The sequence below is a fragment of the Sphingopyxis sp. LC81 genome, from assembly GCF_000756375.1.
Classification (GTDB): domain Bacteria; phylum Pseudomonadota; class Alphaproteobacteria; order Sphingomonadales; family Sphingomonadaceae; genus Sphingopyxis.
The window spans coordinates 285,627-398,219 of the sequence record NZ_JNFD01000021.1 but is presented as its reverse complement, the minus strand read 5'-3'; the positions used below and the strand labels follow the sequence as shown (position 1 = coordinate 398,219).

Annotated in this window: 111 protein-coding genes and 2 tRNA genes (2 of these 113 running past the window's edge); 57 read left to right on the top strand and 56 right to left on the bottom strand. The window is 64.7% G+C overall.

What is annotated here, in order from left to right; translation table 11 throughout:
- Positions 1-690, top strand: the 3' portion of a protein-coding gene (locus FG91_RS12310; RefSeq protein WP_037515265.1) for an ABC transporter ATP-binding protein. It extends 441 nt beyond the left edge of the window; only the last 690 of its 1,131 coding nucleotides appear in the window; the start codon falls outside the window, past its left edge; the stop codon is at positions 688-690.
- Positions 691-785: 95 nt separating this feature from the next.
- Here FG91_RS12310 and FG91_RS12305 read toward each other — a convergent pair whose 3' ends face one another.
- The 4 genes from FG91_RS12305 to FG91_RS12290 all read right to left on the bottom strand — a co-directional run bounded on the left by FG91_RS12305 (position 786) and on the right by FG91_RS12290 (position 5,097).
- On the bottom strand, positions 786-1,733 hold the full coding sequence (locus FG91_RS12305) for a DUF808 domain-containing protein (RefSeq protein ID WP_037515263.1): 948 nt from the start codon (positions 1,731-1,733) through the stop codon (positions 786-788).
- A gap of 20 nt (positions 1,734-1,753) precedes the next feature.
- Positions 1,754-3,127, bottom strand: coding sequence for an aspartate aminotransferase family protein (locus FG91_RS12300; protein WP_037515262.1), 1,374 nt, complete (start codon positions 3,125-3,127; stop codon positions 1,754-1,756).
- 183 nt (positions 3,128-3,310) lie between these two features.
- Positions 3,311-4,051: a gamma-glutamyl-gamma-aminobutyrate hydrolase family protein gene (locus tag FG91_RS12295; protein ID WP_037515260.1), complete on the bottom strand. Its 741-nt coding sequence runs from the start codon at positions 4,049-4,051 to the stop codon at positions 3,311-3,313.
- Between the two features lie 74 nt (positions 4,052-4,125).
- Complete coding sequence (locus tag FG91_RS12290; protein WP_037515257.1) at positions 4,126-5,097, bottom strand: glucokinase; 972 nt, start codon at positions 5,095-5,097, stop codon at positions 4,126-4,128.
- Positions 5,098-5,249: 152 nt separating this feature from the next.
- On the opposite strand from FG91_RS12290, the gene FG91_RS12285 reads away from it, so the two are divergent.
- From FG91_RS12285 to FG91_RS12265, 5 genes are all read left to right on the top strand, one after another.
- Positions 5,250-6,101, top strand: a complete 852-nt coding sequence (locus tag FG91_RS12285; protein WP_037515255.1) for a class I SAM-dependent methyltransferase — start codon at positions 5,250-5,252, stop codon at positions 6,099-6,101.
- A 116-nt stretch (positions 6,102-6,217) separates the two neighbouring features.
- Complete coding sequence (locus tag FG91_RS12280) at positions 6,218-9,433, top strand: autotransporter domain-containing protein (protein WP_037515252.1); 3,216 nt, start codon at positions 6,218-6,220, stop codon at positions 9,431-9,433.
- Between the two features lie 234 nt (positions 9,434-9,667).
- A complete protein-coding gene (locus tag FG91_RS12275) occupies positions 9,668-10,189 on the top strand; it encodes a sigma-70 family RNA polymerase sigma factor (protein WP_037515251.1) in 522 nt (173 codons plus the stop codon).
- The gene (locus FG91_RS12270; protein WP_037515249.1) at positions 10,179-11,111 is read left to right on the top strand and encodes a FecR family protein; all 933 of its coding nucleotides are present in this window, start codon (positions 10,179-10,181) and stop codon (positions 11,109-11,111) included. The genes FG91_RS12275 and FG91_RS12270 overlap by 11 nt, the downstream gene beginning before the upstream one ends.
- Positions 11,112-11,113: 2 nt before the next feature.
- Positions 11,114-13,621 (top strand): TonB-dependent receptor domain-containing protein, encoded by a 2,508-nt coding sequence (locus FG91_RS12265; protein ID WP_037515247.1) that lies wholly within the window; start codon positions 11,114-11,116, stop codon positions 13,619-13,621.
- A gap of 50 nt (positions 13,622-13,671) precedes the next feature.
- Here the strand turns inward: FG91_RS12265 and FG91_RS12260 are convergent, their stop codons facing one another.
- The 7 genes from FG91_RS12260 to FG91_RS12230 form a co-directional block, all read right to left on the bottom strand.
- Positions 13,672-14,811 (bottom strand): acyl-CoA dehydrogenase family protein, encoded by a 1,140-nt coding sequence (locus FG91_RS12260; protein WP_037515246.1) that lies wholly within the window; start codon positions 14,809-14,811, stop codon positions 13,672-13,674.
- A 108-nt stretch (positions 14,812-14,919) separates the two neighbouring features.
- A complete protein-coding gene (locus tag FG91_RS12255) occupies positions 14,920-16,113 on the bottom strand; it encodes an acyl-CoA dehydrogenase family protein (protein WP_037515245.1) in 1,194 nt (397 codons plus the stop codon).
- Between the two features lie 181 nt (positions 16,114-16,294).
- Positions 16,295-17,209 carry a PAS domain-containing protein gene (locus FG91_RS12250; protein ID WP_235212023.1) on the bottom strand — a complete coding sequence of 305 codons (915 nt, stop codon included), beginning with the start codon at positions 17,207-17,209 and terminating at the stop codon, positions 16,295-16,297.
- 97 nt (positions 17,210-17,306) lie between these two features.
- Positions 17,307-18,935, bottom strand: a complete 1,629-nt coding sequence (locus tag FG91_RS12245; RefSeq protein ID WP_037515243.1) for a TadG family pilus assembly protein — start codon at positions 18,933-18,935, stop codon at positions 17,307-17,309.
- Between the two features lie 2 nt (positions 18,936-18,937).
- Positions 18,938-19,381 carry a TadE/TadG family type IV pilus assembly protein gene (locus tag FG91_RS12240; protein WP_037515241.1) on the bottom strand — a complete coding sequence of 148 codons (444 nt, stop codon included), beginning with the start codon at positions 19,379-19,381 and terminating at the stop codon, positions 18,938-18,940.
- A gap of 169 nt (positions 19,382-19,550) precedes the next feature.
- Positions 19,551-20,426, bottom strand: coding sequence for a glutathione-dependent disulfide-bond oxidoreductase (yghU, locus tag FG91_RS12235; RefSeq protein ID WP_037515240.1), 876 nt, complete (start codon positions 20,424-20,426; stop codon positions 19,551-19,553).
- 74 nt (positions 20,427-20,500) lie between these two features.
- Positions 20,501-21,679 carry a CaiB/BaiF CoA transferase family protein gene (locus FG91_RS12230; protein WP_037515238.1) on the bottom strand — a complete coding sequence of 393 codons (1,179 nt, stop codon included), beginning with the start codon at positions 21,677-21,679 and terminating at the stop codon, positions 20,501-20,503.
- A gap of 140 nt (positions 21,680-21,819) precedes the next feature.
- On the opposite strand from FG91_RS12230, the gene FG91_RS12225 reads away from it, so the two are divergent.
- On the top strand, positions 21,820-25,062 hold the full coding sequence (locus FG91_RS12225; protein ID WP_037515237.1) for an amidohydrolase family protein: 3,243 nt from the start codon (positions 21,820-21,822) through the stop codon (positions 25,060-25,062).
- A 92-nt stretch (positions 25,063-25,154) separates the two neighbouring features.
- Positions 25,155-25,244 (top strand) — tRNA-Ser (locus FG91_RS12220).
- A 64-nt stretch (positions 25,245-25,308) separates the two neighbouring features.
- Here FG91_RS12220 and FG91_RS12215 read toward each other — a convergent pair.
- Entirely contained in the window at positions 25,309-25,932 is a 624-nt protein-coding gene (locus FG91_RS12215) for a Yip1 family protein (protein ID WP_037515236.1), read from the bottom strand.
- Positions 25,933-26,112: 180 nt separating this feature from the next.
- On the opposite strand from FG91_RS12215, the gene hspQ reads away from it, so the two are divergent.
- The gene (gene hspQ, locus FG91_RS12210; RefSeq protein WP_037515235.1) at positions 26,113-26,487 is read left to right on the top strand and encodes a heat shock protein HspQ; all 375 of its coding nucleotides are present in this window, start codon (positions 26,113-26,115) and stop codon (positions 26,485-26,487) included.
- Here the strand turns inward: hspQ and FG91_RS12205 are convergent, their stop codons facing one another.
- The gene (locus FG91_RS12205; RefSeq protein WP_037515233.1) at positions 26,488-27,360 is read right to left on the bottom strand and encodes an ABC transporter permease; all 873 of its coding nucleotides are present in this window, start codon (positions 27,358-27,360) and stop codon (positions 26,488-26,490) included.
- Between the two features lie 124 nt (positions 27,361-27,484).
- Between FG91_RS12205 and FG91_RS12200 the strand changes: the two genes are divergently transcribed.
- Entirely contained in the window at positions 27,485-28,180 is a 696-nt protein-coding gene (locus tag FG91_RS12200) for a GcrA family cell cycle regulator (protein WP_037515232.1), read from the top strand.
- Positions 28,181-28,190: 10 nt separating this feature from the next.
- Positions 28,191-28,589: a PaaI family thioesterase gene (locus FG91_RS12195; protein WP_037515231.1), complete on the top strand. Its 399-nt coding sequence runs from the start codon at positions 28,191-28,193 to the stop codon at positions 28,587-28,589.
- Between the two features lie 54 nt (positions 28,590-28,643).
- Here the strand turns inward: FG91_RS12195 and FG91_RS12190 are convergent, their stop codons facing one another.
- Positions 28,644-29,477, bottom strand: a complete 834-nt coding sequence (locus FG91_RS12190; protein WP_037515229.1) for an outer membrane protein — start codon at positions 29,475-29,477, stop codon at positions 28,644-28,646.
- A gap of 158 nt (positions 29,478-29,635) precedes the next feature.
- Here FG91_RS12190 and parE point away from each other — a divergent pair, with 158 nt between their 5' ends.
- The 3 genes from parE to FG91_RS12175 all read left to right on the top strand — a co-directional run bounded on the left by parE (position 29,636) and on the right by FG91_RS12175 (position 33,444).
- Complete coding sequence (parE, locus tag FG91_RS12185) at positions 29,636-31,615, top strand: DNA topoisomerase IV subunit B (protein ID WP_037515227.1); 1,980 nt, start codon at positions 29,636-29,638, stop codon at positions 31,613-31,615.
- A 79-nt stretch (positions 31,616-31,694) separates the two neighbouring features.
- Positions 31,695-32,117, top strand: a complete 423-nt coding sequence (locus FG91_RS12180) for a GFA family protein (RefSeq protein ID WP_037515226.1) — start codon at positions 31,695-31,697, stop codon at positions 32,115-32,117.
- A gap of 43 nt (positions 32,118-32,160) precedes the next feature.
- Positions 32,161-33,444 (top strand): serine hydrolase, encoded by a 1,284-nt coding sequence (locus tag FG91_RS12175; RefSeq protein ID WP_037515224.1) that lies wholly within the window; start codon positions 32,161-32,163, stop codon positions 33,442-33,444.
- Positions 33,445-33,448: 4 nt separating this feature from the next.
- On the opposite strand, the gene FG91_RS12170 is transcribed toward FG91_RS12175, so the two are convergent.
- From FG91_RS12170 to uvrC, 8 genes are read right to left on the bottom strand one after another with little or no spacing between them, the layout of a single operon-like run.
- The gene (locus FG91_RS12170; protein WP_037515222.1) at positions 33,449-34,240 is read right to left on the bottom strand and encodes a LysR family transcriptional regulator; all 792 of its coding nucleotides are present in this window, start codon (positions 34,238-34,240) and stop codon (positions 33,449-33,451) included.
- The gene (gene apaG, locus FG91_RS12165; RefSeq protein ID WP_081940577.1) at positions 34,237-34,638 is read right to left on the bottom strand and encodes a Co2+/Mg2+ efflux protein ApaG; all 402 of its coding nucleotides are present in this window, start codon (positions 34,636-34,638) and stop codon (positions 34,237-34,239) included. The genes FG91_RS12170 and apaG overlap by 4 nt, the downstream gene beginning before the upstream one ends.
- Positions 34,639-34,661: 23 nt before the next feature.
- The gene (locus FG91_RS12160) at positions 34,662-35,870 is read right to left on the bottom strand and encodes a trans-sulfuration enzyme family protein (protein WP_037515220.1); all 1,209 of its coding nucleotides are present in this window, start codon (positions 35,868-35,870) and stop codon (positions 34,662-34,664) included.
- Complete coding sequence (locus tag FG91_RS12155; RefSeq protein WP_037515217.1) at positions 35,867-36,436, bottom strand: GNAT family N-acetyltransferase; 570 nt, start codon at positions 36,434-36,436, stop codon at positions 35,867-35,869. The genes FG91_RS12160 and FG91_RS12155 overlap by 4 nt, the downstream gene beginning before the upstream one ends.
- Positions 36,433-37,479: a 3-isopropylmalate dehydrogenase gene (gene leuB / locus FG91_RS12150; protein WP_037515215.1), complete on the bottom strand. Its 1,047-nt coding sequence runs from the start codon at positions 37,477-37,479 to the stop codon at positions 36,433-36,435. The genes FG91_RS12155 and leuB overlap by 4 nt, the downstream gene beginning before the upstream one ends.
- A 48-nt stretch (positions 37,480-37,527) precedes the next feature.
- On the bottom strand, positions 37,528-38,265 hold the full coding sequence (recO, locus tag FG91_RS12145) for a DNA repair protein RecO (RefSeq protein ID WP_037515214.1): 738 nt from the start codon (positions 38,263-38,265) through the stop codon (positions 37,528-37,530).
- Positions 38,253-38,645, bottom strand: a complete 393-nt coding sequence (locus FG91_RS12140; RefSeq protein ID WP_037515213.1) for a PaaI family thioesterase — start codon at positions 38,643-38,645, stop codon at positions 38,253-38,255. Before FG91_RS12140 ends, recO begins: the two co-directional genes overlap by 13 nt.
- 10 nt (positions 38,646-38,655) lie before the next feature.
- The gene (uvrC, locus tag FG91_RS12135) at positions 38,656-40,590 is read right to left on the bottom strand and encodes an excinuclease ABC subunit UvrC (protein ID WP_037515211.1); all 1,935 of its coding nucleotides are present in this window, start codon (positions 40,588-40,590) and stop codon (positions 38,656-38,658) included.
- Between the two features lie 68 nt (positions 40,591-40,658).
- Between uvrC and FG91_RS12130 the strand changes: the two genes are divergently transcribed.
- Together FG91_RS12130 and FG91_RS12125 are read left to right on the top strand one after the other, a co-directional pair.
- Positions 40,659-41,378: an SDR family oxidoreductase gene (locus tag FG91_RS12130; protein ID WP_037515210.1), complete on the top strand. Its 720-nt coding sequence runs from the start codon at positions 40,659-40,661 to the stop codon at positions 41,376-41,378.
- A gap of 11 nt (positions 41,379-41,389) precedes the next feature.
- Positions 41,390-42,037 carry a glutathione S-transferase family protein gene (locus tag FG91_RS12125; RefSeq protein ID WP_037515208.1) on the top strand — a complete coding sequence of 216 codons (648 nt, stop codon included), beginning with the start codon at positions 41,390-41,392 and terminating at the stop codon, positions 42,035-42,037.
- 63 nt (positions 42,038-42,100) lie between these two features.
- Here the strand turns inward: FG91_RS12125 and FG91_RS12120 are convergent, their stop codons facing one another.
- From FG91_RS12120 to FG91_RS12085, 8 genes are all read right to left on the bottom strand, one after another.
- Positions 42,101-42,646 (bottom strand): F0F1 ATP synthase subunit B family protein, encoded by a 546-nt coding sequence (locus tag FG91_RS12120; protein ID WP_037515207.1) that lies wholly within the window; start codon positions 42,644-42,646, stop codon positions 42,101-42,103.
- A complete protein-coding gene (locus tag FG91_RS12115; protein ID WP_037515206.1) occupies positions 42,639-43,136 on the bottom strand; it encodes a F0F1 ATP synthase subunit B family protein in 498 nt (165 codons plus the stop codon). The genes FG91_RS12120 and FG91_RS12115 overlap by 8 nt, the downstream gene beginning before the upstream one ends.
- A gap of 71 nt (positions 43,137-43,207) precedes the next feature.
- Positions 43,208-43,438, bottom strand: coding sequence for a F0F1 ATP synthase subunit C (locus FG91_RS12110; protein WP_037515205.1), 231 nt, complete (start codon positions 43,436-43,438; stop codon positions 43,208-43,210).
- A 42-nt stretch (positions 43,439-43,480) separates the two neighbouring features.
- Positions 43,481-44,233 carry a F0F1 ATP synthase subunit A gene (locus FG91_RS12105; RefSeq protein ID WP_052187538.1) on the bottom strand — a complete coding sequence of 251 codons (753 nt, stop codon included), beginning with the start codon at positions 44,231-44,233 and terminating at the stop codon, positions 43,481-43,483.
- 60 nt (positions 44,234-44,293) lie between these two features.
- A complete protein-coding gene (locus tag FG91_RS12100; protein WP_037515490.1) occupies positions 44,294-44,623 on the bottom strand; it encodes an AtpZ/AtpI family protein in 330 nt (109 codons plus the stop codon).
- A gap of 231 nt (positions 44,624-44,854) precedes the next feature.
- Positions 44,855-45,256, bottom strand: a complete 402-nt coding sequence (locus tag FG91_RS12095) for a YdbL family protein (protein WP_052187556.1) — start codon at positions 45,254-45,256, stop codon at positions 44,855-44,857.
- 14 nt (positions 45,257-45,270) lie between these two features.
- Entirely contained in the window at positions 45,271-45,486 is a 216-nt protein-coding gene (locus FG91_RS12090) for a YnbE family lipoprotein (RefSeq protein WP_052187537.1), read from the bottom strand.
- Positions 45,483-48,641, bottom strand: a complete 3,159-nt coding sequence (locus FG91_RS12085) for a YdbH domain-containing protein (RefSeq protein WP_037515202.1) — start codon at positions 48,639-48,641, stop codon at positions 45,483-45,485. The genes FG91_RS12090 and FG91_RS12085 overlap by 4 nt, the downstream gene beginning before the upstream one ends.
- 169 nt (positions 48,642-48,810) lie before the next feature.
- Between FG91_RS12085 and radC the strand changes: the two genes are divergently transcribed.
- On the top strand, positions 48,811-49,488 hold the full coding sequence (radC, locus tag FG91_RS12080; RefSeq protein WP_037515201.1) for a RadC family protein: 678 nt from the start codon (positions 48,811-48,813) through the stop codon (positions 49,486-49,488).
- 208 nt (positions 49,489-49,696) lie between these two features.
- Positions 49,697-50,104, top strand: a complete 408-nt coding sequence (gene rnk, locus FG91_RS12075) for a nucleoside diphosphate kinase regulator (RefSeq protein WP_037515199.1) — start codon at positions 49,697-49,699, stop codon at positions 50,102-50,104.
- A gap of 66 nt (positions 50,105-50,170) precedes the next feature.
- Here the strand turns inward: rnk and FG91_RS12070 are convergent, their stop codons facing one another.
- Together FG91_RS12070 and FG91_RS22260 are read right to left on the bottom strand one after the other, a co-directional pair.
- Positions 50,171-50,638, bottom strand: coding sequence for a calcium-binding protein (locus FG91_RS12070; RefSeq protein WP_037515198.1), 468 nt, complete (start codon positions 50,636-50,638; stop codon positions 50,171-50,173).
- 23 nt (positions 50,639-50,661) lie between these two features.
- Positions 50,662-50,955 carry a hypothetical protein gene (locus FG91_RS22260; protein ID WP_200878440.1) on the bottom strand — a complete coding sequence of 98 codons (294 nt, stop codon included), beginning with the start codon at positions 50,953-50,955 and terminating at the stop codon, positions 50,662-50,664.
- Positions 50,956-51,154: 199 nt separating this feature from the next.
- Here FG91_RS22260 and purB point away from each other — a divergent pair, with 199 nt between their 5' ends.
- From purB to FG91_RS12020, 9 genes are all read left to right on the top strand, one after another.
- The gene (gene purB / locus FG91_RS12060) at positions 51,155-52,471 is read left to right on the top strand and encodes an adenylosuccinate lyase (RefSeq protein ID WP_037515196.1); all 1,317 of its coding nucleotides are present in this window, start codon (positions 51,155-51,157) and stop codon (positions 52,469-52,471) included.
- A gap of 68 nt (positions 52,472-52,539) precedes the next feature.
- Positions 52,540-52,881: a lipopolysaccharide assembly protein LapA domain-containing protein gene (locus tag FG91_RS12055; protein WP_037515195.1), complete on the top strand. Its 342-nt coding sequence runs from the start codon at positions 52,540-52,542 to the stop codon at positions 52,879-52,881.
- A complete protein-coding gene (pyrF, locus tag FG91_RS12050; RefSeq protein ID WP_037515194.1) occupies positions 52,878-53,552 on the top strand; it encodes an orotidine-5'-phosphate decarboxylase in 675 nt (224 codons plus the stop codon). The genes FG91_RS12055 and pyrF overlap by 4 nt, the downstream gene beginning before the upstream one ends.
- A 115-nt stretch (positions 53,553-53,667) precedes the next feature.
- Entirely contained in the window at positions 53,668-54,300 is a 633-nt protein-coding gene (locus tag FG91_RS12045) for a phosphoribosylanthranilate isomerase (RefSeq protein WP_037515193.1), read from the top strand.
- The gene (trpB, locus tag FG91_RS12040; RefSeq protein WP_037515191.1) at positions 54,297-55,508 is read left to right on the top strand and encodes a tryptophan synthase subunit beta; all 1,212 of its coding nucleotides are present in this window, start codon (positions 54,297-54,299) and stop codon (positions 55,506-55,508) included. The genes FG91_RS12045 and trpB overlap by 4 nt, the downstream gene beginning before the upstream one ends.
- Positions 55,505-55,684 carry a hypothetical protein gene (locus tag FG91_RS12035; protein ID WP_037515190.1) on the top strand — a complete coding sequence of 60 codons (180 nt, stop codon included), beginning with the start codon at positions 55,505-55,507 and terminating at the stop codon, positions 55,682-55,684. Before trpB ends, FG91_RS12035 begins: the two co-directional genes overlap by 4 nt.
- Positions 55,677-56,471 carry a tryptophan synthase subunit alpha gene (trpA, locus tag FG91_RS12030; protein WP_037515188.1) on the top strand — a complete coding sequence of 265 codons (795 nt, stop codon included), beginning with the start codon at positions 55,677-55,679 and terminating at the stop codon, positions 56,469-56,471. Before FG91_RS12035 ends, trpA begins: the two co-directional genes overlap by 8 nt.
- Positions 56,468-57,319, top strand: coding sequence for an acetyl-CoA carboxylase, carboxyltransferase subunit beta (gene accD / locus FG91_RS12025; RefSeq protein ID WP_037515187.1), 852 nt, complete (start codon positions 56,468-56,470; stop codon positions 57,317-57,319). Before trpA ends, accD begins: the two co-directional genes overlap by 4 nt.
- Positions 57,320-57,462: 143 nt before the next feature.
- On the top strand, positions 57,463-58,779 hold the full coding sequence (locus FG91_RS12020) for a bifunctional folylpolyglutamate synthase/dihydrofolate synthase (RefSeq protein WP_037515486.1): 1,317 nt from the start codon (positions 57,463-57,465) through the stop codon (positions 58,777-58,779).
- On the opposite strand, the gene FG91_RS12015 is transcribed toward FG91_RS12020, so the two are convergent.
- Together FG91_RS12015 and FG91_RS12010 are read right to left on the bottom strand one after the other, a co-directional pair.
- Positions 58,751-60,463: an AmpG family muropeptide MFS transporter gene (locus tag FG91_RS12015; RefSeq protein ID WP_235212021.1), complete on the bottom strand. Its 1,713-nt coding sequence runs from the start codon at positions 60,461-60,463 to the stop codon at positions 58,751-58,753. The genes FG91_RS12020 and FG91_RS12015 overlap by 29 nt on opposite strands.
- 121 nt (positions 60,464-60,584) lie before the next feature.
- Positions 60,585-61,022 carry a response regulator transcription factor gene (locus FG91_RS12010; RefSeq protein WP_037515482.1) on the bottom strand — a complete coding sequence of 146 codons (438 nt, stop codon included), beginning with the start codon at positions 61,020-61,022 and terminating at the stop codon, positions 60,585-60,587.
- A 155-nt stretch (positions 61,023-61,177) separates the two neighbouring features.
- Between FG91_RS12010 and FG91_RS12005 the strand changes: the two genes are divergently transcribed.
- Positions 61,178-62,038 carry a pseudouridine synthase gene (locus tag FG91_RS12005; protein WP_052187534.1) on the top strand — a complete coding sequence of 287 codons (861 nt, stop codon included), beginning with the start codon at positions 61,178-61,180 and terminating at the stop codon, positions 62,036-62,038.
- Positions 62,038-62,580 carry a 16S rRNA (guanine(966)-N(2))-methyltransferase RsmD gene (gene rsmD, locus FG91_RS12000; RefSeq protein WP_037515186.1) on the top strand — a complete coding sequence of 181 codons (543 nt, stop codon included), beginning with the start codon at positions 62,038-62,040 and terminating at the stop codon, positions 62,578-62,580. The genes FG91_RS12005 and rsmD overlap by 1 nt, the downstream gene beginning before the upstream one ends.
- Here rsmD and FG91_RS11995 read toward each other — a convergent pair.
- The 4 genes from FG91_RS11995 to FG91_RS11980 all read right to left on the bottom strand — a co-directional run bounded on the left by FG91_RS11995 (position 62,567) and on the right by FG91_RS11980 (position 65,540).
- Positions 62,567-63,835: an MFS transporter gene (locus tag FG91_RS11995; RefSeq protein ID WP_037515478.1), complete on the bottom strand. Its 1,269-nt coding sequence runs from the start codon at positions 63,833-63,835 to the stop codon at positions 62,567-62,569. The genes rsmD and FG91_RS11995 overlap by 14 nt on opposite strands.
- A gap of 79 nt (positions 63,836-63,914) precedes the next feature.
- The gene (locus FG91_RS11990; RefSeq protein WP_037515184.1) at positions 63,915-64,481 is read right to left on the bottom strand and encodes a septal ring lytic transglycosylase RlpA family protein; all 567 of its coding nucleotides are present in this window, start codon (positions 64,479-64,481) and stop codon (positions 63,915-63,917) included.
- A 71-nt stretch (positions 64,482-64,552) separates the two neighbouring features.
- Positions 64,553-65,332, bottom strand: a complete 780-nt coding sequence (gene map / locus FG91_RS11985) for a type I methionyl aminopeptidase (RefSeq protein WP_037515182.1) — start codon at positions 65,330-65,332, stop codon at positions 64,553-64,555.
- A gap of 1 nt (position 65,333) precedes the next feature.
- Entirely contained in the window at positions 65,334-65,540 is a 207-nt protein-coding gene (locus FG91_RS11980) for a ParD-like family protein (RefSeq protein ID WP_037515180.1), read from the bottom strand.
- A gap of 132 nt (positions 65,541-65,672) precedes the next feature.
- Here FG91_RS11980 and FG91_RS11975 point away from each other — a divergent pair, with 132 nt between their 5' ends.
- The 5 genes from FG91_RS11975 to FG91_RS11955 all read left to right on the top strand — a co-directional run bounded on the left by FG91_RS11975 (position 65,673) and on the right by FG91_RS11955 (position 72,180).
- The gene (locus FG91_RS11975; protein WP_037515179.1) at positions 65,673-66,557 is read left to right on the top strand and encodes a Rossmann-like and DUF2520 domain-containing protein; all 885 of its coding nucleotides are present in this window, start codon (positions 65,673-65,675) and stop codon (positions 66,555-66,557) included.
- Between the two features lie 10 nt (positions 66,558-66,567).
- Entirely contained in the window at positions 66,568-68,880 is a 2,313-nt protein-coding gene (locus tag FG91_RS11970; RefSeq protein WP_235212020.1) for an ATP-dependent helicase, read from the top strand.
- 73 nt (positions 68,881-68,953) lie between these two features.
- Positions 68,954-69,895 carry a DUF4349 domain-containing protein gene (locus FG91_RS11965; protein WP_081940562.1) on the top strand — a complete coding sequence of 314 codons (942 nt, stop codon included), beginning with the start codon at positions 68,954-68,956 and terminating at the stop codon, positions 69,893-69,895.
- Positions 69,896-69,947: 52 nt separating this feature from the next.
- A complete protein-coding gene (locus FG91_RS11960; RefSeq protein ID WP_235212019.1) occupies positions 69,948-70,997 on the top strand; it encodes an aspartyl/asparaginyl beta-hydroxylase domain-containing protein in 1,050 nt (349 codons plus the stop codon).
- A gap of 19 nt (positions 70,998-71,016) precedes the next feature.
- A complete protein-coding gene (locus FG91_RS11955; RefSeq protein ID WP_037515175.1) occupies positions 71,017-72,180 on the top strand; it encodes an acyl-CoA dehydrogenase family protein in 1,164 nt (387 codons plus the stop codon).
- Positions 72,181-72,188: 8 nt separating this feature from the next.
- Here FG91_RS11955 and FG91_RS11950 read toward each other — a convergent pair.
- Positions 72,189-72,264, bottom strand: a tRNA-Ala gene (locus FG91_RS11950).
- 97 nt (positions 72,265-72,361) lie between these two features.
- On the opposite strand from FG91_RS11950, the gene FG91_RS11945 reads away from it, so the two are divergent.
- Positions 72,362-73,378, top strand: a complete 1,017-nt coding sequence (locus FG91_RS11945) for an NADP-dependent oxidoreductase (RefSeq protein WP_081940560.1) — start codon at positions 72,362-72,364, stop codon at positions 73,376-73,378.
- 48 nt (positions 73,379-73,426) lie between these two features.
- Here FG91_RS11945 and FG91_RS11940 read toward each other — a convergent pair whose 3' ends face one another.
- Positions 73,427-74,821: a DEAD/DEAH box helicase gene (locus FG91_RS11940; protein WP_037515173.1), complete on the bottom strand. Its 1,395-nt coding sequence runs from the start codon at positions 74,819-74,821 to the stop codon at positions 73,427-73,429.
- A gap of 127 nt (positions 74,822-74,948) precedes the next feature.
- Positions 74,949-75,473: a hypothetical protein gene (locus FG91_RS11935; protein ID WP_052187533.1), complete on the bottom strand. Its 525-nt coding sequence runs from the start codon at positions 75,471-75,473 to the stop codon at positions 74,949-74,951.
- Positions 75,474-75,662: 189 nt separating this feature from the next.
- On the opposite strand from FG91_RS11935, the gene FG91_RS11930 reads away from it, so the two are divergent.
- Together FG91_RS11930 and FG91_RS11925 are read left to right on the top strand one after the other, a co-directional pair.
- The gene (locus tag FG91_RS11930) at positions 75,663-77,087 is read left to right on the top strand and encodes an FAD-binding oxidoreductase (RefSeq protein ID WP_037515170.1); all 1,425 of its coding nucleotides are present in this window, start codon (positions 75,663-75,665) and stop codon (positions 77,085-77,087) included.
- A 131-nt stretch (positions 77,088-77,218) separates the two neighbouring features.
- Positions 77,219-77,998 carry a SapC family protein gene (locus FG91_RS11925; RefSeq protein ID WP_037515169.1) on the top strand — a complete coding sequence of 260 codons (780 nt, stop codon included), beginning with the start codon at positions 77,219-77,221 and terminating at the stop codon, positions 77,996-77,998.
- A 97-nt stretch (positions 77,999-78,095) separates the two neighbouring features.
- Here the strand turns inward: FG91_RS11925 and FG91_RS11920 are convergent, their stop codons facing one another.
- Entirely contained in the window at positions 78,096-78,305 is a 210-nt protein-coding gene (locus FG91_RS11920; RefSeq protein WP_052187555.1) for a DUF1674 domain-containing protein, read from the bottom strand.
- A gap of 55 nt (positions 78,306-78,360) precedes the next feature.
- On the opposite strand from FG91_RS11920, the gene FG91_RS11915 reads away from it, so the two are divergent.
- The gene (locus FG91_RS11915) at positions 78,361-79,662 is read left to right on the top strand and encodes an RsmB/NOP family class I SAM-dependent RNA methyltransferase (protein WP_037515167.1); all 1,302 of its coding nucleotides are present in this window, start codon (positions 78,361-78,363) and stop codon (positions 79,660-79,662) included.
- A 59-nt stretch (positions 79,663-79,721) separates the two neighbouring features.
- Here the strand turns inward: FG91_RS11915 and FG91_RS11910 are convergent, their stop codons facing one another.
- The gene (locus FG91_RS11910) at positions 79,722-81,443 is read right to left on the bottom strand and encodes a DUF885 domain-containing protein (protein WP_037515166.1); all 1,722 of its coding nucleotides are present in this window, start codon (positions 81,441-81,443) and stop codon (positions 79,722-79,724) included.
- Between the two features lie 127 nt (positions 81,444-81,570).
- Between FG91_RS11910 and FG91_RS11905 the strand changes: the two genes are divergently transcribed.
- From FG91_RS11905 to FG91_RS11890, 4 genes are all read left to right on the top strand, one after another.
- On the top strand, positions 81,571-82,884 hold the full coding sequence (locus tag FG91_RS11905) for an MFS transporter (RefSeq protein WP_081940559.1): 1,314 nt from the start codon (positions 81,571-81,573) through the stop codon (positions 82,882-82,884).
- A gap of 126 nt (positions 82,885-83,010) precedes the next feature.
- Complete coding sequence (locus FG91_RS11900) at positions 83,011-83,679, top strand: RBBP9/YdeN family alpha/beta hydrolase (RefSeq protein WP_052187532.1); 669 nt, start codon at positions 83,011-83,013, stop codon at positions 83,677-83,679.
- Positions 83,676-84,596, top strand: coding sequence for a cysteine synthase A (cysK, locus tag FG91_RS11895; protein WP_037515164.1), 921 nt, complete (start codon positions 83,676-83,678; stop codon positions 84,594-84,596). Before FG91_RS11900 ends, cysK begins: the two co-directional genes overlap by 4 nt.
- A gap of 9 nt (positions 84,597-84,605) precedes the next feature.
- Positions 84,606-85,757 (top strand): cell wall hydrolase, encoded by a 1,152-nt coding sequence (locus FG91_RS11890; protein ID WP_052187531.1) that lies wholly within the window; start codon positions 84,606-84,608, stop codon positions 85,755-85,757.
- 241 nt (positions 85,758-85,998) lie between these two features.
- Here the strand turns inward: FG91_RS11890 and FG91_RS11885 are convergent, their stop codons facing one another.
- From FG91_RS11885 to FG91_RS11865, 5 genes are all read right to left on the bottom strand, one after another.
- Complete coding sequence (locus FG91_RS11885; RefSeq protein WP_037515163.1) at positions 85,999-87,138, bottom strand: zinc-binding dehydrogenase; 1,140 nt, start codon at positions 87,136-87,138, stop codon at positions 85,999-86,001.
- Between the two features lie 253 nt (positions 87,139-87,391).
- Complete coding sequence (locus FG91_RS11880) at positions 87,392-88,141, bottom strand: 3'(2'),5'-bisphosphate nucleotidase CysQ (protein WP_443027742.1); 750 nt, start codon at positions 88,139-88,141, stop codon at positions 87,392-87,394.
- Positions 88,142-88,146: 5 nt separating this feature from the next.
- A complete protein-coding gene (gene cysN / locus FG91_RS11875) occupies positions 88,147-90,048 on the bottom strand; it encodes a sulfate adenylyltransferase subunit CysN (protein WP_037515158.1) in 1,902 nt (633 codons plus the stop codon).
- Positions 90,048-90,974: a sulfate adenylyltransferase subunit CysD gene (gene cysD, locus FG91_RS11870; RefSeq protein ID WP_037515156.1), complete on the bottom strand. Its 927-nt coding sequence runs from the start codon at positions 90,972-90,974 to the stop codon at positions 90,048-90,050. Before cysD ends, cysN begins: the two co-directional genes overlap by 1 nt.
- Positions 90,975-91,140: 166 nt before the next feature.
- Positions 91,141-92,043 carry a LysR family transcriptional regulator gene (locus tag FG91_RS11865; RefSeq protein WP_037515155.1) on the bottom strand — a complete coding sequence of 301 codons (903 nt, stop codon included), beginning with the start codon at positions 92,041-92,043 and terminating at the stop codon, positions 91,141-91,143.
- Between the two features lie 102 nt (positions 92,044-92,145).
- Between FG91_RS11865 and FG91_RS11860 the strand changes: the two genes are divergently transcribed.
- From FG91_RS11860 to FG91_RS11840, 5 genes are read left to right on the top strand one after another with little or no spacing between them, the layout of a single operon-like run.
- A complete protein-coding gene (locus FG91_RS11860; protein WP_037515154.1) occupies positions 92,146-93,315 on the top strand; it encodes an isovaleryl-CoA dehydrogenase in 1,170 nt (389 codons plus the stop codon).
- Positions 93,312-93,659: a hypothetical protein gene (locus FG91_RS11855; protein WP_037515153.1), complete on the top strand. Its 348-nt coding sequence runs from the start codon at positions 93,312-93,314 to the stop codon at positions 93,657-93,659. Before FG91_RS11860 ends, FG91_RS11855 begins: the two co-directional genes overlap by 4 nt.
- Positions 93,656-94,081, top strand: a complete 426-nt coding sequence (locus FG91_RS11850; protein WP_037515152.1) for a VOC family protein — start codon at positions 93,656-93,658, stop codon at positions 94,079-94,081. Before FG91_RS11855 ends, FG91_RS11850 begins: the two co-directional genes overlap by 4 nt.
- Positions 94,078-94,470, top strand: a complete 393-nt coding sequence (locus FG91_RS11845) for a VOC family protein (protein ID WP_037515151.1) — start codon at positions 94,078-94,080, stop codon at positions 94,468-94,470. The genes FG91_RS11850 and FG91_RS11845 overlap by 4 nt, the downstream gene beginning before the upstream one ends.
- On the top strand, positions 94,467-94,754 hold the full coding sequence (locus tag FG91_RS11840; protein WP_037515148.1) for a hypothetical protein: 288 nt from the start codon (positions 94,467-94,469) through the stop codon (positions 94,752-94,754). The genes FG91_RS11845 and FG91_RS11840 overlap by 4 nt, the downstream gene beginning before the upstream one ends.
- Positions 94,755-94,774: 20 nt before the next feature.
- On the opposite strand, the gene FG91_RS11835 is transcribed toward FG91_RS11840, so the two are convergent.
- The gene (locus FG91_RS11835; protein WP_037515147.1) at positions 94,775-96,856 is read right to left on the bottom strand and encodes a M13 family metallopeptidase; all 2,082 of its coding nucleotides are present in this window, start codon (positions 96,854-96,856) and stop codon (positions 94,775-94,777) included.
- Between the two features lie 146 nt (positions 96,857-97,002).
- Between FG91_RS11835 and FG91_RS11830 the strand changes: the two genes are divergently transcribed.
- From FG91_RS11830 to FG91_RS11800, 7 genes are read left to right on the top strand one after another with little or no spacing between them, the layout of a single operon-like run.
- Positions 97,003-98,601 carry a carboxyl transferase domain-containing protein gene (locus tag FG91_RS11830; protein WP_037515146.1) on the top strand — a complete coding sequence of 533 codons (1,599 nt, stop codon included), beginning with the start codon at positions 97,003-97,005 and terminating at the stop codon, positions 98,599-98,601.
- A gap of 2 nt (positions 98,602-98,603) precedes the next feature.
- Positions 98,604-99,326, top strand: a complete 723-nt coding sequence (locus FG91_RS11825; RefSeq protein WP_037515145.1) for a CPBP family intramembrane glutamic endopeptidase, BDIM_20840 family — start codon at positions 98,604-98,606, stop codon at positions 99,324-99,326.
- Positions 99,327-99,328: 2 nt separating this feature from the next.
- A complete protein-coding gene (locus FG91_RS11820; RefSeq protein ID WP_037515143.1) occupies positions 99,329-99,673 on the top strand; it encodes a DUF3088 domain-containing protein in 345 nt (114 codons plus the stop codon).
- Positions 99,670-99,975, top strand: coding sequence for a hypothetical protein (locus FG91_RS11815; protein WP_037515142.1), 306 nt, complete (start codon positions 99,670-99,672; stop codon positions 99,973-99,975). The genes FG91_RS11820 and FG91_RS11815 overlap by 4 nt, the downstream gene beginning before the upstream one ends.
- The gene (locus FG91_RS11810) at positions 99,972-101,813 is read left to right on the top strand and encodes an acetyl/propionyl/methylcrotonyl-CoA carboxylase subunit alpha (protein WP_037515141.1); all 1,842 of its coding nucleotides are present in this window, start codon (positions 99,972-99,974) and stop codon (positions 101,811-101,813) included. Before FG91_RS11815 ends, FG91_RS11810 begins: the two co-directional genes overlap by 4 nt.
- Complete coding sequence (locus tag FG91_RS11805) at positions 101,813-102,265, top strand: MaoC family dehydratase (protein WP_037515140.1); 453 nt, start codon at positions 101,813-101,815, stop codon at positions 102,263-102,265. Before FG91_RS11810 ends, FG91_RS11805 begins: the two co-directional genes overlap by 1 nt.
- The gene (locus tag FG91_RS11800; protein ID WP_037515139.1) at positions 102,265-103,116 is read left to right on the top strand and encodes an HpcH/HpaI aldolase/citrate lyase family protein; all 852 of its coding nucleotides are present in this window, start codon (positions 102,265-102,267) and stop codon (positions 103,114-103,116) included. The genes FG91_RS11805 and FG91_RS11800 overlap by 1 nt, the downstream gene beginning before the upstream one ends.
- Before the next feature lie 178 nt (positions 103,117-103,294).
- Here the strand turns inward: FG91_RS11800 and FG91_RS11795 are convergent, their stop codons facing one another.
- The 5 genes from FG91_RS11795 to hisI all read right to left on the bottom strand — a co-directional run bounded on the left by FG91_RS11795 (position 103,295) and on the right by hisI (position 108,355).
- Complete coding sequence (locus FG91_RS11795) at positions 103,295-104,788, bottom strand: phospholipase D-like domain-containing protein (protein WP_037515138.1); 1,494 nt, start codon at positions 104,786-104,788, stop codon at positions 103,295-103,297.
- A gap of 311 nt (positions 104,789-105,099) precedes the next feature.
- Positions 105,100-106,902, bottom strand: a complete 1,803-nt coding sequence (locus FG91_RS11790) for an acyl-CoA dehydrogenase C-terminal domain-containing protein (protein ID WP_037515137.1) — start codon at positions 106,900-106,902, stop codon at positions 105,100-105,102.
- 51 nt (positions 106,903-106,953) lie between these two features.
- Positions 106,954-107,385 (bottom strand): MerR family transcriptional regulator, encoded by a 432-nt coding sequence (locus tag FG91_RS11785; protein WP_037515136.1) that lies wholly within the window; start codon positions 107,383-107,385, stop codon positions 106,954-106,956.
- Positions 107,386-107,451: 66 nt separating this feature from the next.
- Positions 107,452-107,988, bottom strand: coding sequence for a hypothetical protein (locus tag FG91_RS11780; RefSeq protein WP_037515135.1), 537 nt, complete (start codon positions 107,986-107,988; stop codon positions 107,452-107,454).
- On the bottom strand, positions 107,975-108,355 hold the full coding sequence (gene hisI / locus FG91_RS11775; protein WP_037515134.1) for a phosphoribosyl-AMP cyclohydrolase: 381 nt from the start codon (positions 108,353-108,355) through the stop codon (positions 107,975-107,977). The genes FG91_RS11780 and hisI overlap by 14 nt, the downstream gene beginning before the upstream one ends.
- A gap of 143 nt (positions 108,356-108,498) precedes the next feature.
- On the opposite strand from hisI, the gene purF reads away from it, so the two are divergent.
- From purF to FG91_RS11760, 3 genes are read left to right on the top strand one after another with little or no spacing between them, the layout of a single operon-like run.
- Entirely contained in the window at positions 108,499-109,956 is a 1,458-nt protein-coding gene (purF, locus tag FG91_RS11770; protein ID WP_037515132.1) for an amidophosphoribosyltransferase, read from the top strand.
- A 4-nt stretch (positions 109,957-109,960) separates the two neighbouring features.
- A complete protein-coding gene (locus FG91_RS11765; protein ID WP_037515130.1) occupies positions 109,961-110,695 on the top strand; it encodes an SDR family NAD(P)-dependent oxidoreductase in 735 nt (244 codons plus the stop codon).
- A 60-nt stretch (positions 110,696-110,755) separates the two neighbouring features.
- Positions 110,756-111,142: a hypothetical protein gene (locus FG91_RS11760; RefSeq protein ID WP_037515127.1), complete on the top strand. Its 387-nt coding sequence runs from the start codon at positions 110,756-110,758 to the stop codon at positions 111,140-111,142.
- A 57-nt stretch (positions 111,143-111,199) separates the two neighbouring features.
- Here FG91_RS11760 and FG91_RS11755 read toward each other — a convergent pair whose 3' ends face one another.
- Together FG91_RS11755 and FG91_RS11750 are read right to left on the bottom strand one after the other, a co-directional pair.
- On the bottom strand, positions 111,200-111,952 hold the full coding sequence (locus FG91_RS11755; RefSeq protein ID WP_037515125.1) for a ZIP family metal transporter: 753 nt from the start codon (positions 111,950-111,952) through the stop codon (positions 111,200-111,202).
- A gap of 70 nt (positions 111,953-112,022) precedes the next feature.
- Positions 112,023-112,593, bottom strand: the end of a protein-coding gene (locus FG91_RS11750) for a serine hydrolase domain-containing protein (RefSeq protein WP_037515124.1). Its footprint extends 614 nt past the window's final position; only the last 571 of its 1,185 coding nucleotides appear in the window; the start codon falls outside the window, past its right edge; the stop codon is at positions 112,023-112,025.

The following is a 112,593-nucleotide window of genomic DNA, read 5'->3' as shown; positions in this document are numbered from 1 at the left end:
GCGCTCGCGCGCAGCCTCGTGATGCGCCCCAAGGTGCTGCTGCTCGACGAACCGCTCTCGGCGCTCGATGCGAAGCTGCGCGCGCAGATGCAGTTCGAGCTGTCGGACCTGCAGAAAAAGGTCGGCATCACCTTCGTCACCGTCACCCATGATCAGGACGAGGCGTTGTCGATGGCCTGCAGGATCGGTGTCATTAACAAGGGCGAGGTAGCGCAGCTCGCGACGCCGTCCGACCTCTACGAATATCCCGCCAACCGCTTCGTCGCCGATTTCGTCGGATCGGTGAACATCTTCGAGGGCAAGCTGACGCTCGACGACCCCGACAAGGCCGCGGTCGATTGCCCCGGGCTCGGCAAAGTCTATCTGAACCACGGCGTCACCGGACCGCACGGCGCCGATGTGGGGATCGCGCTGCGTCCCGAGAAAATCTATCTCCACGTTCCCGGCGAAGGGAAAGCCGTCAAAGCGGCTGCGCAAGATGCGCCCGACGGCTACAATTTCGCGCGCGGCAAGATCAAAGGGATGAGCTATCTCGGCGATATCACCCTGTTCGAGATCGAGCTGGAATCGGGCGCGTGCCTCCGCGTATCGCGCCCGAACCTGTCGCGCCACGACCAGGACGATTTTACCTGGGGCGACAAGGTCAGCATGCACTGGCGGGCGGACAGCCCGGTGGTCTTGCTGGGGTAACTGACTGGTTTCCTCTATTCGTCACCCCGGACTTGATCCGGGATCCACCGCAGCTTCGAAGTCATGGACCCCGGATCAAGTCCGGGCTGACGAATTTAGTGGGCGCCCGCTTCCTTTGTCTTCCCCGGCAGCAGATGCAGCACGCCAACGATCACGCCGCCAAGCAGCAGCCCGAATACGCCCGCGCCACCTGCATTGATAAGCCATTCCCAAACGCCGGCACCCGGCAGGTTGCCGGCAACTGCATGCGCGAAATCGTGGAGGCCATGGCCGATATTGCCGATATGATATTCGTCGAGGCCATGAATGAAAATCTGCCCGCCAACCCACAGCATCGCCGCGGTGCCTATCAGCGCGAGTGCCGAGAGCAGCTTCGGCATAAAAGCAACCAGCCCGCGCCCGACCGCGCGGCGCGCACTGTTGCCTTCCTTCGCCATATGCAGGCCTATATCGTCCATCTTCACGATCAGCCCGACAACGCCATAGACGGCGACCGTGATCGCGATCGCGACCACCGCGAGCGTCGCGGCGCGCATCGCGAAATGCTCGTCCAGCACCTCGTTCAATGCGATCACCATGATCTCGGCCGACAGGATGAAGTCGGTGCGCACCGCGCCCTTCACCATCGCCTCTTCATGGTCTTGATCGGCAACGATCTCGGCGTCCTCAGCAAGGCTCGTCTTATCCTTCTGCAGCGAGTGCAGCACCTTTTCGGCGCCTTCGAAGCAGAGATAGGCGCCGCCGATCATCAGCAGCGGGGTGATCGCCCACGGGACGAAGGTCGACAACAGGAGCAGCGCCGGCAGGATCAGCACCAGCTTGTTGAAAATCGATCCCTTGGTGATCCGCCAGATTATCGGCAGCTCGCGGTCGGGGGTGAAGCCGGTGACATAACGCGGGGTCACCGCGGTATCGTCGACCACCACCCCCGCCGCTTTGACCCCGGCCTTCGACGCCGCGGCGCCGATATCGTCGATGCTCGCCGCGGCGACCTTGGCGATCGTCGCAATATCGTCGAGCAGGGCAAAAAGGCCGGAGGGCATAAGGTCTTGGTCTTTCCTGTTTAGAGCGCGCGGAGTTTCGGCAGCACCTCATCGAGAGATTTGCGGATGATGGCAACCATCTCATCGATCTGCTCGGTGGTGATGATCAGCGGCGGGCACATGACCAGACTGTCGCGGATGCCGCGGACCATCAGACCGTTCGCGATGCACGCGTCGCGCGCCCTCGGCCCCGCCGTGCCCTCAGCCCCGCCAAAGCGCGCGCGCGTTTCCTTGTCGGCAACGATCTCGACCGCGCCGAGCAGGCCGACCGAACGCGCTTCGCCAACCAACGGATGATCGTTCAATGTCGCAAGTGCTTTCGCAAGATGCGGGCCGGTAACGCTGCCGGTGCGCTCGACCAGGCCCTCGCGTTCGATGATCTCGATATTCTTGAGCGCGACCGCCGCCGCGACCGGGTGCCCCGAATAGGTGAAGCCATGGACGAAATCGCCGCCGGTCTTGAGCACCTCGACGACATGCGCCGCGACCGCCGTGGCCGAGATCGGCAGATAGCCCGACGACAGCCCCTTCGCCATCGGCATCAGGTCGGGGGTGAAGCCCATCGTCTCATGCCCCCACATCTTCCCCGTACGCCCGAACCCGCAGATCACCTCGTCGGCGACGACCAGCAGGCCATATTTGCGCGCCACGGCCTCGACCTTGGGCCAATAGCCCTTCGGCGGGATGATCACGCCGCCCGCGCCCTGCACGGGTTCGCCAATGAAGGCAGCGCAATTTTCGGGGCCGACCTCGATGATCTTGTCCTCGATCGCCTTTACGCACGCATCGCAGAACTCCTCCTCGGTCATCCCCTGCCCTTCGCCATAGGCATAGGGCTGGCGGACATGCTCGACGCCGGGGATCGGCAGGTCGCCCTGCGCGTGCATCGCCTTCATGCCCCCGAGCGAGACGCCCGCGACGGTCGAGCCATGATAGGCGTTCCAGCGGCTGATAAAGACCGTGCGATTAGGCTCGCCCTTCAGCTTCCAATAGTGCCGGACCATGCGGAATACCGTGTCGTTCGCTTCGCTGCCCGAGGCGTTGAAAAACACGTGCGGCAGGCGGCTGCCGGTCAGGCTCGCAATCTTGGCCGCGAGTGTCACCGTCGGCGGCGTCGCGGTCTTGAAGAAGGTATTGTAGAAGGGGAGCTCGCGCATCTGCGCTGCCGCCGCCTCGACCAGCTCCTCGCGGCCGTAACCGACGTTGACGCACCACAGGCCCGCCATCCCGTCGAGGATGCGGTGGCCGTCACCGTCGTGGATATAGCAGCCCTCGGCGTGGGTGATGATGCGGCTGCCGCCGAGCTTTTCGATTTCGGCCCAGTCGGCCTGGGCGGGAAGGTGGTGTGCGACGTCGAGGCGGCGCAGTTCGGCGATGTCGTGATTGCGGGGCATGGAAAAACTCCTGAATTCATAAAAACCGTTCGCATCGAGCGAAGTCGAGATGTTCCTCGATCTTGCGCTGCGACGATGTGTGTCTCGACTTCGCTCGACACGAGCGGAACGAGAGCTCCGGTCTGGATCAGGGCGAGAAGCAGAGCCGCGCGAGATAGCGATCGTAGCGGGTGACGCGCCGGTTCACAGCACGCCCCGCAGCGCCTGTCCGAGCAGGCGGAAATAGGTCTGGCTTTCTTCGTTGCCGTCGACCGCCCATTCGGGGTGCCACTGTACGGCGAGGAGCGGCGCACCGTTCGGGCGGGCGCTGAAAGCCTCGACCAGCCCGTCAGGGGCGCGCGCTTCGACCGACAATCCGTCGGCGAGTCGTCCTATACCCTGATAATGCACCGAATTCACGTCGAGCGCCGATGCCCCATAGGCCGACGCCAGCATACCGCCCTCGATCAGGTCGACATGGTGTCGATGATCGAACATCGCGTCGAAAAGCGTCCCGTCGGGCGTGTGGTGGCGCAGCAGTTCGCCGTTGGTGGCGGTATCGCGGCGCAGCGTCCCGCCGAGCGCGACATTGATATCCTGGAACCCGCGGCAGATGCCGAACAACGGCCTCTGCGCCGCAATCACCGCCTCAACCAGATCGCGCATCATGCGGTCGCGATCGGGATCGAACGGCCCCTCCCCCGCATCCTCCTCGCCATAACGTGCCGGCTCGACGTTCGACGGCGAGCCGGTGAGCAAAACGCCGTCGAGCCGCCCGACGATCTCGTCGGCACGCATATAATCGGGGAGCGACGGAATGAGCAGCGCGGCACAATCGGCGTACCGCATCGCCGCTTTCGCATACCGGTTCATCACCGCCTGCGCATATTCGGAGCCGACCTGCCGGTTGCAGGCGATGATGCCGAGGACGGGGCGGGCGGACACGGGCGGCGGAATCCTTCAAGCAGCGAGGATTCCTTGCTGCCGATTTTCTCCACGCGATGCCAGCGGAAATTGCGTCAGCCGTGTTGGCGCGCGAAAGCCGCCGCCGCGCCGAACAGGCCGGGCTGCGGATGGGTGATCAGCTTGACCGGCAGCGCCGACATGAACCCCTCGAAACGCCCCTTCTCGATGAAACGTTCAGGGAAGCCCGAGCGGACAAGGCTGTCGCGGATCCGCAGCCCGAGGCCGCCCGCGATCACGACGCCATTCGCCCCCTGTGCCAGTGCAAGGTCGCCCGACACGCTGCCGAGCGACAGACAGAACCGATCGACCGCCGCGGCCGCAAGGCTGTCCTCGCCGCTCAGCGCATTGGTCCAGATCGCCTTGTCGTCGAGCGGTGTCACCGCACGTCCCTCGAGCGCGGCGAGCGTTTCATAGATATCAACGATTCCGGGCCCCGACACGATGCGCTCGATCGACACCCGGCGGTGGCGCTTGCGCAGCCGCGCGAGGATCGCATCCTCGATGCTGTCGAGCGGCGCGAAGTCGATATGCCCGCCCTCGGTCGCCTGGACGCGATAGTCGGTGCCGTCGCGCCAGATATGTGCAACGCCGAGACCCGTGCCGGGGCCAATGACGCTGATCGTTCCCATCGCGGGCAACGGCTCGTCGGGGCCGGTCAACCGCTCGAAATAGCTCGTATCAGCCTGCGCCACGGCGTGTCCCACCGCCTCGAAATCATTGACCAGCACATAGCGGTCGACGTTCAGCTTCTCGTTGATCAACGCCGGACGAATGATCCACGGGTTGTTGGTAAAGCGGATGATGTCGCCGCGCGTCGGCCCCGCGATGGCGATCGCAACCGCACGCGGCAAAGCGCTGCCTTGCTGGCGTTCGAAATCCTGCCACGCCGTCTGGAAGCTCGCATGATCCTTGGTGTGGAGCGTCGTCGCTTCGCCCAGCGACAGGACGCGGCCGCCTTCGATCTCGGCAATCGCAAAGCGCGCATGCGTGCCGCCGATGTCCACCGTGACGATCTGTTCGCTCATGACTCTCCCTTGCCGGTCCCACTTGGCCGGTACGGTTCGTGGAATGTCGCATGGCCGGGGGCGATGCAACAGGGCATAGCTATTCGCTGGAGCCTTGCGCTCGGTCGGAGACCGGCGTAGTTGCGAATAATTCGCAACAAAGGAGCAAGTGCATGTCCGATGTCGAGACCACCCCCACGCATGACTGGAACGGCGACAGCGGAACGCGCTGGGCGGCCAATCTGGCGCGGCTGGATGTGATGCTCGAGGATTTCGGCAATGCTGCTATCGCGGCGGCCGATGCGCGGCCCGGCGAATGGATTCTCGATATCGGCTGCGGATCGGGCACCTCGACCTTTCCGCTTGCCGAGCGGGTCGGAGCCGGCGGCCACGTCCTCGGCGTCGACATATCGGAGCAGCTCGTCGAGATCGCCCGCGGCGCCGCGCCCGCCGGCGCGCCCTTAGAGTTCCGGTGCGCCGATGCCGCGACGGCACCGCTGCCCGCAGGAAAATTCGACCTTCTCTTCTCGCGCTTTGGCGTGATGTTCTTCGACGATCCCGTCGCGGCCTTTGTGCATATGCGTGAGGCGCTGAAACCAAGCGGACGACTGGCCTTCGTGTGCTGGCGCGGGGCACAGGAGAATGACTGGGTGCGGCTGCCGATGGCGGCGATCCGCGACATCGTGCAGCCGGCGCCTGCCGATCCCAATGCCCCCGGACCCTTCGCCTTTGGCGATCGGCAAAAGGTCGCGGATATCCTTTCGGCAGCGGGCTTTACCGCGATCGACATCGCGCCCTTCGACACGAGCATTTCCTATGGCCGCGGCGCAACGCGCGAAGATGCGATCGACGATGCACTCGACATGGCGTTCCAGGTCGGTCCGCTGTCGCGCGCGCTTGCCGATCAATCCGACGATATTCGCGCGAAATCGGCGGCGGCTGTTCGCGCCGCATTCGCGAAACGCCCTGGAGAAACGTCGGTGCAGATCGACGGCACCGCGTGGATTGTGACCGCACGGAATTAGCGGCGCTCGGACCGCGCGCGATTAGTATGATTTTTTTTCCAAGGCTGCGCCGACACCGCTCCGTCTTGTGATTGTCGCCGGGAAGACATCCCGGCCCCGATCTCAAGAGGAACCCGATGCGCAAAACCTTGCTGGCCTCCACCTGCCTGGCCACCCTCCTTTCGACCGCCGCCTATGCCGAAACGACGATCAGCACCGCCACCACGGCGCCGGTGCGGACGTCGACGATCAAATCGGGCGCTGCCGACGACATCAAGATCGTCGCAGCCGGCTCGATCAAGCCCACCGCCACGGGCCCGGCAGTCACCATCGACAGCAATCACAAGGTCGTCAACGAAGGTACGATCGAGTTCAGCAACGTCGACGGCGCCACGGGTATCCTCGCAAATGCCGGCACGTCGGGCGGCATCACCAACAGCGCGACCGGCAAGATCACCGTCGGCGAAACCTATGCGCCGACCGACATCGACAATGACGGCGACATCGATGGCGCCTTCGCACTCGGCAGCAACCGCGTCGGCATCGCGACGGCGGGCGCCTTTACCGGCAATATCGTCAACTCGGGCGCGATCGCGATCGAGGGCAATAATTCGGCGGGCATCCGCCTCGGCGGGCCGCTGACCGGCAATTTCACCAACGACGGCACCATCAGCGTCATCGGCGATCGCGCGCTCGGCGTCGGATTGCAGGATGTGACGGGCAACGTCCGCCTTGCCGGTACGATCAGCGCGCAGGGCATCGATGCGATCGGCGCACGCGTTGCCGGAAACATCACCGGCGCGCTGGTCGTCCAGGGGAACCTCACCGCCACCGGCTACCGCTTCACGACGCCGCCTGCCGATCCCTCGAAGCTCGACGCCGACGATTTGCTGATCGGCGGCAATGCGCTGTCGATCGAAGGCAATGTCACCGGCGGCATCGTCCTCGCCGCCGCGCCGAAGGACACGAAGCCCGACGACAAGGACGAGGACAAGGATGGCATCGAGGACGACAAGGAAGGGAACGCCGTCGTGCGCTCCTTCGGTTCGGCCGCCGCGATCCGCATCGGCTCGGCCGACCGCGCGGTCACGATCGGCCCGGTTGCCGGAACGGGCACCGGCCTCGGCCTCGTCATCGATGGCGCGGTGCTCGGCAACGGCCTTTACACCGGCAAGGACGGCAACGGCATGCAGATCGGCGGCCTCGGCGGTGCGGTCACCATCGCGGGCGGCGTCGGCATCGGTGCGACCGGCAGCGTGACGGCATTGTCGAAAGACACGGCGGCAACCGCAATCCGCATCGGCAGCGGCGCGGCCACCCCCGAACTCCGCAACGCGGGCAAGATCGAAGCGACGACCGGCGGCAACGCCGCAGGTGCGGTCGCAACCGCCGTCCTCGTCGAAGCCGGCGGTGACGTCCAGCTGATCCGCAACAGCGGTTCGATCACCGCCAAGACCGGCGGCGACAATGGCACGGCGCGCGGCATCGTCGATCTGTCGGGCAAGGTCAGCACCGTCGAAAACAGCGGCACGATCAGCGCGACGGGCGCGCTCGCCTCCTCCGACCGCAATATCGCGATCGACCTGTCGGCGAACGCAACCGGCGCAACGGTCAAGCAGACCGCGGTCGCGGCAGGCATCGCCGCCCCCAGCATCGTCGGCGACGTCCGTTTCGGCGGCGGTAACGACGTGTTCGACATCGCCGATGGCTCGGTAAAGGGGAACAGCTTCTTCGGCGCCGGCAACAACAAGCTCGCGCTGTCGGGTGACGCGACCTACGCCGGGAACGCTCGCTTCGGCGCCGGTAACGACGCGATGACGCTGGCCGGAACGTCGAAGTTCACGGGTCTGGCCGACTTTGGCGGCGGTGCCGATACGCTGACGATCGGCGGCACGTCGATGTTCTCGGGCACGCTCGCCAATTCGCAGGGTCTGGCGGTTTCGGTCGCTGGCGGCACCTTTGACGTCGGCGGCGCCGCGACGATTTCGTCGCTCGCGATTACCGAAAAGGGCACGCTGGGCGTGATGCTCGATACCGGCGCCACCGGGACCAATCTTCAGGTCAGCGGCAACGCCAGCTTCGGCGCCGAATCGAAGCTCGCGCTCAAGCTGTCGAGCATCGAAAAGGCCGAGGGTCAGCATATCGTGCTGACTGCCGGGTCGCTGACGGGCGCGAACAATCTGACCGCGTCGCAGACGCTGCTGCCCTTCCTCTACAAGGGCACGCTGACATCGAATGCGACCCAGCTGATCGTCGACGTCTCGCGCAAGTCGGTGACCGAACTCGGGCTCAACCGCTCCGAAGCTGGCGCGTTCGACGCGGTGCTCGACGCGGTGATTGCCGATCAGAAGATCGAAGACGTCTTCCTCGGCATCACCGACGGTGCCCAGTTCCGCGGCCAGCTCGGCCAGATGCTCCCCGAGCATGAAGGCGGCGTCTTCGAAACCGTCACCTCGGGCTCGCGCGCGCTGTCGCGCTACCTCCAGGATCCCAATGCGCCGTTCCAGGACGAAGGCAAATGGGGCTATTGGGTCAACCAGGCCGTCTGGGGCACGTCGAAAAGCGTCGGTGACACCGCAAGTTACGACGTCAGCGGCTGGGGCATTTCGGGCGGCGCCGAAATCAAGACCGACCTCGGCAACTTCGGCGGCTCGATTGCCTTTCTCAACGGCAAGGACGGCAATGGCAGCAACGCCAATGAAGTCAGCACCAGCCAGTTCGAAGGCGCGCTGCACTGGCGCCTGCGTTCGGACGGCTTCATGGCGAACGCCCGTGTTTCGGGCGCGCCGATCAGCCTGAAGGGCACGCGCATCTTCCGCGCCGAAGCCGGCGCCGATGACATCGAAAAGACGATGAAGGGCAAGTGGGATGCCACCTTGTGGTCGGCTTCGGGCTCGCTCGCCTATGACGCGCGTGCCGGCGGCCTGACGATCCGCCCGATGGTCGCGGTCGATTACTTCAAGCTGAAGGAAGACGGTTATCAGGAAACCGGCGGCGGCGACGCGCTCGACCTCAAGGTGCTGAGCCGCGACAGCGACGAACTGGCCGTGTCGGGCACCGTTGCCATCGGCCTCGATTTCGGCGGTGCCGACGAATATGATGGCTGGACGCGCTTCGAACTCGAAGGCGGCCGCCGCCAGATTGTCAGCGGCACGCTGGGCGCAACAACCGCGTCGTTCAAGAACGGCACGCCCTTCACCCTCACCCCTGATGATCGCACGAGCGGCTGGGTCGGCCGTTTCCGTGGCATCGCCGGCAATTCGGCCTTTCAGGTCGCCGGCGAAGTGTCCGCGGAAGAACAGCAAAGCCATATCGGCTGGGCTTTCCGTGCGAGTCTGCGGGTCGGCCTCTAGCCCCCCGGCCGGCCCCGCCCGCAAGGGGGAAGCGTAACCCCTACCCACGCTTCCCCCTTGCCTAGGCAGAAATGAACGAAGAAAACGATGCTTGCACTCGCCACCGCCCCACATTTTCCGCCGCTGTTGCGCGGTTCGGCAATGGCGCTATATGACGGCGTCATCAGGGGGACGTATGGCGCAGGGCGAAGCGGCGCTTACCGACAGAAGATGGCGTTCCAAAGCAAGCAATCCATGACCGAGTCGCGTGATCGAACCGACCCCGCCCAGGGCATCGAAGGCGTATTGCTCGCCAACCGGGATCGTATCGTCCGCTTTCTGGAAGTGCGCGGCGCGGGCGACGGCGCCGAAGATCTGTTCCAGGATTTGTGGATGCGGTTGACCGACCGCAAGACCGGCCCCATCGCCGAGCCCCTGCCCTATATCATGCGCGCGGCGAACAATCTGATGCTCGACCGCTATCGGTCGGCGCGCCAGAGCGACCTGCGCGACAAGGCATGGGGCGAAGCCGCCGCGACACAAAGCCCCTCGACCGAAACCTCGTTGATCTCGCGCGAACAGCTCGCGCTCGTTGAAACGGCGATCACCGCGACCGGCGAGCGGCCGGCACGCATCTTCCGCCGGTTCCGCGTCGACGGCCAGAACCAACGCGATATAGCCAGTGAAATGGGGATCAGCCTGAGTACCGTCGAAGCCGATCTGCGCAAGGTTTATGCGGCGCTCGCCGTAATCCGGAGGCAGTTCGATGCAAGCTGACGCCACAAACGCCGAAGCGCGCGCGGTCGACTGGCTGATCCGCCAGCGCGACCCCGCTTTCGACGACTGGGACGGCTTTGCCGACTGGCTTGCTGAGGATCCGTCGCATAATGCGATTTATGACGCGGTCGCGAGCCTCGACCGAGATCTCGATGCCCTGCCTGCGGCGCCCAAGCCGTCGGTGGTGATTGTGCCCGACGCACCGCGCCGCCCGTCGCGGCGTGCATGGTTTGGCGGGGCGATGGCCGCGGCGTTGGTCGGCGCGATCAGCCTGTCGAGCCTTGGCCTTCTGGGGAACGAAGACCGGATCGAGACCGCGGCGGGTGAGCATCGCACGATCGCGCTGGCCGACGGGTCGAAGATTGAAGTTAACGGTGCCTCGGTAATCGAGATCGACAAGGACCGCCCGCGCTTTGTCCGGCTGGAATCGGGCGAGGCGATGTTCCATGTCGTGCACCGCGACAACGACCCGTTCGTTGTCGAAACCGGCGACGCAAAGATCGTCGACCTCGGCACCGCCTTCAACGTCGTGCGTCGCGACCGTCAGACGTCGGTCGCGGTGTCCGAAGGCATCGTCCTCTACAACCCCGATCGCGACAAGGTCCGCCTCGTCGCCGGCAAGGGCATCGAGGCACGCGATGGCGATCCTCAGCCTCCGGTCGTCCGGGATGTCGACGTGGCCAGCATCGGCGGCTGGCGCAGCGGCCTGCTCGTCTACAACGGCACCCCGCTCGCGGTCGTCGCCGAGGACCTGAAGCGCACCGCCGGGATGCAGGTCAGCATCGCGCCCGAAGCAAGCGACCTGTCGTTCCGCGGCGCGTTGATTATCGACAAGAACCGGAACCGCACGATCGCCGATCTGGCCGCGCTGTCGGGAACGAAGGCCGAGCGGCAAGGCGATGGCTGGATCTTGACCCGCTGAGCATGCACCGGCGCCTTTCCCTTGCCGCAGCAGCGATAGCGCTGAGCCTGCCCGCGCAGGTTCAGGCAGCAGAGGAGCGCGCGTTCGACGTGCCCAAAGGCAGCCTGTCGACCGCGCTGCCCGTGATCAGCCGGCAGGCCGGGGTCAGCATCAGCGTCGGCGATGCGAAACTCTGGCAAGGCCGCGTCAAACCGGTGCGCGGGCGGATGAGCGTCGAAGAAGCGATCCGCCGCCTGCTCGCGGGATCCGACGCACGCGCCGTGCGGGTCAGCGCGACGAGCTGGCGTATCGAGCGTCGCCCTGCCCCCGTCCGTGTCGCGCGGGCGGCACCGACACCGCGACACGCGCCGCAGCCAAGGGCACGCGAGCCATCGCAAGATGCGGTCGCGGCGGCGCAGGACGAAATCATCGTCACCGCGTCGAAGACCGACTTGCCCCTTTCGCACTTCGCCGGCGTCGTCACCAAACTGGATGGCGGCGATTTGGCGTTTGGCGGCGAGCGCGGGATGGATTCGATCCTGTCGCGAACCGCGACCGTCTCCTCGACCCATCTGGGTTCGGGGCGTAACAAGCTGTTCATTCGCGGCATCGCCGATTCCAGCTTCACCGGCCCGACGCAATCGACCGTCGGCCAGTATCTCGGCGATATCCGGCTCAGCTATAATGCGCCCGACCCGGACCTGCGCCTCTACGACATCGACAATGTCGAAATCCTCGAAGGGCCGCAGGGCACGCTTTATGGAGCCGGGTCGCTCGGCGGGATCATCCGTGTCATCCCGAAAGCCCCCGATCCGCGCGAAATGACGGTGCAGGCGATCGCCGGCGTCTCGATCACCCAACATGGCGACCCGGGCGGGGACATCGCTGCAATCGCCAATATCCCGGTCAGCGACAACGGCCATGCGCTGCGCCTCGTCGGCTATATGCTTACCGACGGCGGCTATATCGACAATCCGCTGCGCGGGCAGAACGACGTCAACCGCGTCCATGTCCGCGGCGGGCGCGGGACCTTCCGGTTCGAGGCGGGCGACGACTGGACGATCGACCTAGGCGGCGTCTATCAGGCGATCACCTCCGACGATGCGCAATATGCCGACAAGGATGGCGCGCCGCTCACCCGCAATTCGATGGTCGAGCAGAATGCGACCGCGCGCTATGGCATGGGCACGATCGTCGTGATGAAGGACTGGGACGATCTGCATTTCCAGTCGTCCAATGCCTATATCGATCACCGGCTGTTCGAACGCTTCGACGCCAGCCTGCCCGAAGCGCGGCGAGGAACCGATATGTCCAGCGGCGGCGTTCCCGCGCCTCCTTCGGTTGGAAGCGTCGATGTCGAGCGCCTGTTCGCGCCGATCCAGGTCTTTCCGCTGAACGATGTTCCGCGCGTGCTCGACCAGCATAACGCGACACGCATGTTCGTCAGCGAAAACCGCCTGTCGCGGCCCTATCGCGATGGCCTCGGCTGGGTCGTCGGCGCGAGCTTTATCGACAATCGCGCGCGGCAGGACCGCGAATATGGCTATGGCCCGCTTCGCGCGACCCTTCCCGGCGTGACCAACAAGATCACCGAATTCACCGGCTATGCCGAGGCGACGGTCGAGGTGATGCCCGACCTGATCGCTTCGGGCGGCGTCCGCCTGTCACATGCGAAGCTCGGCGGCGCTGCCGAGGGTGTCTCCTACGCCCTGGCGCAGGCAAACCGTGCGACGACCGCGTCACGCAAAGAAACCGACCTGCTGCCGTCTTTCTCGCTGCTCGCGACCCCGCTCGACAATGTCCGGCTCTATGCGCGCTATCAGGAGGGTTTCCGCCCCGGCGGCCTCGCAGTCGACGGCAATTTCGTCCGGCGCTTCCTCAACGACCAGGTCCGCACATGGGAAGCGGGAATGCGCTTTGGCGACAAGGGGCAGAGCCTGCTCGACGCCAGCATTTCGATCTCGCACAGCCGCTGGCGCAACATCCAGGCCGATTTCATCGACAATAGCGGCTTCCCGACCACCGCCAATATCGGTGACGGCCGCATCACCAGCCTGTCGGGTGCGGTCGCGATGCGGCCGACTGCCGCGCTGACCTTCGAACTCGGCGCGGTTTACAACCATAGCCGCGTCGACGATCTCGCGCCGCAGATACTGCCGGTTTTCGACGCCGCACCGGGCCGCCTCGGACGCATTCCAAATGTCGCGAGCCATGCGGTGCGCGGGTCGGTCAACTATGCGACCATGATCGGCGACGAGGATTTCCGCGTGAACGGCTGGGCCAATTATATCGGCCCGTCACGGCTCGGTATCGGGCCAGTGCTCGGCGAAAGCCAGGGCGACTATATCGACACGGGTGTCGCGATGCGTGTCGGCAATGCACGCCGCGGCCTGTCGCTGACGCTCACCAATCTGTTCGATTCACGCGGCAACCGCTTCTCGCTCGGAACGCCGTTCCTCGAAGGCAACGAGGGATTCCTCACGCCGCTCCGCCCGCGCACGCTCCGGATCGCCGTCGACGTCGCCTATTGAGGCGACGCCGACAGCCCTCCCAAATCAATCGGCCCCCGACGGCGGAGCCGTCAGTCGTTAAGCGTGATCCGCTCGTAACGCTCCATATGGTGATCGGCGCTGCCAAACTGGCCTTCGATCATCGTCGCGCGCTTGAAATAATGGCCGATCGCCAGTTCCTGCGTGATGCCGATACCGCCATGCGTCTGGATCGCATTCTGCCCGACAAAGTTCGCACCGCGCGCAACCTTCGCCTTCGCGGCCGAAACCGCCGCCATACGCTCGTTCGCGGGCAGGCTCAGCTTCAGCGTCCCCATGATCGTCATCGAGCGCGCCTGTTCGACTTCCATGAACATGTCGACCATGCGGTGCTGCAGCACCTGGAATTTCGCGATCGGCACGCCGAACTGCTTGCGCTGCTGGGTATATTCCAGCGTGCCTTCGTGCAGCTTCTGCATCACGCCGGTCGCCTCCGCGCAGACCGCAACCGTCGCTTCGTCGACGATCTGTTCGATCAGCGGCAGGCCGGTGCCTTCACCGCCGAGCAAAGCATCGCCCGGAATCGCGACATTTTCGAAATAGATTTCGGATGCGCGGCTGCCATCGACCGTCGGATAGTCGCGGCGGACGATGCCCGGCAGGTTCGCATCGATCAGGAACAGCGAGACGCCGTCGCGGTCGCGCGGGTTGCCGCCGGTGCGCGCAGTGACAAGCAGATGCGTCGCCCACGGCGCCGCGTAGACGACCGATTTATGTCCGCTCAGCACATAGCCCGCGCCATCCTTCTTCGCGGTGGTGCGCAGGTTCGCGAGGTCATAGCGGCCCTGCGGCTCGGCATAAGCGAAAGCGATAATGGCATTGCCCGCGATGATCTCGGGGATCATCGCATCGGCCTGCGCCCCGCCCACGGCCTTGAGCGCGCCGCCCGCGATAACGACGGTCGGCAGATAGGGTTCGATCCCGATGACCTTCCCCAGTTCCTCCATCACGATCGCGTTTTCGAGCGCGCCGCCGCCCAGGCCGCCATGTTCTTCGGCGAACGGCGCGCCAAGCATGCCGAGTTCCTGCGCGAGCGCGGTCCAGATCGCCGGATCGCGGCCCGTGTCGCTATTGATGAACTTCTGACGCGTTTCGAAATCATAGGTGTCGCCGAGGAAGCGGGCGAGCGTGTCGCGGATCATGTCCTGCGTTTCGGTGTAGGTGAAATCCATTTTTTGTCCCCGTCGCCCCCGCGTAGGCGGGGGCCGCTGTAGGTTTATGCTGCGGTGTCAGGCCAGGTCGGTGGAGGCCCCCGCCTAAGCGCGAGGGCGACGCACTCCTCAGAGACCCAAAACCATCTTCGCGATGATGTTGCGCTGAATCTCGTTCGACCCGCCATAGATCGTCGTCTTGCGCATGTTGAAATAGGTCGGCGCGGCGCGGTGCGCGTAATCGGGACCAATCGGATGCTCGTTGTCGCCCTCGCCAAAACCACGAAAATAAGGCGCGCCATAATGGCCAACCGCTTCGAGCGTCAGTTCGGTCAGCCGCTGCTGGATCTCCGACCCCTTGATCTTGAGGAGGCTCGATTCCGGCCCCGGGCCGCGATTGGCATTCGGGCCGGCAAGGCTGCGCAATTCGGTAAACTCCAGCGCCGCCAGATCGACTTCGAGCTCGGCGACCTTGCGCTTGAAGAAGGCGTTGGCGAGCAGCGGCTTGTCGCCGTCGAGTTCGGTGCGGGCGATCGCCTTCACCTTCTCGATCCCGCGCTTCGACGCCGCGACGCCGGCGATGCCGGTGCGCTCGTGCGCAAGCAGGAACTTGGCGCAGGTCCAGCCCTTATTCTCATCGTAAACGCGCTGCGATTGCGGCACGCGGACGTCTTCGAGCCACACTTCGTTGACTTCATGCTCGCCGCCCAATGTGATGATCGGGCGCACGGTGATGCCGGGCGATTTCATGTCGATGAGGAGGAAGCTGATGCCTTCCTGCTGCTTTGCTTCCTTGTCGGTGCGGACGAGGAAGAAGCCCCAGTCGGCGTGCTGCGCCAGCGTCGTCCAGGTCTTCTGCCCGTTGACGATATAGTCATCGCCATCGGCGACGGCGGTCGTGCGAAGCGAGGCAAGATCCGAACCCGAGCCCGGTTCCGAATAGCCCTGGCACCACCAATCCTCACCCGACAGGATGCGCGGCAGGAAATGGGCTTTCTGCTCGGGCGTGCCGAAGGTGTAGATCACGGGGCCGACCATCGCGAGCCCGAAGGGCATCAGGCGAATGCAGTCGGCGCGCGCGGTTTCCTCGGACCAGATGAAGCGCTGCGTCGGGGTCCAGCCAGTACCGCCATATTCGACCGGCCATGCGGGCGCGATCCAGCCCTTTTTGTACAGGATCTTGTGCCAGGCGAGGAAATCCTCCTTGGACATTTCTTCGCCTTCATCCTGCTTGTCGCGCAGGTCGGCGGGGTAATTTTCGGCGATGAACTGGCGAACTTCCTGTTGGAAGGCCAGATCCTCGGGGCTGAATTCCATGTCCATCACGAATCTCCCATTGGGCAATGGCGGCCCTTATATTGAGCGCTCACCTTTACGTAAACGGAAAGTTGTCGCTTGCAACCTTCCTTCCCCCAATGATTGCGCTTAACATCCCGGCTTGTCCAGCACGCGCAGAGCCCCTCGGCATCGCGGCTATCGAACGCGGATGCTGGTTTTAGCGGGGTTAGCGCGTGACGAGTACCACCGCGCCGTCGCTGGCATAGGGTCCGCGGACCTCGGCTATCGTCAGGGCCACATCAACGACCGAACCGTCACGCGTCACCATCTGCGACACGATGCGTGCGGGCGCGCCCGACCGAAAGACCGATTCGAGCGCTTCGACAAAGGCCGACCGCTGCCCGACCGCGAGCAGCGCCGAAAAGCGGACACGCCGGATCGCAGCCGCATCGACCCCGAGCAGGTCGGTCAGCATGGCGTTCGCCGCCTCGACCGTTTCGCGCACCGAGATGCGGGCGTGGCCGATGCCGCCATCGATCTCGACGGCATCGAGCATCGCCTGCCGCATGTCGCCGGCGGCGAAGCCCTCGATCGCGTCGCTGACATCGCGCAGGACGATCGCGCCACCGACCGGCAGGGGGACCAGGTCGACATGCAGCCACTGGCGCGGGCGCAATATGCCGGGGACGTCGCCCGAAAACCGCTCGCGATGGTCGAGCAGCCGGTTGATGTGATGAAAGATCAGACTGTCCCTCAGGCCCGGCACCACCGCCACCAACTCCTCCCCGATCAGATCGGCAGCCGCGATCTCCAGCATATCCGACGCTGCGGGGTTGAGCGCGGCGACACGCCGTTGCCGGTCGATCAGGATCACGCCGTCGCGGACCGATTCCACGAGGCCAGCAAGCGAGGACTGCAAGATGTCGGAGGCGGCCGCGATCTCCCGCGCCACATCGCCATCAAGACGGCGGTAGTCGTCGAGCGAAATCAGCACATGTGCATCCTTGCCGTGATGCGTCACGACGACGGGCTTGCGCGCCGACTGCAATCGCCAATTGGCAAAGCCGCGGATGAAATCGGCCGCCGATACGCGCTGTGGTTCCTGTGCCGTTGCCACCATATCCCCCTGAAAACCGGTCAATCCCCTGCCCCCTATAACCCGGCGGTCGCCTGCTTTCGGTCGGGAAGGGATCAAACGGCGGGCTGTCGTGTCCGGAACGGCACCATTGCGCGAGCGATCAGACCAGCCGCGCCTTACCGCAGCGCAGCGCGTTGACCCTTGTATCGGCTTGCCCGACATGCACCCCGAGCAGGCCGGTGAGGTCCGACAACAGGGTGTCGAGCACGGGTGCAGCCAGCGCCACCGTCTCGCCGATCACCGTCGTCAGCGGCTTCAGGTTCAGGCCGAGCCCAAGGACGTTGACGTCGAGCTCCATCCGGTCCGAAAGCGATTGCGCGGCGCCCGCGACAAGGCCGGTGCTCGACACGGTCTTCACCTTGCCGTCGTCGATCTCGGCGCGCGAAAAGGCGACCGGCTTTTCATTGAGGTCCGACAGGATGAGTTCGGCCTCCGCATCGACGCTGACGAGCGGCAAGGTGACGACGCGCGCCGGCCCCGGATCCAGCGGGCGCTTCATGTTCTGAAAATCGCTGACGGGCACCGTTCCGACCGCCACCATCGCGGGGGAGGTCACGACGCCGAGCGACACCGCGGCCGAGCTGTTCGGGCGGCAGTCGATGTCGGTGATCCGCGCCGACGCCGACCCGAGTTCGGCGAGCAGGGGGACGTGGACGCTGGCGAGCGGCGTTGCGACGCGCGTATCGATTTTCAGCCGCACCTGTGCGGTGCGGACGATGACATCATTGGTGTCGGTCACCGCGATCAGCGGCGAATTCACCGGCGGCTCGCCGATCATCAGCGCGATATTGACCCCCGATCCGCCCGGCAGGCTGCCCGTCAGCGACAGGTCGACCTGTCGATTCGCGTTGCCGAGCAGCAGCATCGTGCGCAGCAGGCTGAGCGCGTTGACCTTGACCGGGTTCGCCGCGTCGACTCGGATGCTCGACGACCGCGGGCCGAGGTCGATCGCGCGCGACGGCAGCAGGGTGCGCGGCAGCGCGCGATCCGCGATATGCTCGAGCGCGGCCGCCGCCTGCCCGTCCGACGCATTGGCGAGCGCCGACACGACCTGTGGCAAGGTCGCCTGCGTGTCGAGCGTCTGCCCAAAGGTCAGCACGTCGGCGTTAAATTCGGTCCGCAGCGCATTGGAGAAAGTCAGCAGGTCGATATCGGTGCTCGCGAGCGCATTATAGTCCATCACCGACAGATTGACCTGGCCGCCGGTGAGGCTCGACAGCAGCGCATTGGGAAGGCCGCCGTTTACCGCCGCGACCCGCGATCCGAGCGAAAAGGCGGCATAACCGCGCCGTGCGCCGGTCGCGGTCGCACGAATGATGCTGTCCTTCCGGCCCGTCAGAAAACTGCCAAAGAACAGCGGACGGTCGCGCGTCAGCGTGATGCGCACGGCGTTCGGCGACGCGCCGCCGCCGGCAAAGCGCTGTTCGGCCTGGATCGACGGATCGGCGGTGTAGGTGCCGGGGTCGAGCACCGCGATACGAATGCCGCAATCGCAATTCGCCGCGATGATCCGCTGCGCCGCCGCGCGCTCCTCGCCGGGCCGCCCCGCCGCCGCCATCGCCGCGGCATCGGCGATGCCCTGCAATTTGCGGCGGTCGAGATAGAGCGAGCCGAGATCGACCGCGAATGCCGCGGACCCGATCAGCATCGTCATGCCGAAAGCCGTCGTGATGCTGATGCTGGCGCCGCGATGGCGGACAAGTCGGCGAAGGAGGGACAGGATCGTCATGGTCAATCGACCGGCAATTCGAACGTCGCGCGGGCACGGATGACGTTGCCCGGCGACGGAACAAAGCTCGATCGCAGGAGGCTGTCCTGCGGCACGGTGAAGGTCACCGCGACGGTGATCGCCTCGGTCGTTTCGGACACCGCGACGCTGTGGGTGCCGTCGACCGCCTGCAGGCTGCGGCCGACGGCGCGCGACGCGACCGCACTGCGGTCCGGCGCGTCGAGCCCGATGATCGACGCGCGGGCGCCGTCGTTGGCCGCCTGCTGCACGCTATGCGCGAGCATGAAATACTGACCATAGACCAATATTCCCATCAGCAACGCGAGGAGCAGCGGCAGCACCAGCGCCATTTCGACGATAGCGGCGCCACGCTCCCCGCGCGCCAGGGCAAGACCTGTCAGGGCAATTTTGCGGACACGCCGCGAAAGTCGGATGGAACCTGCCATGCCGGCAGAATGCCGTCCGCAAATGAAAGCGGCGTCGAGAGAGCCCGACGCCGCTTTTGCGTATTTTGCAGGATCTGGCCGTGCCGGAACCGGGCTGATTTGGTGGCGCGCTGCGTATCGTTGAAGAACCGCTAATTTTGGCGCGGCGCCTTCAAACGAATAATGTGAGTTATTCGGCGGCCTCCAACTTGTCCTGCGTGCGCAGTTCGAAGTCGGACGCGTCGTGCCGCTCGCGGAGCTGGCTCGCCGGATCGCCCGTCACGCGGTTGACCATCCGCCCGCGTTTGACCGCCGGACGCGCCGCGATCTGGTCGGTCCAGCGTTGGACATTCTTATAGTCATCGACCTGCAGGAATTCGCCGGCGTCATAGACGAGCCCCTTGGCGAGCGCGCCATACCAGGGCCAGATCGCCATGTCGGCGATCGTGTAATCGCCGCCCGCGATATATTCGCTTTCCGCGAGACGGCGGTCGAGCACGTCCATCTGGCGCTTCACCTCCATCGCATAGCGGTTGATCGGATATTCCTGCTTCGTCGGTGCATAGGCATAGAAATGACCAAAGCCGCCGCCGAGGAAGGGCGTGCTGCCCATCTGCCACATCAGCCACGATAGCGCCTCGGCACGTTTCGCGGTTTCGGTCGGCAGGAAGGCGCCGAATTTCTCGGCGAGATGGATCAGGATCGCGCCCGATTCAAAGATACGGATCGGTTCGGCGCCGCTGCGGTCGACAAGCACGGGGATCTTGCTGTTCGGATTGGCCGCGACATAGCCGCTCGAAAACTGGTCGCCTTCGCCGATATTGATCAGCCATGCGTCATATTCGGCGCCGCTGTGTCCCGCCGCGAGCAGTTCTTCGAGCATCACGGTGACCTTCACGCCATTGGGCGTGCCGAGCGAATAGAGCTGCAAGGGGTGCTTGCCGATCGGCAGATCCTTGTCGTGCGTGGGACCTGCGACCGGCCGGTTGATATTGGCGAAACGCCCGCCGCTTTCCTTGTCCCAGGTCCAGATTTTCGGCGGCACATATTCGCTGGTATCGGTCATGGAAAACTCCTGGGCTGATTTTTGTACTGACCGGTAACTTAAGCGGCGATTGCCGTTTGTCCACCCTCCCCCGCTCAAATAATCTTTGCCGCGCGCAAAGCCGAAATGGCTTCGGCGTCATAGCCAAGCTCGGCGAGGATCGCATCGCTATGCTCGCCGACCTGCGGCGCTCGCGCGGGGACGGTCTTGTCGCTGTCCGACAGGCGGATCGGCGCGCGGATGACCGGCACCGCGCCGGCCGCGCCCGGATAGACGACCGGTTCGACCAGCCCCATCGCCTTCACCTGCGGCTGCGCGAGCGCTTCCCCCGCGCGCAGCACCGGCGCCGCGGGCACCCGTCCGGCGGCCAGTTCAGCGATCGCCTCTTCGCTCGTCCGCTCGATGCACCAGCGCTGCATGATCGCGCTCAGTTCCTCGCCATTGTCGCCGCGCAGAATGTCGCTCGCATACAGCGGATCGCCGACCAGATCGGGCCGCCCGACCAGTTCGGCCCAGCGCGCGAAGATGCCATTGCCGACAATCTGGGTGATGACCCAGCCGTCGCGGGTGCGGAAGATGTCGGTGGGGCCCGAGCTGAAGGCGCGATTGCCGATCGGCTGGCGATCGATGCCGTTCAGCGCATGGTCGATCGTCAGCGCGTTCGACATGGCGAGCGCGGTGCCCAGCAGCGACCCCGAAACGCACTGCCCCCTCCCCGTCGTCTCGCGTTCGCGCAGCGCGAGCATGACGCCGAACGCGCTGTGGAGCGCGGTTCCGAAATCGACATAATTGACCTGCGCGCGGTAAGGCTGGTCCGGCGTGCCGGTCAGGTACACCGTTCCCGACATCGCCTGCCCCACCGCGTCGAACCCGACGCGGCTCGCGAGTGGCCCCTCGCTGCCGAATGCCGACGCGGTCGCCAGGACGATGCGCGGGTTGATCGCGGCCAGGTTGTCGTAATCGAGGCCCAGCTTGACCAACGCATCGTGCGGCAGGTTCGCGATCACCACATCGGCGGTTTCGACCAACCGGCGGACGATTTCACGTCCCTCGGGGCTGCCCGGTTTCAGCGTCAGGCAGCGTTTGGCGCGGTTCATCTGCATGAACATCGCGCCTGATCCATCTTCGGCGACCGGCACCGAATAGCGATCGTCATTGCCCCCCGGCGCCTCAATACGGATGACGTCGGCGCCATAATCGGCGAGCAACGCCGCGCAATAGGGGCCGGCAATATAACGGCCGAAATCCAATACCCTAATTCCCTTGAGCGGCACGCTTTGCTCTCCCGATCCCGTTCTTTCGACCGGGCTAGCAGTCGCTCGTCGATGCTGCCAGTTCTTCGTCGAAACCTGTCACTTGCATGTTCCTGCCCGGACCATATGGTCACAGCATAATTTCAAACGGGGATAATTTCATGGCGCGCTTCGCTTTCGCCCTCGCGGCGACTTTGGCTTGTTCAACCTCGGTCTGGGCGCAGAGCGCGCCCGCCTCTCCTCCCGCCGCCGACGCGAAACCCGACAAGTGGGACGTCAATGCCCCGCCGGGCCTCGCGACGCGCAAGGTCCAGATCGCGGTCGACGAAGGCAGCTGGATGAATGTCGATGTCGCGCCCGACGGCCGCACGATCGCGTTCGATCTGCTCGGCGATATCTACACGATGCCAATCGAGGGCGGCACGCCGACTCGGATCGCCGAAGGGCTCGCCTATGAACATCAGCCGCGCTTCTCGCCCGACGGCAAGCGCATCGCCTTCGTCTCCGACCGCGCGGGCGGCGACAATATCTGGCTGATGAACCGCGACGGCAGCGACAAAAAGCAGATCTCGAAAGAGGATTTCCGCCTGCTTAACCAGCCGAGCTGGTCGCCCGACGGCCAGTTCATCGTCGCCAAGAAGCATTTCACCACGGGCCGCTCGCTCGGCACCGGCGAGGTGTGGCTATACCATGTCTCGGGCGGCGCGGGCGTGCCGCTGGTCAAGAAACCGAACGAGCGCCACCAGAAGGAACTCGGCGAGCCGATCTTCGCTGCCGACGGCAAGAGCGTCTTCTATACGCGCAACGTCACGCCGGGAGCGATCTTCGAATATGCGCAGGACAGCAACACCGACCTCTTCCACATCGAGCGCTACAGCCTCGAGGATGGCAAAGTCAGCACCGCGGCTTCGGGTCCCGGCGGCGCGGTGCGCCCGACGCCCTCGCCCGACGGCAAGCGCCTCGCCTTCGTGCGCCGCGAGGGGACGCAGTCGAAGCTCTATGTGAAGGATCTCGCCTCGGGCACCGAGAAGAAGGTCTATGACACGCTCGATCAGGATGTGCAGGAAACCTGGGCGGTCACCGGCGTCTATCCGAACATGGCGTGGACTCCCGACAGCCGCGACATCCTCTTCTGGGCCGGCGGCAAGCTGCGCCGCGTGAGCGGTGCCGGCGGCGATGCCCGCATCATCCGGTTCAGCGTCAACGACGACCGCACGATCGTCGATGCGACGCACCCGGCGGTCGAGGTCGCGCCCGACAGTTTCGCGACCAAAATGCCGCGCTGGGCCGAGGTCTCGCCCGACGGGCGTAGCGTCGTGTTCGAGACGCTCGGCAAGCTGTGGGTCAAACCCGCGACCGGCGGCACCGCGCGGCGGCTGACCGCGGCGAAGGACGACGCGATGGAAGCGTGGCCCAGCTGGTCGCGCGACGGCAAATCGCTCGTCTTCGTGCGCTGGACCGACGGCGGCATGGGTGAAATCCACGTCGTTGGCGCCGGCGGCGGCGCCTCGCGCAAGCTGACCACCACCCCGGGCCATTATGCCGAACCGCGCTTTTCGCCCGACGGCAAGACGATCGTGTTCGAACGGCGCGGCAGCGGCGGACTGACCTCGGCGCGCTGGAGCGAGGATCCGGGCGTCTACCGCATCGCCGCAAGCGGCGGCACCGCCGAACGGATCAGCAGCGACGGCGCCAAGCCGCAGTTTGCTGCAACCAGCGACCGCGTATTCATGGTCACCGCGAGCGACGGCAAGAGCCAGCTCGTCAGCACCGACCTTCACGGGCAGGACAAGCGCGTCCACGCCAATGGCGAGCTGGTCAGCGACTATGAAATCTCGCCCGACGGCCGCACGTTGGCGTTTCGGCAGAACTACGACGCCTATGTCACCCCGCTAATGCCCGGCGGACAGGATGTCTCGCTCGGCACCAAGAGCGGGGCGCTCCCCGTAACCCGCGTCAGCGGCAGCGGCGCCGAATATATGCACTGGTCCGACGGCGGTCGCCGCCTCCACTGGAGCCGCGGCGCGACTTTGTTCAGCGCCGACCTCGCGAGCTTCTTCACGAACGCACCGGTCGACGAAAAGGCGCCCAAGTTCACCCCGCCGACCGACGGCGTATCGCTATCGATGACCCAAGCGGCGTCGAAGCATAAGGGCGTCGTCGTCATCACCGGCGCCAAGATCGTGACGATGGCCGACAAGGGCGGCGGCGTGATCGAGAATGGCGCGATCGTCATCGACGGCGACCGCATCACCGCGGTCGGTGCGGCGGGCGCGATCACGGTCCCGGCGGGCGCGGTGACCGTCGATGCCACCGGTAAGACGATCGTCCCTGGCTTCGTCGATGCGCACGCGCACGGCTCGCACGGCGACGACGAACTGGTCCCGCAGCAGAATTGGTCGGAGATCGTCAACCTCGCGATGGGCACGACGACGAGCCATAATCCCTCGTCGCGCGCCTCGGAGATTTTCGTCTCGTCCGAAATGCAGCGCGCCGGGCTGATCCTCGCGCCGCGCATCTTCTCGACCGGCGAGGTCATCTATGGCGCCAAGGCTGCCGGCGTTTATGCCGAGATCAATGGTTATGACGACGCGCTTGCGCATGTTCGCCGCCTGAAGGCGCAAGGCGCGCACAGCGTCAAAAACTACAATCAGCCGCGCCGCGACCAGCGGCAGATGGTCGTGAAGGCGGCGCAGACCGAAGGCATGACCGTCGTGCCCGAAGGCGGCTCGCTGTTCACGCAGGACGTCACGTTGATCCAGGACGGCAATTCGACCGTCGAGCACAATGTCCCGCTCCACATCTTCTACAAGGACCTGGTCCAGCTGTGGGGGCAGACTGAGGTCGATTACACGCCGACGCTCGTCGTGACCTATGGCGGACCCGCGGGCGATCCCTATTGGCGTGCGCACACCAACGTCTGGGAGCATCCGATCCTGTCGCGCCACGCGCCGCCGGCCGAACTCGCGGCGAACAACAAGCGCCGCGTCATCGCGCCCGAGGGTGACTATGTCGACGATGATTCGGCGCGTCAGGCGGGCAAGATCGCCGCGACGGGCCGCATGGTCTCGATCGGCGCGCACGGCCAGCAATCGGGGCTCGGCGCGCATTGGGAAATCTGGTCGTTCGTGCGCGGCGGGTGGAGCAACATCGACGCGCTGCGGGCGGCGACGATCATGCCCGCCACCTCGCTCGGTTATGCGAAGGATGTCGGGTCGCTCGAGGCCGGGAAGCTTGCCGACCTGCTGATCCTCGATGCCGACCCGACCGAAAATATACGCAATACCGAGCAAATCCACCGCGTGATGCTCGGCGGGCGGCTCTACGATCCGCTGACGATGAACGAGGCCGAGACGGGAACGCGCAAGCGCCAGCCCTATTGGTGGGAAGCCGACAAGCCCTGATCGGGTGACGATACCAAGCGGCGGGCCGTAATTTTGTGACGAGAGGGTTGCAAGACGTTCGGACCGCCGCTAGGGGCGTCCACTCTCAGCGAGGAGAGTTGGCTGAGTGGTCGAAAGCGTCGCACTCGAAATGCGAAGTGCCGGCAACGGTACCGAGGGTTCGAATCCCTCACTCTCCTCCATTTTTCTACAATTTGACCACAGCAAGCCGCCCCGGCGCACGACCGGGGCAGCTCGCGGCGGCCGTTATCTGACGGTAACGAGCGACGGTGCGGCGAGCGTCGCGACGACCGCGCCGACAATCAGGAAAAGTACGATATAAACGATGATCACGACCGCCGTGTAGCCGAACGCCTTGTCCTCTGGCGCCTTCATCAGCACCGGCAGGCCGAGATACAGGAGATAAAGCCCGTAGAGGGCGAACAAGAGGCCGATGACGGCAAGCGCGGGCAATATTCCGAAGATGCCGCCGACCCAGCCGGCAGTCGCCGAATAGGCCGCGACCTTCAGCGCCTGGACCTGATCCTTTTGACCGCCGAAGTTCGGTGCGAGGCCGTCGATGACCAACGCGAGGATGAAAATCGTCGCCAGCGACAGACCATAAGAGACGAACGCCGACACAAGCGCGCCCACGAGCGGCGGGTGGTATGTCACACCGAGCATGGTGAACCCGAAAACCTGCCCGCCGATGAAGCCCGCGAGCGGGCCGATCGCCGCCAGTACAAGCACATAGGGCACATAGATCGATTGCACCGTCGCCGGCTCGGCGGCGATTACCGGCCATGTCTCTTTGGGTTTGAGAAGGATGTCCTTCGCGCGCTGGACAATGCCCGAAGCCGGGCCGGAGATATTGGGTGGTAAGTCCGTCATAATGCGTCTCCCCTGATCGTGCGGCCCACAACCCGAATGGGATATGCAAAAGCCAGAAGAGCAGTTTAGCTCGCATCGCCAATGCATCTGTAACGCTGATCACAGCCCGATTCGGCAAACCACAGCCGAATTGGAATGTAACGGACTTGAAACGTGCGTAAACTGCCATAGATTGACCCTATGACGCCCGAATCCACTTCCGAACTTCCTGCCACTGTTACTGCACCGCTGATCGGTCGCGCGCGCTTCGCGCCGGGCGATATCGTGCGCCATCGGATGTTCGACTTTCGCGGCGTCGTGTTCGACATCGACCCGGTCTTTGCGAACAGCGACGAATGGTATGAAGCGATCCCCGAGGATATCCGCCCGGCGAAAGAGCAGCCCTATTACCACCTGCTCGCCGAGAACGGCGATTCCTCTTACATCGCCTATGTCAGCCAGCAGAATCTGGTCGCCGATGGCGACAGCGGACCGATCGACCATCCACAGATCGACGCGATGTTCGAGGGGCTGGAACGTGGCCGCTACCGCGTGCGCGCCATCCATCGCCACTAATCAGGCTTTGAGCTTCCATCCCGAGGCGAGCAGGCGGTAGGTCAGCAGGCCCAGCCCGATATTCACGCCGACCAGCACGAACGCCGCAGTCAGCACCGGGTTCGCGATCGTTGAATCGACCGTGCCGATAAAACCGTAGCGAAAACCCATGATCGCATAATAGACGGGGTTGCCGTGCGCGATCGTCTGGAACCACGGCGCGAGCTTGTCGACCGAATAGAAGGTCCCCGACAGCAGCGCGAGAGGCGTCACGACGAAATTGGTCACCGCGGCGGCATGATCGAACTTTTCGGCCCAGACCGAGGTGATGAGGCCGAGGAAGCCGAGCATCGATGCGCCGAGCACGCCAAAGACCGCCACCGCCCACAGATGGTCGGGCATCACATGCACGCCGGGCCACAGCAGCATCGCGAGCCACAACGCCAGGCCGACGAGGACCGACCGCGTGATCGCGGCGCCAACCAGCGCGATGATCAATTCGCCGACGGCGAGCGGCGGCATCAGATAATCGACGATCGTCCCCTGGATCTTGCCGACGAGCAACGAAAAGCTCGAATTGGCGAAGCTGTTCTGCAGCATCGCCATCATTATGAGGCCCGGCGCGATGAAATCGGCGAAGGGAACGCCGATGACCGTCCGCCCCGCCCCGCCCAGCGCGACGGTGAAAATGACGAGGAACAGGAGCGTGGTGATCGCGGGCGCCCAGATTGTTTGCAGCTGGACCTTGAAAAACCGCCGCACCTCCTTGACATATAGCGCGTGCATGCCGGGCACGTTCAGCGTTCGAATATGGGGAACGCCGGGTTCGGCAAAAGTTGGAGTCGCGGCGGAATTTGTCGAGTCGGGGCGCGAAATTTGGGGCTGGTCGTTCATGGCGTTCTCGCCTATCGCCTCCCCGATCTTACCGCAAGCTGGGCAACGATTGAATGCCGGTCCCGAAAGGATCGACAACGCGGATCGTCTAACCGCCCGCAGCGTGAATGATAAGGAATAGATTATGTCATGGACCGACGAGCGCATCGAAAGCCTGCGCACCATGTGGGAAAAGGGGCTGACCGCCAGCCAGATCGCCGATGAACTCGGCGGGGTGAGCCGCAATGCGGTGATCGGCAAGGCGCATCGCCTCGGCCTGAAATCGCGCCCCTCGCCCGTCAAGGCGACCGAAAAGGTGGCCAAGCCGGTCAAGGCCGCGGTACCCGCCACGCCGAAACCCGCAGCCCCCGTTTCCGCGCCCCGTGCGGCCGCACCTGTGGCGCCGCGCCCGGTGGCACCTGCCCCGAAACTCGATGCCAAGCCGGTCGTCGACACGCCGAACGCCGACGGCGGATTGGGTGATCCGACGCCGAAGGCCGATGCACCGCGCATCGTCTCGATCGGCCCCGGCGGTTTTATCCGCCAGGGACCCGGCGATCAGCAGGCGCCGATCCCGCCCGCGCCGCCGCGCCGGCTGGTGCCCGCCAAGCCGAGCCCCGAGATCGCCGACAAGACGACCTTGCTCGACCTTAACGACCGCATCTGCCGCTGGCCGATGGGGCATCCGGGCGAGCCCGATTTCCATTTCTGCGGTGAAGCGGTGAACCCCGGCTTCCCCTATTGCGTCGAGCATTGCGGTCGCGCCTATCAGGCACAGCTGCCGCGCGGCACGCGCCGCCCGCCCCCGCCGCCGCCCTTCGGTGGTCCCCGAGTTCGTTAAGGCGCGTCCGGTGAGGCCGTTCGGCCAGGATTTCCAGTTCGCGCGCGCGCTCGGCCTCCAAATGGTCGAGCGCGGCGACGGGCGTTGCACGATGGCGATCGATATCGAACGCGAACGCCATTTCAACCCGAACGGCGTTGCGCACGGCGGCGTTGCCTATTCGCTCGCCGACACCGCCATGGGCGGCGCGCTGATGAGCCTGCTCGAAGAGGGGCTGGTCTGCGCGACGCTGGAAATCAAATTCAACTATCATGTCGGCGTGCGCGAAGGCCGGCTGACGTGCGAGGCCGCCGTCCTTCACCAGGGCAAGCGCATCGCCAATATCGAAGCAAAGCTCTATCAAGATAGCCGCCTCGTCAGCAGCGCGAACGGCAATTTCGCGATTTTCGCGGCGCCATCGGCCCGATAGGCGAAAGGCGCCGGATCTTTCAACCCGACGCCTCCCGTTCCCGCTCCCAAGAGGTCAGAAGCGGTAACTGATGCTCCCGCGGACGCTGTGCGTCCGGAAATGCGAACCGCTGCGCTGGATATCGGTGCCCCCGCCGTTCAGCAGGAAGGGATTGGTCGGCGGCGCGGTCCCCGGCCCGACGTTCACTCGGTAATCGTCGTCCTTCACGTCGGAATAGAGATACTCCAGCCCGACCGCGATCTTGTTGGTGAGCATCAGCTCGGCGCCGCCGCCGGCGGCGTAACCCCAAGCGTGCGTCTTGCCATTGTCGGCAAAGCTGTTCGCGGTGTTCGAGGTCACGAACTTGTTGTCGAGGCGCGCGTAAGCCGGGCCGCCGGTGACATAGAAGAGCGCCCCGCCGCCGGGCGTATAGCCGGCGCGGACGCGAAGGCTGCCCTGATAATCGGCCTCGCGGCTCATCGTATAGCTCGCGGGCGTGGTCGAAAAGCCGCTGACGCTATCGCGCGCGACGCTGCGACCGCCTTCCAGAAGCGCGCCGACAACGAAATTGCCCATACGCTGATCGAGGCCGACGCGGCCGAAGAATTCGGGGCCATCCTTGTCGTTACGACAGCCGAGGTTCGCGGTGCCCGTCGCCGCGCCGTTACAGAATCCCGGCGAGAAGGCGTTGGCGCCGCCCGACGTCGTCACCTGGTCGCCATAGGTGCCGTCGCGGTTGGTATCGAAGACCAGCGTTTCGCCGCGGTCACTGCCCTGAAGCGTGCCGCCGCCGCCGATGCTGATATAGGGTCCGTTGAAATCCTGCGAGGTGTCGCGGCCTTCCTGCGCCATCGCGGGCATGGCGATCGCGGTGGCCGCAAGCGCGGTGAGGAGAGAGAGGGTTTTCATTTTTTACTCCACTTTTTGAATGACTTTGCAGTCGGCACCCCAACCCGCCGCACCCGGCCAAAGTTCCCTCTTGTCTCGGAAATGGGGTGAACCGGGCCGCGCACGGCCACCGAAAACCGCGCTTGCCAGCCGCCTTTCCCGCCCCCTATAGCTGGGGCATGAGTCACGATTTGTTCGACGCCGCCAACCCCGCCACCGAAAGCTATAACGCTTCGCAGATCGAGGTGCTGGAAGGGCTCGAACCCGTCCGCCGGCGTCCCGGCATGTATATCGGCGGCACCGACGAGCGCGCGCTCCACCACCTCGCCGCCGAAGTCATCGACAACAGCATGGACGAAGCGGTCGCGGGCCACGCGACGCGGATCGAGATCGAACTCGACGTTGGCAACCGGCTGACCGTCGTAGACAATGGCCGCGGCATGCCGGTGGATCCGCATCCGAAATTCCCGGGCAAATCGGCGCTCGAGGTCATCATGACCATGCTCCACTCGGGCGGTAAGTTCGAGGGCAAGGCTTATGCGACGTCGGGCGGCCTGCACGGCGTCGGCGTCAGCGTCGTCAACGCGCTGTCGGTCGAAACCGAAATCGAAGTGGCGCGAAGCAAGCAACTGTATCGCCAGCGCTTTTCGCGTGGCACCCCGCTCGGCGGGCTTGAAGAACTCGGTCCGACACCGAACCGGCGCGGGACGAGCGTGAGCTTCGTTCCCGACCCCGAGATTTTCGGCGATCATGGGCGGTTCAAGCCGCAGCGCCTCTATCGCATGGCACGGTCGAAAGCCTATTTGTTCGCCGGCGTCGAAATCCGCTGGAAATGCGCGCCCGAGCTGATCGGCGACGACACGCCGGCTGAGGCGGTGTTCCAGTTTCCCGGCGGGCTTGCCGATCATCTGAAGGAACAGATCGGCACGCGCGAATGCGCGACCGCCGAGCCTTTCGTCGGGCGGCAGGAGTTCCCCGGCAATCAGGGCCGCGCCGAATGGGCGATCGCCTGGCCTTTATGGTCGGACGGATCGTATAGCTGGTATTGCAACACCATCCCGACGCCCGCCGGCGGGACGCATGAAGCGGGTCTGCGCTCGGCGCTGACCAAGGGGTTGCGCGCCTTTGGCGAGTTGATCGGACAGAAAAAGGCGGCGCAGATCACCGCCGAAGATGTCTTCAACGGCGGCGAAATGATGCTCTCGGTCTTCATTCGCGATCCGCAGTTCCAGAGCCAGACCAAGGACCGGCTGTCGAGCCCCGAGGCGGCGCGCTTCACCGAAAACGCGGTGCGCGACCATTTCGACCATTTCCTCTCGGACAATATGGACCGCGGCCGCGCGCTGCTCGGTCTTGTCCTCGACCGGATGGATGAGCGCCTCAAGCGCAAGGCCGAACGCGAGGTCAAGCGCAAGACCGCGACGAGCGGGCGCAAGCTACGCCTGCCCGGCAAGCTCACTGACTGTGCGAACGACGGTCCGGAAGGCACGGAATTATTTATCGTCGAAGGCGACAGCGCCGGCGGCAGCGCCAAGCAGGCGCGCGACCGCAAGACGCAGGCGATCCTGCCGATCCGCGGCAAGATATTGAACGTCGCGAGCGCCAGCGCCGACAAGATCCGCGCCAATCAGGAAATCGCCGACCTCGCGCTCGCGCTCGGCTGCGGAATGCGCAAGGATTGCGACGCCGACCGGCTGCGCTACGAAAAAATCGTGATTATGACCGATGCCGATGTCGATGGCGCGCATATCGCGACTTTGCTGATGACCTTCTTTTTCCAGGAAATGCCCGACATCGTGCGGCGCGGCCATGTCTATCTGGCGCAGCCGCCGCTCTATCGCATCACTTCGGGCAACACATCGGTCTATGCACGCGACGATGCGCACCGCGCCGAGATCGAGGCGACACAGTTCAAGGGTAAGAAGGTCGACGTCGGCCGCTTCAAGGGCCTCGGCGAAATGAATCCGAACCAGCTCAAGGAAACGACGATGGACCCGGCGACCCGCTCGATGCTGCGCGTCACGCTGCCGCAGGAATATGAGGAGCGGCACTTGGTCAAGGACCTGGTCGACCGGCTGATGGGCAAGCACCCCGAACACCGCTTCCAGTTCATCCAAGCGAATGCCGCGACGCTCGACGAAGCAGCCATCGACGCCTGATTTTGAGCTTTGATCGGTACCCCCCTGCGTTCGGGGAGGATTTACGAGCGGGCGACGGGCAGAAATTGGAGAGGCGCTGGTGAGCAAGGGATACAGCGGTGGCTGCCTGTGCGGTAGCATTCGGTTCGAAGCTGCGGGAGCCGCCGCCAAACCCCACACATGTTCGTGTAAAATGTGTCAGCGACACACCGGCGCCCTGACCGCGACCTGGGTCGAATTCCCCGCCGACGCGGTAAGCTGGACCGGCCCCGGAGGGCCGCCATCCACCTGGCGATCATCGGATTTTTCCAGCCGGGCCTTTTGCCCGACCTGCGGGAGCAGCTTGGGCGCGATCGATGACGAGCCGATTGTCGCCCTGCTTCTCGGGGTGTTCGACAAGCCGGGCGACAAGGCGTTGATGCCGATTTCGCACGCCTTTCGTGACCGTCGCCCGAAATGGTGGTGCGTTGACGTAAAAGCCGCGATTCCCCAAAACGCCCCACCCGCCGAAGCACCGGATTGAGGAGCAGGCCTTGATATCCGTCTTCAATAGGCTCGCCGTCGCAATGTTTGCGGTCGCCCTACCCGCTTCCACCACGCTGGCCCAATCGGCCGAAACGACTGCGCCTGCTCCCGCCACGGCCTTCGATCGTCGCGCCGCCCAACTGGTCGATCTCTTCGCCGGCAAGCTCGCCTTTGCAGACTATTTCGACCCGTCATTCCAAAAGGCCATCCCCGAGGCACAGTTCAAGACATTCATCGGCGGCCTGATCGCACAATATGGAAAGCCGGTCGCCGTCGACAGCGCCACCCCGACCAGCGGCCGTTCAGGAACCGTCCTGCTACGTTTCGAAAGGGGCGTTGCAACTGTGTTGCTGGACGTCGGCGCAACGGCTGATGCGCGTGTCACGGGGCTGCGCGTCACTGGCGTCACCGTGGCGAACGACAGCTTCGACAAGGTCGCGGCCGAAATCGCCGCGCTGCCGGGGCAAACGGGCTTCCTCGTCGCCGAACTGGGTGATGCGGGCATCCGGCCCCTCGCCTCGGCCAACGCCGACCGGCAGTTCGCGGTCGGATCGACGATCAAGCTCTATATACTCGACGAACTCGCGGCGCAGGTCGCCGCCGGCAAGCGCAAATGGTCCGACGTAGTCCCGTTGTCGCATTTCAGCTTTTCGTCGGCGGGGACGGCGAACTGGCCCGCCGATACGCCGGTGACGCTACAGACGCTCGCCAACTGGATGATCTCGGTCAGCGACAATGGCGCGACCGATACGCTGATCCACCTGATCGGCCGCGAACCGGTCGAGACGCGGATGCGCGCTGCGGGGCACAGCGATCCGTCGCGCAATATTCCGCTGCTCACGACGGTCGAAACCTTTGCTCTCAAGGGAAATAATTTCAACGATTTGCGGCCCGTCTTTATCAAGGGAGACGATGCCGCGCAGCGCAAGCTGATCGCGAGCAACCAGAACCGCCTGACCCTCGCGAATGTTGACGGGATCAGCTTCACCGATGGGCCGCGCTTCATCGACAGTCTCGAATGGTTTGCCAGCCCGAACGATATTGCGCGGCTGATGGTCGACCTCCGCGCACGCCAGTCGAAAACCCTGCTCGCGGCCATGGCGATCAACAATGGCGTCGGTCCCGTCGCCGCGGCCGACTGGACATATCTCGGCTACAAGGGCGGGGCGGAAAATGGCGTTTTGTCGATGAGCTTGCTCGGGCAGCGTAAATCGGACGAAAAATGGTTCGTCGTCACCGCGAGCTGGAACAACCCCGAGGCGAATATCGATACCGAAAGGATGGCCGGGCTGGTCACCCGGCTGCTGGCGCTGGCCGCGAAATAGCGGTTCAGGCGGTCAGCGCCGCGACCAGCGCCTTGACCTTGGCCTGTCGCCATTGCGGGGTCGGGGCAACGAGCCAGTAACCGCGTTTTACCGCGACCGTTTCGCCCACCTGCCGGACACGTCCCGCGGCGATGTCGGCCTCCGCGAGCATCGCGGGAACATTCGCCTGTCCCAGCCCATTGGCCGCGGCATCGATCGCAAGACCCGCATCGCCCAGTCGCAGCGCGGGTTCGCCATCGGCCACCGGGCAGCCCGGCCACGCGATGCGCGTGTCGCTGTTGCTCCCCGGCCCCGACACGGTGACCATCAACGCGTCGGCGAGCGCCACGCCTTCATGTTCGCCCGCGCCATCGGTCCAGAAGATCGCGAGATCGAGGTTGGCCTCGGTGAAATCGATGCCGCTGTCGGCCGATACCAATGTGAAGCGCACGTCGGGCGCCTGCTGGCTGTAGCGCGCGAGCCGCGGCGCGAGCCATTTGGCGGTCAGGTCGCGCGGCGCGGCGATCGTCAGCGACTGCGACGATTGTCCCGCCTGCATCGCACGCACCGACTCTTCGAACTGCAGGAAACCCTGCCGCAGCGCGTCGAGACCGGCGTCGGCCTCACCGGTGAGTTCGAGCCCCTTGGGCGTCCGGCGGAACAGTACGACGCCGAGCATATCTTCGAGCGCCCGGATCTGTTGCCCGACCGCCGCGGGAGTCACCGCCAGCTCGTCGGCGGCGCGCGTGAAACTCAGGTGCCGCGCAGCGGCGTCGAACACGCGCAGGGCGTTCAGGGGCAGGTGCGTGCGCTTCATGACGCGGTCGCAGGCGCCACGAGCGGGAAATGCGGGATCGCGACGAGCAATTGCGATCCGTCGCCGAGTTCCATCGCATAGCTGCCGACCATCGACCCTTCGGGGGTCGGCAGCGGGCAGCCCGAGACATAGTCGTACGCGCCGCCGGGGACGATCAATGGCTGTTCGCCGACCACGCCTTCGCCCTCGACTTCGCTGATCTGGCCGCGGCCGTCGGCGATCCGCCAGTGGCGGCTGATCAACTGCACCGCGCCCTCGCCATGGTTTTCGACGCGGACATGATAGGCCCAGAACCAGCGGCCGAGCGCCGGATGCGACTGTTCGGGCAAATAGCTGACCGCTACGCGCACGGTGATCGACCCGGTGGTCGCCGCAAAGGGGAAGAAGGAGTCGATCATCGTGTTCATGGCGTCAGCGTCGCTCAAAGCCCCACCTTGGTCAATGCCTGGTCCAGATCGGCGATCACGTCGCGCGGATCTTCGAGGCCGATATTGATGCGCAGCATACCCTCGACGACGCCCATGTCGATACGGGCTTCTTCGCTCACACCATAATGCGTCGTCGACCAGGGGTGGCAACAGAGGCTGCGCGAATCGCCGATATTGTTGCTGATGTCGACGAGTTCGAGCGCGTTGAGGAACGCCATCGCCTGTTCGCGGCCGCCATCGAGCACGAAGGAAAAGATCGGCCCGCACGCGCTCGATTGGCTCATCGCCAGATTATGCTGCGGATGGCTGGCCAGCCCCGGATGGAGCATGCGTGCAACGCGGCCCTCGATCGCCTTGCCGACCGCAAGCGCATTTTCCGACTGGCGCCGCGCGCGCAGATCGAGCGTCTCGAGGCCTTTGAGCACCACCCACGCATTGAACGGCGACAGGTTCGGCCCCGTGTTGCGCTGGAACGGCAGCAGCACGTCGTTGATGAATTTCTCGGTTCCGCACACCGCACCGGCGAGGACGCGGCCCTGCCCTTCCATGAGCTTGGTCGCCGAATAAGCGACGACATCGGCGCCGAAATCCATCGGGCGCTGGAGCACCGCGGTCGCAAAGGCATTGTCGACCACGGTCGTGATGCCATGCGCCTTCGCGAGGCCGCACACATGCTTCATGTCGACGATGTCCATCGTCGGGTTGGCGGGGGTTTCGAAGAAAAAGACTTTCGTGTTCGGCTTGATCGCCTTTTCCCACGCGTCATTGTCGCGGCCGTCGACGACCGTCGTCTCGATGCCGAAGCGCGGGCAGAGATGGTCGACGAGCCAGCGGCACGACCCGAAGGCGGCCTTTGCCGCGACGATATGGTCGCCCGCCGAGAGCTGGCAGAGCAAGGCGGTCGTCATCGCGGCCATCCCGGTCGCTTGCGTGCGGCACGCTTCGGCGCCTTCCATCAACGCGATGCGTTCTTCGAGCATCGAAACGGTCGGGTTCTGGAGGCGCGAATAGGTCATGCCCTGTTCTTCGCCGGCAAAGCGCGCCGCGACTTCCTCGGCGCTGTCGTAGGTGTAGCCCGAGGTCAGGAAGAGCGCTTCCGACGTCTCGCCATGCTCACTGCGCCACGTCCCGCCGCGCACCGCCTGCGTCGCGGGGTGCCAGTTACGTGTCTTGCTACGATCGAAACCCGTTGTCTTCTTCATTCGCTCGCCCTGCCTGCTCCATCCTTGGGTTGCAAGGCGTTCGAACCGCGCGGGTCGTCTGCCAGCAATGCCCAGATTACTACGTCCTCGAACCGATCCCACTTGCGCACACGCTGGCGCATCACACCTTCCTCACTAAACCCTAACCGCGCCAACAGTCGCCCGGATGCGGGATTGCGCGTCATGTGAAAGGCCTGCACCCGGTTCAGGCCCAGTCCGCCGAATGCGTGGTCGAGCAATAATTGCGCAGCCTGGGCGGCCAAGCCGCGCCCCTGGCATGCAGGATCGGTCCAAAAGCTGATTTCAGCAAGTCCATGCTCATGGTCGATATCGTGCAAGCCGGCATAGCCCACGAGCGAGCCGTCCGCGACAACGGCAAAAGATTGGCGTCGATCATTTGCGCCGAGTTGTTCAATCCAAGCGTACGCCATGTCGACGTCAAAAGGATGGGCAACCGAGATCATCGTGTCGGCGATCGCACGCTGTCCCGCGATCGCAGCGAGCGCCGGTGCGTCGTCCGGCTCGAAAGGACGGAGCAGTAGATGTTCGCCGCGAAGCTCGGTCACCGACCAAGCGCCGCCACGACCGCATCGCCCAATGCCGCCGTTCCCATATTGCCCCCCAGATCCGCACCGCGGCACCCGTCCGCCAGCACCTTGGCCACTGCCGCCTCGATCCGCGCCGCGCTTGCCTCGTCGCCGCCCGAATGGCGCAGCAGCATCGCGAGCGACAGTATCATCGCCAAGGGATTGGCAACGCCCTTGCCCGCGATATCGGGCGCGCTGCCGTGGATCGGTTCGTACAATCCCAGCTTGCCGTCGCTGAGCGAAGCCGACGCCAGAAGTCCGATCGACCCGACGCACATCGACGCCTGATCGGAAAGGATATCGCCAAAGAGGTTGCCGGTGACGACGACGTCGAACTGGCCCGGATTGCGCACCAGCTGCATCGCGGCGTTGTCGACATACATGTGGGTCAGCGCCACATCGGGGTAATCGGCTGCGACCTCGATCACGACGTCGCGCCAGAGCTGCGAGGTTTCGAGTACATTCGCCTTGTCGACCGAACACAGCCGCTTTTGACGACCCTGCGCCGCGCGGAAGGCGACATGCGCGATGCGCCGCACTTCGCTTTCGCTGTACGACATGACGTCATAGCCTTCGCGCTGCCCATCCGCGGTCGTGCGCGTGCCCTTTTCGCCGAAATAGACGTCGCCGTTGAGTTCGCGGACGATCAGCAGGTCGATCGCCGACGCCACTTCGGGACGGAGCGCCGAGCTGTCTTCGAGTCCCGCGAACAGCTTGGCGGGACGCAAATTGGCGAACAGGCCGAGTTCGGCGCGCAAGCCGAGGATCGCCTGCTCGGGACGCAAATGGCGTTCGACATTGTCGAAGCGCGGATCGCCGACGGCACCGAACAGGAGCGCATCGGCGGCTTTCGCCTTCGCCAGCGTTTCGGGGGGCAGCGGGTGGCCAGTCGCTTCATACGCTGCGCCGCCGACGAGCGCGCGGTCGAGCGTCACCGGTAATGCGAGCGCGGTTAGGACCTTCTCGGCCTCCACCATGATTTCCGGACCGATACCATCGCCAGCCAGCAGCAGGATTTTCAACGTGTCGCCCTTTCGTGTCTCGCCAGCCGCTTAGACAGCGGCGGCGCGTCACGCAACCGCCCTGCCCAGCCGATCGACCAATCTTTCCCTTACGGTCAGCAAGTCGCGGTTGCGCCCGTCGAGAATGTCGCGGTCGAGGAAATAGCCCGTGATGATCAGGCCATCGAGGACGTCGGCCATCGGCGGACTGGCATCTTGTCCGCGCAAAAACGGCGGCAGGCGAAACAGCCGTTCTTCATAACCCGCCGCAGCGCCGGCACTCACTGCGCCGCCCGATTTGGGGCTTATAAACGCGAGATTGTCGGGCGAGCCCGTCACGACGCATTCCTCAAGGTTCAGCCCGAAGCCCAATTCGGCGAGTAGCAGCAACTCGTAGCGCGCCAGCGCCGCGGCCCATTGCCGCGCCGAAGAAGCCACGCCGACCGCGTCCAGAACGGCCGACAAGGCCGAATAGAGCGCTGGATAAGGCTGGCTTTCGGGCAAGGTCGCCGCGGTGAGGCTCGTCAACCAGTCGATCGCGGCGGCCGCTAACGGTTCGGCGAGCAGCGGCGCGCGACTTTCCAGAAGCTCCACGGTTGCACCGCCAAGCTGTTCTTCGGTTCGCGCGCGCAGCTCGAGCGCGATCAGATTGCCCGGCACCAGGATTGGTCGCACCCGCCGCGAGCGTCCGCCGCGGACATAGCCGGCAACCAGCCCCGCCTCCTCGGTCAACGCGCGCAGGATGGCGCCATGCTCGCCATGCGCGCGGACCGCGCAGACGATGGCATCGGCGGTCAGGCTGGCCAAAGCACCATCTGCGTCTGCGTCACCAGCGCGACCTCGGCGCCATCTTCGGTACGGATGCGCGTCTGCCACACCGACAGGCGCTTGCCGATCTTCACCGGTGTCGCTTCGCCGACGAGCACCGACCCGACGGGCCCTGCGCCGAGGAAATTGGTTTTGCTCTCGATGGTTGTCGTCCCGCTCGCACCTTCGGGCAAGGTTAGGAAGGCACCGACCGCGCCGAGGCAATCGGCGAAGGCCATGATCGCCCCGCCATGAACGATCCCGCCCGCCGTGCAGACTTCGGCGCGCACCGGCAGTTTGCCCGCGACACGGTCCTTGCTGCCTTCGTGGATAGTGACGCCCAGCGTTCCCGCGAGCGGCATGGCTGCTGCAAAATCCATAATATTCCCCTCACCGTCCCGAATGATAGAAATCATGCACCGCCTGCGCGACCGCCGCGCTGACCCCCGGCGCTTTCTGCAAGTCTTCCAGACTTGCACCGCGTACCGCACGCGCCGTGCCGAAGTGCATCAGCAGCGCCTTCTTGCGCGACGGACCGATGCCCGGAACCTCGTCGAGCGGCGACGACCCCATCGCCTTCGCACGCTTCTGCCGGTGCGCGCCGATCGCGAAGCGGTGCGCCTCGTCGCGAAGGCGCTGGATGTAAAACAGCACGGCGTTGTTCGGCGGCAGCGTGAATTCGCGCCCGTCGGGGTGATAGAAAGTCTCGCGCCCGGCATTGCGGTCCGGGCCCTTGGCGACGCCGATATATGTCAGATCGTCGATACCAAGCTCGGCAAGCACAGCGCCCGCCGCCGACACCTGCCCCTTGCCGCCATCGATCAGCACGAGGTCGGGCCATTCGCCCTTCGTCCGCTCGGGATCCTCTTCGATGGCGCGCGCGAAACGGCGTTCGAACACCTCGCGCATCATCGCGAAATCGTCTCCGGGCATCGTCTCGGCGCGCTTGATGTTGAACTTGCGGTACGCGCCCTTGATCCAGCCTTCGGGCCCCGCGACCACCATCGCGCCGAGCGCATTGGTGCCCTGAATGTGGCTGTTGTCGTAGATTTCGATGCGCCGCGGCGGATTCTCCAGATCGAACAGCTCGGCAAGTTCGCGCCCGAGCTTCGCCTGACTGCTGCTCTCGGCCAGCCGACGGTCGAGTTCCTCGCCCGCGTTGCGCACCGCTTGTTCGAGCAGGCGGCGGCGATTGCCGCGCTGCGGCACGCTGATCTCGATCTTGCGGCTGCCGCTTTCGGCCAGCGCCTCGGCGAGCAGCGCGCATTCCTCGGGCTCGCGGTCGACGAGGATCAGCTTCGGTGGCGGCACGCCTTCGTAAAATTGCATCAGGAAGCTCGCCATGACCTCCGCCTCGGGCACACCCGCGACATGCGCGGGGAAGAAGCTGCGATGCCCCCAATTCTGCCCGCCGCGGATAAAGAAGCCCGCGATGCAGAGCTGCCCACCCTTCGCGGCGAGCGCGAAGACATCGGCGTCGCCGAGCCCGTCGGCGTGCACCGACTGGCTGCCCTGAATGAAGGTCAGCGATTTCAGCCGGTCGCGGATCACCGCGGCCTGTTCGAAATCCATCGCCTCGGCGGCCTGCGTCATCGCCGCCCCCAGCCGCTTCTGGACTGCCGTCGAACGCCCCTCGAGGAAATCCTGCGCGTCGCTCACCAGCCCGGCATAATCCTCCTTCGAGATGCGGTCGACGCACGGCGCGCTGCACCGCTTGATTTGATACAGCAGGCACGGGCGCGAGCGGTTGGCGAAGAAGCTGTCGGTGCAGCTCCTGAGCAGAAAGGTCTTCTGCAACGCATTGAGCGTCTGGTGGACCGAGCCTGCGCTTGCGAACGGCCCATAATAGCGCCCCTTCGCGCGCCGCGCGCCGCGATGTTTCTGCACGCGCGGGAAATCATGGTCGGTGCGCAGCAGGATGAAGGGGAAGCTTTTGTCGTCGCGCAGCAGCACATTGTACGGCGGGCGGTATCGCTTGATCAGCTGGGCTTCGAGCAGCAGCGCCTCGGCCTCGCTCGTCGTCGTGACGATCTCCATCGCGCGCGTCTGCGACACCATGCGCTGCAGCCGCTGCGGCAGCCGGGCGACCTGCGTGTAATTGCTCACCCGGTTTTTGAGCGCGCGCGCCTTGCCGACGTACAGCACGTCGCCACGTGCATCGAGCATGCGGTACACGCCGGGACGCGTCGGCAATTTGCGCACGACGCTGCGGATCGCCTCGGCACCGCGCTCAAGGTCGGGCTGGTCGCCCTCGCCCTCGCCGCCGCGGATAACATAGGTCGCTTTTTCTTCGTTGAATCGGTCGGGAGCGTTCGGGCGAGCCATGATTTTGCATGTAGGCGATGGCGGTGCGGCCCGCCATAGTGCGCGACGTAAAACATAGGAGGGGTCTTATGGAACTTCGAGGAAAACTCGCGCTGGTGACCGGCGGCAGCGACGGGATCGGCCGCGAGATCGCGCTGCAGCTACAGGGCGCGGGCGCGAATGTGATCGTCACGGGGCGTTCGGCCGAGAAATTGCAGGCGATGACGACGCTCGGTTTCGGCACGATCGCGGGCGATTTGTCGACTCCGGCGGGAATCGATGCCGTCGTGAGCGGCGTGGAGGGCAAACCGCTTGCGCTGCTCGTCAACAATGCCGGGGTAGGCAGCGAATATGAGTTCGATAAGCCCGAAACGCTGGAGAATGCGGCGCATTGCATCCGCACCAACCTCGATGCGCCGATCATGCTGTGTACGCGGCTGCTGCCGTCGCTGCGCGCGCAGCCCGAAGCGGCAATCGTCAACGTCACCTCGGGCCTCGCGATCGCGCCGCGCGCGGGTGGGTCGGTCTATTGCGCAACCAAGGCGGGGCTGCGCAGCTATACGCAGGCGATCCGGTATCTGCTGAAAGACAGCAATGTTCGGGTGATCGAGGCGCTGCCGCCGGTCGTCGAGACGAACATGACCGCGGGCCGTGCGGGCAAGAAGATGAGCGCGCACGACTGCGCCGCCGAAATCGTCCGCGGCATCCGTACCGGCAAGAGCGAGGTCAACGCGGGGATGGTGAAGATGTTGCAGTTCGTCCACAGTGTCTCGCCCGCGCTCGCGCGGCGCATCATGATCCAGTTCTGAGGATTGCAGGCATGATCACCCTCTATGGCGAAGGCCGCGGCTTCCGTGTCGCCTGGCTGCTCGAAGAAATGGGGCGTCCCTATAATATGCGGCCGGTCGATCTGCTCGACGGCCTCGAGAAGGACAGCGAATTTCTGGCGATCAACCCTGCCGGCTTCATCCCTGCGATCGTCGACGGCGACACGGTGATGGTCGAATCGATCGCGATCATGGAGTATCTGCTTGCGCGCTACGGACCGACCCCGTTCGCACCGACGCCGGACGACCCGACGTTCCCCGTCTACCAGCAGTTTCTTCATATGGGCGAAGCCGGGCTCGCGGGTCCGATCAACGCCATTGTCGCGACGCACATCCTCGCACCCGAAAATCAACGGGAGAACCGGACGACGGAGTGGGCGCTCGACATCTTCAGGAGCCGCCTCGGCCTCGTGAGCCGCCAGCTTGCGCGTACGTCCCATATCGCGGGCGACGATTTTACCGCGGCCGACATTTCGGTGACCTACGCTCTCCAATTCGCCCAGCGCACAACCGGCTTCACTTTCGGCGCGGCGGAGCTGGATTATATCGACCGAACCACGGCGCGCGCGGGATATCAGCGCGCCATGGACAATTTCCCCGCGACAAAGGCGTGGGTCGCGGGGTTGGCCGGCGTTAACTAGACCCCCAAAACAAAACGCCCGCGGAAACCGCGGGCGTTTCGGTAATCGGCAATGTCGAAAGGCTCAGCCCTTGGCGACGCCCGCGATAGCCTGATCGACCAGCGCCTTGTCGGCCGCGGCGTCATGCTTGTCGGCGATCAGCTTCGCCGCCGCTTCGGTCGCGGCCTTCGCAGCCGCGGTGCGGACTTCGGCAAGCGCGCCGGCTTCGGCCGCGGCGATGCGGTCTTCGGCCATCTGCTTGCGGCGTGCGATCAGCGCGGTCGCATCAGCCTTCGCCTTGGTGACGAGCGCTTCGGCCTCGGCATCGGCGCGGGCACGCATTTCGTCGGCTTCCTTAGCCGCGTCGGCGAGCTTCGCTTCATACTCCGCCTTCAGCGATTCGGCGTCGAGGCGGAGCGCTTCGGCTTCCTTCAGCTGCTTCGAAATCTCGGCAATCTTGTTGTCGAGCATGCCCGCGACCATCGCCGGCACCTTCTTCCACAACAGGATCGCGATGAAGATCGCCATCGCGATGGAGACCCAGACGGTCGCGTCGATGAAACCGAACGATGCCGGCTCGGCATGCACTTCGCCCGCAGCTTCGGACAATATGGTCAGAACATTAGCCATGGAGCACCGCCTTCACCGCTGCCTTGGCATCCGCCGCAGCGACGTTCACGCCCGACAGCTTGGCGACGAGGTCGCCCGCTGCTTCGGCCGCAACCGATTCAATCTCAGCCATCGCCGAAGTGCGCGCCGCGTTGACGTCCGCTTCGGCCGCCGACAGCTTGTCGGCGAGTTCGGCGTCGACCTTCGCTAGACGCTTTTCGGCGTCTTTCGCGGCCTTGTCCTTGGCGTCGGTCACCGCCTTTTGCGCAGCAGCGCGGCTTGCGTCGCTCTGCTGGCGGTAGCTTTCTTCGAGGTTGTCGGCGGCAGCATGCGCAGCCTTGGCCGCGGCCAGATCGTCCGCAACCTTGCGGTCGCGTGCGTCCACCGTCGCCTCGATCTTCGGCAGCATGCCGCGGCCGATGACGAAAAAGACGAAGCCGAAGGTCAGCAGCACCCAGAAAATCTGCGATGCGGCGTACCAGCTTTCAGCGAATTGGCTGATTTGAGGCATGGATTTACTCGACCGACAAAAGAAAAGCAGTCGCGGGGCCGGCCTTTAGCGAGCCGGCCCCGCAGACGAAATCAGGCTGCCTTGAGGTACAGCAGGATTGCGATCAGGAACGACAGCAGGCCGAGAAGTTCGGCAGCCGCGAAGCCGATGAACAGGCGGCCCTGCTGGCCGTCGGCGGCAGCCGGGTTACGCAGCGCGCTTTCGAGGAAGCTACCGAAGACGTTGCCCACACCGATGGCGGCCATACCGGCACCGATAGCGGCCAGACCGGCGCCGATGAGCGAAGCAGCTTGAACGTCCATTTTATACTCCTTGGGAAAAACGTTGATTATACAGTTGAAATATCAGTGCAGATTGACCGCGTCGTTCAGATAGAGCGACGTGAGCAGCGCGAACACATAAGCCTGGATACCCGCGACCAGCAGCTCGAGGCCGCTGATGCCGACCATCAGCGCCATGCTGGGGATGCCGACGCCAAGGCCGACAGCCGGACCGGCGGCGATCCCGTCGATGATGAACGAGGCGAACACCTTCATCAGCACGTGGCCCGCGGTCATCGCGACGAACAGTCGGAGAGCAAGGCTGAACGGACGGACGAGGAACGACACCAGCTCGATCACGGGGATCAGCCACAGCAGCCACCAGGGCGTGCCATGCGGGACGAACAGCGAGAAGAAATGCAGGCCGTGGCGCCAGAAACCGACGATCAGCACGATCGAGAAGCTCAGGATCGCGAGGAAACCGGTGATCGTGAAGTGGCTCGTCACGGTAAAGGGATGCACGCCGAACAGGCCGAGCGGCATCAGCCCGATCACGTTCAGCATCAGGATGAACATGAAGAGCGAGAAGACATAGGGCGTATATTTGCGGCCTTCGGGACCGATATTCGCGTTCATCATGCCCGAAATGAAGCCGGTGAAGCCCTCGACGGCGACCTGCCAGCGACCGGGGACGAGCTGGCGCTTCATCCCGCCGATCATGAAGACCCACAGGAGCAGGCCCGCGATGACCATCCACATCGCGCTGGTCGTAAAGGCAACCTCATGATTGCCGACATGGAACATGTCGAACATCTTCTGCACCTCGAACTGGTGCATCGGGTCCACTTTGCCTTGATCCGCCACGCGATACCTCGCCTAAATCCCAGTAACTCAGCTTCAATCCGGCTTTGAAGGCCGGATATTCGCTATCCGAAATATGCTTCTGAAGGCGACGACTATTCCGAGGAACAGCACCACCAACAGGCCCCAGGGTGCGGTGCCGGCAAAATGATCGATCGTCCAACCGACCAAGGCGCCGCCACCGATACCGCCCAGCAGTTCGGCCAGAACGCGGTTACCGAGCTTGTAATTCGCATCGGTCTCCGGTCCGGCGTTCACTGCGGTCCGTTTTGCTTCTGCGGCTTCGGCCCGGTCCAATCGCTCTTCGAGCGAGACCAGGCGCGAATCCTCCGAAGCTGGTTCCGGATCGCTGCCATTCCCCGTCATTTGCGCCATCCTCCTGAAACAGAGCCGATATCCATCGATTCCGCCTGCGAAAAAAGGCCCGAAAATTCGGGGGACCCCTAAGGCGCGGTCCGTTTAGGAACGACGCCCGATTAAGTCAATGCTTGTGCGCAGGTGCACAAAATTGGCGCGGCACTGCTGCACAAAAATGCCGCCGCGTTTAGGGGCGCGGCGGCATCTGAGAGCCCGCAGGCTCCGATATACTCTGGTATGTTACGGGCAGCGCGCGTCGCGTTCGGGCGGGCTGCCGTCGCGGGTTTTCCAGGCGCCGCCGGGCGTCTGATATTTCTCGCCCGGCTTGGTCTGCGCGATCAGGTTGCAGCCGCTGGTAAAGGCGAACTGCTCGACCGTGCTGCCGGTCGACTGCGCGCTCGCGGTATAGGCCGCCTTGCGCTTGATATTGAGGTCCTGGACAAGCGCACGGATCGCGGGCGTCGGCGCGGTCGCAAAGCCCAGATAGCCGTCGGGCTGCTCGCCGATCTGTCCTGCGGCGCGCGCGGCGGCATAGGCGGGATCGCGCTGCGCCATCGCCGACGGCACGGCCAGTGCAACGGCGGCGGTCGCCGCGATCGCAGCAAGCGCCAGTCCGGTCGGTTTCCACATCGTCTTGGTCATCTTCTTATTCCCCATCAGAATATCTCGCTATTCTGCTCGATGAGCTTCTTGGCATCGCCATCCAGCCTGTACACCACTTCCTGACGGATGTTGATATTCAGGTTGATTTCGATCGGCTTGTCGGGAGTGTCGATCTGGACGCAGCCCGCAAGCGCGGCCGCCCCGATCGTTACTGCAACATACCTATCGCCTATGGTCAGCCTCCTAGCTCCAGTCTTGGGTATCTTCATTGCACGGGCTCGCTTTCTGGGGGCTGAACGGGGACGATCTTTACTTTTGCGGCTTCTTCCTGAGCGCGGATCAAGGCCGGCAGATTCTGTTCGATCAGCAGCGACGGATCGTAAAATCCCTTCGCCGACGTCAAAAGCTGGCGGAACGGCGCCCGAATCTTCACATTGAAGATCAACGGCAGTTTCGCCACCTGATTGGTCAGGAAGTTACGCGTCGCGCCTTCCCCCTGCCCCACGCCGCCAAAGCGGATATCGGTCACCATTTCGCCGTCGAGGTCCCCGTTCAATATGATCGTGAGGTCGTCATATTTGAGGCTGCGCAGCGCGCCAAAGGCAAAATTGGCGATCACCCCCAGATTGCGGTTCGACAATTCGCCGACATAGGCGAGCGTGCCGCCGCCGGCGCGCGAATCGATACGGCCATTGACGATGCGCCCGCCGAGGCCGTCGAATTCGACCGGTAGCGTCCCGTCGAAGACGCCCGTCGCGTTGATATTGTCGAAGCCAAAGCTTTGCAGGAACACCGCCGCATCGACCCCGACGATATCGAACGACAGCCGCCGCGCGTTGGTCGCGCTGAAATCGAGCGTGGTCGGATGGAGGAGCAGCTTGCCGCCGCCAAAGGGCCAACTCCCTCCCTCGACCCGCACGCGATTGTCGCCGAGCAGCCGATATTCGATCTCGCCGTCGAGCACCGGGATGCCCGGATTCAATTCCTTGATCTTCGCGATCTGGCCCGGCGCGGTTTTGAGGCCGATCAGATCGTCGAAGCTGACCGTCGTCGTAAGCCCCGTCACCGGGCCGAACGCCGCGGCGAGGCTGGTATCGGCGGTTGCGAAGGTGCCGTGGCTCGTGACGCCGTCGGCGGTCCATTCGATCCGCCCGTCGCCGACGACCGATCCCTGGACATTGGCGACGACGCCGAGCGCCAGGCTGGTAAGCTGGTCGGGCTGGAACGCCTCGTTGAAGCGCAGTTCCTTGACGACGAGGTCCGCCGAACCGCTGCTGTCGGAAAGCCGGTGACGGATCAGCGTGTCGAGGATTTTCGTCCCGGTCTTCTGTTCGTTGAAACCCGCCTTCGCTTCGATCATCCCGTTCGCGAAGCGCAGATTCGCATCATTACTGACCAACGGGAAGAAGCGCGGATCAGGTGCGGCATCGGTGAGCAGCAACCCGCCATCAAGCGTCAGCGCGCCATTCGCGAAGCGCCACTGGCCCGCAATCTCGCTCATGTTCAGGGGCACCGCGCCGATCTTGCCGCTCGCACCGCTGAGGTCGCCCGCCATGCCTTGCGGCGTCGAACGGCCGCTGAGGCTTTGTGCGCTGAAGCGGGTCACGCTCTCACCCTCACCCAGCCGGATATCAGCCATCGCAAGCGACCAGCGCATCGCGGACAGGTCGATATTCGCCGGTCCGCTTTTCAAGCTGAATGGCGAACTGCCACTCGTCCCGCGCAGCGCAATGCCGGGTATGCGGATATCGCCGCGAAGCCCGTCGGGCCCGGCGCTGAGCAGCGGCGCGCCCGGGCGGCTGCACAGGTCGATCGCACTGCGGCCGAGCCGGAAGCCGCTGACCTCGATCCGATCGGCTGCGACGCGGCTGCATCCGCCGTCGAATGCGAGCGCTCCGGTCGGGGCAAGAAAGCCGTTCAGCGGCACCCTCAGCCGCTCGACGCGTCCGCCCGCGAGCGGCCCCGACAGTGTCGCCGCTGCGGCAAAACGCAGCAACCCGCCCGCACCGCCCGAAAAACGCACCGGCGTCAGCGCCAGCCGCGCGCCTTCGGCGCTATAAGGATCGAAGCTGGCGAGCCCCGTTACCCTTCCCTCGGCGCTGCGATCGATACTCAGCGTTCCCGAGGGCAGATCGCCGCCCGCGATGCTCCAGCGTCCCGTCGCGATCACCGCGGGCTCGTCCGCGCCATAAAGATAGCCGATGCGGCTATCCGCGCTGCCGGTGAAATGTGCGCCGCTCGCGCTCGTCAATTCGGGCGCGATCAGGTCGACGCGCGCCGTCGGCCCCTCGCCCGCGAGCGCGAAGCCCGCGCTGCCGCTCGCGTCGGCGAGCACGCGGCTCAGCGCGCCGACAGCCTTCGCCGCCAGCGGCCCCACCGGCGTGCCCGCCAGCCCGCGCGCGCTTTCGACGAGCGAATGGCGCAAGTCCGCGCTGCCGCTGGCGCGGGCGAAACGAATCCGCCCGTCGAATTTCGGCGCCGCGCTGCCGACACTGCCCTTCGCTTCGAGGTTCACCGTCTCGGCCGCGAAATCGGCGCCGCGAAGGCGCGCCATGTCGGCATTGATGTCGAGCTTCGTCAGCACCGCGGTGCCGTCGAAGCCCGCGACCACGCCCATCCGGTCGGCCGCGACGGGCCCCGCGACAAGCCGCGCGATGCTCGCGTCGGCCTTGCCCTTCCAGCTCTGCAAATCTTCGGAGAGCGAGAGGTCGAGCGCGACTTGCGGCGATGCAGCGGTGACACGCCCGTCGGCGCAGGCAAGCGCGCGGCCGCGCAGAGGGCCGACCAGCTGCGGCCGGACATCGCGAACGAGAACCGTGCCATAGAAGCTGATATCGTCGCCGCTGCACCCCGCCGCCGCAATGCGCGGCGCGACGAGCGCGAGCTTGCCGGTGAAGTCGCGGCGCAAATTGCCGCCGCCATTCAGCGCCGCACCGATATTGCCCCACGGCGTCTCAACGCGTGCCCGCGCATCGCGCAGCGCGACCGACAGGTCGGGCAAAGCGAACGGATCCTTGCTCGTCGGATCGCGGAACTTGTCGAGCGAGCCGAACGACAGGCGGCCGTCGACGAAGCGGCCATAGAGCCGGACGCCCTCGGCATTGATCCCTGAAACATAGGGACCGCGCCAGCCATAGCCGAGCAGGACTTCGACGCGTTTCGCGGTCAGATCGGGACGCTTCGGGTCGCCAATGATGATGTTGGACAGTTGCTCGCTGCGAAAGCCGATCCGGTCGATCGTATAGCGCGCCGGAACATCGCGGCTTTCGAGCTGGTCGCGAATGAATTCATCGGCGATCGGCTCGCGCGCGATCCAGACCCCTGCGACGAGGATGATTACGGCGCCCGCGGTCAGCCAGCGCTTCTTGAACAGCAGCTTGCGATATTTCCACCGCGGTTTTACGTCGTCTTCCGTGTCAGTCATGGAATATGGCCGATGACGTCATGGCGGCAAAATCTCGTCCCTCGACCCGAGCCCTGTTCAGGGCACAAACGCCGGAAATCCCGTTTCGATGCAGGAAATTGATCCGGTTCGCCATCTTCCTTTCCCTATGACCGTTGAGTGCGCCTCACAAGGCGGTTATTGCCACGTCATGGGGGATACGCCGGACCATCTGGGGCATCGCGCGCGGTTGCGGGCTCGCCTGCTCGACGACGCCGAGGGCCTCGCCGATTACGAGCTGGTCGAATATCTGCTCACGCTCGCAATCCCGCGCCGCGACACCAAGCCGCTCGCGAAAGCGCTGCTCCGCGAATTCGGTTCGCTGGCGCAGCTTGTCAGCGCCGATCCCGAATCGCTGCGCCGGGTCGGCGGGCTCGGCGATACCGGCATTGCCGCGATAAAGATCGTCCAGGCCGCGAGCCTGCGCCTGCTCAAGGGCGAATTTCGCGACAAGCCGCTGCTCTCAAGCTGGGATGCCCTGCTCGACTGGCTGCGCGCCGACATGGGGCCGATCGACGTCGAGCGCGTCCGCGTCCTCTATCTCAATTCGCGTAACATGCTGATCCGCGACGAACTCGCGAGCGAAGGATCGATCGACCAGTCGGCAATTTATGTTCGCGAAGTCATCAAGCGCGCGCTCGAACTCGGCGCTTCGGCGATCATCCTTGTCCACAACCACCCCAGCGGCAGCCCCGAGCCGAGCCGGCAGGATATCGCGATCACCAAGGACATCGCGGGCGCCGCCGCGAAACTGGGAATCGCGCTACACGATCACATCATCATCGGCGGGTCCGATTATCGCAGCTTCCGCGCGATGGGGCTCCTCTAGGCCGTCATTTGACTTCCGCCGCTCGCGGCCACATCATCATGGCCATGCAGATTCGGCGCAGCCTTCTCCATTTCCGCCATCATGGGGGACAACTTCTCGCGGGCATTTAGCCCCGGGTTCCGGCGCGCTCGCCCCGAACCCGGGGCACCTTCCGTCCAACATTGCCGCGCGCGGGAAACTGCCGCGCGCCAGCCGGAAAGTCCGCGCCATGACCAAGAAGAAAAACGGGGCCGCGATGCCCCATATCCGCATGATCGACAGCGAAGCCGACGTGCTGACCGAACTGACGCTGCAGCAGCAGCGCGATTCGGTTCGCTTCTATGAATTGCTGCTCGACGAGATCGATCGCGCTGCTATCTGCGAGCGCACCAAAATCCCGCCCGACGTCGTAACCATGGGCTCCAGCGTCACCTTCATCGATGAAAAGAGCGGCGCCGAACGAACCGTGCGCCTCGTATATCCCGCCGAAGCCGACATATCGGCCGGGCGGATGTCGATCCTGACGCCGATCGGGGCGGGCCTGATCGGCCTCAGTGTTGGCCAATCGATCAACTGGCCCGATCGCGGCGGCATCGAACACCGGCTGACGATCGTCGCGGTCGAGCAACCCGTTTAGCTTGCTGCAAACGGCGATGCAGCCGCCGGATCGCTCCGACGGCTGCACCACCCCGCGGGACGCCGTTTAGGCGCCGCGCGACAGGAAACCGGTCAATTCGGTCTTGTTGACCGCGCCCGACTTGTCACCATCAGCCGATGCGAAAGCCTGGCCAATCCAGGTCTTCACCTCGGCCGATTCGACGTCGGCACTGGGGTCGGTCGCTGCACGCAGCTTCTTCATCCACGCGCCGAACTCGGCCGCGTTCAGGTCGCCATTCTTGTCCCCGTCATAGGTCGGGAATTCCTGCTCGACGATCTGCGCGATCTGGGTCGGCGTTGCCGCCCCACCCGACGGCGCGGGCTCGCTCGAAGCCGGCGGGGTCGACGCATCCGGTGCCGGGGCGGGTTCAGCCGGGGGCGTCGATGCGTCGGGAGCCGGAGCCGGCTCGCTCGCCGCCGGCGGGGTGGTCGGGTCCGACGCCGGGGCGGTCGTCTGCGCCAGGGCCGGGAAACTCACGGCTGCGGCGCCGATCAAAAGCATTTGTTTCAGCATGGTCTATACTCCTGTGTGCGGGGTTATTCGGGTTCCGATTCGGGCTTTTCTTCGGAATCCGGTGCGGGCTGGTCAGCCGGAGGGGTCGGCTCAGCCGCAGGGGGCGTATCGCTCGGGGTCGCGTCCTCGGTGGGCGCCGTTTCATCCGTCGGCTTCTTCTCGTCCGTCGGCTTGCTATCGGGCGCGGGGGTCGTGGTGTCGGTCGGCGCCGGCTGCGACTGCGTCGTGGGGGCCGGCTCTTCGGCCGGGGCAGTCGTCTGGGCCAAAACGGGGAAGCTGACAGCCGCCGCGCCGATCAAAAGCACTTGTTTCAACACATTTATTCTCCTGTAACGGCGACTTCGATGGTCACTGCGACCCGTCGCCTTTCTGATGGGGCATGGGAGCAACCCATCGTGTTTCCGCAAAGTTGCGCGCCCTCGGCATTTGGCGAAACGCCCCGTCCCTGCTACGGGGCGCCCCATCGTGGTTCCGCGTGGATTCCGCGATAAGGCGCCCGAAAAGGAAGGAAAATCAATGGTTCCGCGTTACGCACGGCCGGAAATGACCGCGATCTGGTCGGCCGAGAATCGGTTTCGCATCTGGTTCGAGATCGAAGCGCACGCGACCGATGCCCTTGCCGAACTGGGCACCGTGCCGAAATCGGCCGCCAAGGCATTGTGGGATTGGTGGGCGACGAACCCGGCAATCGACGTCGCCGCGATCGACGCGATCGAGGCGGTGACCAAGCATGACGTCATCGCCTTCCTGACCTGGGTGGCCGAGAATGTCGGCGACGAAGCGCGCTTCATGCATCAGGGCATGACCAGCTCGGACGTGCTCGACACCTGCCTCGCGGTTCAGCTCAGCCAGGCCGCCGATATCCTGCTCGCCGACCTCGACGCGCTCTTGGGAGCGATCAAGCGCCGTGCCTATGAGCATAAGCTGACCCCGACGATCGGCCGCAGCCACGGCATCCACGCCGAACCCGTCACCTTCGGGCTGAAGCTTGCCGAGGCCTATGCCGAATTCTCGCGCTGCAAGCTGCGCCTCCAGGCCGCGCGCGCCGAAATCGCGACCTGCGCCATCTCGGGCGCCGTCGGCACCTTCGCCAACATCGACCCGCGCGTCGAAGCGCATGTCGCGGCAAAGCTCGGCCTCGCGATCGAGCCCGTCTCGACGCAGGTCATCCCGCGCGACCGACATGCGATGTTCTTTGCCGTGCTCGGCGTCATCGCCTCGTCGATCGAACGCCTGTCGGTCGAGGTCCGCCATCTTCAGCGCACCGAAGTGCTCGAGGCCGAGGAATATTTCTCGCCCGGCCAGAAGGGCTCGTCGGCGATGCCGCACAAGCGCAACCCGATCCTGACCGAAAATCTGACCGGGCTCGCGCGCATGGTGCGCAGCGCCGCGATCCCCGCGATGGAAAATGTCGCGCTGTGGCACGAGCGCGACATCAGCCACTCGTCGGTCGAACGCTTCATCGGCCCCGATGCGACGATCACGCTCGACTTCGCACTCGGACGCCTGACCGGCGTCGTCGATAAGCTGCTCGTCTATCCCGCGCGGATGCAGAAGAATCTCGACCGCATGGGCGGGCTCGTCCATTCGCAGCGCGTGCTGCTCGCGCTGACGCAGGCCGGCGCGAGCCGCGAGGAAAGCTACGTACTCGTCCAGCGCAACGCGATGAAGGTCTGGGATTCGGACGGCCAGCTCTCGCTGCTCGAACTGCTCAAGGCCGATGCCGACGTCACCGCGAAGCTGTCGGCCGACGAGCTGACCGCGCTGTTCGACCTCGGCTATCATATGAAGCATGTCGACACGATCTTCGACCGGGTGTTCGGGGCGGCATAGCCCCGGACTGGAATCGCGCGGCAATCTGTCATAGGGTCGGCGTCAGACCGACAGAGGAGCAAGACGAAGTGGGCATCCTGCGAACGATCATCTGGGTCTTGCTGACCGCCGTTCTCGTCATTTTCGCGATGGCAAACTGGATTCCGGTCACCGTCACGATCTGGCCGGGACAGGTGCTCGACACCAAATTGCCCGTCCTGATCCTCACCGCATTCCTGATCGGCAGCGTGCCGATGTGGATCGCGCTGCGCACGTCGCGCTGGTCGATGAAGCGCCGCCTCGACGCAAGCGAGCGGCAGGCGGCCGATTTGCGCGCGCTCGCCAACCGCCCTGTCGAAGTCACGCCCACTCCCCCGGTCAACGACATCCCGCCCGCCCCATCCGACCTTTTCTCCACGGACAAGCCATGACTTCACCGCTTTATCTCGCCATCGACACCACGCACCTCGATGCCGCGCTGACGCTGGCGCAAAAGGTGCGGCGCCATGTCGGCGGGTTGAAGCTCGGCCTCGAATTCTTCTGCGCTAACGGGCACCATGGCGTGCATGAAATGGCGAAGCTCGGCCTGCCGATTTTTCTCGACCTCAAGCTCCACGACATTCCCAACACCGTCGCCAAGGCGATCCAGGCGCTGCGCTCGCTCGAACCGGCAATCATCACCGTCCACGCCGCGGGCGGCCGCGCGATGCTCGAAGAGGCGAAGGCATCCGCGGGCACGAACACCAAGGTCGTTGCGGTCACCGTGCTCACCAGCCTCGACGCGCCCGATCTGGAAGACATCGGCGTCGGGGGCAGTCCGCACGATCAGGTCGTGCGCCTGGCGGCGCTCGCCCGCGAAGCCGGTCTCGACGGCATCGTCTGTTCGGGACAGGAAGTGAAAGCGGCGCGCAAGGCGTGGCCGGGCGGCTATTTCGTCGTACCCGGCGTCCGCCCCGCGGACGGCAAGATCGGTGACCAGAAACGCGTCGTCACGCCGGCGCAGGCGATGGCCGACGGCGCCTCGATCCTCGTCGTCGGCCGCCCGATCAGCCAGTCGGCGGACCCCGATCTCGCCGCGCGCGAAATCGAAGCGACACTTTAAGCCCAATTCCCATTCCCGTTCGTGTCGAGCGAAGTCGAGACACCCATCGGAGCAGCGGAAGATCGAGAAACATCTCGACTTCGCTCGATGCGAACGGACAATTTAGAGACTGACCATGCCCCCACTCGTCAAAATCTGCGGCCTCAAGACGATCGAAGAGGTCGATGCCGCCATCCGTCACGGCGCGACGCATATCGGCCTCAATCACTATGAGCCGAGCCCGCGCTATGTCGACCTCAAGACCGCGGCCGAGCTGCGCAAGCGCGCAGGCGCGGCCAACGTCAAGGTCGCGTTGCTGTTGGTCAACGCGCCGCAGCAGCTCACCGGGGACGCGCTCGGCATGGTGCGCCCCGACATCATCCAGTTCCATGGCACCGAAACACCCGAATGGCTGGGTGCCGTGAAGCGGCTGACGCCGGCGGAAGTCTGGAAGGCCGTCGGTCTGAAGGACGCCGACACACTCGTGCGGATGCAGAAATATCACGGCGTCGCCGACCGCATCCTGTTCGACGCCCCCGCCGCCGCGATGCCCGGCGGCACCGGCACGCGTTTCGACTGGTCGCTGCTCAAAAACCATCGCCACAGCATCGACTGGGGCATCGCGGGCGGCCTCACCCCCGAAAATGTCGCCGAAGCGATCGCCGCGACCGGGGCGCCGCTGGTCGATGTTTCGTCGGGCGTCGAAAGCGCGCCGGGCGTCAAGGATGTGGACAAGATCGCGGCTTTCCTTAAAGCGGCGGGTCGATGACCGACTTACCCAACAGCCTCCGCACCGGACCCGACGCGCGCGGCCATTTCGGCCAGTTCGGCGGCCGCTATGTCGCCGAAACGCTGATGCCGTTGATCCTCGATCTTGAGCGTCACTATCGCGCCGCGCAGGCCGACCCGGCGTTCAAGGCCGAGTTCGACTATCTGCTCGAACATTATGTCGGTCGTCCGAGCCCGCTGTGGTTCGCCGAGCGGCTGACCGAACATCTCAGCGGCGCGAAAATTTACCTGAAGCGCGAGGATCTGAACCACACCGGCGCGCACAAGATCAACAATTGCATCGGCCAGATCCTGCTCGCCAAGCGGATGGGCAAGACCAAGATCATCGCCGAAACCGGCGCCGGCCAGCACGGCGTCGCAACCGCAACTGTCGCGGCGCTGTTCGGCCTGCCCTGCACCATCTTCATGGGCGCGGTCGACGTCGCGCGGCAACAGCCGAACGTCTTCCGCATGAAGCTGCTCGGCGCCGAAGTCGTCGCGGTCGAGAGCGGGGCCAAGACGCTCAAGGACGCGATGAACGAGGCACTGCGCCACTGGGTCGCGAACGTCCACGACACCTTCTACATCATCGGCACCGTCGCGGGGCCGCACCCCTATCCCGAGCTCGTCCGCGATTTCCAGTCGGTGATCGGCGACGAAGCGCGCGAACAGATACTCGAAGCCGAAGGCCGGCTCCCGGATATGCTGATCGCGCCCGTCGGCGGCGGATCGAATGCGATCGGCCTGTTCCATCCGTTCCTCGACGACGCCGATGTCGAGATCGTCGGCGTCGAAGCCGCGGGCGAAGGGCTCGACAAGAAGCACGCCGCCAGCCTCGCGGGCGGCCGCCCCGGCATCCTCCACGGCAACAAGACCTATCTGCTGCAGGACGAGGATGGCCAGATCACCGAGGCGCACAGCATTTCGGCAGGGCTCGACTATCCGGGCATCGGCCCAGAACATAGCTGGCTCCACGAAATCGGCCGCGTCCGCTACGAGCCCGTCACCGACGCCGAGGCGCTCGCGAGCTTCCAGAAGCTCACCAGGCTCGAGGGCATCATCCCGGCGCTCGAAAGCGCGCACGCGATCGCCGCCGCCGAACGCATCGCGCCCACGCTGGGCAAGGACAAGATCATCATCGTCAACTGCTCGGGCCGCGGCGATAAGGACATCTTCACCGTGGCCGATGCGTTGGGGGTGGAACTATGAACAGTCGCCAGAAATTCGGACTGGCACTGCTGCCCATCGCCGTTGCGATCTACATGGTAGGCTGGATGGGCTGGGCAGCCAATGACGTAGTCTTCTACGGCGTGATCGGCCTTTTGCTGGCCGTCAAGATTGCCATGATCGTGTTCAAACTACGTCACGAGTCGAGTCATGACTGATCGCTTCGCCGCAACCTTCGCCAAACCGCGCCCCGCGCTCGTCGCCTTCATTACCGGTGGGGACGGCAACACCGCCGCGAACCTCGACGCGCTCGTCGCAGGTGGGGCGGACGTGATCGAACTCGGCATGCCCTTCACCGACCCGATGGCCGACGGCCCCGCGATCCAGGCCGCGAACCTGCGCAGCCTCGCCAAGGGCACAACGACCGCCGACCTGTTCGCTATCGCGGCCGCCTTTCGTCGGCGCCATCCGGACACCCCCCTCGTTCTGATGGGCTATGCCAATCCGATGACGATCCGCGGACCCGAATGGTTCGCCGCCGAGTGCGCGAAGGCGGGAGTCGACGGCGTGATCTGCGTTGACATTCCGTCGGAAGAGGACGCCGAACTCGGCCCCGCGCTCCGCGCCGCCGGTGTCGACCTCATCCGTCTCGCCACACCGACGACCGACGCCGCGCGCCTGCCCGATGTGCTGAACGGCGCGGGCGGTTTCCTCTATTATGTCTCGGTCGCCGGGATCACCGGCCAGCAACAAGCGGCGCAGGCGAGCATCGATGAAGCTGTCGCACGCCTCAAAGCCGCCACCGACCTTCCCGTCGCCGTCGGGTTTGGCGTCCGCACCCCCGAACAGGCGTCCCCGATCGCCAAGGTCGCCGACGGCGTCGTCGTCGGATCGGCCTTCATCGACATCATCGCGCAGCATGGCGACGCCGCCGCGCCTTATGTCGAGACCTTCACCCGTTCGCTCGCCGATGCTATTCACGGCGCAAAGGAGATCGCCGCATGAGCTGGCTCGACCGCGTTCGCAACGCGCTGCCCTTCGGGGCGAAACGCGATACCGCCGACAATCTCTGGCACAAATGCCGCCAGTGCCAGCAGATGGTGTTCGTCAAGGAATGGGAAGACAATCTGAACGTCTGCCCGCGCTGCGACCATCACGACCGCATCGGTGCGACCGAGCGGTTCGCGCAGCTGTTCGATGGCGGCCTCCACGAACTGATCAGCGCACCAGCTGCGCCCGAGGATCCGCTGAAGTTCCGCGATACCAAGAAATATGTCGACCGCATCAAGGCGGCGCGCGCGCAGACCGGCGACCGCGACGCGTATCAGAATGCGTTTGGCCGCATCTCGGGTCAGGGTGTGGTGATCGGCGTGCAGGACTTCGCCTTCATGGGCGGCTCGATGGGCGTCGCCGTGGGCGAGGCGTTCGTCGCCGGAGTCGAGGATGCGATCCGGCGCGGGGTTCCCTATATCGCGATCACCGCCGCGGGCGGCGCGCGCATGCAGGAAGGCACGCTGTCGCTGATGCAGATGCCCCGGGCCACCGTCGCGCTCGCGCGCCTGCGCCGCGCCGGCTTGCCCTATATCGTGCTGCTCACCGACCCGACGACCGGCGGCGTCACCGCCAGCTATGCGATGCTCGGCGATATCCAGATCAGCGAGCCCAAGGCATTGATCGGCTTCGCGGGTCAGCGCGTGATCGAGAATACGATCCGCGAGAAACTGCCCGAAGGCTTCCAGCGCGCCGAATATCTGCTCGATCACGGGATGATCGACATGGTGGTCCACCGTAAGGAGCTGCCCGAGACGCTGGGCCGCCTGATCGGTTATCTGGCGCCAGAGAAGGCGGCCTAGATAGCTCTAGGCCAAACGTCTCTAACTTCGTCTCCCCGGACTTGATTCGGGGTCCATCGGGCGGTGCGGCGGATGGATGCCGGATCAAGTCCGGCATGACGAAGACGAGAGAGGTCTGACAACTTCACGATCAAGGCTCGATGATGCCCGACCACGCCCATAGCTCGGACCCCGCGGTCCAAACCCAGCTCGATCGCCTCGCCGCCCTGTCGCCGGGCCGCGACATCCTCGGGTTGGAGCGGATCGCCGAGCTATGCGCGCGTCTCGGCAACCCGCAGCTCCAGCTTCCGCGCACTTTCCATGTCGCGGGCACCAACGGCAAGGGATCGACCTGCGCCTACCTCCGCGCGATCCTCGAGGCGAGCGGACGGCACGTCCACGCCTACACCAGTCCCCACCTCGTGCGCTTCAACGAACGCATCCGCCTCGCCGGAACGCTGATCGACGACGCGCTGCTCGCCGCATTGCTCGAAGAAGTGCTCGACGAGGCGGCCGACCTGCAAGCCAGCTTCTTCGAGGTCACCACCGCGGCCGCTTTCCTCGCCTTCGCGCGCATTCCCGCCGATGATTGTATCATCGAGGTGGGCCTCGGCGGACGCCTCGACGCGACCAACATCATTCCGCCGCCCGCGGTTTGCGGCATCGCCTCGCTCGGCATCGACCATGAAGCTTTCCTGCTGGCGCCGGAAACCGGAACGCCCGACGATCCGGCTATGCGCATCGCATGGGAAAAGGCTGGGATCATCAAAGCCGACACACCCGTTGCAACGTTCGACTATCCGCCGGGCGTGCGCGACATAATCGCCGCCAAGGTCGCTTCCGTGGGCGCGACGCTATTTCCCGAAGGAAATGGCTGGGCGATAGAGATCGAGGACGACAGCTTTCGCTGGACCTCGAAACTGGGTTCGGTCGCAGGGCCGATGCGTCCGCGCATGGCCGGGCCGCACCAGATGCGCAACGCCGGGCTCGCCATCGCAATGTTGCGCCTTGCCCCCGGCGCACAGCTGACCGACGAAGCGATCGCCCGCGGCGTCGCGGGCGCCTTTTGGCCTGCCCGCATGCAGCGCCTCGGCGCCGGCCCCCTCGCCGCGCTGTTGCCCGGCGGCACCGAAATCTGGCTCGACGGCGCGCACAATGTCGACGCCGGGCTCGCGCTCGCCTGCCAGTTCTCGGACGAGCCGCGGCGCGTCCATCTGATCACCGGCATGCTCGCGAACAAGGATCCGGCAGCGATCGTCGCGCCGCTGGCCGACCGCCTCGCCAGCCTGACCGTCGTCCCCGTCCCGGGACACGAGCATCATGGCGCCGCCGCGTTTGGCGCCGATGCAAAGTCGGCCGCATCGGTTGCCGATGCGCTGGGCGGTCTCAACGTCGATCCGGCGCGCGAAATCGTCCTGCTCGCCGGCTCGCTCTACCTCGCGGGCGAAGTGCTCAGCGCGAACCTGCAGTTTCCGGACTAACGGCCTGCGGCGACGCTTCGGGTATCTCGACCTCGCCCGCCGTACCGATCGAGCGATCGACCAGACCCGACCGCATCATCCACCAGAAGATCAGGATGCCGGGAACCGCCAATGCGGTGGTCAGCAGATAGAAATCGACATAGCCGAACTGTTCGATCAGCTGGCCCGCGCTGGTCCCCGTGAGGAACCTTCCGAGAATACTCGCGGCGGCCGAGAAAAGCGCGAAATGGGTCGCGGTAAAGCGCAGATCGGCCAGCGCCGACAGATAGGCGACAACGCAGACGCCGCCAATTCCGCTGGCAAAATTCTCGAACCCGATCGCGCCGGCCATGCCCCAATTGCTGTGCCCGACGGCGGCAAGGCCCGCAAAGCTGAAATTGGAAATCGCCATCAGGACAAGGCTGAGCAACACCGACTTTTTCATACCGAGCCGCGCGTAGATGATCCCGCCGACGAACACCCCGGCGAGCAGCGCCCAGAATCCCAGGCCGACATCGTAAAAGGCGATTTCATCGTTGGTGTAGCCGAGATCCTCGAACAAGAGCCGGAAGGTCAGGTTGGCGAGCGTGTCGCCGATCTTGTGCAACAGCAGAAAGAAGAGGATCAGGATCGCCCCCTCGCGCGAGAAAAACTCCGCCAGCGGTCCGACGGCGCCCTTGTCGGCTGCCTGACCCGCACGCGACTTGGTCGGCAAGGCGACCAGCGCCCCGATGACGAGCGCGCCCACGGCAAGCACCACCCAAAGCAGCGTCGACCCGACATAGGCCGCGATCGTCCCCCAATCCGCGGCCAGCACGGCGACCAGCGCCAGCGCCGGCAGCGCGATGATCCAGTTGATGTGCCCGCTCCACCCGATGTCGCGGGCGCGCCGGGCACTCAGGTCGAACAGCGGGAACAAATATCCGACAAGCACCATCAGCGTCAGGATATCGACGCCAAGCCACTGGTCGATCTGCCGCGCGATCAGGAAGGCGACCGGGAAGCTGCCGATGAAGAGCGCATAATGCGCACGCGACAGGAACGCGGGCCAATGGCGCTCGATCTTGCGTTCGGGCTCGCCCATCACCAACCCGGTGATGATTGCCGGGAGGACCAGCGCAGCGCAGACCATATAGGCAACGCCCCAACCGGCGCGTTCGGCGACAACCAGCGCCAAGGCGCCCGCTAATGCCGCACCGATACGCCAGCCATATTGCGACATGCCCGACCCCGTGCCCAATTGTTCGGGCGCCAGCAGCTCGATTCGATAGGCGTCGATCACGATGTCATAGGTCGCGCCGGCGAGCCCGACCGCGATCGCCGCGAGCGCGACGACCGCAAGCGAAGCCTTTGGATCGAGATTGCCCAGCACCGACACAGCGACGAAAACAAGCGCGCCGACAAGGATCAGCCACGATCGCCGCTGGCCGATCCGCCCGAGGACAGGGATGCGGAATCGGTCGATCGCGGGGGCCCACGCCCATTTCAGATTATAGGCGAGAAAGGTGAGTGCAAAGGCGGTGACCGAGGACTTCTCGATCCCGTCCTGCGCGAGGCGCGTCGTCAGCGTCGCGCCGATCATCGCGAACGGGAAACCCGACGATATGCCAAGGAACAGCGCAGCCAGTGGCGCAGGCTCCAGATAGGGTCGCAGACTGTCGCGCCACCCCTTCGGTGCCGGCATCGCCGCATCTGTTGACATCATATTCCCCCTTTTGGACCTGTGACGAGCCGCGGCCGGTCATATCTTGGCCTAAAGCGTTGGGGGCAAATTGGAAGCGGCTAATTGGCTGCCGATCCGCCGGGCGCGGTCGGTCCGTCGCATCTCACGCCGCTTCGGGACGCCAGAAGGTCGTGAGGCCGCTGACCTTGCGCGGCGCCTGGTTTTTGCACGTCATCGTTTCGACCGCGCGCAGCGCCGCGACGAGCGCCGAGGCGCTGTGCGGCTTGCCAAGGCAGGCGACGGCGATATCGGCGCCGTCCTCGGGGCATTGCCCCGTTACCAACAGCACGGCGATGCCGCGATCGCGCGCCAGCCGGGCGACTTCGCGCCCCGTCATATGGCCCGCCAACCCCAGGTCCAGAACGATCGCATCGATCGGCTCGGCGGCCATGATCGCAACCGCGGCCTCGCCCGAATCGACCGTCGCGACAATGTCATACCCACCGAGTTTCAGCGTGTGCTCATTGTCGAACGCGGTCAGCGGATCATCCTCGATGATGAGCAGCCGCTTGATGCAGGACGGGCGGTGGGCGAAGAGCATGATGACTCCCTTTAACATCGCCATGACTCGCTCCGCGCCGTCCTGCAAGATTGCTTCTGCTTGCCATCGACGAAGCGGGTCTTTTCCGGCTATGAGCGTGATCACAACGCAACACTATTTTCCCGAATAACGACAAGAAAGTCGCATCTGTTCCCATGAGCACACGTCGCCCACCCCGCCCCGCGCCCCGCTCGGCGTCGAAAGCCCCTGGCGATCGCGACGCACCCAAAGGCCGCCGCGCCGCACGCGGCGCCGCAACTGCGCTCAAAACCAAACCCGCCGAGGCCGAGCGCGAGGACGGGCCGCAGCGCATCTCCAAGCTGCTCGCGCGCGCCGGCGTTGGCTCGCGCCGCGACGTCGAACGTATGGTCGAGGAAGGACGCATCGCGCTGAATGGCCAGGTGATCGTCCACCCCGCGCCGCTGCTGACTTCGCTAGAGGGACTGACCGTCGACGGCAATCCGGTCGCCAAGCCTGTCTCGACGCGCCTGTATCGCTTCCACAAGCCCGCGGGCTGCATCACCGCGGCACGCGACCCCAAGGGGCGCAAGACGATCTATGACCTGCTGCCCAAGGACCTTCCGCGCCTGATGCCCGTTGGCCGCCTCGACTATAATACCGAGGGGCTTTTGCTCCTCACCAACGATGGCGAATTCAAGCGCCAGCTCGAACTGCCCGCGAGCGGGGTCGAGCGCACCTATCGCGCGCGCGCCTTTGGCGACATCAGCCAGGCGCAGCTTGAGGAGCTGGCGATGGGGATCGAGATCGATGGCGTCCGCTACGGCAAGATCGACGCCAACCTCGAACGCCGCACCGGCCGCAACCAGTGGGTCGAAATGACGCTGACCGAAGGCAAGAACCGTGAAGTCCGCAAGGTGCTCGAACATTTCGGGCTGCAGGTCAGCCGCCTGATCCGCACCCGTTACGGCGCGTTCGAACTCGGCGGCATGCCGCTCGGCGCGGTCGATGTTGTGCCACGCGACGAATTGTTCAAATTCCGGCGGCACCTCGGCTGATGCGCGTCATCGCTGGCGAATGGCGTGGCCGCAAGCTGCTCGCGCCCAAGAATGACGCGACGCGCCCGACCGCGGACCGCACGCGCGAGACACTCTTCTCGATGCTGACGAGCCGTGTGGGCAGCTTTGAGGGGCTCGTGGTCGCCGACCTCTTCGCGGGGTCGGGGGCGCTCGGGATCGAGGCGCTGTCGCGCGGCGCCGAACAATGCCTGTTCGCCGAGCAGGATCGCGAGGCGCTCGATGTGCTGCGCAAGAATCTCGGCACCCTGGAAGCCATCCCGCGCGCCGATATCCGCACCGGCTCGGTGATGAGCCTCGGCCCCGCCAAGCGCACCTACGATCTGCTGTTGCTCGACGCGCCTTACGACACCGGTGCGGGCAGCGTAGCGCTCGACAAACTCAACCGCCTCGGCTGGATCGGCCCCGACAGCTGGGTGTCGATCGAGACCGCGCACAATGAAACGGTCGACGTCGCGGGCTTCGAAATCGATGCGACACGCAAGGTCGGCAAGGCGAAGCTGACGCTGCTCAGGCTCGCGTAGCCGCGTCCTTCCGCACCATCAGCAGCCCCAGCCAGCTGACGATCCCGGCGAGCGCGAGGTAGAGGCCGACGACCGCCGTGCCGCCCCACTCGGCGAGTGCCTGTGCGATAATCGGCGCCATCGCGCCGCCGATGATTCCGCCGGCGTTGAACGCGATCGAGGCGCCCGTATAGCGCACGCGGACGGGGAACAGCTCGGTGAGCCAGCTACCGAGCGGGCCATAGACCAGCCCCATCACGAACAGCGCGGTCGCGAGTCCGAGGAAGATCATCAGCCAGCTTCCCGACGCCAGCGACGGGCCGAACAGGAAGCCGACCAGCACCGTAGCGCCGCATCCCCAGGTCAGCACGCGCTGCGCGCTCGACGCGTCGCTCCAATAACCCGCAAAGACGATCCCGACCGCCATGAACAGGATGGCGCCGAGCTGGATCAGCAGAAATTGTTCCTTCGGATAACCGAGCGTGGTCGTCCCGTGCGCCAGCGCGAAGCTGGTCGCGAGGTAGAATATCGCAAAGCAAGCGACGACAGCGAAGGTGCCGGCAAGCGTCGCCACCAGATGGTACCGGAACAATTCGCCCAGCGGCACCGCGACGGGCGCCTCCTTCTCCAGCGCCTCGGCAAAATCCGGCGTCTCACCGATCTTCAGCCGCACCCACAGCCCCAGCCCGACGAGCACCGCCGACAGGAGGAACGGAATACGCCAGCCCCATGCCGCAAAATCGGCATCGCTGAGCCCGAGCCCCAGCAACAGGAATAGCCCGTTGGCGGCGATAAAACCCACCGGCGCGCCCAATTGCGGGAACATGCCAAAGCGCGATTTCCATCCCGGCGGCGCATTCTCGACCGCGAGCAACGCAGCCCCGCCCCACTCGCCGCCGAGCCCGAACCCCTGCCCAAAGCGCAGGATGCAGAGCAAGAGCGGCGCGACCCACCCGACCATCGCATAGGTCGGCAGGAAGGCGATCAGCAAAGTCGAGGCGCCCATCAGCATCAGCGAAGCGACAAGCGTCGACTTGCGCCCGATCCGATCACCATAATGACCGAACACAATCGCCCCCACGGGCCGCGCGAAGAAAGCGAGGCCAAAGGTCATGAAGCTGTACATCAGCTGCGCCGATGCGGACTCGGCCGGAAAGAAGAGCGGCCCGAACACGAGCGCGGCCGCGGTGCCGTAGATATAGAAATCATAAAATTCGACCGCGGTGCCGACGAGGCTTGCGGTCAAGATGCGGCGATGCGCGCGATAGGGTGCCAGATCCAAGGTGAACGCCTTTCGATATCGGCGCCGCTTTGAACGCGTTCCCCGGTCCGGCGCAAGCCGGAATGCGCCTTGGTCAGCGCCCCTTCACCGGAAGCTGTACCCGAAGCCGTTGCAGTTCCTGCCCCGACAGAGGCTGGAGCCCCGCGGCGGGCTTGCCCTCGCGAAGCCGTTTGCGGTCCTTTTCCGACGGTTCGACCCGGCGCACGCGCACGGGGGCGTGGCCCTGTGCCTTGATACCAAGCTCTTCGGCCGCGCCACGCGACAGGTCGATGATCCGGCCCAGCGCAAAGGGACCGCGATCGTTGACGCGCACGATGACGCGGCGCCCGGTGTCGAGCGCGGTCACCTCGACATAAGTCGGCAAGGGTAGCGTCGTGTGCGCCGCGGTGATCCAGCCCGGACGGAATTGTTCGCCATTGGCGGTGCGGTTGCCGGACTCGCTCCCGTACCAGCTGGCATAGCCGACCGCGTCATAGGCCGGAGCGGCGGCGGGCACATAGGTCGTGCCACGGATCGAATAGGCTGGCCCGATCCGGACCGGCGCGTCGGCCACGGGCCGGAAATTGCCGCCAGCGCAGGCGGAGAGAACCAGGATCGCCGCGGCGGCGCTCGCCAGCCGGATTGTGGGATATGCCTGCATCGCTCGACCGTAGATGCAGAGAATGTCGAGATAAAGTCCCGTCCGTCGCTAAAGGACGACCGCCGGGGATATTACCCCCATCGTTCCAGCATCGGCGTCTCGTCGCGGCGTAGCGTCAGGACCTCGACGCCGCTGCCCGTCACCGCGACCGTATGTTCGAATTGGGCGGAGAGTTTCCGGTCGTTGGTCATGACGGTCCATCCGTCGCGTGCCGTCGTGACCTTGCGGGTGCCCTGGTTCACCATCGGCTCGATGGTAAAGACCATGCCCTCGCGCAGCTTCAGGCCCGTTCCCGGCCGTCCGTAATTCAGTACCTGCGGTTCCTCGTGCATCTCGCGGCCGATGCCGTGCCCGCAATATTCGCGCACAACCGAATAGCCGTTTTTTTTGGCATGCCGCTCGATCGCGAAGCCGATGTCCCCCAGATACGCCCCGGGCCGCACCTGACCGATGCCCTTCCACATGGCCTCCTGCGCGACGCGCGCCAGCCGTCTTGCCGCCGGCGGAACATCGCCCACCAGATAGGTCTTGCTCGAATCGGCGATGAAGCCGTTCTTTTCGAGCGTGATGTCGAGGTTGATGATGTCGCCGTCGCGGATGACCTCGTCCGGATCGGGCACGCCGTGACAGACGACATGATTGATCGAGCAGTTCAGGACATATTTAAAGCCATATTGCCCCTTGCTTGCCGGACGCGCGGCGAGGTCCACGCTGATGAAGCGATCGACGAGGTCGTTGACCTGCATCGTCGACATGCCGGTCAAGTCCAGTCCGTCCAGCATCTCGAAAACCGACGCCAGCAGCTTGCCCGATACGCGCATCAGCGCCAGTTCGTCCGAGGTCTTGACCATGTCAGGCGGCGGCCACGTCCACGAGGCGTACCTGCGCCGCAACGAGCTGCGACTGCACGATATCGTTGAAGGACAGGGTCGGATTGGCTTCGGCCAGCATACCGATCTTCATCCAGAACTCGGCCTGCGCATTGATCGACCGGCACATCACCGTGCTGGCGCGCCGCGCTTCCTCATGCAGGTCGTCGTCGATTTTCACAATGCCCATGGGCTTCTTTTCCAGTTGATGGCTATACGAATCATATATGGTTCGTATAGCTATTGGTCAATCGAAAGCCGTGACGAAAGCTGCCCGTTCGCCGCATTGGCGAAACCGCCGCCGACACGTTACAGCGCTGGCATGGACAATCCCCCATCCCGCCAGTTCGGTATCATCGGCGCGGGCCGCGTCGCGCAGGCGCTCGCCATCGCGTTCGCAGCACATTCGGCCGCCCCGCCGCTGCTCTGGAGCCGCTCCCCCGAACATACACGCGCTGCCGCGGCGCGGGTCGGCTGTGCCGACGTCGCCGCGGGCGCTGATCGCGTGATGGCCGCGTGCGACTTCATCGCTATCGCGGTGTCGGACGACGCCTTGGCAGAGGTTGCCTCTGGCATGAGAAAGATGCTGCCGACGGACCGCACACCCTTCGTCTTCCACGTCAGCGGGCGCAGCGGCGCGGCGATTCTCGAACCGGTCCGCGCGGCGGGCGGGCTGACGGCTGCGGTGCATCCCGCGATGACCTTCACCGGACACCCCGAAAGTGAGGCGCGGCGCATGGCCGGGGCGCGGTTCGCGATCACCGGCTCGACACCCGAAGCCACCGGTCAGGCCAAACATATTGTCGGTCTGTTGAACGGCGTCGCCGTCGAAATCGCCGAGGAACGGCGCGCGCTCTATCACGCCGCATTGTGCCATGCGTCCAACCATCTGGTGACGCTGATCACCGGTGCATCGGACGCGCTGGCCGATGCCGGGGTTGATGATCCGGCGGCGCTGCTCGCTCCGCTTGTCCGGGCAGCGCTGGAAAACTGTCTCGATCAGGGTTTTGCGGGTTTATCGGGGCCGTTGCTGCGCGGCGATGACCGGACGATAAGCGACCATATCGACGCCCTCGCTGCATATTCGCCGAAGCTTCTGCCCGCCTATCGCGCAATGGCGCTCGCGACGATCGACGAGTTGAGGCGCACTGGAACGGGCGCTTCCTCTCGCCTCACCGCACTGGACAGCCTGCTCGCTGTTCCCTAATCGTTCGCGCGTGAACGATACCCCTGCCTCCCTGCCCGATCTGCCCACGCCCGCCCCGTCGGACCCGCCCTATCTGCAGGGCCTCAACGGCCCGCAGCGCCAAGCGGTGTTGACCACGGAAGGCCCGGTGCTGATGCTCGCGGGTGCGGGAACCGGCAAGACCGCGGCGCTGACCGCGCGCCTCGCGCACATCATGGCGACGCGCCGCGCCTGGCCGTCCGAAATCCTCGCGGTGACCTTCACCAACAAGGCGGCGCGCGAGATGCGCGAGCGCATCGGGCGGATGGTCGGCGACGTCGTCGAAGGCATGCCATGGCTCGGCACCTTCCACAGCATCGCGGCGAAGATGCTACGCCGCCACGCCGAACTGGTCGGGCTGCAGAGCAATTTCACCATCCTCGACACCGACGACCAGCTCCGCGTCCTCAAACAGCTGATCCAGGCCGAGGGGCTCGACGAGAAGCGCTGGCCCGCGCGCCAGCTCGCCGGCCTCATCGATAAATGGAAGAATCGCGGCCTCGTTCCCGCCGATCTCGACGCCGCCGACAAGGAATCCTACGCCGAGGGCAAGGGCCAGCATTTCTATGCGCTGTATCAGGCGCGGCTGAAGACACTCAACGCCTGCGATTTCGGCGACCTGCTGCTCCACATGCTGGTGATCCTCAAGACCCACCGCGACGTGCTCGCGCAATATCAGGATCGCTTCAAATATATCCTCGTCGACGAATATCAGGACACCAACGCCAGCCAGTATCTCTGGCTCCGCCTGCTCGCGCAGCAACGGAAGAATATCTGCTGCGTGGGCGACGATGACCAGTCGATCTATTCGTGGCGCGGCGCCGAGGTCGCGAACATCCTGCGTTTCGAAAAGGATTTCCCCGGCGCGACGGTGATCCGCCTCGAGCAGAATTATCGCTCGACGCCGCAGATTCTTGCCGCCGCGTCGGCGCTGATCGCGCAGAATTCCGGCCGCCTCGGCAAGACGCTGTGGACCGACCTCGAACCCGGCGACAAACTCCGCGTCGTCGGGGTGTGGGATGGCCCCGAGGAGGCCCGACGGATTGGCGAGGAGTTGGAGACGCTCCAGCGCCGACGCGTCTCGCTCGACCGCGCCGCGATCCTCGTGCGCGCGCAGTTCCAGACGCGCGAGTTCGAGGACCGCTTTATCGCGATAGGCATGCCGTACCGGATCGTCGGCGGGTTCCGCTTCTATGAGCGCGCTGAAATCCGCGACGCCCTCGCCTATCTTCGCCTCGTCCAGTCGAGCGCCGACGATCTCGCGTTCGAGCGGATCATCAACACGCCGAAGCGCGGGCTCGGCGACAAGGCGCTCGCGCGCATCCACCAGTTTGCGCGTATCGAGGGCACGCCGCTCCTTCATGCCGCTTCGCGCATCACCGAAACCGACGAGCTGACGCCGCAGGCACGCCGCCAGCTCGTGAGTTTCGTCGCGCAGATGCGGGGTTGGCAGGCAAAGGCAAACGAGCTGTCGCATCCCGAGCTCGCCCAGCTGATCCTCGACGAATCGGGTTACACCGCGATGCTTCAGGCCGACCGCAGCGTCGAGGCCGCAGGCCGGCTTGAGAACCTCTCCGAACTGGTCCGCGCGATGGAGGAATATGAATCGCTCGAGGCGTTCCTCGAACATGTCAGCCTCGTCATGGACCGCGACAACAACGACACCACCGAAACCGTGACGATCATGACGATACACGCCGCCAAGGGGCTTGAGTTCGACCATGTCTTCCTTGCCGGATGGGAGGATGGCGTCTTCCCGTCGCAACGCTCGATGGACGAAGGTGGCACGCAAAGCCTCGAAGAGGAGCGCCGCCTCGCCTATGTCGCGATCACGCGGGCGCGCGAGCGCGCGAGCATTTATCACGCCGCCAACCGGCGCATCTATGGCCAGTGGGTGAGCAGCATCCCCAGCCGCTTCATCGCCGAAATCCCGCCCGAGCATGTCGATAGCGAGAACAGCTTCGGCGGCGGGCAAAGCCTGTGGCGTGCCAACTGGTCGGCGCAGGGCGATCCCTTCGCGCATGTCGCAGAACGACAGACGGCGCGGACGATGACACGCGGCCCGGCGTGGCAGCGCGCGGTCGCCTCATCATCGACCGTCACGCGCGCGCCTGCGCCCAGTGAAAAGGGGCCCGCCGCTTCGGTAGGCGCCAAGGCTCGCGCCGACCTCGCGATCGGGATGCGCGTGTTTCACGAGAAATTCGGCTATGGCGGCATCACCGACATCGACGGCAACAAGCTGGAAGTCGAGTTCGAACAAGCGGGCACCAAGAGGGTATTGGACAGCTTCGTCAAGCTCGCTTGAAATCGATTGTCTACTCTTTCAATTATGATATGTCATATCATGCGGCCACGAGTCGCATGTTGGGAGAGACTTCATGAAAACCAAGCTCTTAGCGGGCGCGATGGCGCTCGCCCTGGTCGGCTGTTCGGAAAAAAACTCAGAATCCCTGAGAGAAGCTCCTGCCTATGATATGGCCCCGATCGATGCCTCCGAAGCGGTGCCAACCCAGTCCATTCCCGCGCCCGTGGCCGCTCCCCCGGGCGCGATGCGCAGCCCCAATATCGGCGTCTCGTCGGCACCCGGCGTCGCGTTCAACTATTCCTATGCCTTCCGTCTCGACGACAATCGCATTGCAAAGGTCCAAGAGGAACATGCCGCCGCGTGCGAAGCACTGGGGATCAACCGCTGCCGCATCGCCGGGATGACGTATCGTCTGGTGCGCGAAAATGAGGTCGAAGCGCAGCTCCTCTTCAAACTCGATCCTGCAATAGCCCGCAAATTCGGCCGCGACGCCCTCGCGAGCGTCGAAAAGGCAGAAGGTGTACTCGCGGCGACGCGGATCAGCGGCGAGGACGTTGGGACCCAGATCAGCGACTCGCAGCGCCGCAGCGCCAACCTTAACGCCGAGATCGCGCGCCTCGAAAAGCGGCTCAAGCAGGGAGGTCTCGGCGATCGCGAGCGCGCCGAATTGCAGCAACAGATCGCAGGAATGCGCCGGCAACTGGACGGCGAAAGCGATACACGGCGGACCGGCGAGGCCATGCTCGCTACGACACCGATGCAATTCGATTACGTCGGCACCGGTGGGCTGCCCGGCATCGGCTATGGCAACCCGTTCAGCGACGCGTTGAACATGCTGGTTCACAGCGGCAGCGTGATGCTGTCCTTCCTCCTTGTCGTTGGCGCCGCCATCCTGCCATGGGCGGTGCTCTTCGCGCTGCTGCTGGCGATCTGGAGAACCCGACCGCTGCTCGGAGCGCGGAAATGGCTCCGCGGCGCGACCAGGCCGCCCGAAGCTTCCCTTACTGCAGCCTGATCATCGCGGGGCGTCGCTTGCAAAGGTCCGATGCTGCGTTATGGCAAGGGCCATGACGCAGCAGACGACATGGCTGGACCGGGCACGCGACGCCCATCGCCGCGGCGATATTGCGGCGGAAACCGCGGCGCTCGACGATGCGATCCGCGCCGACCGCGGCAATATCGCGGTGCTGCTTGCCATGGCGGAGCTCAAGCGCCGCCTCGCCGATGATCGCGCGGCGGGGAGCTTTTACCGGTTAGCGCTCGGAACCGCAGCCCAAGCCCGCAGTGTCCCCCCTGCCCTTCACCCCGGCCTCCAGCGCGCCGAGCAATTCCTCGCCGAAACCGATCGTGCCTTTGCCGACCATCTCCTCGGCCAATTGCGCGGCGCAGGGATCGACGCCGGCACCGCAACGCCGCGCGTCGCCGAGGCCCTTCGAATGCTTGCGGGCGAACAGCCGCTCTATCTGCAACAGCCCAGCATGTTCTACTTCCCCGGCCTCGCGCAGCGGCCCTTTTTCGACTGTGCCGGCTTCGATTGGGTTCCCGCAGTCGAAGCCGCAACGGATGCGATCCGCGCCGAACTGCTGGCCATGATCGACAATTCATCCGATCGCTTCGGTCCCTATGTAACCGCCAGCGCCGATCGCCCGCCGCCCAACAACCCCTTGCTCGACAAACCCGACTGGGGCGCCGCGTGGCTGTGGAAAGACGGGGTCGTCGCCGACGGCATGGACGAACTCTGCCCCGCCACCCTCGCCGCGCTCGAACAGGCGCCGCAGCCGGCGATCCCGGGAAGCGCACCGATCGCGCTCTTCTCGCGCCTCACGCCCGGCACGCATATCCAGCCGCATCACGGCCTGCTCAACACGCGCCTTATCTGCCATCTGCCACTGATCGTCCCAGATGGCTGCGGCCTGCGTGTCGGCGCCGAAACGCGTAGCTGGCGCGAAGGCGAGATGCTGATCTTCGACGACAGTTTCGAGCATGAAGCGTGGAACCGCGGCACCAGCGACCGCACGATCTTGCTGTTCGAAATCTGGCGCCCCGACATCGACGCGGACGAACGCGCGCAACTCACGCGTATTTTCTCGGCGATCGACACCTACGCAGAACAATAGACCAAGGGACAGGAAGATAATGAGCAATCCGGGAATGGACGCCGACATCTATGATGCCTTCATCGAACAGCTGCAGCGCTATGTCCGCGAACGGCTAATCCCGGCGGAAGACCAGCTCGAAGAGCTCGGCCGCGTTCCCGACGATATCCTCGCCGAAATGCGCGAGATGGGCCTGTTCGGCGTTACGATGCCCGAGGAATATGGCGGCGCGGGCATGAACGTCAGCCAATATGTCGGCTTTATCCGCGAGATCGCCTACGCCTCGCCCGCCTATCGTTCGATCGTCTCGATCAACATCGGCATGGTGTGCAAGTCGCTCGTCGGGTTCGGCACCGCGCAGCAAAAGGAGCATTGGCTGCCCAAGCTCGCCGCCGGAGAAATCGCCGCCTTCGGTCTTACCGAGCCCGACAGCGGATCGGACAGCGCCGCAATGAAAACGCGCGCGGTACGCGAAGGCAATGGTTATGTGCTGAACGGCACCAAGCGCTACATCACCAACGCCCCCTTTGCCGACGTCATCCTCGTCATGGCGCGCACCAATGCCGAGGCGCTCCCCAAGAACGCCCATGTCAGCGCCTTCATGGTCCCGCGCGACGCGCCGGGCGTGTCGATCGGCAAACCCGACGGCAAGATGGGCCAGGCCGGATCGCAGATCGCCGACGTGATCCTCGAGGATGTACACGTCGATGGCGACGCGCTGCTCGGCGGCGAGGAAGGCATCGGTTTCCGCGCCGCGATGCAGAGCCTCGACAACGGGCGATTGTCGGTCGCCGCCGCCAGCGTCGGCTATGCTAAGCGCATGCTCGACGCCGGCCTCAAATACGCAATGGAGCGCAAGGCGTTCGGTGAGCCGATCGCGAACTTCCAGCTGATCCAGGCGATGCTCGCCGACAGCAAGGCCGAAATCTATGCCGCCGAATGCATGCTCGCCGATGCCTGCGCGCGCGCCGACCGCGGCGAGAAAATCCTCGTCGAGGCCGCGGCGACCAAGATGTTCGCCAGCGAAATGTGCGGCCGCGTTGCCGACCGCGTCGTGCAGATCCACGGCGGCGCGGGTTATCTCAAGGAATATCTGGCCGAACGCTTCTATCGCGACTGCCGCATTTACCGGATTTATGAAGGAACGACGCAGATCCAGCAGCTAGTCATCGCGAAGAATATGATTCGCGATTTTGTCGGCTGATCGGTCGCTGGTGGAGCCGAGGGGAATCGAACCCCTGACCTCTGCAGTGCGATTGCAGCGCTCTCCCATCTGAGCTACGGCCCCGCGACTGGCAGGGTCTTAACGACGCTGATTGGCGGTGGCAACGGCTTTTCCGACGATTGCCACCGTCGCCGGTGAAATTAGGAATGGGGAGATTCCGATGGCCAAGGCATGGCATTTGACCAGTCGTCCGCAGGGGCTGCCGACGATCGACAATTTCGCGTTGCGCGAGGTGCCCGACGCGCCGCTCGAAAAGGACCAGCTTCGCATCCGCAATCTCTGGCTGTCGGTCGATCCGTACATGCGCGGGCGAATGAACGACGCCAAAAGCTATGCCGCCAGCTTCCAGATCAACCAGCCGATGACCGGCGGGGCGATCGGCGAAGTCGTCGAAAGCAGGATGGAGGGCTTTGCTCCCGGCGACCTGATCCTTCACATGGGCGGTTGGCGCGACGGCGGCGTCATCGGCCTCGACATGATGCCGAACAAGCTGCCCGGCGACATGCTGGCTGCGGGTCTGACCCCGCAAACCTTTCTGCACAATATGGGCCTGACCGGCGGAACCGCATGGATCGGCCTGCTCCGCATCGCGGCGGCCAAGCCCGGCGATACGATATTCGTCTCGGCCGCTGCAGGCGCGGTCGGTTCGGCGGTCGTGCAGATCGCCAAGGCGCGCGAAATGACGGTGATCGGCTCGGCCGGCGGCGCGGACAAATGCGCCTGGGCCCTCGATCTCGGGGCGGACGCAGCGATCGATTACAAGGCGGGGCCGGTGCTCCCCCAACTCGCCGCCACGCTCGAACGCCTCGGCAAGCCGGGCATCGACGTCTATTTCGACAATGTCGGCGGTGAACATCTCGACGCGGCCTTTGCGACGGCGAATGATTTTGCGCGCTTCGCGATCTGCGGCATGATCGACGTCTACAACGACGCGAAGCCGCAGGAGATGAAATATATCATCCGCGCGATCCCGGCGCGGATCCGCATGGAAGGCTTCATCTACACCGACCAGTTCATCGACTGCATGGAAGAATTCTATGCCGACATGGGCGGGTTGATCGCCAGCGGAGCGGTAACGATGCGCGAAACCGTGCATGACGGGTTGGCATCGGCGCCCGACGCCTTCCTCGGCCTGTTCTCCGGCAGCAATATGGGAAAAATGCTGGTCAGACTCTGACCGAAGCAATCCTCGTCGCTCCCGCGAAGGCGGGGCGACGTTGAATGATCAGTTGTCGAAACCGACCGACAGGAACCCCGGCATGGGGCCGTTCCAGCCATCGTCGGGGCCGTCCAGATCATCCTGCCGGGCGGGCGCCGGTTTGCGATCGCCGCGCGGTTTCCGGTCTTCGCGCGGCTTCGCAGGCTGCGCTTCGGCCGCCGGTGCCGGACGCGCCGGTGCCTTCTCGGGCTTCGCAGCAGCTTTGCCACGTCCACCGCGCGAACGTCCGCGTCGCGGTTCGCCTTCTTCCGCATCGCGGTCGGGCTTGGCGACATCGGCCGCCGGCGCACCGGTTCCGTGAATCGGAATCTTGTAGCCGGTCAGCTTCTGGATATTGTCGATCGCCTCGTCATCCGACGGGGTCATCAGCGTAAACGCGCGCCCCTTGGCGCCTGCACGGCCGGTGCGGCCGATGCGGTGGACATAATCGTCGGGGTGCCACGGAGCATCGAAATTGAAGACGTGGCTGACGCCCTTGACGTCGAGACCGCGCGCCGCGACGTCCGATGCGACCAGGATGTTGATCGTGCCCGCCTTGAACCGGTCGAGCTCGGCGATGCGGCTCGACTGATCCATGTCGCCGTGGATCTCGCCCGCCTTGTAGCGATAACGCTGGAGCGATTTCGCGAGTTCACGCACCGTCGTCTTGCGATTGCAGAAGATGATCGCGGTAGCGATGTCCTCGGCCTCGAGCAGATCGCGAAGCGTATCGCGCTTGTTGCGTTCTGATGTCTTGACCAGGAACTGCTCGATATTCTCGTTCCGGCTTGCCGGACGCGCGACCTCGATCGTCTTCGGGTTCGACAGGAACTTGTCGGCGAGTTTCTTGATCGGCGGCGGCATCGTTGCCGAGAACAACAGGGTCTGCCGAGTCGCCGGCAGCTTGGTGCAGATATTCTCGATGTCGGGGATGAAGCCCATGTCGAGCATCCGGTCGGCCTCGTCGATCACGAGCAGGTTGCAACCGGTCAGCAAGATCTTCCCGCGTTCGAACAGGTCCATCAGGCGGCCCGGCGTCGCGATCAACACGTCGACGCCCTTTTCGAGCGCCTTGACCTGATCGCCCATCTGCACGCCGCCGATCAGCAGCGCCATCGAAAGCTTGTGATACTTGCCGTATTTTTCAAAATTTTCAGCGACCTGCGCGGCAAGTTCGCGCGTCGGCGCGAGGATCAGCGAGCGCGGCATCAGCGCGCGGGCGCGGCCGTGGGCGAGGATATCGATCATCGGCAGCACGAACGACGCGGTCTTGCCCGTGCCCGTCTGGGCGATGCCGATGATGTCGCGCATCATCAAGACCGACGGAATGACGCCCGCCTGGATCGGGGTCGCTTCATTATAGCCCGACTCGTCGATCGCGCGCAAAAGTTCGTCGGAAAGGCCGATGTCGGCAAATTTCATAAGATCATCATGTCCGGAAAAGAGTTGGCGCCCAGCCTCCCACGCAGGCGGACGTTGCCGCGGCCATTGGGCAAATGGCAGGGAAAAGTCAAGGAAAGGCCGCGATAAACGCGACTATGGTCTGAACCTAGTCGTCTTCGCGGACCGGAACCATCAGCCGGAACTTGTCGATCTCGCATTTTGCGCCGGTCCGGGCGTGGATCTGATCGCGATCCTCGCACAGTTTTCCGTCCTTGCTGCCCTGCATGTAGAAACCGGCATAAAAATCGAGCGCGCGGCAACCGCGGTTAAGCTGTGCGCGCAGCCGCTGCTTCTGCCGCGTAATGATATCGATGCTGTCGCGCTGGACCGCCTGCATCCCCAAAATATTGCGCATAGCGACGCATTTTGGCGCCTTTTTCTCTTTCCAGACGACCGGCAGTTCAGTCGCGCGCCTGGACGCCGAAGGGCCTGCGGCGAAATTATTGATCTGCGAACGCTGGGCCGGGACACGGATGATTAACTGCTGCTCGATCACCACCTGCCAAAAGGACGAAGCCTGTTCGGGCGTCGGCGCCGAGATCGCCACCAACGGCTCCGGTGCCGCAACGGGCACCGCCGCGTCAGCCGCTGGCACCGCGGCCACGAACCACAGGAACGCCGCCGTCAGCACAGCCCCGCCGCCGCTCCTTTGGCGTCCTGACCGAAGATTTCGCTCACTTATGGCTCCCGCGTCCATGCCCGCTGGACGAAAAGATACTATTCGTCCATCGCCCTCTTTAACAAGGATGATTGAACATCAAATGAACTGCTGTCACCCTCTGCCCGCTTGTGAGGCAGGAAATTTCCGGAGTGGACCGGCATGACGCGCCCGCCATCTGAATCTTTGCTCGATAAATTCGCAAATTTGCTCGGCCCCAAAGGCTATAGCGCCGACCCGGATGCGATGGCGCCCTGGCTGACCGACTGGCGCGGCAAATATCACGGCCGCGCCCCCGCAATGCTGTCGCCCGCGACCACCGACGAAGTCGCCTCCATCGTGCGCCTCTGCGCCGAGGCCGAGGTCGCGCTGGTTCCCCAAGGCGGCAACAGCGGCATGGTCGGCGGCGCGACCCCCGATGCCAGCGGCGACCAGCTGTTGCTCAGCCTGCGGCGTATGAACCGGATACGCCATGTCGACAAGGCGGGGCAGCTCGCCGTTGCCGAGGCGGGCGTGATCCTGGAGAATTTCCACGGCGCCGTCCTCGCGCACGGGCTCCGCTTTCCGCTTACCCTTGGGGGCAAAGGCTCGGCGACGATCGGCGGGCTGGTATCGACCAACGCCGGCGGAACCCAGGTACTCCGCCACGGGTCGATGCGCGCGCTGGTAGCGGGTATCGAAGCCGTTCTGCCCGACGGCAGCATTTTCGACGGGCTGGCCCCGCTCAAGAAAGATAATCGCGGCTATGACCTGCGGCACCTGTTTTGCGGCGCCGAGGGAACGCTTGGGATCGTCACCGCCGCGTCGCTGCATCTGGTTCCCACCGCTGCCGCACGGCGAACGGCGTGGATCGGGATCGGTTCCCCCGAATGCGCGCTGCTGCTGCTGCGCCGTGTCGATGCCGCGATCGGGCGCGAGCTTGAGGGGTTCGAGCTGATCCCGCACGCCTGCCTCGACGCGGTGCTGCGCCATATTCCCCAGACGCGCGCGCCGCTGGTGACCGCACAGCCGTGGTATGTCCTGCTTGAGCTCGCCGGCGAAAACGATCGGGCCTTGGGCGAACCCCTGGAACAGCAGCTCGCGGCGGCGCTCGACGCCGGGCTGATCAGCGATGTCGTGATCGCCAAAAGCGACCGCGAAAGCGAGGATTTCTGGCGTCTGCGTGATTCCATTTCGGAAGCGGAACGGGCTGAAGGGCCGGCACTGCAGCATGACGTCAGCGTGCCCGTCGATTTGATGCCCGCCTTCATCGCCGACAATCCGGTGCGCTTGGCGCAGGCCTTTCCGGGGGCACGGGCCCTATCATTCGGGCACCTCGGCGACGGCAATGTCCACCATCATGTCCAGCCGCCAGCGGGAACCGACGGCGCGGCATGGCTGGCCGAGCATGGCGCATCCGTCAGCCGGCTGGTCTATTCGCACGTCCTTGAGCTGGGCGGATCGATTTCGGCCGAACATGGCATCGGTCAGATGAAGCGCGACATCCTCGCCGAGCTCGACAGCCCGGCACGTTTGTCCGCGCTGCGCCGGATCAAGGCCGGGTTCGATCCTGCCGGCCTCTTCAATCCCGGCAAGCTGGTCACCTGACCGTCATCTCGCTCCGCTGAACCGCATATCGCCGCCCCATATCATCGCCCTCTTGCGCCGCGCGGCGCGGGTCAATAAGGCGCTTTATCCTTTTTCGTCCCAAGCTGCGGGACCTTTACCGGAGTTCAAACATGGCCACCGCGCCCGCACCTGCCAATCTGCCCCTGTTCTATAAGGACCTTGCCCCGCTTTCGAGCGTCGAGCACGGCGATTTCCACGCACGTCCGCTCGACAGCGCCGAATTCCTCGTGGGCCAGCACGCCATCCCGCTGACCTCGGACGAGTTCGTGTCGGCTTGCCGCTTCTTCCCGATCGTCTTTTCGGCCGGGGACAATCCGGTTCCGCTCGCGCTGATGGGTCTGAACGAAGGCATCAACACGTTCGTCGACGACGAAGGCAAGCTGATCAATCCGGTCTATGTCCCGGCCTACATCCGCCGCTACCCCTTCCTGCTCGCGCGGCTCCAGCCCGATTCGGAAGATTTGTCGCTGTGCTTCGACCCGTCCTCGGGCGCGATCGGCAAGTTCGACGAGGGCGATGCGCTGTTCGTCGACGGCCAGCCGTCGGAACAGGTTCAGGCCGTGCTCGAATTCTGCAAGAATTTCGAAGAAGCCGGCCAGCGCACCGGCATGTTCATGGACGAACTGAAGAAAGCCGACCTCCTGATGGACGGCGAAGTCGCCATCCAACAGGAAGGCAATGACAAGCCTTACGTTTATCGCGGCTTCCAGATGGTCGACGAGAACAAGCTGCGCGAACTGCGCGGCGACGTGCTGCGCAAGCTGATGCAGAACGGCATCCTCGCCCTGATTTTCGCGCACCTCTTCTCGCTTCAACTGATGCGCGAAGTGTTCGCCGAACAGGTGAAGAGCGGCAAGATGCCCCTCAACACCGAACTTCCGGCCGTCTAATCACGAAAAACCGTGGCCGCCCCTGCACTGAGCAAGGGCGGCCATTTAAATTCCGGCCCATTTCCAGATTATCGGCCGAACCGCGGCGCCGCCCCGATCAGAAGTCGACCGCGACCCCCTTCAATTCCCAGTCGCCATAGCGCACAGGGTTGCGCCCGCCGGGTTGGTCCTCGGCCTTCTCCTCGCGGATGGGTTCGGGCGACGGCAACGCGCTGTTCGTCCAGCCCGCGGGAGCTTTCACATGCGCAGGGCGCTTTACAGCGCGCGGCGTTCCGCCGATGGTTCCATTTTGGCTGCTGTCGGTCATGATACCCGCCTTATAGGATTTTTCATGCGTCACGCCAACCACGCCGTTACCCGTCATGGCTGATCGCCGCCCGCCCCGGCGCCCGCGACCGTCCGGCGGAGCCGACCCCGCGGGCACGGCAACGCGCCGCGCCGCGCTGCGCTTGATCGACGCGATCCTGCGACGCGGCGATCCATTGGATATCGCGATGCATGCCGCCACCCAAGGCCTGAGCGCCACCGACCGCGCCTTCGCGGTGGCAATCGTGTCCGAAACGCTGCGCTGGATGGTCGACCTCGACGCGCTGATCGACGGTGCGACGGCGCAAATCCTCCCCGACGACGTCAAATCGCGCGCTGTGCTGCGGATCGCGCTGGCGCAGCTGCTGGTGCTCAAAAGCCCCGGCCATGCAGTCGTATCGACCGCCTTGCCGCTCGTCGATGGCGGGCCGCGACGGCTAGTCCACGCCATCCTGTCGCGCGCGCAGCAGGAAGAATGGCAGCTGCCCGGCCGCGCGACGCTTCCCCTGCCCACCGCCGAACGCTGGGCCGAGCAATGGAGCCTGCCCATGGTCGAAGCCGCCGAAGCGGCGTGGAGCGCACCGCCGCCCATCGACCTCAGCTTCGCCGCCGAGCCGGGCGCGGACGAATGGCCCGGCGCCATTTCACTCGCCCCGCGCCACCGCCGCCTGCCGCGCGGTCAGGCGGTCGAGTCGATGACCGGCTATGCCGAAGGTGGCTGGTGGGTGCAGGATCTGGCCGCCAGCCTGCCCGCGCGCCTGCTCGGCGCCGGCGAGGGCCGGACCGTGCTCGACCTCTGCGCCGCGCCGGGCGGCAAGACGATGCAGCTCGCGGCGGCGGGATGGAATGTCGTTGCCGTTGATTCCAGCGCCAAACGCCTCGAACGGCTACGCGCCAACATGGAGCGTACCGGCCTGTCCGCCGACATCGTCCAAGGCGATATCCGGTCGTGGGCGCCCGAAGATCAGGCCGACGCAGTGCTGCTCGATGCGCCCTGCTCGGCCACCGGCATCTTCCGCCGCCATCCCGACGTGCTCCACCGGATCGAGCCCCGGCAGATCGAGGAAATGGCGGCGCTGCAAGCCGAACTGCTGGCGCGCGCGGCGCGCTGGGTCAAACCGGGCGGAACGCTGGTCTATGCGACCTGTTCGCTCGAGCAGGCCGAGGGCGAGGATCAGGTGTCGACCTTCCTCGATCATCACGCCGGATGGACCATCGAGCCTGCACGTGCGGATGAATTGCCCGAAGCGATTACACCCGACAGCAAAGGCTTCATCCGCACCCTTCCCGACATGCTCGCCGGCGCGGGCGGGCTCGACGGCTTCTTCGTCGCGCGGCTGCACGCGCCGTCCAGCTAGAAGACACGCGGAAGGGCGGCTCACTATAGGCCTTGGCGAGCCGCCCTTTGCGGACCTTTTTAGAAGACCGCTTTCGGCGCCTCTTCCTTCATCATCGCCGCACGCACCATCGGGATCGGCGGGCCGCCGTACGACAGGAACTCGTCGTGGAAGGCCTTCCACTTCGTCTTGTCGCCCTTGATCCAATCCTCGCGCAGCTTGCGGATCATCAACTTGCCCATCGTATAGTTGAGATAGGCGGGATCGTAGGTGCCGCGCGCCGCCTGCTGCCGCGCGTTGCCTTCATCCTGATAGCATTGTTCCTTGAACAGCTTTTCCGAGTCGGCGACGGTCATGCCCTTGGTGTGCAGCCCGATCGCAGAGAGATAGCGGCAATCGCGCAGCAATGCGTTCGACAGCTGGCCGATATGCGTTTCGGGGTCGCCCTCGCCGAGCCCGGCATCCCACATCATTTCCTCGGTATAATGTGCCCAGCCCTCAGCGAACGCGTAGCCGACGAACAGCTTGCCAAAGATGCTTTCGGCGCGGTTCGAATGAAGGAAGTTGAGGAAGTGGCCCGGCCACACCTCGTGGACCGAGGTGAACATCAGATCTTTGCGGCCTGGCACGAAATCGGCCTGCGTCTGCTTGTCCCACGCCGGATCGGGCGGCGAGATATAATAGACCGACGGCAAGCCTTTCTCATATGGCCCCGGGATGTCGATATAGGCGCTGTTCTGCCGGTTGTATGGAGGCGATTCCTCGACCTGCGCCTGTTCGGTGCCGGGGATCGTGACGATGTCCTTTTCGATCAGGAAGGCGCGCAGCGTCGGGAGCTGGCGGCGCGCTTCGGCGACCGGGCCGTCGGCGGGCTTGTCGGCGTTCATCTTCTTCATGCAGTCGGCGATCGTCATGCCGGCGGCGTAAGTCGCACAGGCGGCCTTCAGCGCATCCTGATTGCGCTTGAGGTCGGCCTGTCCGATGCGTTCCAACTCGTCGAGCGGCGTGTCGACGCCTTCGTTGGTCAGGATCATCTTCGCGAATTTGTCGGCGCCGAGCGCGTAGCCATCGGTCGTGCCCGGCTGCGAACCGACATATTTGGCAAGGTCGGTCATCGCGGCGCCCGCCTTCGCGGCGGCCTCGTCGAACTGCTTCTGCAGCGCCTCGTCCTTGACCGAGGCAAAGGCGGCTTTAGCGTCGCCCTTATAATAGTCGGCGAAGCCGCCAAAACCCGCAGTGCCATATTTGACGAAGGTCGCGGGCAGCGGCAGCTTCAAATTCGCCTTGATCTGCGCGGCGGCGGCAGGGACCTTTTCGGCATAGGCGATGAACGCCTTCATCCGCGTCGTCGCGTCGGCATAAGGCCGCGCGATATAAACATTGGGGTCGAGCGCGCCGGTATAGAAGGACGGGTTCTTCTGCGCGAAATCGGTATCGCGAAGAAAGAAGAGCTGGCCCTGCGCAACGTGAACCAGATAGTCGCGCTCGAACTTCTCGGCGTCGGTCATTTTACCGTCGAACGCCTTGGCATCAGCAATGGCCTTTTCGAGATAGGCGGCCTGCTTTTCGAGTCCCTCGGGCGACCAGTCGGGCAGTTGGCCGTCGAATTCATGCTTGCCCTGATAGACTGCGAAATTCGGATTGAGCGGGAAATAGCCCTTCAGGAAATTATCGCGGAATTCGGTCCAGTTCTTCGCGCTCGGCGCGGTCGCCGACTTGTTGTCGGATGCGTTGCATGCGGTGAGAACCAGCAGTGTCGCGGCCATTGCCGCGCCGCTGAAGCGGGCAAGTTTGTTTTTCATTCGAGTATCTCCCTGACTCCTGTGGGGCGCTTCTGCCAGCGGCCCCGATCAATGGCATCCGATAATCGACGAACGGCAAAGCTATGCCATCTGGACAGTCCCGAAAAGCGGGCTACGGCGGTCTTCAATGGCGACGATCCCTCCCCCCGAAGGCGAAGAGCCGGTCATGCCGGAAGCAACGCCCAAAGCCCCCTCCCCACTCAGCTTTCCCGATTTTCGCTATTTCTGGCTCGCGCGCTTCACAGCGGTGATGGCGACAATCGCGATGGTCGTCGTGATTGGCTACCAGCTCTACGATACCGCCCGCACCGACTATGGCATGTCGATCAAGGAAGCGTCGTTCCAGCTCGGGCTGCTTGGCCTCTTCCAGTTCGTTCCGCTCGCCATCCTGACGCCTGTCGCCGGCTGGGCGGCCGACCGGTTCGAACGGCGCAGCGTCGCGATCTTTTCGAACCTCATCGATCTTCTCATTGCCGCCACGCTCGGCTGGTTCACCTGGCACGACCAGTTGACGCTGCCGTTGCTCTTCACCCTCGCCGCGCTCCACGGCGTCGCGCGCGTCTTTTCGGGGCCGGCGATGAGCGCGATCGCGCCCAATATCGTCCCGCCCGCGGTGCTCCCGCGTGCGATCGCGATGAGCAGCATCGCCTGGCAGTCGGCGTCGGTGATCGGCCCGGCGGCAGGCGGCCTCATCTATGCCGCGCATCCGGGCGCGGTGTACGTCTTCTCGGCCATCCTCCTTGCCATATCAGCCTTCACCCTCAGCCGCGTGCGGCGGGTCCAGCCTCCGCCCGCCGAAGTCCGCCGCCATCCGCTACGCGAGATGGTCGACGGGCTGCGCTTCGTGTGGGTCGAACGCTTCCTGCTCGGGACGATCACGCTCGACCTGTTCGCCGTCCTGCTGGCGGGCGCGACCGCGATGTTCCCGGTGTTCGCTCGCGATATCTTGCACGCCGGACCCGAAGGTGCCGGATTGATGCGCGCCGCCGTCGCCTTTGGATCGGTTGGCGTTGCGGTGGGCCTCGCTATCCGTCCGATCGAGCGTAACGTCGGGGTGAAGATGCTGTGGGCGGTCGCGGTGTTCGGCGCCGGGACCGTCGCCTTCGGCCTCTCGACCAACCTCATCCTGTCGCTCGGCGTGCTCGTGCTCATGGGCGCCGCCGACATGTTCTCGGTCTTTGTGCGCGGCACGCTGATCCAGCTCAACACCCCCGACCATATGCGCGGCCGGGTCAGCGCCGCGTCGGGGCTTGCGATTTCCGCCTCGAACGAGCTCGGCGAGATGCGCGCCGGGGCTATGGCGGCCGCGCTTGGTCCCGTCAGCGCGGTTGTCATAGGCGGCGCCGCGGCGGTCGGTGTGACCGCGCTCTGGGCCTGGATATTTCCCGAACTGCGACGTGCGCGGACGTTCGAGCCGCAATTCAGGCAGACCAACGGATAAGATGGAACCGTTCGCCGCTCCTCGCGCTCATTTCGTCAAAAGCATATTGTCAATTTAATCAGTTGAGTTAAATAGAGTTCACCCGTCACCGCGGTTTCCCCTCTCTCCCCCGATGGAGTGACCGCCATGCACAATTCGAATATCCGCCACAAAATCCTAACCATTCCGGGACTCTACAATAGCGGCCCGACCCATTGGCAAAGCCTGTGGGAACGAAGCTTCGCCCGCTGCGAGCGAATCGAACTCGGCGGCTGGGACGCGCCGGTAAAGGACGAATGGGTCGAGAAGATTGCCGCCGCAATCGATGCCGAACATGAACCCGTCCTCGTTGCGGCACACAGCCTTGGCTGCCATGCCTTTGCCCATTGGTTCGCCGCCGCCAGCAGCGTCGCGCGCGACCGCATTGCTGGCGCGCTGCTCGTCGCGCCGCCCGACCTGACGCAGCTCAGGCGCGACAAGCGGGTCGAAAGCTTTACCGACTCGCCTCCGCTTTCGTCACAGACGCCGATGATCGTCGTGGCCAGCGATGATGATCCTTATGCTAAAACCTCCTATGTCTGGAGGCTGTCGCGGCACTGGGATGCGCGCTTCGTCAACGCCGGACCATTCGGCCATATCAACGCGGACTCGGGCATCGCGGACTGGCCTTATGGACAGTATCTGCTCGCGTCGTTACAACCCGCGACCACGCCGGCGCTGGCGGACGAGGCACTCTGGCTGCGTGCCGGAGACTGGCCAAATCGTGTCCGCCGCGACCCGCGATTCGAATTCAAGGAAAGAGCGCACCGACCATGAAAGCCAATTCGATCCTCGAAACCATCGGCAACACGCCGCACATCCGTGTCGCCAAGCTGTTCCCCGACGCCGAAGTCTGGGTAAAGTCGGAACGCAGCAATCCCGGTGGATCGATCAAGGATCGAATCGGCCTGGCCATGATCGAAGCCGCCGAAAGGGACGGCAGCCTGAAAGCCGGCGGCACCATCGTCGAGCCGACGTCGGGTAACACCGGCATCGGCCTCGCGATGGCCGCCGCGGTCAAGGGCTACAAGCTCGTGCTCGTCATGCCCGAAAGCATGTCGGTCGAACGCCGCCGCCTGATGCTCGCCTATGGCGCGACCTTTGACCTGACACCGCGCGAAAAGGGCATGAAGGGCGCGATCGAGCGCGCGATCGAACTGGTCGAAACGACCCCCGGCGCGTGGATGCCGCAGCAGTTCGAAAATGAAGCCAATATCGACGTCCATGTCCGCACCACGGGCCCCGAAATCCTCGCCGATTTCAAGGATAGCCCGATCGATGTGCTGATCACCGGCGTCGGCACCGGCGGCCATATCACCGGCGTTGCGCAGTTCCTGAAAGGGCATTGGCCGAATCTGAAGGTCTATGCGGTCGAGCCCGAAGCCTCGCCGGTCATTTCGGGCGGCCAGCCCGCGCCGCACCCGATCCAGGGCATCGGCGCCGGCTTCATCCCGCGCAACCTGCACACCGACCTGCTCGACGGCGTGATCAAGGTCGATGCCGCCGCCGCGAAGGATTTCGCGCGCCGCGCCGCGACCGAGGAAGGCATGCTCGTCGGCATCTCGTCGGGCGCCACCCTTGCAGCAATCGCGCAGAAGCTTGCCGAGCTTCCCGCGGGCAGCCGCGTGCTCGGCTTCAACTACGACACCGGCGAGCGTTATCTGTCGGTTCCCGATTTCCTCCCGGAGATCTGAGGACCGCTCGTGCAGCCCCAAGACGACCAAACGGCGTTGCCTTCGCGGCGCGACTGGACGGGCTGGCTGTTCGTCCTGATCGCGGTCGCGGCGGTGGTGGCGGTGCTCTATGCAAGCCATTCGACCGACACTGAAAAGCGTGCGGTGCATCGGCAACCGGTCGCACCGCCCGCCGACATCGTCCCCGAAGTCCAGCCGATGGTACTTGCACCGGTCACCGAGGACGATGCGCGGACGCAGAACGCCGAGGTCGCGCTGGTCACCAAGGGCTTCGTCGCGGCGCGACCCTTCGTTTATGCCGGCGGCGGCGACGCGAAAGCGCGCGCCCGCGACTGCCTTGCCGCCGCGATGATCTATGAGGCGGGCGACGATGCCAAGGGACAGCAGGCGGTCGGCCAGGTCGTGATCAATCGCGCGCGCCATCCGGCCTTCCCCAAGTCGGTCTGCGGCGTCGTATTCCAGGGCTCTGAACGCACAACCGGATGCCAGTTCACCTTTACCTGCGACGGGGCATTGAGCCGCCGCTATTCGGACGCGGCGTGGCAGCGCGCGCGTAATAATGCCGACATGATGCTGGCGGGTGGAACCTATCCGCCCGTCGGCCTTGCCACCCATTATCACACCGACTGGGTCCGCCCCTATTGGAGCGACAGCCTCGAGAAGATCGCGATCGTCGACACGCACCTGTTTTTTCGCTGGCCGGGCTATTGGGGCACCCCGGGCGCGTTCCGCGGAGCCGTGTCGGGAAGCGACGGTCCGGTGGCGAAGCTCGCGGCGATATCGCCGCTGCACGCGATCGCGCTGGGGTTGCCGGTCGAACTCGCCGGGGTCGATGCCAATGCCGCGGTCGGCGAAGCGCGCGTCGTCGCCGGCGCGGGCGAGAGCGCGGGCCGCGATACCATCTATACCCAGCTCGACCGCAAGGCCGCGCCCGAGAGCTTCGTCACCACGGCGCTGCGGCTGTGCGGCGACAAGCCCTATTGCAAGTTCATGGGCTGGACCAACCCGGTATTGAAACCCGACAGCGATGCGATGAGCGACACGCAGCGCGCCGCGATGACCTTCTCCTACCTCCGCGACGACAAGGCCGGGTTCGAAAAGGCGCTGTGGAATTGCAGCGAGTATAAGCGCGACGACGTGCGCCAGTGCATGAAACGCTGATTCGGGAAATGGCGGAATTCCGCCGAACTTCACTCTGAAATCGCACTTCGTTCGGCGATAAAGCCACAAAAGCCCCGCTTGCACGCATGCGAATTGTGACTTTTGTGGCTTTAAGCCCGCGCTCCGTTGCGGGCCCCGGCTTTCGTCGGGGGACCAGGTTGAAGAGCAATGATATGATCCGCTGGGCTCCATCCATCAGGATGGAACATAACCCGACATTGTAGGACAGGCTTTTTCTCGATCAGCCGTGCGGCTTGATCAGATATTTCTCGCCCGTGCGCTTCGCATTATACGCCTGCGCCGTATCGACATTCAGCGCCTCGGTCAGCGAGATTTCGTGACTGTAGTGGCTCTTGAAGGTCGTTGTGAGTTCATCGACGACGCGTTTCCGCATCCGGCCGACGGTTTCCATGCCCGCCTTCGCCATGAACGGCGTCAGCAGAAAGCCGCCGAGCGCCCAGGTCAGGCCGAAGCTGCGCGCCGAGAAGGTCGTCGGCGAAAGGTCGAGCGCGCCGTAGATATAGACCTGCTTGAACGTGTCCGAGCCGTAGCGGCTGTAGGTGGTCATGCGCTTGACCGCCGCGGCTTCCATCGCGGTCAGGATCTGGCCGGCGAGCTTGCCGCCGCCGGTCGCGTCGAAGCCGATCGTCGCGCCGGTCTCGACGATCGCGTCGACCAGTCGCTCCATGAAATCGTCGGCGCTGCTGTTGACGATATATTTCGCGCCGATGCCCTTCAGGATTTCGACCTGCGCGTCGCTGCGCACGATGTTGACGAGCGGGATGCCGTCCTTGGCGCAAATCTTGACGAGCATCTGGCCGAGGTTCGATGCAGCCGCGGTGTGGACGATCGCGCTGTGGTTCTCCATCCGCATCGTTTCGGTGAACGCGAGCGAGGTCAGCGGATTGACGAAGCAGGAGGCGCCATCGGCGGGATCGGTGCCGTCGGGCAGCGGCATCACCATCTGCACCGGCAGGCAGCGATATTCGGCGTACATCTCGCCGCCGAGCAGCGCGACGGTCTTGCCGAGCAGCGCCTGCGCCTCGGGCGTGTCTCCTGCCGCGACGACGGTACCGCAGCCTTCGTTGCCGATCGCCAGCGCATCGCCGATGCGCCCGCCCATCGCGCGCATGCCCGCGGGCGGAACGTCGGCGGTGATCAGCGGCTGGCCGTCCCTGGTCGATGCACGCGCGGTCGACATGTCGGCGCCGCCGAACAGCAGGCCGAGGTCCGACGGGTTGATCGGCGCAGCGAGCACCTTCACCAGCACCTCGTGTGGCTTCGGCGTCGGCATCGGGCGGCGCTCAAGCGACACTTCGAGCTGCCCTTCGGGCTTCACGAGCGTCAGCATGGTAAGGTTGGTTTCAGGCAGGTCGGTCATCGCGCATCTCCCGTCGCTTTTCGGTTTCTTGATGCAACGGATTAGGATGTTGAGCCGAAGCTGGCAATCACGAACCTTCCCCCTCGATGGGGGAAGGATACGAAGCCTTGCCGCGAAGCGGTTAGGCGAAGTTGGATGGGGGTGACGGCGCGTCCTTAAACGGTCGCCTCAGGCCGAGACCACACCCCTACCGCTGCGACTAACCAGCAAGCTGGCAAGTCTCGCTGCCTCCCCCATCAAGGGGGAGGAAATTTCAGGCCGGGCTATATTCCGCGGCAAGGCGCAGCACATCCGCGGCAAGCTCCTTCCGACAGATCAGCAGGTCGGGCAGATAAGTGTCCGCATTGTTATAACGGATTGGCGAGCCATCGACCCGGCTGACGTGCAGGCCTGCCGCCTGCGCCACCGCAACGGGGGCGCAATTGTCCCATTCATATTGGCCGCCCGTGTGGAGATAGATGTCGGCCTCGCCGCGCACGACCGCCATCGCCTTCGCGCCTGCCGAACCCATCGCGAGCAGGTCCGCCCCGAGACGTTCTGCGACGAACACCGCTTCGGCGGCAGGGCGCGTGCGGCTGACGAGCATTTTGAGTGGCTGGTTCGCAGGCCGGAGCGACGTGGGCGCACCCGAGGTCAGCGTAAGATCGAGTCCCGGCAACGCAACCGCGCCGACCGCCGCGACACCGTCGACGGCGAGCGCAACATGCACCGCCCAATCGTCGCGGCCCTCGCCATATTCGCGCGTGCCGTCGAGCGGGTCGACGATCCAGACGCGCGATTGGCCGCAGCGCGCAACATTGTCCTTTTCCTCTTCGGAGAGGAGCGCATCGGCGGGGCGTGCGGTGCGGATTTCGCGGCAGAGCATGGCGTTGGCCTGCTCGTCACCGGCCTTCCCCAGCGCCTTGCCTTCGAGACCGCCCTGCTCGCGCAGGTCGAGCAGGATCGCGCCCGCGGCGGTTGCGAGCCGTTCGGCCAGTTGTTCGTCCGTTTCCCCCACGCCCAATGCCCTCATCCCAACAAGCGATCGATGATCAGGTCCGCCGCCTCTTCGGGCGTCATCGCCGTCGTGTCGATGCGAATTTCGGGACTCTCTGGTGCCTCATAGGGGCTGTCGATGCCGGTGAAATTCTTGAGCTGTCCGGTGCGCGCCTTTTTGTAGAGGCCCTTGACGTCGCGGCGCTCCGCATCCGCCAGCGGTGTGTCGATGAAGACTTCGATGAACTCGCCCTCGGGCAACATGCTGCGCACCATTTCACGCTCGGCGCGGAAGGGCGAGATGAAGGCGGTGATGACGATGAGGCCGGCGTCGCTCATCAGCTTCGCGACTTCGCCGACGCGGCGGATATTCTCGATCCGGTCGGCCTCAGTAAAGCCGAGATCGCGGTTGAGCCCGTGGCGGACATTGTCGCCGTCGAGCAGGAAGCTGTGCCGGTTCATCCGGTGCAGCTTCTTTTCGACGAGGTTCGCGATCGTCGATTTGCCCGACCCCGACAGGCCGGTGAACCAGAGCAGCGCGGGGCGCTGGTTCTTGAGGTTCGCACGCATGTCGCGGCTGATGTCGGTCGCCTGCCAATGGACATTCTGCGCGCGGCGGAGGCTGAAGTGCAGCATGCCCGCCGCGACGGTCGCGTTGGTCAATTTGTCGATCAGGATGAAGCCGCCCAGCGTGCGGTTATCACCATAGGCCTCGAAGGTGATCGGCTTGTCGGTCGACAGTTCGACGACGCCGATGCCATTGAGTTCGAGCGTCTTCGCGGCGAGATGGTCGAGCGTGTTGACGTTGATCTCGTATTTCGGTTGCTGGATCGTCGCCGAAACGCTCTGCGTCGCGAGCTTGAGCCAATAGGCGCGGCCCGCGATCATCGCCTCGTCGGCCATCCACACCAAAGTCGCCTCGAACTGGTCGGCCGCCTCGGGCGGGTTGTCCGCTGCCGCGATGACATCGCCGCGCGAGCAGTCGACCTCGTCGGCAAGCGTCAGCGTGACCGACTGGCCTGCGACGGCTTCGTCGAGATCGCCGTCAAGGGTGACGATTCGGTCGACCGTCGTGGTCTTGCCGCTGGGCAGGATGCGCACGGCATCGCCGGGCCTGACCTTGCCGCTCGCAAGCTGGCCCGAGAAGCCGCGAAAATCGAGGTTCGGGCGGTTGACCCATTGCACCGGCAAGCGAAACGGCTTCGCCTCGTCCGCGGCGGCGCCGATCTCGACATTTTCGAGATGCTCGATCAGCGCGGGTCCCTTGAACCATGGGGTGTTGTCCGAGAGCGCGGTGATATTGTCGCCCTTGAAGCCCGAGATCGGGATCGCGGTGAAATTGGTGATGCCGATCTCGCTCGCAAACGCCCGGTACGCCAGCGTGATGCGGTCGAAAACGGTCTTGTCGTAGCCGACGAGGTCCATCTTGTTCACCGCGAGCACGATATGCTTGATGCCGATCAGGTGCGCGAGGAAGCTGTGGCGGCGCGTTTGCGTCAGCACGCCCTTGCGCGCGTCGATCAGGATCACCGCGAGGTCGGCGGTCGAGGCGCCGGTGACCATGTTGCGCGTGTACTGCTCGTGGCCGGGGGTGTCGGCGACGATGAACTTGCGCTTTTCGGTGGTGAAAAAGCGGTAGGCGACGTCGATCGTGATCCCCTGCTCGCGTTCGGCGGCGAGGCCGTCGACGAGCAAGGCAAAGTCGATCTCCTGCCCCTGCGTGCCGACGCGTTTGCTGTCGGCTTCGAGCGCGGCGAGCTGATCCTCGAAGATCATCTTCGAGTCATAGAGCAGGCGGCCGATCAGCGTCGATTTGCCGTCGTCGACCGATCCGCAGGTGATGAAGCGAAGCAGCGATTTCTGCTGATGCTGTTCGAGATAGGCGTCGATATCCTCCGCGATGAGGGCGTCGGTGACGTAAACAGGATCGGTCATCAGAAATACCCCTCCTGCTTCTTCTTCTCCATCGACGCGTCACCACCATCCTTGTCGATGATGCGCCCCTGCCGTTCGCTGGTGGTGGTGAGCAGCATTTCCTGGATCACCTCGGACAGCGTGCTCGCCTCGCTCTCGACCGCGCCGGTGAGCGGGTAGCAGCCTAGGGTGCGGAAGCGGACCGAGCGTTCGACGGGCGTCTCGCCCGGCAGCAAGGGAAAGCGGTCGTCGTCGACCATTAGCAACAGCCCGTCGCGCTCGACGGTCGGGCGCGGCGCCGCGAAATAGAGTGGGACGATCGGGATATTTTCGCGCGCAATATACTGCCAGATGTCGAGCTCGGTCCAGTTCGAGATCGGGAAGACGCGGATGCTTTCGCCCTTCGCCTTGCGCGCATTGTAGAGGTTCCAGAGCTCGGGCCGCTGCTTCTTCGGGTCCCAGCCGTGGGTCGCGGTGCGGAAGGAGAAGATGCGCTCCTTGGCGCGGCTCTTTTCCTCGTCGCGCCGCGCGCCGCCGAAGGCGACGTCGAAGCCGTGGAGATCGAGCGCCTGCTTCAGCCCCTCGGTCTTCCACATGTCGGTATGGAGCGGACCATGATCGAACGGGTTGATCCCGCGCTCCTTGGCCTCGGGGTTCTGATAGACGAGCAGTTCCATCCCGCTCTCGCGTGCCATGCGGTCACGCAGTTCGTACATCGCCTGAAACTTCCATGTCGTGTCGACATGAAGCAGCGGGAACGGCGGCGGCGAGGGGTAGAAAGCCTTGCGCGCGAGATGCAGCATGACGGCGCTGTCCTTGCCCACACTGTACAGCATCACGGGCTTTACCGCGTCGGCCATCACTTCGCGCATGATGTGGATGCTCTCGGCCTCGAGCCGGTCGAGATGGGTCAGCTCCAGTGATCTTGTCTGTAATTCAGACGACAACAAACTCGCCTCCTCGCGCTTCCGCCGTGGAGAGCGGAATAGGATATTTTTCATCTAGTCATACGTCCAAACGGACGGGTTAACGGATGCCGCCGTACCGCTGCGGGATGCGAGGGGGCAAACGTTATGGCCTTTCGACGCTGCAAGCCAGACTTGGGGGTACGGGTCATGCGGCGGTATCGACCTTCATCTGACGCCACTCGGCCGCGATCGCGCCGATCGTTTCGAGTGCATGATCCAGTCGCGGAGCGATTTCGGGGAGCGTGCGCCACGCGGGGTCGGCGATCAGCCCGAGTTCGCGGCGGAAATCATAGCCCGCGACCTTCAGCGGCACGATGCCGTCGATCGCGAGCGAGACGGGCGCGGTGGTGATGCCGATCCCCGCGGCGACCATGCGCAGGCAACGCTCGTCGCTTTCGCTGCGCAGCGCGAAGCGCGGGCGGACGCCGTGGCGCGTGAAGAAGCGGCTGGTCGCATCGAGGAATTCGCACGCGCGGCGCGCGATCATCGTTTCGGCGGCGAGTTCCTCCGGGCCGACCTCGATGCGTCCTGCGAGCGGGTGGTCCGACGCGATGAACATGGCAAGCGGCTCTTCAAAGAGCGGCATCACATGATCGCCGCGCTCGCCCGTCCGCAGCGGGACGAGCGCCATGTTGATGCGGCCGCTGCCGAGTGCGGCGCGGAGTTCGGAGTCGCTGTTTTCGACGAGCTCGATCGCGAACCCCGGCCGCAACGCTGCGGCGATTGCCTGCAGCAATTCGGCGGGTGCCGAGCGGATCACGCCGAGCTTGAGTTCGCTCGCGCGGCGGTCGCTCTCGCGGCCGAAACTGTCGGCGGCGCGAAAGCCGCGTTCGAGATCGCGCGCGATCGGCAGGAAGCGCCCGCCCGCCTCGGTCAGCCGGATCTGGCGGCGGTTGCGGATGAACAGCGGCGTGCCGACGAGCTTTTCGAGTTCGGCGATGCCCGTCGACAGTGCCGGCTGGGTGACACGGATGCGCAGCGCCGCCTGCGTAAAGCTGCCGGCATCGACGACGGCGAGGAACTGGCGGATATGCGTGCGCTTTATCATAAATTTTCCTTATGCCAAACCTCGCCTCGTTTCAATTTCCCTATGCTGATATTTTGATGCACTATCGCGCGCAGTCCTGCCCCCTCGATCGATAGGTAATCCATGCGCGCCACCCCCGATTTCGATTTCGCGCTCGGCGAAACCGCCGACATGATCCGCGACACCACCGCCCGCTTCGCCGACGAACAGATCGCGCCGCTCGCCGCCAAGGCCGATGCCGACGACTGGTTCCCGCGCGACGAATTGTGGACACAGATGGGTGACCTCGGGCTGCACGGCATCACCGTCGAGGAAGAGTTTGGCGGCCTGGGCCTCGGCTATCTCGAACATGTAATCGCGGTCGAGGAAGTCAGCCGCGCATCGGGCGCGATCGGCCTCTCTTATGGCGCGCATTCGAACCTCTGCGTCAACCAGATCCGCCGTTGGGGCAACGCCGAACAGAAGGCGAAATATCTCCCCAAGCTGATCAGCGGCGAGCATGTCGGCAGCCTGGCGATGTCCGAAGCCGGCGCGGGCAGCGATGTCGTGTCGATGAAGCTGAAGGCCGAGCGCAAGGGCAGCGGATACGTCCTCAATGGCACCAAATTCTGGATCACCAACGCGACGCACGCCGACACGCTGGTCGTCTATGCGAAGACGAGCCCCGAGGCGGGATCGCGCGGGATCACCGCCTTCCTGATCGAAAAGGACATGCCGGGGTTCAGCATCGGGCAGAAGATCGATAAGGTCGGCATGCGCGGCTCGCCGACCGCCGAACTGGTCTTCACCGATTGCGAAGTGTCCGAGGAACAGGTCATGGGCCCCGAGAATGGCGGCGTCGGCGTGCTGATGTCGGGGCTCGATTATGAGCGCGTCGTGCTCGCGGGGCTGCAGCTCGGCATTATGCAGGCGTGCCTCGACACCGTCATTCCTTACGTGCGCGAGCGTAAGCAGTTCGGCAAGCCGATCGGTTCGTTCCAGCTGATGCAGGCGAAGGTCGCCGACATGTATGTCATGCTCCAGACAGCGCGTTCGTACGTCTATAATGTCGCGAAGGCGTGCGATGCGGGGCAGACGACGCGCTTCGACGCCGCGGGCTGCATCCTGCTGGCGAGTGAGAATGCCGTGAAGGTCGCAGGCGAAGCGATCCAGGCGCTGGGCGGCGCGGGCTATACCAAGGACTGGCCGGTCGAGCGTTACTGGCGCGACGCCAAGCTGCTCGACATCGGCGCGGGCACGAACGAGATCCGGCGCATGTTGATCGGCCGCGAACTGATCGGCGCCGGCGCGTGATCTGGCTGTGGCTGTCGGCCGCCTTCATGGTGACGACGGCCATTGTGCATGGCGCTCTGGGCGAACGACGGTTGATTGGACCGCTGATGATGCTCGATCAAGGCATCATGGGCGTCGATCTCGCGCGCAGGGTGTTTCGCCTCGCGTGGCACGCGCTGTCGCTGCTAATGCTGGTGTCGGCCGCCTCGGTCGTCTGGCCGGGGACGCCGCGCGAACTGATCCTGCTGATCGGCGCGGCGTGGACCGCGACCGGATTGTTCGACGCGATCTACACGCGCGGCCGCCATATCGGCTGGCCCATCCTCACCGCTTCGGGCGTCTTCGCGCTGTTGGGGGCCGCATGAGCGCGCGCGGGCTGGTCCATCATATCGACCTGACGGTCGGCGACCTTGCCCGCTCGCGCGCCTTTTATGAACGTGTGCTCGGCTTCCTCGGCTACCGGCGCTCGGCCGATGACGATAATGGCAGCGACTGGGACCGCATTGGCGAGCCCTTCCATTCGATCGGGATATTGAAAGCGCGCGGCGACGGCGCCGCGCGAACGCACGACCGCTATTCGCCCGGCCTCCATCATCTGGCGTGGACGAGCGACAGCCGCGAGGATGTCGACCGGCTGTACGCGCTGTTGCTGGAGATTGGCGCGACGATCCTCGACGCGCCCGCCGATTATCCGCGCTATGGTCCGACCTATTACGCGGTCTTCTTTGCCGACCCCGACGGGCTGAAGCTCGAATATGTCCATGGCGCGACGGCGAGCGAGCGATGAGCGGGTTTCGCGTCGCCGGTTTCGACCATATTGTCCTGTGCGTCCGCGACGTCGCGGCGACGTGCGCCTTCTATGAACGCGTGCTCGGCATGACTGCACGCGAGGAGCGACCGGGCAAATATTCGCTGCAGTTCGGCGCGAACAAAATCAGCCTTCAGGATGCCGCGACCAGCCCAGCCATCGCGCGCGACACGGTGCCGGGCAGCGGCAATTTCTGCCTGCTCAGCGATACGCCGGTTGCCGAGTGGCGCACACATCTGGAAGCGCTGGGCGTCGCGATCATCGACGCGGGATTGCGCGATGGCGCGACCGGAACGATCGACTCGCTCTATTTCCACGATCCCGACGGCAATCTTGTCGAAGTCAGCAATCTCGTCGAGCCGCGATGAGCGATACGGTGCTCACCGCCCTGCAATATTATGGCGCGGGCGCGGCGACGCTCGCGGCGCTGGTCGTGTCGCTCAATCTGGGGCGGCGCTGGACCGGCTGGGCGTTCGTCGTCTTCGTGACGAGCAGCATCGCTCTGATCGCATGGGGGTTCCTGCAGCCCGACAGCGAAGGCATCGGGTGGCAGAATATGGCGCTGCTGATCATCAACGCGATAGGCGTCTATCGCTACCTGATCCTGAAGGAAAAGCCCGGAGCGCCGTCCGGTGAGGGCGAGGCGAAATGACGCCCCGCCCTGCCCCGATATCAACCCCAGACGCGGACGCGCTTGTCGGGCGCGAGGTACAGCTTGTCGGTCGGCTGGACGTTGAATGCCTTGTACCAGGCGTCGAGGTTGCGCACCGTCAGCGCACGGTACATGCCCGGTGCATGGCCGTCGGTCGCGACGCGCGCGCGCAGCGCCTCGGCGCGCATCTTGGTCGCCCAGGTCTGCGCGAAGGCGATGAAGAAGCGCTGATCGCCGGTGAAGCCGTCGATCACCGGCGCTTCCTTGCCGCCGAGCGAGGCGCGGTACGCGTCGTACGACGCCTGCAGGCCCGCAACGTCGGCGATATTTTCGCCCAGCGTCAGCTTGCCGTTGACCGCGAGATCGGGGAACGGCTTGTACGTGTCGAACTGCGCCGCGAGCGCGTCGCCCGCGGCGTTGAACTTCGCCAGATCCGCCGGGGTCCACCAGTTGCGCAGCGCGCCGGTCGAATCGAACGCCGCGCCATTATTGTCGAAGCTGTGGCTGATCTCGTGGCCGATCACCGCGCCGATCGCGCCATAGTTGAACGCCGGGTCGGCCTTGGCGTTGAAGAAAGGCGGCTGGAGGATTGCGGCGGGGAAGTTCAGCGCGTTCTGGACCGGCAGGTTCACCGCGTTTACCGTCTGCGGGACCATCCACCACTCGCCCTTCTCCATCGGTTTGCCGATCTTGGCGAGCTGGTGCGCATATTCGGCCTGCTGTCCCGCAACCTCGTTCGCATAGGCATTCGCGCTGACGGTGTAGCTGCCATAATCGCGCCAGCTGTCGGGGTAGCCTACGCCCACCGCGATCGTTTCGACCTTCTTGATCGCTTCCTTCTTGGTTTCGGGCGCCATCCAGTCGATCGTGTTCACGCGCGTCGCGAACGCCGCCTTGATGTTCTTCACCATGTCGCCGACCTCCGCTTTTGCAGAGGCGGGGAAATATTTGTCGGCATAGGCTTTGCCCACCGCATCGCCGAGATAGGTGTCGAGCGCGTCGAGTGCCCGCTTGTCACGGCTGCGCTGCTGCGGCGTGCCCGCCATCGTCGTGCCATAGAAGGTGAAGTGCGCGCCATCGATCGCGCTCGGCAGCACGTCGGCGTGGCTGTTGATCTGGTGGAAGGCGAGCCAGTCCTTCCATGCGTCGAGCGGCTCGGACGCGACGAGCGCCGACAGGCCGGTGATCGCGTTCGCGTGATAGGCGCCGAACTTGGCTGCGCCGTCGAGCTTCGCGGCGCTCATGAACGCGGGCCAGTCGATCCCCGGCGCCTTCTTGGCGAAATCGGCCTTCGCCCAGACATCGGCCGACTTGGTGAAATCCTCGCTCTGCTCGCGCGTCGCGTGGGCCTTCGCGATCTTGACCTCGAGATCGTAGATGCGCTTCGCCTTCGCGGCGGCGTCGCTCTGCCCCGCGGCGGTCAGCAGCTTGGCGATATAGGCCTGGTACGCCGTGCGGATGCTCGCCATCTTGGGGTCGACCGACAGATAATATTCACGCTCGGGCATGCCGAGCCCGCCCTGCAGCAGATAGGGAATGACTTCGCCCGGGGTCGCGAGACCCTGCGTCACGAAGACGCCGAAGAGGTTCTCGGTACCGAAATCGGTCGCGTTCAAGGGGTCGACATCGGCGCGGAGCTGTTCGCCGAGGACCTTCGACAGCGCGGCCTTGTCGGTGATCGCGGCAAAGCGCGCGAGGTCGGCGGCGACGGGCTTCATGCCCGCGGCATCGATCGCCTTGGTGTCGGTGTAAGCCTTGTAGAAAGCGGCGATGCGGCCTTCGTTGGTATCGGCGGCGGCGTCGCCCCTGACGATCGCATCGATGAGTTCGCGATTGCGCTTTTCGGTTTCGAGCTGCGCCACGTAAAAACCACCGATCGACGAGCGGTCGGCGGGGATTTCGGTCGTCTTGTCCCAATTGCCGTTGGCATAGGCGTAAAAGTCGTCGCCGGGCTTCGCGGCGGTGTCCATCGCGGCTTTGCTGATCCCGATTTCGGTGCCGACGGTGTAGGCGGCGGAGCTGTCCTTGCCGCTGCTACACGCGACGGGTCCCGCGAGAATCGCGGCGGTGGACAGAAGAACGGCAAAGACAGCTTTTTTCATGGAAATGACCTTATTTTGTCACGGATAGGCAGGCGGCCGACGCGTCGGAAAATCCGGTTACAATACCAACCATTTTCGGCCTGCTGCGCTTTTCAATCGACGAGCGACGGGTTAGTTCCGAACCGATTTCAGGGAGAGACTGTACAGTGAGCGCACCGGTTCTTGGCACCAGCATCAACGCGGACAGCGACGAATATCGCACCCGCAGCGCGCATAATCGCGCGCTGACCGACGCGCTGCGGACGGCGGTCGCCGAAGCGGCGCTCGGCGGCAACGAGAAATCGCGCGAGCGGCACACAAGCCGCGGAAAATTGCTCCCGCGCGAGCGTGTCGAGCGGCTGCTCGATCCGGGCGCGCCCTTCCTCGAAATCGGGCAGCTGGCGGCGAACGACCTGTACCATGGCGAGGTGCCCGGCGCAGGGCTGATCTGCGGGATCGGACGCGTGTCGGGGCGCCAGTGCATGATCGTGTGCAACGACGCCACGGTGAAGGGCGGCACCTATTACCCGATGACGGTCAAGAAGCATCTCCGCGCGCAGGAGATTGCCGAGGCGAACCGCCTGCCCTGCATCTACCTCGTCGACTCGGGCGGTGCGAACCTGCCGCATCAGGATCAGGTGTTTCCCGACCGCGATCATTTCGGGCGCATCTTCTTCAACCAGGCGAATATGTCGGCGAAGCGCATCCCGCAGATCGCGTGCGTGATGGGAAGCTGCACCGCGGGCGGCGCTTATGTCCCCGCGATGTCCGACGAGACGGTGATCGTGCGCAATCAGGGCACGATCTTCCTCGCCGGCCCGCCGCTGGTGAAGGCGGCGACGGGCGAAGAGATCAGCGCCGAGGATCTCGGCGGCGGCGACCTCCATGCGAAGAAATCGGGCGTCGTCGATCATCTCGCCGAGAATGACGAGCATGCGCTGACGATCGTCCGCGACATCGTCAGCCATTTGGGCGAGGACAAGGGCTTCGAAGTTCCGATGAAGGCCCCGCGCCCGCCCAAATATGACGGCGAAGAGCTGTACGGCGTCGTCCCCGACGACGTTCGCGCGCCGTACGACGTCCACGAAGTCATCGCGCGCATCGTCGACGGCAGCGAGTTTCACGAGTTCAAGGCGAGTTACGGCAGTACGCTCGTCTGCGGCTTCGCGCATATCTGGGGCATTCCGGTAGCGATTCTCGCGAATAACGGCGTGCTGTTCAGCGAGAGCGCGGTGAAGGGCGCGCATTTCATCGAGCTGGCGCAGCAACGGCGCATTCCCCTGCTCTTCCTTCAGAACATCTCGGGCTTCATGGTCGGCGGCAAATATGAGGCCGAGGGCATCGCCAAGCATGGAGCGAAGCTGGTGACCGCGGTTGCGACGGCGACGGTGCCGAAGATCACCGTGCTGATCGGCGGCAGCTTCGGCGCGGGCAATTACGGCATGTGCGGGCGCGCCTATTCGCCCCGTTTCCTGTTCAGCTGGCCCAACAGCCGGATCAGCGTGATGGGCGGCGAGCAGGCGGCGAGCGTGCTCGCGACCGTCCACCGCGACGCCGACAAATGGACGCCCGAAGAGGCCGAAGCCTTCAAGGCGCCGATCCGCCAGAAATATGAGGACGAAGGCAATCCCTATCACGCCACCGCGCGCCTCTGGGACGATGGCATCATCGACCCCGCGCAGACGCGCGACGTGCTCGGACTCGCCTTTGCCGCAACGTTGAATGCACCGGTCGAGGACCGCGGCTTCGGCGTGTTCCGGATGTGACGATGCCCGATCCGATCCTTTTCATACTCGCCGTCGTGGCGATGCTGGTGACGGCGGGCTTTGTGCTGGGGCTGTCCGATCGCAGTGGATTTTCACCGCGCTGGCTGTTTGTCGCGGCGGGGCTGGTCGTGATCAACGACGCGCTGCTGACCAATTTCTACGGCGCGCTGCCCGACCTGTTCGGCGCGAGCGACTGGAACTGGCAGGGCAAGCTGCTGGCGCTGGCGGCGACGCTGGCGATCGCATCGCATCCGGCGTTCGGCTGGCGGCGTTCGGGATTGACGCTCAGGCAGAACGCCGGCTCGCTGCGTTCGGCGATGCCGGTCGCGCTGCTCTATTGCCTTTTCTTTCTGGCCCTCGCCTTGTCGTTTCCGAACGAGCCCGCCTCAGGCGAAACGATGGCGTTCCAGCTCACCATGCCCGGGTTGGAGGAAGAACCCTTCTATCGCGGCATACTTCTTTTGGCGCTGAACGAAGCGTTCCGTGGCCGGATCAGACTGCTTGGCATCGATTGGGGCTGGGGCGCGGTGCTGTCGTGCGCCTTGTTCGGTATGGCGCATGCCTTGAGCTATTCCGCCGGCGACGGGTTTCAGTTCGACGCCATCACGATGGCGCTCACCGCCATTCCATCCTTTCTGGCGGTCTGGTTGCGCGAACGCACCGGCAGCCTGCTTCTTCCCGTCGCGGTGCACAATTTCGGCAACGCGATCATGTTGGTGGTGTGACCATGAACGACCGTCTTTATCTTCTCGATCCGCTGTTCGAAGACCCCGCATTGCCCGGGCGGAATTTCTATTGCCGCGACTGCATTACCATCGATGGGTTGCTGGCAAATTTTCCCGAGCAGGCCGCGACGCTCGAGGTGATCCGCATTGCCTTTCCGCGCCCGCGCAATGCGGTCATCGCGGCGATCGGTGCGGCGAACCAGAATCTGCCGGTGCTGGTGCTCGCCGACGATGCGCCGGGTGAGCTCGCCGACGGTGAGCATCAGGGCACGCACTTTGTGGGCGACTTCAAACGGCTGCTGCACGCGCTGCACGTTCGTCACGGCTTTCCGGAGGCGCACCCATGATCGCGCGGCGCTGGCACGGGATCGTCCCCAAGGACAAGGCTGATGCCTATCTCAAGCTGATGCTCGACGTCGCCATTCCCGACTATCGGTCGGTCGCGGGCAATCGCGGCGCCTGGTGCCTCCGGCGCGCCGAGGGTGATGTCGTCCATTTCGAGATGCTGACCTTCTGGGACAATCTCGACGTGATCGAGGGCTTTGCCGGCACGCCGGTCGATGCTGCCAAATATTATGATTTCGACGATGACTTCCTGATCGAGAAGGAAGCGCATGTCTTGCATTTCGAAGTGAACGGAACCCTATGATCCAGTCCCTGCTTATCGCCAATCGCGGCGAAATCGCCTGCCGCATCATCCGCACCGCGCGCGATATGGGCATTCGCACCGTTGCGGTCTATTCGGATGCCGACGCGAGGGCGCTGCATGTGCGCGAGGCCGATGAGGCGGTGCATATCGGGCCGTCGCCAGCGCGTGAGAGCTATCTGATCGGCGAGAAGATCATCGCTGCGGCCAAGGCGACGGGCGCCGAGGCGATCCACCCGGGGTATGGCTTCCTTTCCGAGAATGCCGAGTTTGCGCAGGCGGTGGCCGATGCGGGGCTCGTGTGGGTCGGTCCGAAGCCGTCGTCGATCACGGCAATGGGCCTCAAGGACGCCGCCAAGAAGCTTATGGCCGACGCGGGCGTCCCGGTGACCCCCGGCTATATGGGTGAGAATCAGGACCCCGCCTTCCTTGCCGAACAAGCGGCGGGGATCGGCTATCCGGTGCTGATCAAGGCGGTCGCGGGCGGCGGTGGCAAGGGGATGCGCAAGGTTGATGCTGCAGCGGATTTCCTCGACGCGCTCGCCTCGTGCCAGCGCGAGGCCGCGGCATCGTTCGGCAACGATCATGTGCTGATCGAGAAATATATCCTGACCCCGCGCCATATCGAGGTGCAGGTGTTCGGCGACACGCACGGCAATGTCGTCCATCTGTTCGAGCGCGACTGCTCGCTGCAGCGCCGCCACCAGAAAGTGATCGAGGAAGCCCCTGCCCCCGGCATGGACGAAGCGACGCGCGCCGACCTCTGCGCCGCAGCGGTGCGCGCGGCGAAGGCGGTCGATTATGTCGGCGCGGGGACGATCGAGTTCATCGCCGACGCGTCGGAGGGCCTCCGCGCCGACCGCATCTGGTTCATGGAAATGAACACGCGATTGCAGGTCGAGCATCCGGTGACCGAGGAAATCACCGGCGTCGACCTGGTCGAATGGCAGCTGCGCGTCGCATCGGGCGAACCGATCCCGCTCGCGCAGGACGAGCTTGCGATCAACGGCTGGGCGATGGAGGCGCGGCTTTATGCCGAGGATCCGGCGAAGGGCTTCCTGCCCTCGATCGGCACGCTCGAACTCTTCCAGCTCCCCGAGCATATCGGCCGCGTCGACACCGGCGTTTACGAGGGCGCCGAAGTTTCGCCCTTCTACGACCCGATGATCGCCAAGGTCATCGCCTGGGGCGAGGACCGCGAGGAAGCGCGCGAATTGTTGTCGGAGATGCTGGAGGACAGCGCGATCTGGCCGGTGAAGACCAATTCGGCGTTCCTGATCAATGCGCTCGATCATCCCGATTTCGTCGCGGGCACCGTCGACACCGGACTGATCGGCCGCGACGGCGATGCGATGACCGAAGAGCCGGTGCCGACCGCGCAGGCGCTGACAAACGCCGCGATGGCGATGGTGCCGCGCTCGCTGCAATCGGGTTTCCGTCTCAACGCCCCCGATGTGCGCTCGGCGCCCTTCCTGCTCGACGGCAAGCGCGTCGAGGTCGAACTGCATGGCCCCGGTGCCGAGGAGCCGTCGCCCGCGATGCTCGTTGCCGAGAGCGGTTCGGTATGGCAGCTGACGCCCTGGCGTGCCGAAGCCAGCGCGGGCAGCGGCGCGGGTGACGGCGCGATCCTCTCGCCGATGCCCGGCAAGGTCATTGCGGTCGAGGTCGCGGCAGGCGACAAGGTGACCAAGGGCCAGAAGCTGCTGACGCTCGAAGCGATGAAGATGGAGCACAGCCTGACCGCCCCGTTCGACGGCGTCGTGGCCGAACTCAACGCGGCCGCGGGCGCGCAGGTTCAGGTCGAGGCGCTGCTGGTGCGGATCGAAAAGGAAGACGCATAATGGCCGGCAAATATTTCGACGAATGGGCCATCGGCGATACGCTGACCCACGACATCCGCCGCACGGTGACCGAAACCGACAATCTGCTTTTCACCGTGATGACGCATAATCCGCAGCCGCTGCACCTCGACATAGAGGCGGCGAAGGCGTCGGAGTTCGGCCAGATCCTCGTCAATGGCACCTTCACCTTCAGCCTGATGGTCGGGCTGTCGGTCGGCGATACGACGCTCGGGACGCTCGTCGCGAACCTCGGCTACGACAAGCTGGTGATGCCCAAGCCGGTGTTCATCGGCGACACATTGCGCGCCGAGAGCGAAATCATCGGCCTCAAGGAATCGAAATCGCGGCCCAATGCAGGGATCGTGACCTTCCTCCACCGCGCGATCAACCAGCGCGATGAACTTGTCTGCCAGTGCGAGCGTTCTGCCCTTGTCCAGCGGAAGGCCAGCTAATGCGACTACGTTCTCTGCTCTTCGTCCCCGGTGACCGCCCCGAGCGTTTCGCCAAGGCCGCGGCATCGGGCGCCGATGCGATCATCCTCGACCTTGAGGATTCGGTGTCGCTCGCGAACAAGGATGCGGCACGCCACGCGATCGCCGATTATCTGGCGGGAACGCGCGAAGTCGTGACGCTGGTGCGCGTCAATCCGCTCGACGGCCATCTGACCGCCGCCGACGTCGCCGCGATCCTTGCCGCCGGGCCCGACGCGATCATGCTGCCCAAAGCCGAAGGCGCGCCGAGCATCGCGCAGCTCGATACGATCCTGCGCAGCGAAGCCGCGCGCGATGCGTCGCTGCCGCCGATCCTGCCGATCGCGACCGAAACACCCGCGGCGATCTTCACGCTCGGCAGCTATCGTGAGGCGAAAGACCGCCTGCTCGGGCTGACCTGGGGCGCCGAGGATCTGCCCGCCGCGATTGGCGCGACGACGAGCCGCGAGGCCGATGGCAGCTATACCTCGCCCTATGAGGTGGCGCGCGCGCTGACGCTGTTCGCGGCGCATGCAGCAGGCGCCGCGGCGATTGACACGGTGTTCCCGGCGATCAAGGACGAGGCGGGACTTTCTGCCTATGCGGCGCGCGCACGGCGCGACGGCTTTACCGGGATGATGGCAATCCACCCGTCGCAGGTCGAGGCGATCAACGCCGCCTTCACACCGTCGGCGGAAGAAACTGCACGCGCGCAGGCGATCGTCGATGCCTTCGCCGCCAATCCCGGGGTCGGCGTGTTGCAGGTCGACGGCAAGATGGTCGACGCGCCGCACCTCAAGCAGGCGAAGCACATCCTTTCGCTGGCGGACTGAATTTCCCTCCCCCTCGATGGGGGAGGCAGCGAGACTAGCCAGCTTGCTGGCTAGTCGCAGCGGTGGGGGTGCCGTTGCGGCTCGGAATGATGGTCGTAACGCACCATCACTCTCATCCAACTTCGCCTAACCGCTTTGCGATAAGGCTGCGTATCCTTCTCCCATCAAGGGAGAAGGTTTAACTCTTGCGCCCGAAGGGCCGGTGACGCTTCATCCAGTTGCGGCCGCGGTGCCAGCTTTTCCTGAGGCCGCGTTCGGTCAGGCTTTCGAACATCGCGTCGGGGCTGGTCGGGTCGAGGACCTCATTCTCGGCAATGAATTCGTCGAACGGCCCCGGGGGCACGAGATCGAGCAGTTCGAGCGACCGCCCCTTGCCGCGCAGCGCCTCGATCGTGTCGATCAGCGATCCGGTGCGCTGGAACGCGGCCGCGACATCTTCTTCCCCCACGTCGAGATGTTCGGCGATCAGCGACGAGCGCAAGCGCGCGATCGCGGGTTCGACGCCTTCGTTCGCGGGCAGCGCGGCGTCGATCGTCACATCGCATTCGCTGTCGAGCCCCATCGATCGGTTGTTCATATTCGCCGAGCCAACGCGGATCATGCGGTCGTCGACGATCGCGGTCTTGGCGTGGACATAGATCGGCTCGCCGCGGCTGGTGCGCGGATAATAGACTTTCAGGCGGTCGCCATGCTTCGCCTTCGCAATCTCGCGCACCAGTTGCACCCGCGCGGCGTCCATCGCCATCTGTTCGAGCCAGCCGTCGGCGGTCTTTGGCATCACCATCACGAATTCGGGCGGATCATCCTCGTTCAGCCGCGCTGCGATGGCGGCGGCGATCTTGCCGCAGGTGAAATATTGATTTTCGAAATAGATGAAGCGGTCGGCTGCGGCGATCATGTCGAGATAGAGTTGCTCGATCTCGCGGATTTCCCCGCTATCCTCATATTCGGCGCGCGTGCGCGAGATGGCGACGTCGACGCCTTCGAAATCGGGTTCGAGGTCGTCGGGCCAATTCTCGCCCTTGCCCTTCAGATCGCGCAGCGGCTTTTTCGTTGCGCGCTGCCAGCGCTCGTTGCCAAGGTCGGCGAGCGCATTGCCGACCGGCCCCGCGAGGATCATCGTCAAATCATGCCAGGGCATATAGGCTTTGCCGTCGGGCGCGGTGCGGTGCGCGTCGCCATCCTTGTGATCGCGCGTGTCCCAGCGGCGCGCGCCGACGTCGATGCCGCCGCACACCGCGAGATGATCGTCAAACACCGCGACCTTCTGATGATGGCTGCACCCGACCGGATGCGCGCTATCGAGACGAAAGCTGATCGCGCGCGTCAGTTTCCAGCGCGCGACCATCGACAGGATTCGCGGCATTGCGAACTGTTTGAGCCCGCCGAAATTCCAGCGCAATATGTCGATGTCGCGCTCGGGTTTTTCCTTTGCGAGCCGCAACATATAGTCGCCGAGCGGCTCACCCTTGCCCGTCTTGTCGGGCTTCAAGGCGATGCGCGGGTCGAAATCCCAGCCGATGAGCAGGATGCGCTCTTTCGCGTCGGCCATCAGCCCTTCGAGCAGCGCATAATAGTCCGCCGCATCGACGATCATCCGCGCCTTGTCGGCGCGTTCGATGCGCCAGCAATTGCGCCCTTCGACGACGATCGGTGATAGCTCGGTCCCCATCGCCGCCACCACGCATGATGACGGCGATGGTTGCAAGGGTTAGGGTCCGTACTCAACTACAGCGCCGTCGAGGTTTGAAGCAAAATGGCTCAGTGCGAGGAGAGAAGGCGCAGAAATATGTCGATATTTCCAGACTTCTCGACGAAGCGATGGGCCATTTTGATCAAATCCCTTCGGGACGTCCAAATGGCTTCCATCTCGGCCCGAAAGCCGCTTGGAAAGACAACCAGCCTTCCCTGCGCGTCTTTCGGTCCGATCTGTTCGCCATTTGGGCGCCTCGACGGCACTGTAGTTGAGTACGGACCCTTTAGTCAGGCTGCGACGAACTGTTCGGGCGCCAGCGCCATCATCGCGTCGCTGCCCGCCTCGATCTTGCGGCGAAGCGATCCCGCGTCGGGCAGGAAGCGTTCGGCGAAATAGCGCGCGGTGACGAGCTTGGCCTCAAGGAACGCCTTGTTGCCGCGGCCTTCGGCGAGCGCCTTGTGCGCCGCTTCGGCCATCCTCAGCCACATCGAGCCCAGCGCGACGATCCCGAGAATGTGCATATAGTGATGCGCGCCGGCGCCGACGTTGTTCGGGTTCGCCATGCCGTTAGCCATAAACCACATCGTCGCGGCCTTGAGTTCGCCATTCGCTTTTTCGAGGCGCGTCGCGAAATCGGCGAGCGCTTCATTGCCCTTGGCGCTGCCGCATTCCTCGTCGACGATCGCGAAAAATGCCTGGATCGCGCGGCCGCCATTCTGTGCGAGCTTGCGGCCGACAAGGTCCATCGCCTGCACGCCATTCGCGCCTTCGTAGATCATTGTGATGCGGGCATCGCGGACATACTGGCTCATGCCCTGCTCTTCGATATAGCCGTGGCCGCCGAAGACCTGCTGCGCGTTGGTCGCGACTTCATAGCCCTTGTCGGTGCCGAAGCCCTTGATCACCGGCGTCAGCAGGCTGACGAGATCGTCGGCGCGCTGGCGCTCTTCCTCGCTCTCGGCGACATGCGCGAGATCGACCTGCAGCGCGCCCCAGGTGCAGAGAGCGCGCAGCCCCTCGACCGTCGCCTTGCCATCCATCAGCATACGGCGCACGTCGGGGTGGACGAACAATGGATCGGCCTTTTCCTGCGGATCCTTGGGGCCAGTGAGGGCGCGGCCCTGACGGCGGTCCTGCGCGTACTGGACCGCGTTTTGATAGGCGACGTCGGCCTGACCGAGCCCCTGGATGCCGACGCCGAGGCGCGCGGCGTTCATCATCACGAACATCGCGGCGAGGCCCTTATTCTCCTCGCCGACCATCCAGCCCTTCGCGCCGTCATAGTTCATCACGCAGGTCGAATTGGCGTGGATGCCCATCTTATGCTCGATCGACCCGCACGAGAGCGTGTTGCGCTCACCCAGCGAGCCGTCGTCGCCCACGATGAACTTGGGGACGATGAACAGCGAGATGCCCTTGACGCTGTCGGGCGCGTCGGGGGTCTTTGCCAGCACGAGGTGGATGATATTGTCGGTCAGGTCATGCTCGCCCGACGAGATGAAGATCTTGGTGCCGGTCACCGCATAGCTGCCATCGCCGTTCGGCACCGCGCGCGTACGAATGAGGCCAAGGTCGGTGCCGCAGTGCGGCTCGGTCAGGTTCATCGTCCCGCCCCAATCGCCCGCGATCATCTTGGGGACATAGGTCGCCTTCTGCTCGTCCGAGCCCTTGACGAGGATCGCGGCGGTCGCGCCCTGCGTTAGCCCCGGATACATGGCGAAGGCCTGGTTGGCGGCGTTGCGATATTCCTCGACCGGGAAACCGATGACGTGCGGCAGCCCCTGCCCGCCGAATTCCTCGGGCGCGGTCAGCAGACCCCAGCCGGCTTCGGAATAAGCCTTATACGCTTCCTTGAAGCCCTTCGGCGTCGTCACCGAACCATCGTCGTGGCGCGTGCAGCCTTCGAGATCGCCCGACTGGTTGATCGGGAACAGCACTTCCTCGCAGAACTTTCCGGCCTCGGTCAGCACCGCCTCGACCATATCGGGGGTGGCGTTGGCGAAGCCGGGCAGGTTGGCATAGCGCTCGATCCCGAGCACGTCGTTGAGGAGGAACAGCGTGTCTTGCACGGGCGCGCGATAGACGGGCATGGGATATCCTTCTGAAAAGCAGGTTAGCAGTGAACTTGCCTGGGGAGAGGCTCAGTCGACCTTCTGGCCGGCGTCGACTTTTTTCACCGTATCGATGAAGCGTGACAGCTCATCTACAGCGCTGTCAATATCGTCGCGCTGGCGTTGCAACAGGCCGATGCGCTGTTCGCATTTCTCGATCGTGACCTGACGCTGCAGCTTGCGGCCGTCGCCGACGTCGTAGAGGTCGATCATCTCGCGAATGTCGGCAAGGCTGAAACCCGTGCGCTTGGCGCGGAGAATCCACGCGAGGCGCGCGCGGTCGCGTTTCGAATAGATACGCGACAATCCCTTGCGCGACGGGCTGATCAACCCTTCGTCCTCATAGAAACGCAGCGCGCGGGCGGTGACCCCGAACTCGGTCGACAAGTCGGTGATGCTGAATTGTTCGCGCCCAAGATGATCGGGCGTATCGATATGGGCGTGGCCATATTGTTCGGTCATGCCGGTGAAACTAGTTTCCGTTGACGTGAACGTCAAGCCCGGCAGAGCGGGTCATTTCGGGGCGGTTCAGCCCCCGCACGGACGCTGCATATTGCCGTCTCGATCGGCGATCCGCAAGCCCCCCGCGTCGGCCGCCGACCAGCTCGCGCGCGGCAGGCTGAGCCCCGCGAGCGAGGCGCGGCCGGGGCACAGGCGGCGGCACTGCGGCGGCAGCTTTCCGGGCAAGCGGAGCTCATCCTCTTCTTCGTGCACAAAGGCTTCGCAGCCATCGGCCCCGGCGAAGCGCATCCGCCAGCCGCGACCCTCACGAACCATCGTTCCGTGAGCGGCGCACGAGAGGCCGGGACCGAAGGCGGCGGTGACGGCAAAGCGCCATTTCCCGGCGCCATCGGGAACGACGCACATCGCATCGCGGCCGAGATCGTGCGCGCGCTCGAACACGCCAACAGGGCTTGCGCCCTCAGGATGCACGACGCCGCGTTGGCGGGCGGTCACTTCGAGCGGGTTGCCGGTGTCGATCCCCTTCGCATGTTCGCCCGGCGCGGGTCGTCCGCATGCCGCGAGCATCAGAACCGCAAGTGCGGCGACATCAGCCCTGCGCATCGTCCGCCAGGAAGGTCAGGCTGCCGTCGGCCTCGACACGGCGATAGAAGCAGGAGCGGCGCCCTGTGTGACATGCGGGCCCCGCGGGCTTCACGCGGAGCAGCAGCGCGTCCTGGTCGCAATCGACGCGCATCTCCACGACCGCCAGGCCGTTGCCCGACGTCTCGCCCTTGCGCCACAACGCTTGTCGCGACCGCGACCAAAAATGCGCCTGCCCCGTCGCGCGAGTCCGCTCGATCGCCTCGGCGTTCATATGCGCGACCATCAGCAATATATGGCTGTCGGCGTCGACGACGATCGCCGTCACCAGTCCGGCGGCGTCGAAACGGGGAAGAAATCGGTCGGTCGTGTCGCGCTGATCATCCATAAACCGCGCTTTAGAGCAGGATAGGAGCCGCTGTCACCCCGTCCGTCGCGGCGCATATGACAAATCCGTGATTAGGGGGGCGACATTTGCGATTGCCGTCCCTATATGCGCCGCAGTCACTGCCCCCCTGCCCCTGGAATGACATGCTGACGACCCATCCTTTCGACGACGACAAGCTCCGCGAGGAGTGCGGCGTATTTGGTATTCATGGCGCCGATAGCGCCGCCGCGGTTGTCGCGCTGGGGCTTCACGCCCTGCAGCACCGTGGACAGGAAGCCGCGGGCATTACTGCCTTCGACGGCAAGGAGTTCCACACCCACCGCGCGATGGGCCATGTCGCGGGCAATTTCGACCGCGACGACATCATGCGCCAGCTGCAAGGCGGATCGTCGGTCGGCCATGTCCGCTACTCGACGACGGGCGAGACCGCGCTGCGCAACGTCCAGCCTTTGTTCGCCGACCTCGCGACCGGCGGCTTTGCAGTCGCGCACAACGGCAATATCTCGAACGCCGCTGCGCTGCGCAAGGTATTGGTACGCCGCGGTTCGATCTTCCAGTCGACCAGCGATACCGAGGTGATCATCCACCTCGTCGCGACCTCCAATTACCGTTCGCTGCTCGACCGCTTCATCGACGCGCTGAAGCAGGTCGAGGGCGCCTATTCGCTGATCTGCCTGACCGCCGAGGGCATGATCGGCTGCCGCGATCCGCTCGGCATCCGTCCGCTCGTGATCGGCAAGCTCGGCGATGCGCATATCCTCGCGTCGGAAACCGTGGCGCTCGATGTCGTCGGCGCCGAATTCGTGCGCTCGGTCGAGCCCGGAGAGCTTGTCACGATTCGTGATGGCCAGCTGACCTCGCACCGCCCCTTCGCCGACCATCCGGCGCGCCCGTGCATCTTCGAATATGTCTATTTCTCGCGCCCCGATTCGATCGTCGACGGGACGAGCGTCTATTCGGTGCGCAAGGCGATCGGCGCCGAACTGGCGCGCGAGAATCCGGTCGAAGCCGACCTGGTGATCCCGGTCCCCGATTCGGGCACGCCCGCGGCGATCGGTTATGCGCAGGAATCGGGCATTCCGTTCGAACTCGGCATCATCCGCTCGCACTATGTCGGGCGCACCTTCATCCAGCCGGGCGACAAGGTCCGCCATCTCGGCGTAAAATTGAAGCACAACGCCAATCGCGCACTGATCGCGGGCAAGCGCATCGTGCTGATCGACGATTCGATCGTGCGCGGCACCACCAGCCTCAAGATCGTGCAGATGATGCGCGATGCCGGTGCGACCGAGGTGCATATGCGCATCGCGAGCCCGCCGACGCAGCACAGCTGCTTCTATGGCGTCGACACCCCCGAACGCGCCAAATTGCTCGCCGCACAGATGAGCGTCGGCCAGATGGCGAACTTCATCAACGCCGACAGCCTGTCCTTCATTTCGATCGACGGCCTCTATCGCGCGCTCGGCGAAGCGAAGCGCAGCGACGACGCGCCGAAATATTGCGACGCCTGCTTCACCGGCGACTATCCGACCACGCTCACCGATTTCGACGAGCATGGACTGGAAGATCAATTTTCGCTTCTTGCCGAACGGGTTGTCTGACACAATGACTGTGACGTCTAAAGAATTGGCGGGCCAGGTCGCGCTCGTCACCGGGGCGAGCCGCGGCATCGGCGAAGCGATCGCCGAATCGCTCGCCGCGCGCGGCGCGCATGTCGTGATCACCGCGCGCACCGCGGGCGGGCTCGAGGAACTCGAAGACCGCATCCACGAAGCCGGCGGCAGCGCGACGATCGCGCCGCTCGACCTCACCGACGGCGACAGCATCGCGCGCCTCGCGAGCGCGATCGCCGAACGCTGGCCGCAGCTCGACATGCTCGTGCTCAACGCCGCGATGCTCGGTACGCTGACCCCCGTTGCCGCAATCGACGGCAAGGAATTCAACAAGCTGCTGACGCTGAACCTGATCGCGCAGCAGGCGCTGATCGCCAATTTCGACCCGCTGCTGCGCCGCGCCGCGAACGGCCGGCTGATCGCGCTGTCGAGCGGTGTCGCGCGCGAACCGCGCGCCTATTGGGGCGCCTATGCCGCGTCGAAGGCGGCGTTCGAGACGCTTGTCACCAGCTATGGCGCCGAAATGCGCAATATCTCGACCGTGCGCACCGCGATCCTCGATCCCGGCGGCACGCGCACCCAAATGCGTGCGCGCGCCTATCCCGGCGAGGACCCGCAGAGCATCAAGGACCCCGCCGCGGTCGGCGAATATGTCGCTGCGCTGATGGTCGAAGGTTTCGACAGCACCGCCTTCCACGCGCTGCCCAAGGTTATGGAAAAAGCTTAACGCCATCTTCGTTTTCCTGCGCTAAGACGCTCGGATAAGAGGGTTTGCGAGGGCGCGGGAATGACCAAGGATATTTTGCGAACGGCGATTGCCGCGGTGATCGGCATCGTTGTCGCATTCGGGCTGATCTGGCTCGCCCAATATGCCGGCAGCGAGATTTCGCCCGACGTCTATGATCCCGACAGCGGCGAAGTCCTGATCCCGATCGGATCGACGATCGCGCTGATCGTCGGCTGGTTCATCGGCACCTTTGGCGGTAGCTGGTTCGCAATGCGCATTTCGGCCGGAACCGGTGCGGGCTGGGTCGTTGCCGGCGCGGTGATCGGCGCGGCGCTGTATCGCGCCGTGACGCTCGCCGACGCATGGTGGATCATGGCGCTGGGCGTCGCTGTCCCGCTTGTGGCGGTGTGGCTGGCCCAGCGCGCGGCGAGTATCGTCACCGAATAAAAGACACTCGTCTCCGGCCTTCGCGGGGGGCTCTCATAGCCGCGAGGCGGATACCCGTCATCCGCCCCACTTGCTCAGCATGAATGCCGACAGGAAACCTATGGCGGCGATCAGACCGCTATAGTCGTGGGTTTCCTCGGTGGCTTCGGGGATCATCGTATCGACCAGCATGGCAAGAATCGCGCCTGCCGCGACCGCCATCACGGCCGCAAGCGTCTCCGGCGCGGCCTCCGCCAGCGCGACGTTGCCGAGCATCGCCGCCAGCCCCGAGGCCAAGGCGATACAGGTCCACACCCCGAAGATATAGGCTGGCCCGCGTCCCGCCCTCTTCATCCCGGCGGCGCTCGACAGGCCTTCGGGCACGTTGGATAGAAAGACCGCCGCGACGGTGACGGTACTCACCGCCCCGCCCTCGATAAGACTGGCCCCGATGACGATCGATTCCGGTATGCCGTCGAGCAGGGCGCCGACCGCAATTGCCATGCCGCCGCCGCTGTCGGCATGGGGCTGGCTTTCCCTTTGGTTCCAACCCGACCGTTTGCGATGTCGCGCGCCCTGCCGCGCGACGACGATGTTGGCGATGGTGTACATCAGCGTGCCACCGATGAACCCCGCAGCGGTCGCCCCGATCCCGCCTTGCTGCGATGCTTCATCGACCAGGTCAAACGCCACAGCGGAAATCAGAACGCCAGCCCCAAGCGCCATGATTCCGGCGATCAACCGCTGGGGCAGCGTAAAAAAATAGGCAATCAGAGCGCCCAGGATCAGTGCCGATCCGCTGACAAGCCCCCAGAAGCCGGCTTCAATCATCCCCGATGCGTTCGGCCGGGTTGAATGTTCGCTTCAACTTGGGGGGCTACGCGGCTCAGAGCATCTCCGTTCATCGAGCACCCGCCCGTGCGGCTTCGTTGTCCACAGCCGCCTGCACGCTCTTGTAGAACGCCTCGCGCGCCGCGCCGACGCCCTCGGGATCGGTCGCGGTCGGCCAGTTGCCGTTCGACGCGATCACCAGCTTGCGTTTCGGATCGATGAAGATGCCCTGCCCGAAGATGCCCTGCGCCGCGAAGCTGCCATCGTCGTTGGTCCACCACTGATAGCCATAGCCGCGGCCTGGCAGGTCGATGCCCGCCTGCTTCGTCGTTGCGGATGGCAACCAGTCGTCGGGCAGCACTTTCTTCCCGCCCGCGACCCCGCCGTTCAGGATGAACTGCCCGAAGCGCGCATAATCCTTGAGGCTCGCCGACATGCAGCAGCCGCTGATTTCGTGCCCCGTCGCGCCGAGCATCCACACCGCATCCTGTTCCATGCCGAACGGCTTCCAGACCTTTTCGGACAGATAGGCCGACAGCGTCTTGCCCGTCGCGCTCGAGACGAGGACGCCGATCAAATTGGTCTCGCCGGTCTTGTACACCCACTTCGAACCCGCGGGCGCTTCGCGTGGCAAGGTCTTC

What these genes read in the sequence shown, in the direction of transcription:
- FG91_RS12305 (WP_037515263.1), bottom strand. Translation starts at nt 1,733, where the DNA reads ATGCCCTCCGGCCTTTTTGCCCTGCTCGACGATATTGCGACGATCGCC.
- FG91_RS12300 (WP_037515262.1), bottom strand. Translation starts at nt 3,127, where the DNA reads ATGCCCCGCAATCACGACATCGCCGAACTGCGCCGCCTCGACGTCGCA.
- FG91_RS12290 (WP_037515257.1), bottom strand. Translation starts at nt 5,097, where the DNA reads ATGAGCGAACAGATCGTCACGGTGGACATCGGCGGCACGCATGCGCGC.
- FG91_RS12285 (WP_037515255.1), top strand. Translation starts at nt 5,250, where the DNA reads ATGTCCGATGTCGAGACCACCCCCACGCATGACTGGAACGGCGACAGC.
- FG91_RS12280 (WP_037515252.1), top strand. Translation starts at nt 6,218, where the DNA reads ATGCGCAAAACCTTGCTGGCCTCCACCTGCCTGGCCACCCTCCTTTCG.
- FG91_RS12275 (WP_037515251.1), top strand. Translation starts at nt 9,668, where the DNA reads ATGACCGAGTCGCGTGATCGAACCGACCCCGCCCAGGGCATCGAAGGC.
- FG91_RS12270 (WP_037515249.1), top strand. Translation starts at nt 10,179, where the DNA reads ATGCAAGCTGACGCCACAAACGCCGAAGCGCGCGCGGTCGACTGGCTG.
- FG91_RS12265 (WP_037515247.1), top strand. Translation starts at nt 11,114, where the DNA reads ATGCACCGGCGCCTTTCCCTTGCCGCAGCAGCGATAGCGCTGAGCCTG.
- FG91_RS12260 (WP_037515246.1), bottom strand. Translation starts at nt 14,811, where the DNA reads ATGGATTTCACCTACACCGAAACGCAGGACATGATCCGCGACACGCTC.
- FG91_RS12255 (WP_037515245.1), bottom strand. Translation starts at nt 16,113, where the DNA reads ATGGACATGGAATTCAGCCCCGAGGATCTGGCCTTCCAACAGGAAGTT.
- FG91_RS12245 (WP_037515243.1), bottom strand. Translation starts at nt 18,935, where the DNA reads ATGACGATCCTGTCCCTCCTTCGCCGACTTGTCCGCCATCGCGGCGCC.
- FG91_RS12240 (WP_037515241.1), bottom strand. Translation starts at nt 19,381, where the DNA reads ATGGCAGGTTCCATCCGACTTTCGCGGCGTGTCCGCAAAATTGCCCTG.
- yghU (WP_037515240.1), bottom strand. Translation starts at nt 20,426, where the DNA reads ATGACCGATACCAGCGAATATGTGCCGCCGAAAATCTGGACCTGGGAC.
- FG91_RS12225 (WP_037515237.1), top strand. Translation starts at nt 21,820, where the DNA reads ATGGCGCGCTTCGCTTTCGCCCTCGCGGCGACTTTGGCTTGTTCAACC.
- FG91_RS12215 (WP_037515236.1), bottom strand. Translation starts at nt 25,932, where the DNA reads ATGACGGACTTACCACCCAATATCTCCGGCCCGGCTTCGGGCATTGTC.
- hspQ (WP_037515235.1), top strand. Translation starts at nt 26,113, where the DNA reads ATGACGCCCGAATCCACTTCCGAACTTCCTGCCACTGTTACTGCACCG.
- FG91_RS12205 (WP_037515233.1), bottom strand. Translation starts at nt 27,360, where the DNA reads ATGAACGACCAGCCCCAAATTTCGCGCCCCGACTCGACAAATTCCGCC.
- FG91_RS12200 (WP_037515232.1), top strand. Translation starts at nt 27,485, where the DNA reads ATGTCATGGACCGACGAGCGCATCGAAAGCCTGCGCACCATGTGGGAA.
- FG91_RS12190 (WP_037515229.1), bottom strand. Translation starts at nt 29,477, where the DNA reads ATGAAAACCCTCTCTCTCCTCACCGCGCTTGCGGCCACCGCGATCGCC.
- parE (WP_037515227.1), top strand. Translation starts at nt 29,636, where the DNA reads ATGAGTCACGATTTGTTCGACGCCGCCAACCCCGCCACCGAAAGCTAT.
- FG91_RS12175 (WP_037515224.1), top strand. Translation starts at nt 32,161, where the DNA reads ATGTTTGCGGTCGCCCTACCCGCTTCCACCACGCTGGCCCAATCGGCC.
- FG91_RS12170 (WP_037515222.1), bottom strand. Translation starts at nt 34,240, where the DNA reads ATGAAGCGCACGCACCTGCCCCTGAACGCCCTGCGCGTGTTCGACGCC.
- apaG (WP_081940577.1), bottom strand. Translation starts at nt 34,638, where the DNA reads ATGATCGACTCCTTCTTCCCCTTTGCGGCGACCACCGGGTCGATCACC.
- FG91_RS12160 (WP_037515220.1), bottom strand. Translation starts at nt 35,870, where the DNA reads ATGAAGAAGACAACGGGTTTCGATCGTAGCAAGACACGTAACTGGCAC.
- FG91_RS12140 (WP_037515213.1), bottom strand. Translation starts at nt 38,645, where the DNA reads ATGGATTTTGCAGCAGCCATGCCGCTCGCGGGAACGCTGGGCGTCACT.
- uvrC (WP_037515211.1), bottom strand. Translation starts at nt 40,590, where the DNA reads ATGGCTCGCCCGAACGCTCCCGACCGATTCAACGAAGAAAAAGCGACC.
- FG91_RS12130 (WP_037515210.1), top strand. Translation starts at nt 40,659, where the DNA reads ATGGAACTTCGAGGAAAACTCGCGCTGGTGACCGGCGGCAGCGACGGG.
- FG91_RS12125 (WP_037515208.1), top strand. Translation starts at nt 41,390, where the DNA reads ATGATCACCCTCTATGGCGAAGGCCGCGGCTTCCGTGTCGCCTGGCTG.
- FG91_RS12120 (WP_037515207.1), bottom strand. Translation starts at nt 42,646, where the DNA reads ATGGCTAATGTTCTGACCATATTGTCCGAAGCTGCGGGCGAAGTGCAT.
- FG91_RS12115 (WP_037515206.1), bottom strand. Translation starts at nt 43,136, where the DNA reads ATGCCTCAAATCAGCCAATTCGCTGAAAGCTGGTACGCCGCATCGCAG.
- FG91_RS12110 (WP_037515205.1), bottom strand. Translation starts at nt 43,438, where the DNA reads ATGGACGTTCAAGCTGCTTCGCTCATCGGCGCCGGTCTGGCCGCTATC.
- FG91_RS12105 (WP_052187538.1), bottom strand. Translation starts at nt 44,233, where the DNA reads ATGCACCAGTTCGAGGTGCAGAAGATGTTCGACATGTTCCATGTCGGC.
- FG91_RS12100 (WP_037515490.1), bottom strand. Translation starts at nt 44,623, where the DNA reads ATGACGGGGAATGGCAGCGATCCGGAACCAGCTTCGGAGGATTCGCGC.
- FG91_RS12095 (WP_052187556.1), bottom strand. Translation starts at nt 45,256, where the DNA reads ATGACCAAGACGATGTGGAAACCGACCGGACTGGCGCTTGCTGCGATC.
- FG91_RS12090 (WP_052187537.1), bottom strand. Translation starts at nt 45,486, where the DNA reads ATGAAGATACCCAAGACTGGAGCTAGGAGGCTGACCATAGGCGATAGG.
- FG91_RS12085 (WP_037515202.1), bottom strand. Translation starts at nt 48,641, where the DNA reads ATGACTGACACGGAAGACGACGTAAAACCGCGGTGGAAATATCGCAAG.
- radC (WP_037515201.1), top strand. Translation starts at nt 48,811, where the DNA reads ATGGGGGATACGCCGGACCATCTGGGGCATCGCGCGCGGTTGCGGGCT.
- rnk (WP_037515199.1), top strand. Translation starts at nt 49,697, where the DNA reads ATGACCAAGAAGAAAAACGGGGCCGCGATGCCCCATATCCGCATGATC.
- FG91_RS12070 (WP_037515198.1), bottom strand. Translation starts at nt 50,638, where the DNA reads ATGCTGAAACAAATGCTTTTGATCGGCGCCGCAGCCGTGAGTTTCCCG.
- purB (WP_037515196.1), top strand. Translation starts at nt 51,155, where the DNA reads ATGGTTCCGCGTTACGCACGGCCGGAAATGACCGCGATCTGGTCGGCC.
- pyrF (WP_037515194.1), top strand. Translation starts at nt 52,878, where the DNA reads ATGACTTCACCGCTTTATCTCGCCATCGACACCACGCACCTCGATGCC.
- FG91_RS12045 (WP_037515193.1), top strand. Translation starts at nt 53,668, where the DNA reads ATGCCCCCACTCGTCAAAATCTGCGGCCTCAAGACGATCGAAGAGGTC.
- trpB (WP_037515191.1), top strand. Translation starts at nt 54,297, where the DNA reads ATGACCGACTTACCCAACAGCCTCCGCACCGGACCCGACGCGCGCGGC.
- FG91_RS12035 (WP_037515190.1), top strand. Translation starts at nt 55,505, where the DNA reads ATGAACAGTCGCCAGAAATTCGGACTGGCACTGCTGCCCATCGCCGTT.
- trpA (WP_037515188.1), top strand. Translation starts at nt 55,677, where the DNA reads ATGACTGATCGCTTCGCCGCAACCTTCGCCAAACCGCGCCCCGCGCTC.
- accD (WP_037515187.1), top strand. Translation starts at nt 56,468, where the DNA reads ATGAGCTGGCTCGACCGCGTTCGCAACGCGCTGCCCTTCGGGGCGAAA.
- FG91_RS12020 (WP_037515486.1), top strand. Translation starts at nt 57,463, where the DNA reads ATGCCCGACCACGCCCATAGCTCGGACCCCGCGGTCCAAACCCAGCTC.
- FG91_RS12015 (WP_235212021.1), bottom strand. Translation starts at nt 60,463, where the DNA reads ATGATGTCAACAGATGCGGCGATGCCGGCACCGAAGGGGTGGCGCGAC.
- FG91_RS12010 (WP_037515482.1), bottom strand. Translation starts at nt 61,022, where the DNA reads ATGCTCTTCGCCCACCGCCCGTCCTGCATCAAGCGGCTGCTCATCATC.
- FG91_RS12005 (WP_052187534.1), top strand. Translation starts at nt 61,178, where the DNA reads ATGAGCACACGTCGCCCACCCCGCCCCGCGCCCCGCTCGGCGTCGAAA.
- rsmD (WP_037515186.1), top strand. Translation starts at nt 62,038, where the DNA reads ATGCGCGTCATCGCTGGCGAATGGCGTGGCCGCAAGCTGCTCGCGCCC.
- FG91_RS11990 (WP_037515184.1), bottom strand. Translation starts at nt 64,481, where the DNA reads ATGCAGGCATATCCCACAATCCGGCTGGCGAGCGCCGCCGCGGCGATC.
- map (WP_037515182.1), bottom strand. Translation starts at nt 65,332, where the DNA reads ATGGTCAAGACCTCGGACGAACTGGCGCTGATGCGCGTATCGGGCAAG.
- FG91_RS11980 (WP_037515180.1), bottom strand. Translation starts at nt 65,540, where the DNA reads ATGGGCATTGTGAAAATCGACGACGACCTGCATGAGGAAGCGCGGCGC.
- FG91_RS11975 (WP_037515179.1), top strand. Translation starts at nt 65,673, where the DNA reads ATGGACAATCCCCCATCCCGCCAGTTCGGTATCATCGGCGCGGGCCGC.
- FG91_RS11965 (WP_081940562.1), top strand. Translation starts at nt 68,954, where the DNA reads ATGAAAACCAAGCTCTTAGCGGGCGCGATGGCGCTCGCCCTGGTCGGC.
- FG91_RS11960 (WP_235212019.1), top strand. Translation starts at nt 69,948, where the DNA reads ATGACGCAGCAGACGACATGGCTGGACCGGGCACGCGACGCCCATCGC.
- FG91_RS11955 (WP_037515175.1), top strand. Translation starts at nt 71,017, where the DNA reads ATGAGCAATCCGGGAATGGACGCCGACATCTATGATGCCTTCATCGAA.
- FG91_RS11945 (WP_081940560.1), top strand. Translation starts at nt 72,362, where the DNA reads ATGGCCAAGGCATGGCATTTGACCAGTCGTCCGCAGGGGCTGCCGACG.
- FG91_RS11940 (WP_037515173.1), bottom strand. Translation starts at nt 74,821, where the DNA reads ATGAAATTTGCCGACATCGGCCTTTCCGACGAACTTTTGCGCGCGATC.
- FG91_RS11930 (WP_037515170.1), top strand. Translation starts at nt 75,663, where the DNA reads ATGACGCGCCCGCCATCTGAATCTTTGCTCGATAAATTCGCAAATTTG.
- FG91_RS11925 (WP_037515169.1), top strand. Translation starts at nt 77,219, where the DNA reads ATGGCCACCGCGCCCGCACCTGCCAATCTGCCCCTGTTCTATAAGGAC.
- FG91_RS11920 (WP_052187555.1), bottom strand. Translation starts at nt 78,305, where the DNA reads ATGACCGACAGCAGCCAAAATGGAACCATCGGCGGAACGCCGCGCGCT.
- FG91_RS11915 (WP_037515167.1), top strand. Translation starts at nt 78,361, where the DNA reads ATGGCTGATCGCCGCCCGCCCCGGCGCCCGCGACCGTCCGGCGGAGCC.
- FG91_RS11910 (WP_037515166.1), bottom strand. Translation starts at nt 81,443, where the DNA reads ATGAAAAACAAACTTGCCCGCTTCAGCGGCGCGGCAATGGCCGCGACA.
- FG91_RS11905 (WP_081940559.1), top strand. Translation starts at nt 81,571, where the DNA reads ATGGCGACGATCCCTCCCCCCGAAGGCGAAGAGCCGGTCATGCCGGAA.
- FG91_RS11900 (WP_052187532.1), top strand. Translation starts at nt 83,011, where the DNA reads ATGCACAATTCGAATATCCGCCACAAAATCCTAACCATTCCGGGACTC.
- cysK (WP_037515164.1), top strand. Translation starts at nt 83,676, where the DNA reads ATGAAAGCCAATTCGATCCTCGAAACCATCGGCAACACGCCGCACATC.
- FG91_RS11885 (WP_037515163.1), bottom strand. Translation starts at nt 87,138, where the DNA reads ATGACCGACCTGCCTGAAACCAACCTTACCATGCTGACGCTCGTGAAG.
- cysN (WP_037515158.1), bottom strand. Translation starts at nt 90,048, where the DNA reads ATGACCGATCCTGTTTACGTCACCGACGCCCTCATCGCGGAGGATATC.
- FG91_RS11865 (WP_037515155.1), bottom strand. Translation starts at nt 92,043, where the DNA reads ATGATAAAGCGCACGCATATCCGCCAGTTCCTCGCCGTCGTCGATGCC.
- FG91_RS11860 (WP_037515154.1), top strand. Translation starts at nt 92,146, where the DNA reads ATGCGCGCCACCCCCGATTTCGATTTCGCGCTCGGCGAAACCGCCGAC.
- FG91_RS11850 (WP_037515152.1), top strand. Translation starts at nt 93,656, where the DNA reads ATGAGCGCGCGCGGGCTGGTCCATCATATCGACCTGACGGTCGGCGAC.
- FG91_RS11845 (WP_037515151.1), top strand. Translation starts at nt 94,078, where the DNA reads ATGAGCGGGTTTCGCGTCGCCGGTTTCGACCATATTGTCCTGTGCGTC.
- FG91_RS11840 (WP_037515148.1), top strand. Translation starts at nt 94,467, where the DNA reads ATGAGCGATACGGTGCTCACCGCCCTGCAATATTATGGCGCGGGCGCG.
- FG91_RS11835 (WP_037515147.1), bottom strand. Translation starts at nt 96,856, where the DNA reads ATGAAAAAAGCTGTCTTTGCCGTTCTTCTGTCCACCGCCGCGATTCTC.
- FG91_RS11825 (WP_037515145.1), top strand. Translation starts at nt 98,604, where the DNA reads ATGCCCGATCCGATCCTTTTCATACTCGCCGTCGTGGCGATGCTGGTG.
- FG91_RS11820 (WP_037515143.1), top strand. Translation starts at nt 99,329, where the DNA reads ATGAACGACCGTCTTTATCTTCTCGATCCGCTGTTCGAAGACCCCGCA.
- FG91_RS11815 (WP_037515142.1), top strand. Translation starts at nt 99,670, where the DNA reads ATGATCGCGCGGCGCTGGCACGGGATCGTCCCCAAGGACAAGGCTGAT.
- FG91_RS11810 (WP_037515141.1), top strand. Translation starts at nt 99,972, where the DNA reads ATGATCCAGTCCCTGCTTATCGCCAATCGCGGCGAAATCGCCTGCCGC.
- FG91_RS11805 (WP_037515140.1), top strand. Translation starts at nt 101,813, where the DNA reads ATGGCCGGCAAATATTTCGACGAATGGGCCATCGGCGATACGCTGACC.
- FG91_RS11800 (WP_037515139.1), top strand. Translation starts at nt 102,265, where the DNA reads ATGCGACTACGTTCTCTGCTCTTCGTCCCCGGTGACCGCCCCGAGCGT.
- FG91_RS11795 (WP_037515138.1), bottom strand. Translation starts at nt 104,788, where the DNA reads ATGGGGACCGAGCTATCACCGATCGTCGTCGAAGGGCGCAATTGCTGG.
- FG91_RS11790 (WP_037515137.1), bottom strand. Translation starts at nt 106,902, where the DNA reads ATGCCCGTCTATCGCGCGCCCGTGCAAGACACGCTGTTCCTCCTCAAC.
- FG91_RS11785 (WP_037515136.1), bottom strand. Translation starts at nt 107,385, where the DNA reads ATGACCGAACAATATGGCCACGCCCATATCGATACGCCCGATCATCTT.
- FG91_RS11780 (WP_037515135.1), bottom strand. Translation starts at nt 107,988, where the DNA reads ATGCGCAGGGCTGATGTCGCCGCACTTGCGGTTCTGATGCTCGCGGCA.
- hisI (WP_037515134.1), bottom strand. Translation starts at nt 108,355, where the DNA reads ATGGATGATCAGCGCGACACGACCGACCGATTTCTTCCCCGTTTCGAC.
- purF (WP_037515132.1), top strand. Translation starts at nt 108,499, where the DNA reads ATGCTGACGACCCATCCTTTCGACGACGACAAGCTCCGCGAGGAGTGC.
- FG91_RS11765 (WP_037515130.1), top strand. Translation starts at nt 109,961, where the DNA reads ATGACTGTGACGTCTAAAGAATTGGCGGGCCAGGTCGCGCTCGTCACC.
- FG91_RS11760 (WP_037515127.1), top strand. Translation starts at nt 110,756, where the DNA reads ATGACCAAGGATATTTTGCGAACGGCGATTGCCGCGGTGATCGGCATC.
- FG91_RS11755 (WP_037515125.1), bottom strand. Translation starts at nt 111,952, where the DNA reads ATGATTGAAGCCGGCTTCTGGGGGCTTGTCAGCGGATCGGCACTGATC.